Origin of the sequence: Pseudomonas aphyarum (assembly GCF_028657055.1) — a bacterium.
In the GTDB taxonomy this organism is placed as follows: Bacteria; Pseudomonadota; Gammaproteobacteria; order Pseudomonadales; family Pseudomonadaceae; genus Aquipseudomonas; species Aquipseudomonas aphyarum.
Window position 1 is genome coordinate 286,406 of the sequence record NZ_JAMDGS010000005.1, and the last position, 111,397, is coordinate 397,802.

The following is a 111,397-nucleotide window of genomic DNA, read 5'->3' on the forward strand; positions in this document are numbered from 1 at the left end:
GCGTTTGAATGAACCCACCAGAAAGCACTGGTTCACTCATCATCAAACGCAAGGAGAAGCACCATGTTCAAGTCCTCGAAATCCCTGGTACTCGCAATCAGCCTGCTCGGCGGCCTGGCCCTGGCCGACCTGGCGTCCGCCAGCTCCCAGCCGCTGATCGCGGAATACGGCTCGGAAAACCTGCAGAAGGATCGCGTTGCCGAAGGTGGCGCGGATCGCTTGCAGGAACTGCGTGAACGCGTGGCTGAAGGCGGCGCAGATCGTTTGCAGGAACTGCGCGAACGTTCGGCCCGCAGCGTACTGGTCGCCGAGAACCGTCCCGAGTTCGGTTCCAAGTACCAGCGCTACTGATCGTTTGTACCGCCGTTGTCGATTCCTGCCGGGGGCGCTCTGCCCCCGCAGCGTTCACTACCGATAAGCCTTGTTCTCTGACACAAAAGCCCCGCTGTTTCCCCACGACAGCCGGCATGGCTCGTACTAAGCTGCGCGATTGATTTGTTCAGGGACGATCCATGAAACGATTTGCCGCCTGTCTGCTGTCCATGCTGGCCCTGACGGCCACTGCGGCGGACCTGCAACTGCTCACCGACAACCATCCGCCCCTGCATTTCATGCAAGGTAATCAACTCGCAGGATTCGGGGTGGACGTGGTGCAGGCCCTGGCGACCCAGACCGGCGATCGCATCCATCTGCAACAAGTCCCGCTGCTGCGCGCCCTGCGCATGGCCAGCGACACCCCTGACACCGGCGTATTCACCGTGCTGCGTACCGACGAACGCGACGATCGCTATCAATGGGTCGGGCCGTTGATCGAAGTCGAAACCGCGCTGTACGCCCGCGACAATCTCCAGCCTCCCGTGCACAGCCTGCGTGAAGCCGATCACCTGGGCCGGATCACCGTGCCGCGCAAATGGCTGGTCTACAGCTATCTGCAAGGGCAAGACCTGAACAACCTCTACGGCGTGGAAACCCCGGAGCAGATGATGCGGCTGTTCAGCCTGGGGCGTACCGATTTCGTGGTCTCCGATACCTGGTCCAAGGCCGCCCTCGCCCGCGAACAAGGCATGGAGCCGGGACGCTTGCAGTACCAGATCCCGTTGATGAAGCAGAACACCTACATTGCGTTTTCGCCGCAGACCGATCCGAAACAGGTCGCACGCTGGCAGCAGGCGCTGGATACATTGCGGGCCGACGGCCGTCTGGAGCAGCTGCGCCAGCGCTGGCTGAGCAATACCCTACCGCGCTGATCAGGCATCAACGCCTTCGATAACGACTATGCGCAAGGGTGTTTTCACATCAAAACCCTCCAGCACTAGAGTGGGCTCCATCTTCTCCCCACTCTCTGGAGCAACATCATGAAAGACATCATCGCACTCGGCTTCATCGTTTCCCTGATCGGCGCCACCTCCGCGATCGCAGCCCCACACGCCAGCACCCCGGTTGTCGCAGCGGCGACCGTTGGCCAGTCCGGCACCCTGAACGTCGACACCGTCAGCATCGATGCCGAACACAAAGGCAGCCTCAACCTGCAACAGAATGCCGAACAGACCAAACTGTACGTCGCGGAAAACCGTCCGGAATTCGGTTCCAAATATCAGCGCTACTGAGTAATCGGTTTGAGCTGCCAGAAACAGGAAACCCCGCCGAAGCGGGGTTTCTTGCATTTGGGCGTCAGCGTACCAATCGTGCGGCCAGTGCCTTGGCCTGTGACGCCACGTCGGTGACGGCGGTGCTTTCCCACCACATGCCACGCAACGGCGGGCCCATGGCGAACAGGCGATTCGAGACCCGGCCTTCTGCATCCAGAACCGCGCCGTCCACCGCCGCCGCGATGCCCAGCGCCAATGGCCCGGGTCGAACCAGACCGCGCGCCAGCAACTGCTGCGGCAAAGGTCGCGCGACCCGGCGCCAGTCGTATTCGATCCCGCTGGAGTTGATCAACGCCGCGCCTTGCACCACGCGGGTTTCAGCCTCACCTCGAGGGCGAATGCGGATATTCACGCCGTCGCCCGGCGCCGGCTCAAGCCCCTTGTAAGACGCCGCATGAATGCGAAATCGCCCTTCCCGGTGCAGACGCTCGACCAATTCCGCACTCAGCGGCGGTGAACGATGGTGATGACTTTCCCACCACGGTCGCACATGGCGGACGAATTGCCGGCGCTGCACATCGCTGGCCTGACTCCATAACCGGCCGATGTGTGCGCGCACGGTGTCGAGCGGCGCCTGCCAGTCGATGCCCTGTGCGATGGCGTCGCGGCAATGCCGGCGCAATTCGCGCAATAGCTGGCGTGGCGTGCGAATACTGTGATCCTCGGCGAGGAAGTCCACCCACGCGGGCGGTTGACGACGAACATGGGGCAACAGCCCGTGCCGGGAAAACACCTCGATCGGCCCGCGATGCCCGGCCTGCTCCAGCGACACCACGGCATCGACCATGGTCAGGCCGGAGCCGATGATAAGCACCGTTGATTGCGGATCGAGTTGACGCATGGCCGCGACATCCCACGGATCGAGTGCCGCCGCGTTGAGACCACTGGACTCCTTTTGCGGGGTTCGGGCCGCCGGGAACATACCCGTCGCCAGTACTGCAAAAGCGCCGTGCAGTTGCAGGCCATCACTCAAGGTGAACTGCACGGAATCGCTGGAGGCCTGAACATCGACCACTTCGGCGCGCACATGCTCGACCGTCGAACCGTGTTGCGCGCCCACCTGCTGCGCCTCCGCCAAACGCTGCTGCACATACACACCGAACAACCCGCGAGGTGGAAACAGTTCGCTGACCGGAACGTGCTGCTGATCCGACTCCGGCCAGCCACCGCCAGCGATGTGATCGGTCAGCCATTGGGTCAGGTCATCGGCATTGTCCGGGTCAACGCTCATCCGCGCCGCGTTGCCGTTGAGCGTGTGGCCCAGCTCCACCGCGCTGTACGCTTCGCCCCGGCCCAGCTCGGCCCGGGGCTCGATCACCAGAATCTTTCTGCGCCCCGGCAAACGCAGCAATTGCACCGCCAGCATCGTGCCGCTGAGGCCGCCGCCGACAATCAGGATGTCGGCGTGACGCAGTGCGGTCGTATCGGTTTGAGTCATGCCGTTCTCGCAGCTGAGGATATGCTCGGGCCAGTGTCATTCAGACGCCGCGAAGACGTCTAGACAGACGCGACTTTTTTCTCCTGTCGATGCAGCTCGCCCAGGTTTCGATAACCACTGCCCGGATGAATCTCCGGCAGTCTCGGCCCTTCGCCAAACAGCTTCTCGCGCAAGGTCCCCGGTGCGTATTCGGTCTTGTAGACACCGCGCTTCTGCAACTCCGGCACCAGCAATTCCACGGCATCGATGAAGGTTTCGTGGGTCAGCGCATAAGCCAGGTTGAAGCCATCGACGTCGGTTTCATCGACCCATTCCTGCAACAGGTCCGCCACCGTTTCCGGGCTGCCGACGAACAGCGGGCCGAAGCCGCCGATGCCGACCCAGTCGGCCAGTTCGTTGGGGGTCCAGACCTTGTTCGGATCCGCCGTGGAAAACGCTTCGACCGCCGACTGGATTGCATTGGTGTGCACATGTTTAAGCGGTTCGTCCGGTTTGAAGCGGCTGAAGTCGATGCCGGTCCAGCCGGAAATCAGCGCCATCGCGCCCTCGTAACTGACCCAGGATTTGTATTCTTCGAACTTGGCTTTGGCCTTGGCGTCGGTTTCGCCGAGGATCACGGTTTGCAGGTTGAAGATCAGAATCTTCGACGGATCGCGCCCGGCCTCGGCGGCGCGGCGGCGGATGTCGGCCACGGTTTTCTTCAGCAGCACTTTCGATGGGGCAGCGACAAATACGCACTCGGCATGCTCGGCAGCAAACTGCTTGCCACGACTGGAAGCGCCGGCCTGATAGAGAACCGGCGTGCGCTGCGGCGACGGTTCGCAGAGGTGAATGCCCGGCACCTGGAAGTGTTGACCGTGGTGGCGGATCTCGTGGATCTTGCTCGGATCACTGAAGATCCGCCGCTCGCGATCCCGCAGAATCGCACCCTCTTCCCAACTGCCTTCCCAGAGTTTGTAGCAGACCTCCAGGTATTCCTCGGCGAAGTCGTAGCGCGCGTCGTGTTCGGTCTGGGCTTGCTGGCCGATGTTCTTGGCACCGCTCTCCAGATAAGAGGTGACGATGTTCCAACCGGCACGGCCCTTGGTCAGGTGATCGAGGGTCGACAGGCGTCGTGCGAATGGATACGGATGTTCGAATGACAACGAAGCAGTCAGACCGAAGCCCAGGTGCTCGGTGACCAGCGCCATCGGCGGGATCAGTTGCAACGGATCGTTGACCGGCACCTGCGCCGCCTGCCGGATCGCCGCTTCGCCATTGCCGTTGTACACGTCGTAGATGCCCAGCACGTCGGCGATGAACAAGCCGTCGAACTTGCCGCGCTCGAGGATTTTCGCCAGATCGGTCCAGTACTCCAGATCCTTGTACTGCCACGAGCGATCCCGAGGGTGAGCCCACAGGCCTGGCGACTGATGGCCGACGCAGTTCATGTCGAAGGCGTTGAGACGGATTTCGCGGGGCATCAGATGGCACTCCCGATTGTCAGGAAGTGTTTAAAAGTTTGATTGGAAGCAGTCATGTGAGGCGACTCCGTGGTTTCCGGATGAGGATCCAGAACCCATAGCAGGAGTCATGCCTGAATATATTTTCGTTATTTATCAATAGATTGAGATAACAACCTAAAGCACTCTGGACGCAAGATGGAGCAATTTGTTTATCCGCTGTCGGCCCTGCAACAGTCAGATCACCACATTGCGCACGAAGCGCGCGGCCACTTCCCCGTCATTGCGATAGGTGTGCGGCTGGTTGCTGGCGAACATGAAAAACTCCCCGGCGGCGATGCGCTGGGGTTGATCGCCGAGCATCAGCGTCAGGCAGCCTGCGAACACGAAAATCTGCTCGCTCCAGCCTTCGGCATCCGGTTGCGAGGGATAGACCTCGCCCGGTTGCAGGCACCATTCCCACTGTTCCACCGCACGAGTGGCGTTGGCCTTGGACAGTAAAACGGCTTTGCTGCCGGGGATGCTGCCGGCCCAGGCGAGTTCGTTGATACGGCCGGGATCACGGTTGTCAGGCGCCTGGATCAGATCGCTGAAGGCCACTTCGAGGGCTTCGGCGACGCGGTCGAGGGTGGTCAGGCTGACATTCTTCTCGCCGGCCTCGATGGCCACCAGCATTCGCCGGCTGACCCCGGACTTTTCCGCGAGGGCCGTCTGGCTCATGTCGGCCGCGTGGCGCAGGCGCCGGACGTTCTGGCTGACGTGTTGCAGGACCGAAGCCCGCTGAACGGAATCTTTGTGCACTATATTGCTCACTGGCTGGGGTTGGGCAGTATACTGCGCAACATTTGGCGCATTGTGCGTCTCCTCCTTAAAAGTGCGCAAGGTCATGACGTCAGCCAACTCCCCCCAAACTCCCCTGCGGTTTTCCCGGTTCAGCAAAGCCGAGTGCGTGCTGGTGCTGATCACCATGCTCTGGGGCGGCACCTTTCTGCTGGTGCAGCACGCGATGACCGTCAGCGGCCCGATGTTTTTCGTCGGCCTGCGCTTTGCCGCCGCCGCGAGCATCGTGGCGCTGTTCTCATGGAAACACCTGCGTGAACTGACCCTGTTCGAACTCAAGGCAGGCGCCTTTATCGGCGTGGCGATCATGCTCGGTTATGGCTTGCAGACCGTCGGTTTGCAGAGCATTCCCAGCAGTCAGTCGGCATTCATCACCGCGCTGTACGTTCCTTTTGTGCCGCTGCTGCAATGGCTGGTCCTCGGCCGGCGCCCGGGTCTGATGCCGAGCATCGGCATCATGCTGGCGTTTACCGGGCTGATGCTGCTTTCCGGGCCATCCGGTGCTTCGCTGAATTTCAGTCCCGGTGAAATCGCCACACTGATCAGCGCCATTGCGATAGCGGCCGAAATCATCCTGATCAGTAACTATGCCGGGCAGGTCGATGTGCGTCGCGTAACCGTGGTGCAGCTGGCGACGACTTCGGTACTGTCGTTCTTGATGGTGGTGCCGACCGGCGAGGCGATTCCGGACTTCTCGTGGCTATTGCTGAGCACCGCCCTGGGCCTGGGCGCGATGAGTGCGGCGATTCAAGTGGCGATGAACTGGGCGCAGAAAAGTGTCTCGCCGACCCGCGCGACCTTGATCTACGCCGGTGAGCCGGTGTGGGCCGGGATCGTCGGTCGTATTGCGGGTGAGCGCCTGCCAGCGATTGCATTGGTGGGTGCAGGGCTGATCGTGGCGGCAGTGATCGTCAGTGAATTGAAGACCAAAGGCAAAGAGACACAAACGGTCACGGAAGAATTGGAGCACGAGACCGAAGGCTAAACGCGGTTTTTACGGCTACTTTGTAGGATTCAGAGACATCCTCGCGTTTGGCGATCCGGGAGCTGGCACGTATGATGCTTCACAAACTTCCGCAGATTAGAAGCCTATGTCCCTGATAGTTCTACTGCTTCTGCCTTTTCTGGGCAGCTGTCTGGCAGCCGTGCTGCCGCACAACGCACGTAACGCCGAATCCCTGCTGGCAGGTTTGGTCGCACTGATCGGCACTGTCTCGGTCGCGCTGCTGTATCCGCAGATCGCCCACGGCGGCGTGATCCGCGAAGAATTCACGTGGCTGCCCAGCCTGGGCCTGAACTTCGTCCTGCGTATGGACGGCTTCGCCTGGCTGTTCTCGATGCTGGTGCTGGGCATCGGCACCCTCGTCTCTTTATATGCCCGTTATTACATGTCGCCGGACGATCCGGTGCCGCGTTTCTTCGCGTTCTTTCTGGCGTTCATGGGCGCCATGCTCGGGCTGGTGATCTCCGGCAACCTGATCCAGATCGTGTTCTTCTGGGAGCTGACCAGCCTCTTCTCGTTCCTGTTGATCGGCTACTGGCACCACCGCCACGACGCACGGCGCGGCGCCTACATGGCGTTGATGGTCACCGGTGCCGGGGGATTGTGCCTGCTGGCGGGGGTCATGATCCTCGGCCATGTGGTCGGCAGCTATGACCTGGACAAGGTCCTGGCCGCCGGCGATCTGATTCGCGCACATGCCCTCTACCCCATCCTGCTTCCCCTCATTCTTATCGGCGCCCTCAGCAAAAGCGCCCAGTTCCCCTTCCACTTCTGGCTGCCCCACGCCATGGCGGCGCCAACCCCGGTTTCGGCATACCTGCACTCGGCGACCATGGTCAAGGCCGGGGTTTTCCTGCTGGCCCGCCTGTGGCCGTCGCTGTCCGGCAGCGAAGAATGGTTCTACATCGTCAGCGGCGCCGGTGCCGCCACGCTGTTGCTCGGCGCGTACTGCGCGATGTTCCAGAACGATCTCAAAGGACTGCTGGCCTACTCGACCATCAGCCATCTCGGCCTGATCACGCTGCTGCTGGGCCTGAACAGTCCGCTCGCCGCTGTGGCGGCGGTGTTCCACATTCTCAACCACGCGACCTTCAAGGCTTCGCTGTTCATGGCCGCGGGGATCATCGACCACGAAAGTGGCACCCGCGACATCCGCAAGCTCAACGGCCTGTTCAAACTGATTCCGTTCACCGCCACTCTGGCGATGGTGGCCAGTGCGTCCATGGCCGGCGTGCCGCTGCTCAACGGTTTCCTGTCGAAAGAAATGTTCTTCGCCGAAACCGTGTTCATCAACGCCACCGCCTGGGTGGAAGCCGCATTGCCTATCGTCGCAACGATTGCCGGCACATTCAGCGTGGCCTACTCGCTGCGCTTCACCGTTGATGTGTTCTTCGGCCCGACCGCCACCGACCTGCCGCACACTCCACACGAACCGCCGCGCTGGATGCGTGCACCGGTTGAGTTGCTGGTCTTCACCTGTTTGCTGGTGGGGATTTTCCCGGCCCAGGTTGTAGGCCCGTTGCTGGCCGCGGCCGCCTTGCCGGTGGTGGGTGGCGTGCTGCCGGAATACAGTCTGGCGATCTGGCACGGCCTCAATGCACCGATGATCATGAGCCTGATCGCCATGTCCGGCGGCATCGTGGTCTATCTGCTGCTGCGCAATCAGCTCAAGCGCGGTCGTTTCAAATTCCCGCCACTGGTGGGCCGCTTCAACGGCAAGCGCCTGTTCGAGCGCAGTCTGGTGGCAATGATGCGTCTGGCCCGGCGGCTGGAGCGGCGGATCGGCACCAAGCGCCTGCAAACCCAGCTGTTCCTGATGGTATTGGCAGCAGTGCTCGCCGGCCTGATCCCGATGCTGCACAGCAGCCTGAGCTGGGGCGACCGGCCGAAGATTCCTGGCTCGATCGTGTTCGTGACCCTGTGGCTGCTGGCAATCGCCTGCGCCCTCGGCGCCGCGTGGCAGGCCAAGTATCACCGTCTCGCCGCCCTGACCATGGTCAGCGTCTGCGGTTTGATGACCTGCGTGACCTTCGTCTGGTTCTCGGCGCCGGATCTGGCCCTGACGCAACTGGTGGTTGAAGTGGTGACCACGGTGCTGATCCTGCTCGGCCTGCGCTGGTTGCCACGGCGGATCGAAGAGGTTTCGCCGCTGCCAAGCAGCCTGCGCAAGGCGCGGGTACGGCGTCTGCGCGACTTGCTGCTGTCGATTGCCGTCGGTGGCGGCATGGCGCTGCTGTCCTACGCCATGCTGACCCGGCAGACGCCAAACGACATTTCCTCGTTCTACCTGAGCCGTGCCCTGCCTGAGGGCGGCGGCAGCAACGTGGTCAACGTGATGCTGGTGGATTTCCGCGGTTTCGACACCCTTGGCGAAATCACGGTGCTCGCCGCCGTAGCCCTGACCGTGTTCGCCCTGCTGCGTCGCTTCCGCCCACCGAAAGAAAGCCTGCAACTGCCGGCCCAGCAACGCCTGCTCGCTCCCGACGTGGTCACCGATCTGGTCAACCCGCGTTCGGCCAGCGACACCGCGCTCGGTTTCATGATGGTGCCGGCGGTGCTGGTGCGTCTGTTGCTGCCGATTGCGCTGGTGGTGTCGTTCTACCTGTTCATGCGCGGGCACAACCAGCCGGGTGGCGGCTTCGTCGCCGGTCTGGTGATGTCGGTGGCGTTCATCCTGCAATACATGGTCGCCGGCACCCAGTGGGTCGAGGCGCAAATGAGCCTGCGACCGCTGCGCTGGATGGGCACCGGCCTGCTGTTCGCCACCGTTACCGGGTTGGGGGCGATGGCGGCGGGTTATCCGTTCCTCACCACCCACACCTGGCATTTCAGCTTGCCGCTGCTGGGTGACATCCATATCGCCAGCGCGCTGTTCTTCGATATCGGCGTCTACGCCGTGGTGGTCGGCTCGACCTTGCTGATCCTCACCGCCCTCGCCCACCAATCGGTCCGGGGCCACAAAACCGCTACCGCCAAAGGAGCCGTCTGATGGAAGAAGTCATCGCAATCGCCATCGGCGTGCTCGCCGCGTCCGGGGTCTGGCTGATCCTGCGGCCACGGACGTTCCAGGTAGTGATGGGCCTGTGCCTGCTGTCCTACGGCGTCAACCTGTTCATCTTCAGCATGGGCAGCCTGTTCATCGGCAAGGAGCCGATCATCAAGGACGGCGTACCGCAAGATCTGCTCAATTACACCGACCCGCTGCCCCAGGCGCTGGTGCTGACGGCCATCGTCATCAGCTTCGCCATGACCGCATTGTTTCTGGTGGTGCTGCTGGCCTCACGGGGCCTGACCGGCACCGACCACGTTGACGGAAGGGAGCCCAAGGAATGACGGCGATGACTCACCTGATCGCCGCACCGATCCTGCTGCCGCTGCTGACCGCCGCCATCATGCTGATGCTTGGCGAAAAGCACCGACCGCTGAAGGCGAAAATCAACCTGTTCTCCAGCCTCCTCGGCCTGGGCATTTCGGTGATGCTGCTGCAATGGACCCAGACCACCGGCGTGCCCGGTTCCATCGGCGTCTACCTACCGGGCAACTGGCAGGTGCCGTTCGGCATCGTGCTAGTGGTCGATCGCCTGTCGGCGCTGATGCTGGTGCTGACCGGGATCATCGGCGTCAGCGCCCTGCTGTTCGCCATGGCCCGCTGGGACGGCGCCGGGTCGAGTTTTCACGCCCTATTCCAGATTCAGTTGATGGGTCTTTACGGTGCATTCCTGACGGCGGACCTGTTCAACCTGTTCGTGTTCTTCGAGGTATTGCTGGCCGCGTCCTACGGCCTTTTGCTTCATGGCTCGGGCCGGGCGCGGGTGTCGTCGGGGCTGCATTACATCTCGATCAATCTGCTGGCCTCGTCGCTGTTCCTGATCGGCGCTGCGTTGATCTACGGTGTGACCGGCACGCTGAACATGGCAGATCTGGCCCTGAAGATCCCGCTGGTGCCGGAAGCAGACCGTGGCCTGCTGCACGCCGGCGCAGGGATTCTGGCCGTGGCGTTCCTGGCCAAGGCCGGCATGTGGCCGCTGAACTTCTGGCTGGTGCCGGCCTACTCGTCGGCCAGCGCACCGGTGGCGGCGATGTTCGCGATCATGACCAAGGTCGGCGTCTACACCCTTTTGCGTCTATGGACGCTGCTGTTCTCCGGCCAGGCCGGAGCTTCGGCGTATTTTGGCGGCGACTGGCTGATCTACGGCGGCATGGCGACCATGGCCGGCGCGGGCGTGGCGATCATTGCCGCGCAACGTCTGGAACGCATGGCTAGCCTGAGCATTCTGGTGTCGGCGGGGATCCTGCTGTCGGCCGTGGGTTTCGCCCAGCCGAACCTGATCGGCGCCGCGCTGTTCTATCTGGTCAGCTCGACCCTGGCGTTGAGCGCACTGTTCCTGCTGGCCGAGTTGATCGAACGTTCGCGCACCGCCATCGAAGTGCCGCTGGAAGACGAAAACGAACTGCTGCCGCGTCCGCAGGAATGGCAGCGACCAGTCAAGGGCATCAACCTCGACGACGATCAGAAAGCTGTGGTCGGTCAGGTGATCCCGTGGACCATGGCTTTCCTCGGTCTGAGCTTCATTGCCTGCGCGCTGCTGATTATCGGCATGCCGCCGCTGTCCGGGTTCATCGGCAAGCTGAGCCTGATCGGCGCCCTGCTCAACCCGCTGGGTCTCGGCGCCGGCGAACCGATCTCGAATGCCGCCTGGGCGTTGCTGGCCCTGCTGATCCTTACCGGCCTCGGCTCGTTGATGGCGTTCTCGCGCCTGGGGATCCAGCGCTTCTGGTCGCCAGAGGAGCGCCCGTCGCCGCTGCTGCGCAAACTGGAATGCACGCCGATTTTCCTGCTGCTCGGCCTGAGCATCGCGCTGACCTTCAAGGCTGAACCGCTGCTGCGTTACACCCAGGCAGCAGCCGATGCCCTGAACAATCCGCAGCAATACGTGATGGCAGTGCTCGGCACCCGCGCAGTGCCCAGCCCGGAAGCCAAGGCTGCGCTGCTGGAGGTGCAACCATGAAGCGTCTGTTCCCTGCTCCGTGGTTGTCGCTTGCGCTGTGGTTGCTGTGGCTGGTGCTGAACCTGTCGGTCAGCCCGGGCAACCTGCTGCTCGGTGCCGTACTCGGTTTCTGCGCCCCGCTGATGATGCGCAAACTGCGTCCGCAACAAATTCACATCCGCCGCCCGGGCACGATCCTGCGATTGTTTCTGCTGGTCGGGCGTGACGTGATCGTCTCGAACCTGCAGGTGGCCTGGGGCGTACTCAACGCCGGTCGTCGACCGCTTCGTTCACGCTTCATCAAGGTGCCGCTGGACCTGCGCGATGCCAACGGCCTGGCGGCGCTGTCGATGATCTGTACGGTCGTGCCCGGCACGGTGTGGTCGGAACTGGCGCTGGATCGCAGCATTCTGTTGCTGCACGTCTGGGATCTGGATGACGAGGCGCAGTTCATCCAGCACTTCAAGGTCACTTACGAGCGGCCGTTGATGGAGATTTTCGAATGAGCCCGCTGCTGTCGAACGCGATTCTGCTGACGCTGTTCCTGTTTTCCCTGGCCATGGTCCTCACGCTGGTGCGCCTGTTCAAAGGCCCGTCGGCGCAGGACCGGGTACTGGCGCTGGATTACCTGTACATCGTCGCCATGCTGATGATGCTGACCCTGGGGATTCGCTACTCCAGTGACACCTACTTCGAAGCGGCGCTGCTGATCGCGCTGTTCGGCTTCGTCGGCTCGTTTGCCCTGGCGAAATTCCTCCTGCGTGGCGAGGTGATCGAATGAACGCTGAACTGTCTCTTTGGGTGGAAATCCCGGTGGCGATCCTGCTGGTCCTCAGCGGGATTTTCGCCCTGATCGGCGCGACCGGCCTACTGCGGATGAAGGACTACTTCCAGCGCATGCATCCGCCGGCGCTGGCATCGACGCTGGGCGCGTGGTGCGTGGCACTGGCATCGATCATCTGTTTTTCCGCGCTCAAGTCCGAGCCGGTGCTGCACGCATGGCTGATCCCGATTCTGCTGTCGATCACCGTGCCGGTGACCACCTTGCTGCTGGCGCGGGCGGCGTTGTTCCGCAAGCGTATGGCCGGGGATGACGTGCCGGCCGAAGTCAGCAGCCGGCGTACTGAAACCGGAAGCTAGATCCAGGCGACAGCCAACAGCCCGGCTCCCAATATCAGACACAGCGGTGAGTAAACCCAAGTGTCGAGCCGGGCGAACCGCGATCCCTTCACTTCCTTGAAAAAACCCACCAGCTCCGAATCGCCAATCGCCCGCGCAAACATCAGCAGCGCAATCGCGCTGATCACCCATTGCAGCGCCCAGTGATGCACGGCGGGCAGCCACCACCCCACCCGCATGCACACCAGTGCGGCAATCAGTAGCAGCGCTGCCGCTACCACCAGCGTGATCCAGCCCGACGGTTTGAACGCCGGCCTGAGCGTCAGCCCGCCGTTGTCCACCGGAACCTGCGGCACCACCGCCACGGCCGCCCACTGCCCACCCATCGCCCAATACACATGCATCAGGCTGATCACCGCAAATATCGTCACCAGCCATTGAGCCAACACAAAGGTCATGGTCGAGAATCCTTTCAAGGGATTTGAACAAAACATCCTAGTCGGCATTTTTCCATGTGCACGACCGGTCGGCGGTGCGGTAAAGTGCCGCCCCATGAAATTCACCCGTACCGATCGCTCACTGCTGGCCTGGATGCTCTATTGCTGCGTCCTGTTCAACGTGTTCGCCTGCAGCATCGGTCACGGACAAATGGTCGGCATGCAGCTCAACGGTATCGGCGGCCAGTTCTGCGCCGTCGACCCGAGCACCCAGGCGCCGCTCGCCTCGAATCCCGTCGAAGAAAAACTGCCGACCCTGGCCAAGGCCTTCGGTTGCCCGCTGTGCTCCACCGGCGGCATGGGCCCGGCGTTCAACTCCAGCCTGACCCTGGCGATCCTGCCTGAACAACACAGCCCGCCGCTGCCGGTCATCGTCAGCGCCGACCTCCCTGCCCGCTTCATCTGGCCTTCGGCCAACCCCCGCGCCCCGCCGCTCGCCTGAGTGTCCTTGCCTTTTTGATTTGTCAGCCCACTGCGCCAACGCGCGGCGTTCGCCTGTGCGCTGACTCCTAGACAAGCATTCAGGATTTAATCGATGAAACAACTTACCTTGCTGGCGAGCCTGTGCGGCTGCCTGTCCGTCAACGTCTGGGCGCAATCCACCGTGGATCTGGCGCCGATCACCATTGATGGCGAGTCCGGCGCCGAACCGGGCCTGAGCCTCGACCAGTCCAGCGGCATGGCCTCGCGCCTCGGCCTCAGCGTGCGCGACACCCCGGCTTCGGTGGCGATCGCCAACCGCAATGACATCGAACGCCACGGTTCGCAAAACTTCCAGGACGCGGCCAACACCTTGCCGGGTGTGAACGCCAGTGCACCGCCGGGCTTTGGCGGGTTCGTCTCCTACCGCGGTTTTACCAGCAGCCAGATCACCCAGATGTTCAACGGCGTAAACGTTTCCGGCGGGCTGGCTCGCCCCGTGGATTCGTGGATTTATGACCGGGTGGAACTGGTCGGCGGCCCGTCGTCGCTGATCAACGGTGCAGGCTCGGTCGGTGGCTCGCTGAACTACGTGACCAAACTGGCCACGCGCGACGAGCAAGCGATCGAAGGCCGGGTCAGCTACGGCACCTACGACACCACCGAAACCGCGTTCGGCCTCAACCACGCGCTGACCGAACCCGGCGCCGACGTGCAGCATTACGCGCGTCTCGATGTCAGCCACAACACCAGCAACGGCTACATCGACCGCCAGGAACGCGATGCCTGGAGCGTGGCGTTCTCGCTGCTCAGCGACCTGACGCCGAACCTGTCGCACACCCTGGCCCTGGAATATCAGGACGAACACGAGGACAGCCCGTACTGGGGCACGCCGGTGCTCAACCCCAAGGCCGGCGAATTGAAGATCGACAAGCACAATCGCTTCAATAACTACAACGTCGAGGACGGGCGCTACGAGCAGCGGACAATCTGGGTGCGCTCGATCATCGATTACCGGATCAACGACAGCACCACCCTGCGCAACACCCTCTATCACCTCGACAGCCAGCGCGATTACCGCAACCTTGAAACCTATCAATACAATGCCGACAACAGCGCCGTGAACCGCTCCACTGCGTATCAGGTGCGACACCAGGGCGAGCAGAACGGCAACCAGTTCGAACTGCGCCACGACAACACCCTGTTCGGCCTCGACACCACCTGGTCCGGCGGTTTCGAGTACAAGGTCAACCAGACCACCAACTCGCCGCTGAACGTCAAAGGCGCCACAACGGTGAACCCGAACAACTATCGACCGGGGCATTTCTATGACATCCCCGGAACGATGCCGGGTTTTGTCAGCGACAAGACCAACGAGGTCACGACCAAAGCGCTGTTTGCCGAAAACCGCCTGGCACTCACCGACAAGCTCTCGCTGCTCACCGGTCTGCGCTATGACGACATCGACCTGGATGTGACCAACCATCGCACCGTGACCGCGAGCAACCCGCGCCATCTCAAACGCAGCTGGGAACCGGTCACCGGGCGCGTCGGCCTGACGTATCAGTTTATTCCGTCAGCCAATGTCTACGTGCAATACAGCACCGCCGCCGAACAACCCAATGGCACCCAGGACTTCGATGTCTCGACCGGCAAGCAATGGGAAATCGGCAGCAAGTTCGACTACCTGAACGGGCGCGGCTCCGCGACGGTGGCCGCCTACACCATCGAGCGCAAGGACTTCGCCGTGACGGATCCACTGGACCCGACCAGCAGCATTCCGGTCGGCCAGCAGACTTCGAAGGGCATCGAGATTGCCAGTTCCTTGCGGATCACCGACAAATTGCTGGCCGAAGGCAACTTCGCCTGGGTCGATGCGCAATACGATGAGTTCAACGAGAAGAACGCCGCCGGCGTAGTGGTTTCCCGCAAGGGCAACACACCGACCAACGTGCCGGACCGGGTGGGCAATCTGTGGCTGACCTATGATTTCTCGCCGCAATGGCAAGGCGGGGTCGATGCGCGGTACGTGGCGTCGGTGTTTGCCGACAATGCCAACACCATGACCGTGCCGTCGTACACGCTGTTTGGCAGCTTCCTCAGCTACAAGGTGGATTCACACACCACCGTGACCGGGCGGGTGCGCAACCTGACGAATGAGGTGTATGCCGAGTTCGCCCATGTATCGCCGGCGTACTACCTCGGCACACCGCGTACATTCGAGCTGGCAGTGCAGACGCGGTTCTGATTCAACTCGGCGAGGGCCTGGTGCCCTCGCCACATCACTACAGACCTGCCTGAACCTTCTGCGCCAGGTCCTTCGGCAACCACGCCTGCCACACATCCGGATGCGCCTTCATGAACGCCACCGCTGCGTCACGAGGCGCCGTGTGTTTCTCGCTCATCTCGGCCAGCGCCTTGTTCAGGTCATCAATCGGAAAATCGACCTTGCTGAAGAACTCGGCAATCTGCGGATACTGTTTCTGGAACGGCGTGGACACCCCGATCGACAGCTTGGAAGCCAGTGAACGGGTCGGTTTCGGATTGGGGTTGTCGGCGTCAGTCAGGGTTTTCCAGGCCTCCGCGTCGAACGGCGGTTCTTCCAGTTGAATCAGCTTGAACTTGCCGAGCAACGGGGTCGGCGACCAGTAATAGAACAGCACCGGTTTGCCCCGGCGGATCGATGAACTGATCTCGGCATCCAGCGCCGCACCGGAGCCGCTGCGGAAATTGGTGAAATCGTCCTGCAAGCCGTAAGCCGTCAGTTTCTGCTTGTTCACCACTTCCGACGTCCAACCGATCGGGCTATTGAGGAACCGTCCCTTGCTCGGGGTTTCCGGATCCTTGAACACGTCCTTGTACTTCTTCAGATCGCTGACGCTGCGCAGGTCCGGTGCCAATGGCTTGATGCCCTTGGCAGGATCGCCCTTGATCACGTATTCCGGCACCCACCAGCCTTCGGTCGCGCCTTTGACCGTGTCGCCCAGACTGGCGACCTTGCCTTCTGCCTCGGCCTTGACCCACACCGGACTGCGCCCGGCCCACTCTTCGCCGATGACCTGAATGTCGTTGTTGGCCAGTGCGGTCTCTAGAGTGATGGTGGTGCCCGGCAAGGTGTCGGTCGGCAGGCCGTAGCCCTTCTCGACGATGATGCGCAGGACATCGGTGATCAGGCTGCCGCTTTCCCAGTTCAGGTCGGCGAAGTGGATCGGCGCCTGTGCCGCGCTCACCGCAGGCACCGCCGTCATCAAGCCGAAGGTGGTCAGGCCAGCAGCCAGCAACCGTCGAAATCCGTTCATGCTTTTGCACCTCGTGCTGTTCACAGCAATAGCAGGATGGCCTGACAGAAGACCGCAAGCCTCTGAATACTCAGTCAACTGACTGTAGACGAGGTTCCTGCTTTTTCAGGGGCATGACACGCACGAGGCTACTTTTCAGAAACTTCCTGCAGGCTCTTCAGCTCGCGTCTGACCATGCTGGCGTATTCCGCAGGTTGCAAGGCGTAGATCTGCGAGGCGACCCAACCCAGCCAGGCGCCCTTCAATTCGGCCTTTGCCGTGAACAGTCGACGCGCTTCCTCACGGGCACTGTCGAGGTTCTGCAAATGGAAATCGGCGCGGCTCACTCGCTGGCCTTGAACGTCACCAGTTCGCCCTTGCGCCACTTGGCGGCTTTGGCGGTGACGGCTTTCAGGGTTTTGGTCAGGCCTTCCTGCAGTTGTTCATTGGCGGCGAACACGGTAACCGCGCTGTGGCCTTCCTTGAACACGATGGCATGGCCGTCGGCGGTGGTGACAAAGGCGTAGTCGCCCAGACCGTAGACCGTCATTTTGATTTCGCGAAAGCGGATGTCCATCTTGCCGCCTTCACGGCTCGGCAGTACCGACGCGCTGAAATGATCGCCGACCTTGAGCTTGAGGCCAGGTTTGTCATCGACCACCAATGCACTTTCGGTGTCGATCTCGGCAACGTAAATGCCTTCGGCGTTCTGCTCGGTGATGTAAACAAAACGCGATTGAAACTGCTTGACCAGCTTTGCCCGCAAATCACCCAGCACGAACAAAGCATGCATATCGAGGTTACTGACTGCCAAAGAAACATCCCCACACTTGAATAGAGTGCCGTACACGAAAAGCGCGCACGGCAGAAAAAGTCGGCCCGGCCGAAGGTGTTGCGCGATGACTCGAATATACGCCTGAGCGAGCGAAGTGCTCATTCAACGCGAGTTGCACAAGACTACTGGAATGCCACTCGCGAAACCTGCAAAGACGTTCTCCAAATGTTGAAGGAAAACGCGTCACGGTCGGCCAGAGAAAACTGACTACGAACTTTAGGGAAAAAACTCATCAAGAAAATCACTTTTCCGACATATCGCACGCAAAAAATTGCTTTAGATAGCGCCATGCCGTCAACAGGTGTTGGCGATTCTAGAGCAGCGATGCTGTTCACGACTACCCGCTACACCCTGTAAATGCGGGTCAATCCATGAAAAGGACTTCATATGTGCACTATGACGCATTTTGCCGTGACTCACGAACCTGCCTTTGTCCTGAACACTCCAGGCTTTGAGACAGTTCCTACAATCGAGTCTTGCGGTCAGGCACCGTTGTTTCAGGTGATCCCGGCGGGCAACGGCTTTTTCCATATCAGGGAAAAGTCGACGGGGCTTGTCAGAGGTTTCCGCGAGAATCACAACGCCGCCTGCGCCCTCGCCCGTTCACTGGAATCGCGAATCGAACTCCTGGCCAGCGAGCACCTCAGATAAAGAGAGTGACCGACCCCGCCATCCTTCAAGGAGTACACCATGGAACTGCCTGCCTACAACCTGACAACCCTGTTCGATCAATTAGGGCTGCCTTCGGAGGAAACGGCGATCGACGACTTCATCGAAGCCCATCCGCTGGAAGCCGATACCAAACTGATCGACGCCGACTTCTGGAGCCTGCAGCAGGCGCAGTTGCTCAAGGAATGGCTGCGTGCCGATGGCGAAGAAGCGGTGATGGTCGATGAACTGAACGTGCGCCTGCACCGGGGCAAATGATTTCGATCAGTGCAGGCTGTCTCCGGCTCTGGCGCTCAATTGCGCAAGCCACGCCGCCCTGCACTCCTCGGCTTCGTCACGACTGGCGAAAGCGGTGCCGCGCTGCTCGCCATTGAGCAGCACCACCCAGCAGACACTTTGTCCCATCGCGCGCAGCCCGGCGGGTACACCGCTGCCGATCATCACCGCGACATCGACTCTGCATTGCATGCTGACCTCCCAACTTCATTAGCAACCTAACTATGTAGGCATGTTAATGATCTGGATCAGGATGAAACAGCTGCGCGGCTGTACAGCTTAATTGCAGTTCCGGCAACAATGCTTCAGCGCGGATTCTCCGGTTTGTAGCCCAGACGCAACCCGCCCCAATGCCGGCCCTTGACCATGATCGGCACCGAAAGGTCGTGCATCAGCTCGCCGGTATCGCGGGTGTAGGTCTGCAACAGCACCGGCTGCTGATGGCTGCCGCAGCGGATGCCGGTGCGGTCAGCGAATTTGCGTTTGGTGCGATTGTTGACGGTATCGACCTGCACATCTCCGGTCAGCGGCTGGCTGAACGCCTGATTATGGGTCGGCACATAACCCTGCTGCGTGCAGGCGATGGCAAACACCAGGCCTTCGTGGCGCGGCAACAACGGTTCCTGAATGGCCGGCAGCACTTGATCGGTGTAGCGATCGAAACGGGTCTGGAACTTCGCGGGTTGTGTATCGGGAATCGGCTGATACTGGCGGTCGAACAGGTCTTCAAGGCTGATGCGCCCTTGTTCGACATCGGCCTCGAACCGTGCCGCAATCTGGCTGGCCCCTTCACGTGCGAGGTCGTAGATGCGTTGGTGATAGTCATCCAGCCCGACTTCGGCCAGACGTTCGCTGATGGTTTCCGCCTGCCCTTCCATTTGCACGGCGGCCTCGGCCAGGCGTCGGGTCTGTTGGTCGCTGATCGCCAGATCGCTGCGCATCTGCTCGATGGCGGTAAACAAACTGTCGAGTTGCTCACGATTGGTTTCTGCACCCCGGGCGATTTCGCCGACCTGGGTTTCCACCCCGGCCGCCAGTCGCGCGATGTTTTCCAGGTGCTGACCGGTGTGTTCGACTTGCTCGACGCCCGTGTGCAAATCGTCGGAGAGCTGGCGGATCTGTTCCACCACCTGCGCCGTGCGTTGCTGGATGTCGGCGACCATCTCGCCCACTTCGCCGGTGGCCGTCGCGGTACGGGCCGCCAGACCGCGCACCTCATCCGCCACCACTGCAAAACCACGACCGTGCTCGCCGGCCCGAGCGGCTTCGATGGCGGCGTTCAATGCCAGGAGGTTGGTCTGGCTGGCGATGGACTGAATCACCAGCGTCACGCGCTGGATGTCATCACTGCGCTGACTCAAGGCTTCGATCAGTTCGCGGCTGGCATTGGCGCGCTGGCTGAGCTGATGCATGCGCGAAATCGAATCAACCAGCTCGGTGCGCCCCGCTGCGCTGCTGTGATGGGCTTCGCTGGCAGCGCCCAATGCCTCGCGGCTGAGCTGCGAAGTGGCCTGCTCAGTGGCGATCATGACTTCAGCGTTGTTGACGATCTGCGCGGCGGCGTCGAGTTGCGATTGCAGCTTGCCGGCCAATTCCTTGACGGAAAACGCCACGCCAGCGGCTGACAGCGCGTTATGACTGGTGGTGTAGGAAAGGTCGCGAGTCAGCTCGGACATCGCGTTATTGCTGTCGACCGGTTGCGCATCGGGGACCGCCCGGGAACGCAGGCGCGGCAGCCAGACAATCAGCACCGCCAGCGGCATGCCGACGTACAAGGGCCATTCGCCCAGGCTCATCCCGGCCAGCAACAGCATCAGAGCGATGCTTTGCAGGGTCGGCGTCAGCCAGCGATTCTTCGGCAAAACAACTGGTGCAGGCAGAGCCGCAACCAGAGATCCATCTCTCGTCATTTTGTTACCCCACGCTTGTTCTCATTGTTGTGGCTGCATTAAACGCCACTACAACGCCATTATCCATGGTCCGTTAGTCGTGGGTCTGTGGCAGGTCAATGGAATGGCGCGGGGACTTTCCGGCAGACGAGAAAAAGCAAAGATCGCAGCCTTTTGCAGTTCCCGGAGGAGCTGCAAAAGGCTGCGATCTTTTCGCGACGACCCGCATTGAAGGGGTCGCCTCAGGAATCAGGCCTGACGCTGGTGCTTGTCGATCTGCTCGTGACGCTCTTGAGCTTCGATGCAGTACTTGGTGGTCGGGCTGATCAGCAGGCGTTTCAGGCCGATCGGCTCGCCGCTGTCGTCGCACCAGCCAAAGCTGTCTTCCTTGATACGCTCAAGGGCCTGCTCGAGTTGCGGCAGCATGCGCTGGTCGCGATCGATCGCGTTTACCAGCCAGGTGCGCTCTTCTTCCACCGATGCGGCGTCCGCCGGGTCAGCCGGGGTGTCCAGGCTTTCGATGGCAATACGGTTCTGCTCAATGCGCTCATGGGTTTCGACTTTCATGTTCTGCAACAGCTCGCTGAAGAAAGCGTGTTGCTCGGCATTCATGTAGTCATCTGCCGGCATGGCCAGCAACTTGTCCTTTGTCATTGATATCTCTATAAAAAAACGTGCATTAAGGCGAATTAGGGAGCGTTCCGGCGAACCGCCTGCGGTCATCGGAAAGGCATCGTTTATTGCAAACGCCACCCGGCACTCAATTTACGAAGGGGCGGCAGTCTAAGGCCCGTTTGAGGCCTCAGCAACTGTAAATACCGGGAATTTGTCCGACAAGGCCCGGAAACTGCTCTGACACAGGCTTCACAGCGCTCATCGGAGTGCGTTTATAGCAAGAAATTCAGTCGAGCGGCTGTATATAGAAGACAAACGTCGGACGAGCGGCGCTTTGTCGCAATTCGTTACGATCGTTAACCGCAAAACCAGCGCCTCCCAAAGACTGACAAATCCCCCCAACCTCGGCTACGTTATGCCCTCCCCGGTTCGACTTGAAGGAACGCGTCATGAAACTGATCGGCATGCTGGACTCCCCTTATGTGCGCCGCGTGGCGATCTCGGCCAAATGCCTGGGGATCGAACTGGAACACGATCCGGTCTCGGTGTTCCGTCACTTCGAACGTTTCCAGCAGATCAATCCGGTGGTCAAGGCGCCGACCCTGGTACTCGATGACGGCGAAGTGCTGATCGACTCGACCCTGATCCTCGACTACCTCGAAGCCCTCTCGGGCAAAACCCTGCTGCCCGCCGACCTGCCACAACGGGTCAGAGCCCTGCGCCTGATCGGCCTTGGCCTCGCCGCCTGCGAAAAAGCCGTGCAGCTCTACTACGAACGCAACCTGCGCCCGGCCGACATTCAATACCAACCGTGGGTCGAACGCGTCGAAGGCCAACTCGCCGCCGCCTTCACCGCCCTCGAACACGAACTCGAAAAACACCCGCTGCCCACCGACGGCCCCCTCCAACAGGACAGCATCTCCCTCGCCGTCGCCTGGAGCTTCACCGGCCTCGTCGTCCCCGACCAGATCGACGCGGAGCGCTTCCCGCGCATCGCCCAATACACCGCGTACGCCGAAGGCACCCAGGCGTTCATCAGCACCCCGATGACCTGACCATGAGCACCACCGAAACCGCTGCCCCGGCCCTGAAAGAAATCTTCAACGCCGAACGCCTGCAACACATCGCCACAGAAATGAGCGCCGTGTACCCGGTGTTCAAGGCCAAGGCCTTTCTCAAGCACGCCAACGACGGCCTCGCCGAACTCTCTGTCATGCAACGCATGGCCCGCGTCAGCGAAAGCCTGCACCACGTGCTGCCACTGGACTACGCAGATTCCCTGGATGTGCTGCGCGAACTGGCCCCACGACTGAACAGCGGCTTCGTCAGCATGTGCCTGCCGCACTACGTCGCGAGCTACGGCGCGCACGCGTTCGACACCTCTATGGAGGCCCTGAAGTACTTCACCACCTTCGGCTCCTCGGAATTCGCCATCCGCCACTTTCTGCGCAGCGACCTGGAACGCTCGCTGGAACTGATGCACGACTGGACCCGAGACGAAAACCACCACGTCCGAAGACTCGCCAGCGAAGGCAGTCGTCCTCGCCTGCCGTGGTCATTTCGCCTGGAACCGGTTCAGGCTGATCCGCTGTTGGCTGCCGGGATTCTTGACCGGTTGAAGGCGGATGAAAGTTTGTACGTGCGCAAGTCCGTGGCGAATCATTTGAATGACGTGACGAAAGAGCATCCGGAGTGGGTGCTGGATACGGTTGAGGGATGGTCGCTGGAGAACAAGCACACGGCGTGGATTGCCAAACATGCGTTGCGGAGTTTGATCAAAAAGGGCGATTCGCGGGCGCTCACTGTGATCGGTGCAGGGGCCAAGGCTGAGGTTGAGTTGCTGAATGTGAAGGTGGAGCCGGCGGTTGTGCGGCTTGGGGAGACGATCACTCTGTCGTTTACGGTGAAGTCGTTGGTTCCGGTGGAGCAGCGGTTGGTGATTGATTATGCGATTGACTATGTGAAGGCGAATGGCGGGACTTCGGCTAAGGTTTTCAAGTTGAAGACGTTGGAGTTGGCGGGGTTTGGGAGTGAGGTTGTGGCGCGGCGGCAGGTGATCAAGGATTTCACTACTAGGAAGCATTATGCGGGGCGACACGAAATACGAATAATGGTCAATGGGGAGTTATTGTCCAGGACAGCGTTCAATATAATTTTTTGATACAAATAAATCCAAAAACGTCAAATTCTTTAAATATGGCAAACCTCAAAAAACTGCTTACCTTCAACCGTAGGTCACAAAATCCATCTCTGAAAATTTAGCATAACTGTATTTATTCTGGTCGCGAAGCGTGAACCAGTCCGATAAATCTCTGTTGATTTAGCCTAGCAACAGCATCCGACCAGTTTGATTAAGCGACGATTTTTCAGGAGAAACTAGAGTAATAACGCACGGAACCTTGTCATACGACCATCACAATGGAGTGAAATGGATGTCAACTATCAAGTTTAGCTACAGAGATGCGAAGGGCGATATGAGTCAACGAGAGTTGGTTCAGTGGTCAGAGAATTCGATTTACATTCAAGGACGCTCTTCCAGCGATAAATTCCCTAAAACTTTTCGGAAGGATCGCATTGTCGAAGTGTTGCTCGGGGCGGAGCTGCTTTTAAATGAGGCCGCGCCTCCTGCTCCGAGACTTCAGCAAAAGTCAAAATCACCCGCGTTTACGGCGTCAGAAACCGCTTCGCGAGTGCCTGCTCCGAAAAACCCACCCGGGGGAGTCAATCAAATTCTTTTCACTGGTTTCTCGGCTGCGCATCGAGCTGAGCTTGAGCAAAAGGCATTAGATCATGGTTTGAAGGTCATGAGCACTGCAGGCAAAACCCTGACATTCCTTGTTTATGGCGATAATGCTGGACCAACAAAAGTTGCCAAAGCGCTTGAAGCAGGAGCATTCATCATCAATCCAGACCAGTTCTTGACCATGATCACAACGGGCGAAATGCCCTGATCCCCAAGCGTTCAGAGCCCGGCAATACCGGGCTCTTTCAGTTCATGCATCTTTTTGCCTAGAGCAAAGGGGACAAATTTATTTTCGAGAGATAGATTTGTCCTCTCTCTACTAAGAGGCCGGCTTCAGACGGGATAGAAGTTCAAACTATCAAGATCAATCTCGGCATAACACCCCACATCTCCCTTGTAAAGCGAGACTCTGGACACTTCCAGCTCGGACTGTAAAAACTCGACAAGCGCTCTAAGGTTTTCGTTTTTAGAAATTGACGTCGGACGTACTACCGTAGCCTGACCGGGTTCGTCATCGTAAACCCTAATCAGAAACACATTCTCTTGATTCTGTATATCGTAACTGTAACCACGGTATTCATACCCAAGGTCATGGTCAACATCATCAAAGCGAGTAGATTTCACTATTCTCAAAACAGCATCCAGTATTCGGGCTTCGTAAAGGAAAAATGGGAAGGGAATTATTTTTTACAAAATCCGCTCTCTCGTCCCCAATTTCGAGAATTACCAACTGCCATACGGAATGCCAAATTTCTCGATGTAGCGTTGCGATTTTTCACTGACCGGATAAGCGTAACGTCCTTGGTTCTTACCCTGACTGGGACCTAGCGGTTCGATTTCGGCTTTGGTCCTGGCCACTTTCACTGGATGGTGGCACGAGTCCCTGACCCAGACTTGTATAACCCCACCGGGAGCCAGCCCCAGGTAGATAGAAGCGGAATAACTCGCTTGCTCCTTCGGTGTTTCCGGACAACGCTGATTGACCGACGTCCTCATTAATTGCCTGGCCTCTTCAGGCACATCCAACCAAACACTATAGGTCTGAGGTTCGACAATCGATTGCCAACGCACGTAAATGCGTTTGGGGAGATCGGCACCAATCACTGGCTTTGCAGCAGCTCCCAATGCGTGCCAGCCTCGTGCAGATTCTTTACCGTCTTCAGGCTCCCCGCCAGCAGCCGTACCTCCTCCCGTACGCTTGAACAGCTTGCCGTTTATATCTTCGACAGCACTGTCCTCCACCCACACTTTCATGTAGTAAGGCTCAGTAAATGCGAGCTCCCACGACTCGGACTTAGGGTCGTTTTTGGCAGACAGCGGGTCCGCAGACTGGCATCCGGTCATGAATAAAGCACAAAACAAGACAATGAATCGCGCCCTCGATTGACCGCTACCAGCTCCCATACGGAATGCCGTAGTTCTCGATGTAGCGCTTGGACTTTTCACCGACTGGATATGCGTAACGCCCTTCATTCCTCCCCTGCTCCGGTCCCAGTGGTTCGATCTCACCTTGCATTCGGGCAACTTTGATCGGGCGTCGACACGAATCTCTCACCCAAACCTGTACCACTCCACCTGGTGCCAGCCCTAAATAAACCGAGGCCATGAACCGCGCAGATTTCTCCGGTGTTTCAGGACAGCGTTGATTTGTGGACTTCACCATTATTTGTCTGGCCTCTTCCGGTATATCCACCCATGCCTGCCAGGTTTTCTGTTCCACAATGGATTGCCAGCGAACGTAGATACGAACAGGCAAGTCAGCGCCTACAACGCGTTTTCCGCTACCGCCAACGCCTGTCCAACCACGGGCAGACTCGGTTCCATCGTCAGGCTCTCCGCCTGCTGCTGTTCCTCCACCTGTTCTGAAGAAGACTTTGCCCGTAATGTCTTGCACAGAGCTGTCTTCCACCCAAACCTTCATGTAATTCGGTTCAGTGAAAGCCAATTCCCACCATTCAGACTTAGGGTCATTTTTTGCTGACAGTGGGTCAGCAGACTGGCAACCGGTCATGAATAACGCACATAGCACGATGGCTAGAAATTTCATTACCAGAGTAAAAATGGGGATGGATTTATTTCCACTTCCCCACAACATCTCAAGCATTACCAACTGCCATAAGGAATGCCGAATTTTTCGATATAACGCTTGGATTTTTCACTGACCGGATAGGCGTAACGCCCCTGTTTTTTGCCTTGGCTTGGACCCAACGGCTCAATCTCAGCTTGCGCCCTAGCCACTTTGACCGGGTGATGACAAGAGTCTCTAACCCACACTTGCACAACTCCGCCTGGCGCCAACCCTAAATAAACCGAAGAAATATAGGTAGCCGTCTGATCCGGTGTTTTCGCGCATCGCTGGTTGACCGATGTCAGCATTAATTGCCTGGCTTCTTCCGGTATATTCACCCAAACACGATAGGTCTGAGGCTCCACAATAGATTGCCAACGAACAAAGATTCGTTTGGGAAGATCCGCGCCTACTACTGCTTTTGCAGAGCTGCCTACGCCGTGCCAATCTCGAGCTGACTCTGTGCCATCCTCTGGTTGCCCGCCCGAGGCGGATCCCCCGCCAGTGTGCAGGAACGTTCTTCCTTTGATGTCTTCCACAGCGGTGTCTTCAACCCAGATCTTCATGTAGCGAGGTTCGGTAAAGCCGAGCTCCCACCATTCGGACCTGGGATCATTTTCGCCTGACAACGGATCAGTCAAATGACAACCAGCAATCAACAGCAGGCATAGCAGACTTATTACTTGCCTCATTTGCTGACAGCTACCAACTGCCATACGGAATGCCAAACTTCTCAATATAGCGTTGCGACTTTTCACTGACCGGATAAGCGTAACGTCCTTCGTTCTTCCCCTGACTAGGCCCTAACGGTTCGATCTCTGCCTGCGCCCGAGCGACTTTGATCGCTTTATGACACGAGTCTTTAACCCAAGCCTGCACCACCCCACCAGGCGCCAACCCCAAGTAGACCGACGCCATAAACCGCGCCTCTCGTTCAGGTGTTTGTGGGCAGCGTTTGCTGGTGGATTCCACCATCAATTGCCTTGCGTGTTCAGGAATATCCACCCAGGCTTGCCAGGTTTTCTTTTCAACGATTGACTGCCATCGAACATATATCCGCACGGGAAGATCGGCACCCACCACTCGTTTTCCGCTGCCGTCCACGATGGACCAGCCGCGAGCCGACTCGGTGCCGTCCTCAGGCTCGCCACCGGCTGCAGAGCCGCCATTGGCCTTGAAGTAGACCTTGCCGGTAACGTCCTGCACAGAACTGTCCTCCACCCAAACCCGCATGTAATCAGGTTCGATGAATGCCAATTCCCACCATTCGGATTTGGGGTCGTTTTTACCTGATAGAGCGTCAGCAGACTGGCAGCCAGCCATGAACAACGCGCAAAACAGGGTGACAAGTAATTTCATTACCAGAGCGTCCAGTCAGGTACATGAGGGTGTTGTACGCGAATCGAGTCTGCGGTAGGAGCATTGATATAGACCGCTCTCATTCCGCTGCCGTCCCTGCGGCCAAGGGGATGGTTCCAGTTTGCGGACGTGTGAATGTACTTCAGTTTCAACAGCTTTTCTTCTTGCGGAGTAACGCTGTAGTCACCCGCCAAGAACCGATCACACAACGCTTGAAGCTCTGAAGGAACAGCCAATTCCGGTGTATCCGGAATGTCTTTAAAGCGAACGCCCTTCTCTTTCGCCAACTGGTGCATCAAGCGCAGGTACACCCGGGAGAGCATGCCACTCACCGGACGTTTTAGTTGGACGGCGGCGTACACCCGTTTTAGGCGCGGACTGAGCCGATCTTGTAACGCATTAGGCAAGGGCAACGCAGCTGGCGTGACAATCTCCAGCATTTCCGCAGGCCAACCTTTGGTAAGCAACTGATCCTTCACTATCTCTGCATCACGATAAATCGAGGTTGTCACAACATCAGTATTCTGCGACACGTCCAAGCTTTGCATGGGGCTCACGAGTACATTCTCTTGTGCTTCTTCGAGGTAACCACCACCAAGGTCGGAATGAACTCCCGGTAAAACGATTTCCAAATGATCGGGCTTGACGCGACTCAAAGCGAAATTCGCCCGGTATTCATCGCGGGCAGTCAGCTGGACGACATCAGTGAAATAGCGACGATCCAGGTACAACCTGATGCCAGTGGCAACAGGGCTTTTGATATTGCCCAGATTTGACCATCCGGCAATCGAGGGTACGGTGTCGAACAGACCAATGAAGCCCATGTTGATGCTGCTTTTGTATTGATCATTGAAAGTAGAACTAAATCCTCTCGCACTACTGCGCATCACATCCCCAAGAGGGCCCTGCTTTCCGCGTGCAATTTCATTGGCAAAATGCCGAGCGGCAGCAGCTCCCCGGCTGAAACCGAACGTATCGAATGTCAGAGAAGTAATTTCGCTCTCAGGATGGCTAGCCAGTACCCCTTCAATACGCAGTTTGATCTCTGAAAACGAAAGCTGAACACGACCTGCAACCCCCGTCTCACCTCGACCAGTGCCGGCCCCAAGCGTGCTGTCCTCCATGCCTGAGCGAGTACCGATCCCCTCGACATACACCATGCGAAAGGCTTGCTTCTGCGACCCCTCTCCTTCGGCTTTCTGAGGTGCGTAGTACAAGTCACTCAGTTTCTGCACATTGCTGGTGTCATTACCGTAGCTGCTGTCCGGATCTTTCATGAACGGCTTGCAACTGGCATCAATATCTTGAGCAGCAATGGGATGATGGGCACCGCAAAGTAAACCCGCAGCAGCATTATTGGCATTATTCCCCGTCCCATCGAAGAACACTCCGATCCGCAGGGCAATCCCGATTTTTTCACGTGCCGATGCTGGTTCCTTCCCGTGTTTCTCATACTCAGCCCAACGCTGGGCATGAATATCGACGGGGTCGGTTCCTTTGTTGCGATAGTTTTTTGGCGGGTTGGGAATGTAGCCACTCAATCCTTGATTCCTTCTTCTGATCCTTGAAGAACGGGCCGAAGGGTGACAGCGGAAATCGGGGTGCGCAAGGCGTGGCCGCGTGCCAGCACCGGGCGTTCTTTCTCCCTGCCTGCAATGGTGGCGCCGAGCCACGAATGATAAGGTTCAGCGTCAAAACCAGGGACGACACCTCGTGCACAAACAATGTCTGGCAGCAGCAGTAACCTTCGCCATCAGTTTTTCCGCTCTTGCCTCTCCCGTGCCGCAGGAAGAGCTCGAAGAGTGCCAACGAATAGAAAACTCGGCCAAACAGGTCATGAAAACCAGGCAGCAAGGTGTGCCCATGGATTCGGTGTGGGAATTGGCCGAAGCGGCAGGTAAGCAGAACGAGTATGTGGGTGAGGTGTTCAAGTCGTTGATCCGCGAGGCGTACGAGATTCCTCAATACTCAAGCGAGAGCTCGCAGCAGAAAGCGATCAGCGATTTCCATTCCAATTTCTACAAGGCTTGCATCGTGACGGCGGAAAAGAGAGCAAACGCCAACGGCTGAGCTCATCGAACAAAAAGGGAGCAGATTCAGGTAATGAATCTGTTCCCTTTTTACTGAAGGACAGCCTTAAGTCTTCAGTTCGACGTTATCCAACGCCTGATTCACCGCCAATTCCCCGAGCATCACAATCTGCGCAATCCCTATCGCGGTCTTGCGGTGAGCGGGCTCCAGCGTGGCCGCAAAGTTGTTGAGCATTTCGCTGGCCGAGCCCAGGGATTCGCTGGCATTGGCGAGCAGTGATTCGGTGTCATACGCCGGATTGGCCAGGTACATCGGATCGTGTTTGTGATGACTCCCCATGACCCGTTGCTGCGGAGTGAGGTAATGATCGAGCGCGCGTTCGGCGGCCTCGTTCAGGGTTCGGGAGTCGGGGAATTTGTAGGGTGAAACCGGATCGGTTTCCGGGGGATTCGGTGTCGGTTTGATCATGGTGAAACTCCTGATTTTCAATAGGAGCTACCAGCATCACTTGCAGATGATGGGTGGCAGCCATGTGCGGGTCTGCAAGACCGGGAAACCAGGCACCCGGCAGACCCGAGGGTCTCCCGCACAAAGCCGCCATTGAGCGGACGCGAACGAACGTCCTTTTGGCAGGCTATGCGACTGGTTTTCCGGCGGGCTTGCAGACCCGATCACTGATGGGCAGTGACGGGAATCAAGTTACGGTCGGAGTCCAGACGCACAAGCCGGCGGATTCTGTCTTAGGTGTAGGGGACGGCGCAAGGCGCTGTGGGCATCCGGGCGTGACTGTAGGACTGATTTAAACAACCAATGCGCACCGCGTTTAACTCCGGACAAAAGCCGGACTGTCACCCAGTCCGGCCCTCCCTCGTCACAAAAGCGTGTTTCAGTTTCCGGGCCAGAAAGCCCCATAACCTTCACCAGCAGTAAAATCCGCACCCTCAATGTGATAAACCTGCGGTTCCTCCGAAAAATACCCCTCCAGCCCCAACATAAAGACCCTGTGATCCTCCCCCGCCTCAAAATCCGTGTGAGCCTCAAGCGATTCCCATCGCACGATCAGATTGAACCGCTCCGGGTTTTCAATCCCCTGCGCAAGCATGTGCCCGCCATACCCCGTTGCGCGGCGGAGCAAAGGGGCGACCTCGGCAAATGCACGTCTGAACTCATCAATGCGTTCTGCGTGAACAGGCAACAAAGCGATCTCATAAATCATGACGCATCCCCCACAGAACCCGAAAGAAGTGACGGCTCGACCGCAATCGCAATTTTCCCCTGAAGACCGTTGTTGGGACTTTCCAACCGAGCATGGGCCAGCGGAATCTCCGCAAGTGAATACACCGCGCCAACATGTGGCCGCAGTTGACCGCGCTCCACCAGGGCACTCAACTCATCGAGCTTGCCGCGGTTCTGGCGGGTGAACACGAAGTGGTAGCTCGCGTTCTTGCCCCAGGCCTGAACCAGGTTTTGTGGTTTGGCGATGTCGACGATCGAGACCACGCGGCCAAGTTGCGCGAGGGCGTCGGGGCTGCGCGTCAGGGTGTCGCCGCCGATGGTATCGAACACCACGTCCACTCCGAGGCCATTGGTTTCTCGCAGGATGGCGTCGACGTAGTCGTCCTTTTCGTAGTCGATGATCACGTCGGCGCCCATGCGGCGGACGAACCCGGCGTTTGCTTCGCGTGCGGTGGTGAACACTTTGGCGCCCATCGCTTTGGCTAGCTGGATGGCGACGTGTCCGACGCCTCCTGCGCCACCGTGGATCAGAATGCTCTCCCCCACTCTGAGCGCTGCCCGCACGACCAGGGCTTCCCACGCTGTCCCGCCCACCAGGCTCAGACTGGCCGCTTCGAGATGGCTCAGCGAGCGCGGCTTTTTGCCGATGATGCTGGCGGACGCCACGTGGTACTCGGCATAGCTGCCGGGGCCGTCGAAGATTTGCGGCGTGTACCAGACTTCATCTCCGGGGGCGAAAGCCGTCACGCCCGGGCCGACAGCTTCGACTACGCCGGAGACGTCATGTCCGGTGATGGCCGGCAGTTGCACCAGGTCGGGATAGTCGCCGCGTCGGACTTGATAATCCAATGGATTGATCGAGGTAGCGTGTACCCGGACCAGCACTTGCCCCGCTTCCGGAACAGGTTTTGATACGTCGCAGAGTTCGAACGATTCCGGGTTGCCAAATGATTCAAGCAGCATCGCTTTCATGGTGAATCCTCGTATCGACAATAAGGGATATCGAGATATCTCGATATCATGCGGTAAATTTTTTTACAGCTCTTTCCCTATGACCTCGGCCAAAGCACTGATGTTGGCTTCATTGCGCTTGTAGTAGGTCCACTGACCGATGCGCCTGACTTCAACCAGGCCCACACGCTGCAGCGTTGCAAGATAACCGGACACCGTTGACTGCGAGAGTCCGATGCCCTCTTGAATACTGCTCACACACACGCCCACCGTGTGAACATCGCCCTCATCCTGCGGGGGGAAGTTCTTTACGGGGTCCTTCAAGCCTTTCAGGATTTCAAGCCGTACCGGGTTTGAGAGTGCTTTGAATACTTCGATCAGGTCCATGCCGCGAGAATATCGAGATTATTCGATATGTCAATACGCTGATTGACCAACGGAAAACAGTCCGGCCTGTCTTCTGCTGCGTTTCATATGAATCAACGCGGTCCGCCCACCACCCGGCGAAGCTCGCTCCTCGATATCGAACGGCACAAACCCAAGCGTCGGATACAACAGCAACCCGGTCGTGTTTTCGTTGAAACAGGACAACTGCACCTCATTGGCGTCCCAACGCTCGAAGGCCAATTCAGTCATGGTCTCGACAATAAACCGGGCCACGCCTTTGCCCCGGGCACTCGGTGCCACGATCACATTGCCGATGCAGCAAATACCCTGGCGCTCGGCGCGATAGAAGTTGGCGAACCCGACAATCTCACCATTGGCCTCGACCACCGTGGAGTCGAAACGTTGACTGATCGCAGCGCTCATTTGCGCTTCCGTTAGCGGAAATTCCGCCTTCGGAAACATGAAATACAACTCCTGAACGCCCTGCGGAAAACTGCAAATCGTTTTGACGTCGTCGGCTTGAACTGGCCTGTGTTTCAAGTTCATCGCTGCCCTGCCCTCACTTCTTGCCGTTTGCCAGATGATGAGCGACCAGCGCGTTCGCATGCCCATGGCCCATACCGTGTTCAGTCTTGAGCCAGGCGACCAGCTCCATGTGTTTTTTGTCGGTGACGGTGGCCAGCAGATTCAGCCAGTGGTCGATGGGCTGGCCGTACTTCTTTTCGATTGAAGGAAAGTAGGATGCCGGGCCTTTTACTTTTGCGTCTTCGCTCATGCTGCAAGCTCCCTGTTTGCGATGGAATGTCATGACCCCAAAGATTGAAGGCCATGACGTTCATGCAGTCCAGTACGAGCAGGCTGATACGTCAGGGCGCAACCATCGGCGGCACACGTTTTTGCAGCCCGGCGGGTTCAACACCAGACCGCGACACCGTCTCCGGAACCGCCACCCAAAGCAGCAACAGCGCCGCCATCGCCACCCCCGCCAAGGTCAGGAACGCAGCGCTGTACCCCGCCTCCTGCACCACAATCCCCGCCAGGCTGTTGCTCAACGCCGCACCCAAACCAAACACCGTCGAAATCGCCCCAAGGCTGACATTGAAATGCCCGGTGCCCAGCGTGAGGTCTTTCACCACGACCGGAAACAGCGCGCCGAAAATCCCCGCGCCGATGCCATCGAGCAACTGCACCGAAACCAGCCACCACGGATCGTTCGACAGCACATACAACACGCCACGCAGTGGCAGGATCAGGAATCCCGCCAGCAGTAACGGCTTGCGCCCCCACACATCGGCCTTCGCGCCCACCAGCAGCGCGACCGGCACCATCACCAGTTGCGCCGCGACGATGCAGGCGGACGTGAGTGGCGTGGCCATCTGCAGATTGGCCTGCGCCAGTTTCTGACTCACCAACGGCAGCATCGCCGCGTTCGCCAGATGAAACAGCGCACAGCAAATCGCGAACATCAGCAGCGGTCGGTTGGTGAGCAATACGGAAAACCCCGAAGGCTGCTTGCCCTGCCCCGTTTCGCTGGGCTCCAGGCCTCGGGCGAGATCGTGGTCGATCGCGTCTGCCGATACAAAGGAAACGGCAATCACACTGGCCAGTGCCATGACCGCCATCAGATAAAACACGGCGACCGGGCCGAACAGGTACGCGGACAAACCGGCCAACAAAGCCGCACAAGCGTTGCCGGCGTGGTTGAAGGTTTCGTTGCGCCCGGTTCTTCGCGTGAAGGCACGAGGCCCGGTGATCCCGAGAGTGATCGCGCAAATGGCCGGCGCGAAAATCGAAGCGGCGACGGCACTGATGGCTTGCGTCAGCGCCACCAGGCTGAACGACGTCACGAACGGCAGCAACAGGCAGCTTGCGGTGACAACCAACGCAGCAATCGCTATCAGCGCCCGTTTGAAGCGTGTGCTGTCGACCAGCGCGCCTGCCGGGGTCTGCGTGATGAGCGCGGCGATCCCGGCAATCGTCATGACCAGACCAATGCTCGCCGGCTCCCAGTGGTGAACCGCCAGCAGATAAATCGCGAGATAAGGACCGAGCCCGTCACGCACGTCGGCGAGGAAAAAGTTCAGGCTGTCGAGGGACAGGTTATTCCGGCGATCGAGGTGAGTGGCCACGGGTAACGTCTTCGTTGTCGAGGTTCTGCGAGATGACTCAACCTCCGCAAATCGAATGACCTTTTGCCGGGCGTTTTAGTTGCATGAAACAGCCGTCCGTTACTGGCCCATCAATAACTCGCGCTCACCTTCGCACAACCCCACGACGTAATCCCAAACCACCCGCAACCGCACCGACTTATGCAACTCCCGCCGCGTACTGATCCAGTAACTGCGCTCGATGCTCTCAACCGGCAACAACGCCACCAGATCCGGATCCGACGCGGCCATGTAACAAGGAAGAACGGCGATGCCGAGACCTGAGCGCGCCGCCTGCTGCTGGGCAATCACGCTGGTGCTGTGAAACACAACACGAGGATTGCGGCAGAAGCTGTTGAGAAACATCAGCTCCTGACTGAACAGCAGATCATCGACGTACCCGATCCACGCATGCCGTCCAAGATCCTCGCGACTGCGCAGCGGCGGCGCATTGTCGAGATAGGCACGGCTGGCATAGAGCGCGAGCCGGTAATCGGTGAGTTTGCGGGTGACCAGCATGTCTGCCGCCGGCCGTTCCAGGTGAATGCTGATTTCCGCCTCGCGATTGAGGATGCTGACGAAGCGCGGCACCGCCACCAGCTCCACTTCCAGCCCCGGATAACGCTCGAACAACCCGATCATGCGGCTGGCCAAAAACATGATGCCCAGCCCTTCCGTCACGCCGACGCGGATCTTGCCCAGGGGCGCCGTTGACTGAGTGATTTCCTCTTGGGCCAGCAGCGCGACGTTTTCCATAGCTTCGGCATGTTTGAGCAGCGCCTCCCCCGCTGGGGTCATTTCATAGCCCTGGGCGTGCTGGACGAACAGCGCGGTGCCGAGGCTTTTTTCGATGGCCTCGATATGCCGGGCGACGGTGGCGTGCGTGGTGTTCAGGCGGCGGGCAGCGGTGAGCAGGCGGCCGCTGCGTTGCAACTCGAGAAAGAACCGCAGGTCGTTCCAGTCGAACATGGCTTGTCCTTGTCGGCTATCGTCAGGAAGCGCTGTTTGAAAACGCACAGCGGCTGCGCAAAAATTAACATTCTTTTGACGAAAGCTAACAACTAGGATGACTGACAACAAAAACAATAAGCGAGGTCAGGGAATGCAGACTTCCCTCGATGAATTCGATTACATCGTGGTCGGCGCCGGGCCGGCCGGGTGTTTGCTGGCCAATCGGCTGTCGGCGGATCCGCAGCAGCGCGTGCTGTTGCTGGAGGCCGGCGGGCGCGACAACTATCCGTGGATTCACATCCCCGTGGGTTACCTGTTCTGCATCGGCAACCCGCGCACCGACTGGTGCTTCAAGACTGAAGAACAACCGGGCCTCAATGGCCGCGCACTGAGTTATCCGCGCGGCAAGGTGCTGGGCGGCTGTTCGTCGATCAACGGCATGATCTACATGCGCGGCCAGGCCAACGACTACGACGGCTGGGCTGCCGAGGGTAATCCGGGCTGGGCCTGGAACGACGTACTGCCGCTGTTCAAGCAGAGCGAAAACCACTTCGCCGGCGCGGCGGACTTTCATGGCGACAAGGGTGAGTGGCGGGTCGAACGCCAGCGCCTGTCGTGGCCGATTCTCGATGCGTTCCGCAGCGCTGCCGAACAGAGCGGCATCGCCAGCATCGATGACTTCAACCAGGGCGACAACGAAGGTTGCGGCTACTTTCAGGTGAACCAGAAGGCCGGGGTGCGCTGGAATGCGGCGAAAGCGTTTCTGAAGCCGATTCGCGATCGGGCCAATCTCACGGTATTGACCGAAGTCGAAGTGGATCGCGTGTTGTTCGAAGACGGTCGCGCCTCGAAGGTCAGCGCCCGTTGGCAAGGCCAACAAAAGAGCTTCAAGACGCGCAAGGAGATCGTGTTGTGCGCCGGCTCCGTGGGTTCGCCGAGCATTCTGCAACGCTCTGGAATCGGCCCGCGCCCGCTGCTGGAAAAGCTCGGGATCGGCGTGGTGCATGAACTGCCGGGCGTCGGCGGCAACCTGCAGGATCACCTGCAACTGCGGCTGATCTACAAACTGGAAAACGCCCGCACCCTCAACCAGATCGCCGGCAGTGTGTGGGGCAAGATGGGCATGGGCCTGCGTTATCTGTACGACCGCAGCGGGCCGTTATCGATGGCGCCGAGTCAGCTGGGCGCGTTTGCCCGCTCGGGGCCTGAGCAGACCTCGGCCAATCTCGAATACCACGTGCAACCGCTGTCGCTGGAGCGCTTTGGCGAGCCGTTGCATAGCTTCCCCGCGTTCACCGCATCGGTGTGTGATTTGCGGCCGCAGAGCCGGGGCCGAATAGAGATCCGCTCCGCCGATCCGCAAACAGCGCCGCTGATTCAACCCAACTACCTCAGCCATCCCGAAGACCTGCGTGTGGCCGCCGATGCGATTCGCCTGACCCGGCGCATCGTCAGCGCCCCGGCCCTGCAAGCCTTCAATCCGGTGGAATACCTGCCCGGCGCCAGCCTGCAGACCGAAGAACAACTGCACGAAGCGGCGGCGAAGATCGGCACGACGATTTTCCATCCGGTCGGAACCTGTCGCATGGGCAACGACGCGGACGCTGTGGTCGATGCTCAGTTGCGCGTGCATGGCGTACCGGGGCTGCGGATTGCCGATGCGTCGATCATGCCGCGCATTACCTCAGGCAACACCTGTTCGCCTACGCTGATGATTGCTGAAAAAGCGGCACAGCTGATCCTCAACCCAACCGCCCGGAGTTTTCCCGCCGAAGAAAAAGCACTGACCGCACTCTCTTGACCAAAGGAACAGCGGCGCACGCCCACAAGGTCGGCGCCGACAGTGGAAACAACAAAAACAATCACTGTGAGGGATACCGATATGTCAGAACACGTTCAGCCTCTGGACGCCGTGCGCAGCACGGACGCCAGCCCCGATACCCGAAAGGTCATCTTCGCCTCGTCCCTGGGGACGGTGTTCGAGTGGTATGACTTCTTTCTCTACGGCGCCCTGGCGGCGGTCATCAGCAAGCAGTTCTTCGCCGGGGTCAACGACACCACCGCGTTCATCTTTGCGCTGATGGCGTTCGCCGCAGGCTTCATCGTACGGCCGTTCGGGGCGCTGGTGTTCGGTCGGTTGGGGGACATGATCGGGCGCAAATACACCTTCCTCGCGACCATCATCCTGATGGGCGTGGCGACGTTCGCCGTGGGCCTGCTGCCAACCTACGCCAGCATCGGCATCGCGGCACCGATCATTCTGGTAATACTGCGCATGCTTCAGGGCCTGGCCCTCGGCGGCGAATACGGCGGCGCCGCGACTTACGTGGCGGAACACGCGCCGATCGGCAAGCGCGGTTTCCACACCAGCTGGATTCAATCCACCGCGACCCTCGGTCTGCTGCTGTCACTGCTGGTGGTGCTCGGTTGCCGCTACTTCACCGGTGATCAGTTCGAAGTCTGGGGCTGGCGCATTCCGTTCCTGCTGTCGATCGTGCTGCTGGGGATTTCCACCTGGATTCGCCTGAGTCTGCATGAGTCGCCGGCCTATCTGAAAATGAAAGAGGAAGGCAAAACCAGCAAGGCGCCGATCCGCGAATCTTTCGGCAAATGGGAAAACCTCAAAGTCGTGCTGATCGCCCTGTTCAGCATCAACGCCGGGCAAGCGGTGACCTTTTACGCCGCGCAGTTCTACGTGCTGTTCTTCCTCACCCAGTTCCTGAAAATGGACCCGGCGGTGGCCAACAGTCTGTTGATCATCAGCGTGGTGATCGGGGCACCGTTCTTTATCTTTTTCGGCTGGCTGTCGGACAAGGTCGGACGCAAACCGGTGCTGATGCTCGGCCTGTTGCTGGCCACGGCGCTGTACTTCCCGATCTTCAAATCCCTGGCCCACTACGCCAACCCGGCCATCGACCATGCCAGTCAACAGGCACCGATCACCGTGGTGGCAGACCCGGCCACCTGCACCTTCCAGTTCGATCCGGTGGGCAAGGCCAAATTCGACAGCCCTTGCGACAAGGTCAAGACCTTCCTGGTCAAACAAGGCCTGCCCTACTCCAGCGTCGCCGCCCCGGCGGGCAGCGCGGTGCAAGTGAGCGTCGGCGATGTGAAGCTCGACGGCTTCGACGAGGCAGCACTTCGCGGCGCCATCACCCTGGCCGGCTACCCGCAGCAGGCCGATATGCAGCAGATCAACAAACCGATGATCGTGGCCTTGATCGTCGCCCTGATCATCATCTCCGCCATGTGCTACGGCCCGCTCGCGGCGCTGATGGTCGAACTGTTCCCGACCCGCATCCGCTACACCTCGATGTCCCTGCCATACCACATCGGCAACGGCTGGTTCGGCGGTTTCCTGCCGACCGTTTCGTTTGCGCTGGTGGTGTACACCGGGGATATTTTCTACGGGCTGTGGTACCCGGTGCTGATTACCGGGGTGAGCCTGGTGGTGGGGATGATCTGTCTGCGTGAGACGAAGAATATCGATCTGGACAAGAACTGATCCTGAAGCCTGTGGCGGGGGGTTCACCCCCTCGCCACAACCTGTCTGTCAAACCTCCGCATCCAGCAATTCAAACTTCACCTGATCGGGATAGAAAGCCACGTAGTCCTTGATCTGGCTGACCGAAATCTTTGGATGTTCGTACGTCCACACCGCGTTCGCCCCTTCATGCCCCGGGACTTGCAGGCTGAAATAGTTGGCGTCGCCCTTGTACGGACAGTAGGTGGTGTGGTCGGTGCGGGCGAAGTATTTTTCGTCGATGTCTTCGCGCGGGATGTAGTAGACCGGCGGGTAATTGGCTTCGAGCAGCACCAGCGCTCGGGCCGAGGCGGCGACCTGTATGCCGTGGAATTTCACAAGCAGGCAGCCTGGCTGCTCGGCGATGGTGATGACGGGATTGGGACCGGAAGTTTTCATCGGTTTCTCCTGACTGCGGCGAAGGCACCGGTTCAGGTATAACCCATGCGCGGGAATCTCGTCGGGTTCGCAGCCGAACGGCTTAAAAGCCCCTCACCCCAGCCCTCTCCCAAGGGAGAGGGAGCCAACCGCATCGTCTTTCGTGGTACATCGACCTGAAAAACCGTGTCGATTATGGATTCGGCACAGCCTGCTCAGGTCGATGTATTTCTTCAGCAACCCCCAATCGGTCCCCTCTCCCTCTGGGAGAGGGTTAGGGTGAGGGCCGGCGATTCACGCCATTACGCGACAATATCTGTCGCCACGGCCTGCCCCACCACACCCACGGCGAAGTCCACCGAACCCTGGCCAGTCAGGTCGATCATCAGGCTGGTCTGGTTGGTCTGTTCGAAGTACGTGAGGATCGCGTCCCCGGCATGCCCGGTGAAGCCGCTGACGAAGTTCAGCGTGGCCGCGCCGGTGGCGAACCCGGCGATGCCCGACAGGTCGATCTTGTCCAGGCCGCTGGTGAAATCCATGATCCAGTCCGGCGCGGTCATGGTCGAGTCGCTGGCCGCGCCGAACACGAAGGTGTCCGCGCCTTCACCGCCCCACAGCGAATCACCGCCGCCACCGCCGTAAATGATGTCGTTGCCGGCACCGCCGATCAGGTCGTTGGCCGCTGCGTTGCCGATCAGCAGGTCATTGCCCGAACCGCCAATGGCGTTTTCCACGGTCACGCCGTGGGCGATGGACACGTTGCCCACCAGACCGCCGACATCGGAGAACGAGCCTTCGTTGAGGTTGATCTTCTGGTTCTGGCTGAAGCCGGAGAAATCCAAGGTGTCGTTGCCGCCGCCGTCCCACACCGAGAACACCACTTTGGAGGTGTTCGAGGTGGCGCTGTAGAAGTCGCGATCGGCGTTGGAGTTGAAGCCGTACACGGTGTTGTCGGCACGGGTTTCGAAGTTGGCGCCGTAGAGTTTCTGCACCGCGACGATGTCGTCCATCAACGGTGCCGAGGCGTAGGCGCCGCTGCCGTCCTTACTGAAGTTCTGGTCGGTGTTGGCTTCGCTCCAGTAGCTCATCAGGCTGTAGCCACGGGTGTCTTCGGCGTACTTGGCGTCACCGTAGGTCGGGTTGCCGTTGCCGGCGTTGTAGGCGCCCGGGTGCGACAGGCCGAGGGTGTGGCCGATTTCGTGGGTCAGGGTCTGACGCCCGTAGTTGTTGGTGTCCGGGGTCTTGTTGACCTGGTACTGATCGTTGATCAGGTACCACGACTGACCGTCGTAGCTGCTGCCCTGCGGCAGGTAGGCGAACGCTGCGCCGCCGGTGCTGACGTCGTAGTTGCCGAAGGTCATGTGGCCGTCACCGCCCTTGCCTTCGGTGAAGGTCACGTTGGCCACGTCCGACCACGATTGCATCGCCAGCACGGCCTGGGCTTTTTGCTGGGCGCTGAACTCGCTGAAGTTGCCGAGTTTGGGGTTGTAGTTCGACGGTTTGTCGGTCAGGAACGTGTAAGTCAGATCAATCTTGCCGTCGGCGTTCTTGTCCTGCCACGACATGCCCTTGCGCAGGATTTCGTCGGCGGCCTGGTCGGCGGTGAACGACGGCTTGCCGTTGACGGTCCCGGTGCCACGGTCATACAGGTGGCTGAAGGTGTCGACGGCGGTGAAGGCGCTGCTGGCCTGAGAGGAAGGTTGAGACATGGTGTACGTCCTTGTTTCTGAAGAGTCAGTGTCAGACAGAAAAGCGGCGATCTTCTGGCGAGATCGTCCTGTCACTCGCCCTGTTAGGCAGATTGAACCTGCCACAGCCGCCAACGGGGGCGCTAATCAATTTCTCGATAGCGTCCCGGATTGCCCCGACGCGCGCTGTCATGACCGGCAATCCTTTTATCTGTATATCCATACAGATAAAAGTTGCCCGAACGCCCGACTCAGGCCATCCTGTGCGCCTCTTCGGGCAATGATCGACGACGGTGGTTATGCGGCTGTACCTCTGTGAAAAACCCTCCCAGGCCAAGGATATTGCGGCCGTGCTCGGCGCCAAGCGTCGGGGCGACGGCTGCTGGCTGGGAACGGACGTCACGGTGACCTGGTGCATCGGCCACTTGCTGGAAACCGCGCCGCCGGACGCCTACGACGCCAAATACAAGCGCTGGGTGCTGGCGGACCTGCCGATCATCCCCGATAAGTGGAAAATGACCGTCAAGCCGCGTACTGCCAGCCAGTACAAGGCGGTGAAACGGCTGCTGGGTGAGGCCAGCGAGTTGATCATCGCCACCGACGCCGACCGTGAGGGCGAGATGATCGCCCGGGAGCTGGTGGAGCATTGCCGCTATCGCGGGCCGATCCGCCGCTTGTGGCTGTCGGCGCTGGACGAAGCTTCGATTCGCAAGGCGTTGGCAGCGCTCAAACCGGGGGCTGAAACCTTCAGCCTGTATCACTCGGCACTGGGTCGCTCGCGGGCGGACTGGCTGATCGGGATGAACATGAGTCGGCTGTTCACCCTGCTCGGCAGGCAATCCGGCTATCAAGGCGTGTTGCCGGTGGGCCGGGTGCAGACGCCGACGTTGCGGCTGGTGGTGGATCGCGACCGCAGCATCGCCGATTTCGTGCCGGTCGCGTATTGGGCCATTGATGTGCAACTGCTGCACAACGGCACACCATTCACGGCGCAGTGGCGTGCACCGAACGATGCCTGTGACGATCAGGATCGCTGCCTGAATCAGGCCCTCGCCCAGCAAGCGGCTGCGGCGATCAGCAGCGCTGCCAGTGCCCGGGTTGTCAAGCTGCGCACCGAACGCATGCGCGAAGTGGCGCCCCTGCCCTTCGATCTGGGCACCTTGCAGGAAATCTGCTCGAAGAAGCTCGGCCTCGGCGCCCAGGAAACCCTCGACATCGCCCAGGCCCTCTACGAAACCTACAAAGTCATCACCTACCCGCGCAGCGATTGCGGCTACCTGCCCCTGAGCCAGCACAGCGAAGCGCCGGGGATTCTCGCGGCGCTGCGTCAGGCCGACCCGAGCCTCGAAGCGTTGCGTGAGCATCTGGAGCCACAGCGTCGCTCCCGCGCCTGGAACGACGCCAAGGTCAGCGCCCACCACGGCATCATCCCGACCGCTGCCGCGAAAAATCTCGAACGCCTGACCGGCAAGCACCGCGCGGTCTACACGCTGATTCGCGCACGGTACCTGGCGCAGTTCCTGCCCAATCACGAATACGACCGCACCCAGGCCGATTTCGATTGCGCCGGTGAAGCCTTGCGCGCGGTCGGCAAACAGATCATCGAGCCGGGCTGGAAACGCGCGTTGCCCGAAGCGCTGGCCCCGGCCAAGGGCCGTGAAGCGCCGGCCCCGCAAACCTTGCCGACGCTCACCCAAGGCGCCGAGTGCGCCGTGGCGGACGTGAAGCTCAAGGACCTGTGGACGCAGCCACCCAAGCCCTACACCGAAGGCGACCTGATCAAAGCGATGAAGAACGTCGCCAAACTGGTGGAAGATCCGCTGCTCAAGCAGAAACTCAAGGACACCACCGGCATCGGCACCGAGGCCACCCGCGCCTCGATCATTCAAGGGCTGCTGGATCGCGGTTATCTGGTGAAGAACGGCAAGGCCCTGTCCGCCACGCCCGCCGCTTTCAGCCTGATCGACGCCGTGCCACGAGCGATTGCCGACCCCGGTACCACGGCGATCTGGGAGCAGGCGCTGGACATGGTGCAGAGTGGCGAGATGAGTCTTGAAGAATTCGTCACCAAGCAGGCCGCGTGGATGAGCAAACAAGTGACCCGCTGCGCCGGACTGAGCCTGACCATCAGCGGCCCGCCGCCTGCCGGCAAGGGCGCTGCGCCGTGGAAGAACAAACGCAAGACCGCCCGGCGCAAAACCACCGGAACCAGCAAGCGTGCGGCAAAACCGGCTGCCAAATAGCCCACTGCACGCTACTGTTTCTGCAGTGATGGTCAGGAGGCAGCGGCATGTCTGTCATCGAACTGCGCGTCGCCCGGCGCGACGAACTGGACACCCTCGAAAACCTGATGCAGTTCTACACCTATGATTTCAGCGAGTGGCTGCCGCTGAAGCTCGGCGGGCATGGGTTCTTCCCGATCCAGTTGAAAGACGATTACTGGCGTCAGCCGGCGACGCGGCCATTCCTGATCCACGTTGACGGTGAACTGGCGGGATTCGTGACCGTGGATGACCACCTCCTCATCGAAGGCGCCGACTACAACATCGGCTATTTCTTCGTCAGCCGACGCTGGCGTGGCCAAGGCGTCGCGCAGTTTGTCGCCTCTGCCCTCTTGAGCCACCTGCCCGGTCGATGGCAGATTTTCCATGTCGACGCCAACCTGCCTGCACAGCGGTTCTGGACCCGGCTCATCCCCGAGCTGAGCGGCGGCGACTTTACCCGCCAGACTAAAACCGTGGACGGCTATCCCTGTACGTTCTACTGCCTGCGCAGCCTTTCTCCCGCTGCCTGAACGCCGCTTTTTTCATTCCAGAATGACTTTGTCCGACAATATGTAGTGAGCAAAAATAATCACTACAAAACCGTTGACGGAGTCGTTTTGCTTTTGCATGATGCAGACGTCTCCCCGATCGGGAGCACTGGTAACACGCTTGAGCAAGCTCGTCTGACCGCCGAGCTGTTTTTTCCGGATACACGCTGCCCACAAGGCAGATTGAAGAAGCTGACCTGGCCTGAACGTCCAGTACAAGGACGAGAAGCGCTGGCGAAAATTCTCAAGACGCTTGTGGTCGACCCTGAAAACGTCGTCAAGGAGCCTCCCGGTTTTCGCTGCTTCTCCTCGTTGTGACGCTATTGCGTAGCAGTTATTCAACACGACTACATGCAACAGACGCATGACCCCGTACTTCACACGGGCGACCGCTGACGTCCTGGTTTCGGTGCCAGGGATCAACTAACCGATGGGCTACCTGTATTAGCGAATCAACTTTGAAAGATCACCAGACTGGTCAAGGGGCAATATCATGAATCTGAACAATCAACCTACTATCGAAGAACTGGCTCGTATGTTCGCTGCGCAAAAAGACAGCCACGACAGCCATATTCTGTGGATCAGCAAGTCGGGTCAGGTCCATATCGACTGCCTGTCGCCCCATGCTGGTGAAGAAGAGTTCGACCGGAACAACCAGAACCTGCTGGCCCGCCTGAAGATGTACCGCCGCGGCCACGGCTATGTCGGCAAGAAAGCCGCGGCCGACAAGGACTTCATCGGTAATGTTCTGCAAACGCTGAAACAGGCGTGGGACTCGATGCAGAACAACAACGAAGTTCGGGTGATTGATCGGTTCTACTGAGTTCTGACTTCAATAAACAAAAGGGCCTGCTTCCGATAAGGAGCAGGCCCTTTTTTGTGTCTGGCGCTAGTTATTTCGTGTATTTGAGATCCGACCCCCTCACCCCAACCCTCTCCCCCAAGGGGGCGAGGGGGGAAAGGGAGCAGATCGGGGATGCTTCAAAGCCTCAGTCCGACTCAATATTCCAGGTCGCTGAAGCTCGAACATTCACCTCGGTCAGCCCCCTCTCCCTTGGGAGAAAGAAAGGAAGCAGATCGGCGTCTTTCAAACCCTGAGTACGACTCAATTTTCCAGGTCGATGAATCACGAACATTCACCTCTGTCAGTCCCCTCTCCCTTGGGAGAGGGTTAGGGTGAGGGGTTTCCCAGGCCTAGCGCGAGATTCATGAACGCCACCGCCGCCGCACTGTGATAGTTGTTCTGGCGCCGCAACAACGCCGCTCCCCGCTGCGGCGCCTCGCTCTCGACACGCAACCGGCGCAACGCCCGATCCTCCGTCGCAATCGCCTCCGGCAACATGGTCGCAATCGGCGCATGCCGGATCACCTCCAGCAGCGTACTCACCGAATTAACCTCGATCTGCACCTTGGGCGTGATGCCGTGCTGGCGGAAGTATTCGTCGATCGACAGGCGAGTGAAGAAGTCAGGCGCCAGCAAGGCGAAATCCAGCTGCGCAATGTCATCCGGCGTAAGCACAGAAGCACTGTCATACAACGGATGCTCACGCCCGACCATCACCCCCAGCGTCTCGACAAACGCCGGAATGCACTCAATGTCCGGATTGCGCACCGGCGTGAAGGCAATCGCGATATCCAGCGAGTCATCCGCCAGCCCGGCCTCGATGTCATCCATCGACAACTCGAAAATCTCCAGGTGAATCCCCGGATACCGCGCCACGTAGTCACGCACCAACGGCCCGACCAGGTACGCCATAAACGTCGGCGTCATGGCCAGCCGCAGCGAGCCTCGGGACAGATCCTTCACGTCATGCAACGCGCGCTTGCCCGCCTCCAGCTCCACCAGCACCCGTCGCGCGCATTCGATATAGGCCTGGCCGGCGTCAGTCGGTTTGACCGAGCGCGAGGTGCGATCAAACAGATCCACACCGAGGCTTTCTTCCAGTTGGCGGATCTGTTGCGACAGAGTCGGCTGCGACACGTGCAGCGCCTCGGCCGCTCGGGTGAAGCCGCCGTGATCGGCCACGGCCAGCAGGTATCGCAAATGTCGCAGCAGCATGGGACGCTCCATCTATAGGCAGTGCTTATGCTTTGCATTGTATATCGGTCTTGGACGCTATGGATCAATCGGCAGAAGATGAATCCCACACAGCAAGCCAACCCCGAAAGGAGAAGCACCATGCAATCCCAAGCCTACAACGACAGCCGCATCGCCCTGACCACTCGCGCCCTGGATGCCAAGGCTCAGAAAAACCTGTCGTGGCAGGATCTGGCCGACGGCACCGGCCTGAGCCTGGCCTACGTCACCGCTGCCCTCCTCGGCCAGCATCCACTGCCGAAAGCCGCGGCCGAAGTGGTCGGCGACAAGCTTGAGCTGAGCGTCGAAGACGTCGCTGCCCTGCAAATCATCCCGCTGCGCGGCAGCCTCGACGGTGTGCCGACCGACCCGACCATCTACCGCTTCCACGAGATGATCCAGATCTACGGCACCACCCTGAAGGCGCTGGTTCACGAACAATTCGGCGACGGCATCATCAGCGCGATCAACTTCAAGCTCGACATCAAAAAAGTCGAAGACCCTGAAGGCGGTTCCCGCGCCGTCGTTACCCTCGACGGCAAGTTCCTCCCGCTGCGTCCGTTCTGATCCCTCCGGGCCCGCACCCCGCGTGCGGGCCGCCGATCACTAGCTAAGAAGGACACACCATGAAAAACCTGATCGAAGGCTTCCTGAAGTTCCAGAGCGAAGCGTTTCCACAACGCACCGAACTGTTCAAACACCTGGCGACTACCCAAACCCCGGGCACCTTGTTCATCACTTGCTCCGATAGCCGCGTCGTCCCGGAACTGCTGACCCAGCAGGAACCCGGCGAGCTGTTCGTGATCCGCAACGCCGGCAATATCGTGCCGTCCTACAGCCCGCATCCGGGCGGGGTTTCGGCAACGGTGGAATACGCGGTGGCCGTGCTCGGCGTGACCGACATCGTGATCTGCGGCCACTCCGATTGCGGCGCGATGACCGCCATCGCCCAGTGCAAATGCATGGATCACCTGCCCGCCGTCAGCGGCTGGCTGCAACATGCCGAGTCGGCGAAAGTGGTCAACGAATCGCGGCCACACGTCAATGACGCAGCCAAGCTGAGTTCGATGGTGCGGGAAAACGTGATCGCGCAACTGGCGAACATCCAGACTCACCCAAGCGTGCGCCTGGCCCAGGAGAAAGGCCTGCTGAATCTGCACGGCTGGGTGTACGACATCGAGACCGGTTCCATCGACGCGCTGAGTGCCGACCGCCGTACCTTCGTCTCGCTGGCCGAGCAACCGTCGACTTGCGCGGTGTACGGTCAGGCAGTCGATGCTGCTTGAAAACACAACGCCGCGCCCGTCATTGCGACGGGCGCGGCGTTGTTCTGTTCAGCGTTTTACGCCCAGATCGATTTGCGTCATGCGGCTGCGTACGGTGAACACACCGTCGCCAGAGAGGATCGCGCTGCGGGCAAACAACCGGCCGCTTTCCCAGTTCGAAAGGCCCAGTTCCGGCTTGTTCAGCGCGTACTGGCCATCGACCCAACGGGTAATCCCGTTGCCCACGAACGGCGCGTTGACCGCGCTATAGAAACGCTCCTGAACCGCCGCGTCTTCGCTGATCAGCGACACCGTGAACTGCGGGCTGTAGCGGTTGAACAGTGCGATGGCCTGATCCAGATCGTCGACGATCATCAGGCTGGTTTCCGGGGTTTCTTCCCATTCCCACTCGCGGCCCAGTTGAGCTTCCGGCAGCGGTTCGGCCAGGGCTTCGGTCTGGTAACCCTCGGCGCGATAGACCTCGACCGTCGCGTTCTGCCAGTCGCTCGGCAGATAGCTTTCGCTGCCTTCGACGATGTGCAATTTGCAGCCCTGACCGCGCGCGGTACCGGCCTGCTTCAAGGCATCGAGGAATAGCGGCACCAGTTCGGCAGCACGGTCGCGCTGGATCAGGCAGACGTTCAGCGTGTTGCAGACCTTGCGGTCCAGCGAGTTGCGAACCACGGCGGCAAAGCGTTTAGCGTCGGCATCGCGATCAGCAATCAGCCACGCGCCACCGGTGCCGTGCAGGCTGACGGCGGTGCCGGCCTGCTGGGCGATGCTGCCCAACTGGCTGACCGCACGGCCCGAACCACGGGCCACCGCCAGCGACAGACGCCGGTCGGCGAACATTGCCCAACCGGCGGCGTGGTTGACGCTCTCCACCAGCGACACCGCACCCGCCGGCAGACCGGCATCGGCCAGCGCCGGGTTCAAGGCGTGGGTGACGATGGCTTGCGCGGTGCCCAGCGCATCGCTGCCAATGCGCAGCACGGCGGTGTTGCCGGTGCGCAATACGCCAGCGGCGTCGGCGAAGACGTTTGGCCGGCCTTCGAACACGAACGCGACGATGCCCAGCGGTGACACCACCTGCTCGACTTTCCAGCCGTCATGCTCGACGCTGCTGATGACTTTGCCGCGGGTGGCCGGCGCATCACGCCAGGCGCGCAGGCCGGCGATCATGTCGCGGCGCATGCGCTCGTCGGCGAGCAACCGGGTAGTGGAACGACCGCGAGCCTTGGCCCGTTCGATGTCGGCGAGGTTGGCGGTTTCGATCAGTGCCCAGGCGTCCGGGTTTTCCAGACGTTGCGCGAACAAATCAAAGAAGCGGCTGATGGCCTCATCCGATACAGCGGACAACGCGGTAAACGCCGCTGCTGCACGCTCGATCGCCACCGACGCGGCCTGCTGATCCACCACCGGAATCAGCAACAGCTCGCCGCTCACCTGCTCCACCAACAGGTGGTCGCCGGGTCGGAAACGCTCGGCCAGTTCGGGGCTGACCACGGTGACGCGGTTACCGGCGAAAGGGATAGGCGTGCCAGCGACGAGACGTTCGAGCGCGAGAGACATGGAGCGGATTCACCATATTGAGGGCGGCCGGAAAATGTATAGGTTGGCCTCCCTCAAAGCAACACAGGCTCAGAACACTGACCAGCCAATCCGCGAACTGAGCATTTCCAGCGCTGCCATCCCCGCCAGCGAGTTGCCCGCCGTGTTCAGTTCCGGCGACCACACGCACACCGTGAACTGCCCCGGCACCACCGCGACGATGCCGCCACCGACGCCGCTCTTGCCCGGCAGACCGACGCGGTAGGCGAAGTTGCCGGCCTCGTCGTAGAGACCGCTGGTGGCCATGATCGAGTTGACTTGCTGGGTCTGGCGGCGAGTAAGTATCTGCTCGCCGCTGTGCTTGCAGAATCCGTCGTTGGCCAGGAAACAGAATGCCCGGGCCAGGTCGATGCAGTTCATGCGCAACGCGCAGTGGCTGAAGTAGCTGCGCAGCACCGCTTCCACGTCGTTGTGGAAATTGCCGAAGGATTGCATCAGGTAAGCCATCGCCGCGTTGCGCGCGCGGTGCTGGTATTCGGACTCGGCGACCTTGCCGTCGACCATCACCTGCGGGTTGCCCGACAGCCGCCGCACGAAGTCGCGCATCGACAAAGCCGGCGCTGCAAAGCGCGACTGGTTGATGTCGCAGATCACCAGCGCCCCGGCATTGATGAACGGATTGCGCGGACGGCCGCGTTCGAACTCCAGCTGCACCAGCGAGTTGAACGGCTGGCCGGACGGCTCATGGCCCAGGCGTTCCCAGATCGCCTCGCCGGAATGTTCGATGGCCTGCACCAGGCTGAACACCTTGGAAATACTCTGCACCGAGAACGGTGTCTCGGCGTCACCGGCGCAATACATCTCGCCGTCGTTGCCATACACGGCGATGCCCAATTGATTGGCCGGCACGGTGCCGAGGGCGGGAATGTAGTCAGCCACCTTGCCCTGCCCGATCAGGGGCCGGACAGCGTCAAGGATCTCGTTCAACAGCGCTTGCATGCCGGGTTCCGAAGTCACGCCCCATGGGATTGCGGGGACACCGTGGCTAGACGCTGCGCCCGGCAATCGAATCACACCGGCTCTGTGTATCGCAGTGTGTACGGCCCGACGCCCGACACATCCCGCGCACAAATCCGGCCCTTCGCGACACATCACCGATACAGCCCGGCGTTCAAATGAACCTGTCGATCGGCAGCCCCGATCAAGCCTTTGAACTCACCTATCGCATCGGAGATTCACCATGACCAAGCTCTCGAAAACCTCCCTGACTCTGGGCCTGCTGCTTGCCGGTGGCCTGGCCCTGTCCAACGCCGCTTCGGCTTCAGAAGCGTTCAGCGTCAAGCAACTGGATCACGGTTACAGCCAGACCCAGGCCAAGGCCGACTCGGCGGACAAAACCTCGGAAGGCAAATGCGGCGAAGGCAAGTGCGGCGCCGGCGAGTAACCCTTTTTACGGGGCACGTCGGTGCCCCGTTTTCTTTTGAATGAATGGAGCCTTCCCATGACCACAGCTCTCTCGTCGGCCGTCAAAGGCCTGCACCTGAACCTTGACCGCGCCGGCCAGTGGCTCGCGCCGCTGACCTTGCGCCTGTTCATCGCCTGGGAATTTTTCGAATCGGGGCTGGAGAAATTCAATGGCCAGAACTGGTTCGAAGACATTCAGGAGCGGTTCCCGTTTCCCTTCGATCATCTGCCGGCGACGCTGAACTGGGAGCTGTCGATGTGGGCCGAGCTGATCTGCGCGCTGGCGATCCTGATCGGATTCGGCACGCGGATTTCGGCGATTTCGCTGATTGTCGTAACGGTCGTTGCCACCGCTGCCGTGCACTGGCCGGCGGACTGGTCATCGTTGAGTGAGTTGGCTCAGGGTTACGCGATCACCAACAAGGGCTTCGGCAACTTCAAGCTGCCGGCGATTTATTTGGCTGCGCTGGTGCCGCTGGTGTTTGCCGGGGCCGGCAAGCTGAGCGTGGATGCGTGGCTGGCGCGGTTTTTCTGGAAACGCGCCAGCCACTGAGGATCAATGCGCCCGGTCCAGCCCCGCCAGCAGCGCGCTGTCGCGACTGTAGATATCTGGCGCGTAGAGCACGCGGCCCTGGCCATCGACCTGTGCCGTCCAGTAAGTCATGAGGATCGGCACCGGATTGCTCAGGCGGAACTCATGGGTGGTGCCGGTGGCGAGCAAGGTGTCGGTGCGCGCCTTCTCCGCCGGACTGAGCAGGAAATCGCGCAGCTTCATCGGATGCTCGACCCGCACGCAGCCGGAACTGAACGCCCGTGGGCCCTTGTCGAACAGCGCTTTGCTCGGCGTGTCGTGCAGGTACACCGAGAACGGGTTGGGGAAACGAATGACCATTTGCCCCAGCGGGTTACGCGGCCCGGCATCCTGACGCAGGAGGATGTTGCCGGGGTTGTCCCAGTCGATGTCGGCGGCGGCCAGCGGCTGGCCGTTGGCGTCGAGCACTTGCAGGTTCTGGCGGCTGAGGAAGGTCTGGTCCTTGCGGATTTCCGGCAGCTTGTCTTCCTTCCAGATGGTCGGCGGCACGGTCCAGGTCGGGTTCAGTGTCAGGCGCGTGACCCGGGATTTGAGCAGCGGGGTCTGGCGTTCGGCGCGCCCGACCTGGGTGCGGGTCTGCCACACCGGCAGGCCACCCTGATAAAGCGTCAGTTCGGCAGCGGCGACGTTGACCAGCAAACCGTCCGGCTCCATGTCCTGGGCCATCCAGCGGAAACGTTCAAGGTTGACCCGCAACTGTTCGCGACGAGTCAACGGACTGATGTTGAGTTCGGCAATCGTCCCCGGACCCACCACCCCGTCGGCCTGCAACGAATGGTTGGCCTGAAAGCTCTTCACCGCCTCCACCAATACGCCGTGATAAGCGTTGTCCGGGGTGCCGATCACACTGCTCAGGTAGCCTTCGCTGTACAGCCGGCGGGCCAGTTCCGGCACGCGCTTGTCTTCCATGTCCGGACGCAGCAACGGCCCGTTGCCCACCGACGTCCACTGCGGCAAGGCTTTCAGGCGTTGAGCTGCATAGAGATGACGCAGATTCTGATACTGCGCCAGCTGCGGGCGGGCCAGATCGAAGGCGGCCGGAACGTTGTGCACGCCCGGTACGGCGATGGCGAGCAATTCGGCCTGACGGTCGCGTGGCGTTTCGTCGGAATGCCACAGCGGTTCGAAGTGCGATTGCAGCAGGCGGCCGTAGTGCAGATCCTGCAGCGCTTGCAGGTAGTAACGGCTGATCTCGATATCGGCGCACAGCTCGCCGTCCTGCGGGGCGGTGAGCGCCACCGGATAGCGTTTCGGGTTCAGGCCATCGTCGGCCAACAGCTGCAATTGCGCATGCAAGGCCGGCAATTGCCCGCCATCGGCCCACACCGGCAGCCAGTCCTGCTGCTGGTAGAACGCGCGCAACTGATCCAGCGCCGGGCCGCTGAGGCTGGTGCCGATCGTCGGGCACGCCTGGGGCAGGCTGATCAGCGCAGCCTGCAACGGGCTCTGCGGCTCGATGGGCATTTCCGTCGGCACGGGCGGCAGCGTCGGGAGTCCCGGCAACGGCTCTTCGGCGCAAGCGACAAACGGCGCAGCGAGCAAACAAATGCTCAAGTAGCATGCGTACTTTTTGAACAACTGCTTTACTCCAATCCATGGCCGTCTTGATTGACGGTCAACCTTACCTCAGGTGCGGTGAACAGTCAGGCCCGATTCGCGGGCTTGCCGGGAACGACTGGACGTCAGGAGCCTAAGTGCCAAACAAGTAGCAAGTGGAGACTCACTTTAAATGTTGACGTTTTTGCGCCGACTTCTGCTGACTGCCACCGCCATTGGCGTGCTGACCAGTCCAGCCTTTGCCGCCGGCACCTCTTCGCCGGTTCTGTACACCAGCCTCGCGCACGCCGCTCCGGAACTCAATCCCCAGGCGCTGAAAGGTGCCTTGAACGCCATGCAATGTGCGATCAACAACGGCGCGAAGCAGTCCCGTCACCTGGCGATCATCGACTATTCGCAGCCGTCCACCGAGCGCCGGTTGTGGATCTTCGACCTGACCCGAAAAAAACTGGTGCTGCGCGACCTGGTCGCCCACGGCTCGAACTCCGGGGAAAATTTCGCCACCCGGTTCTCTAACCGTGAAGGCAGTTTTCAGTCCAGCCTCGGCCTGTTCCGCACCCAGGAAAGTTACCAGGGTACCCACGGTTACTCGCTGCGCATGGATGGTCTGGAACCGGGCGTCAACGACATGGCCCGTGACCGCGCCATCGTGATCCACGCCGCCGACTACGTGAATCCGTTCTGGAGCAAACGTACCGGCCGTCTGGGCCGCAGCCAGGGTTGCCCGGCGGTGCGACCGCAGGTGGCCAAACGGGTGATCGACAGCCTGAAGAATGGCCAATTCATGTTCTCCTGGTACCCGGATCAGCAGTGGCTGAAATCCTCGCCGTACCTCAACTGCCAGCCACAACAGATCGCGAGCATTCTCAGCACTCACGCCAGCTGAATACTCTGTGGGAGTGCGCTGCCTCCCACAGGTTCGGTTTATTACAGATTTGTCATCGAGTTGTCGGTTTGCCGAGCGGATCGCCCGGTAGCTTGAAGTTGTCCCGGCCAGAACGCCGATCAACTTCAACGAATCGAGTGACCCATCATGAAAACCCTGATCCTCGCCTTCACCGCCCTCCTCGCCACCGGTTCCGTGTTCGCCGCTGAAATGCCTGAGCGCACGGTCATTCACGACACCAACGGCTTCTACGTGCACCTGGATGTCGACAAAGTCCTCTCCAGCACCGATATTTCCCAGGCTTGCGGCGTGATCCCCGCCCAGCTCAACTACCTCGACCACCAGGGCCGTGAACATGTGCTGGACTATCAAGTGCAAGGCAGCGGCTGCATCAATGACAATTGAGGCGCAGTGCCCATGAATATCCTTGTTGTCGAAGACGAACCCAAGGCCGGCAATTACCTGCTCAACGGCTTGCAGGAACTGGGCTACAGCGTGAGCCTGGCCCGGGACGGCGCCGACGGTCTGCACCTGGCGCTGGAGTTCGACTTCGACGTGATCGTGCTGGACGTGATGATGCCGAAAATGGATGGCTGGGAAGTCCTGCGCCGGCTGCGCAAGGAAACCGACACGCCGGTGCTGTTTCTCACCGCCCGTGACGACATCGCCGACCGGGTCAAAGGGCTTGAACTGGGTGCCGACGATTACCTGATCAAGCCGTTTTCCTTCGCCGAACTGGTGGCGCGCCTGCGCACCCTGACCCGGCGCGGGCCAATCCATGAAGAAGAGCAATTGCAGGTGGCCGATCTGCAGATCGACGTGCTCAAGCGCCGGGTCACCCGCGCCGGCAACCGCATCACCCTGACCAACAAGGAATTCGCCCTGCTGCAACTGTTCGCCACCCACACCGGCCAGGTGCTGTCGCGCTCGCTGATCGCCTCGCGGGTGTGGGACATGAATTTCGACAGCGACACCAATGTGGTCGATGTCGCCGTGCGCCGCCTGCGGGCGAAGATCGACGATCCGTTCCCGCTCAAGCTGATCCACAGCGTGCGCGGTATCGGCTACCGCTTCGATACCCAGCCATGAAAATCGTCGGCACTTACTCTTTGACCTTGCGTCTGGCGCTGGTGTTCGCCGTGCTCGCCTTCGCCGCACTGGCTGGCCTGGGCGCGGCACTTTACAACCAGCTGGAAGAGCAACTGACCCGCCGCGACGACATTCAGTTGGTCAGCCGCATCGATCAGTTGCGCACCATCCTCAACGACAGCAATACGCTGGAATTGATCAAGACCAAACCGGCGCTGTTCCAGAACATGCTGGGCAACCGCGAAGCGCTGTTGACCATCGGCGCGCCGGGGCAACCACCCTTGTTCGTGGTCAACCCAAGCGACCTGGCACTGCCGAGTGTGCCCGCCGTGCCGGTCGACCATGTCATGGCCCTCAACGACGTGCAGCATCTGCCGAGCCTCAACGGCGTGCCGTTCTCGGCGGTGGCGGCCAGTATCGACTCCGGCGACCAGGGCAATCTGCAGGTGCTCATCGCCAAGGTGATGAGCGAGCGCACGGCGATGCTCGCCAATTACCGGCTCAGCGTGTACGGCCTCGCGTCACTGGCGGCGATTGTGCTGGCGCTGGTCGGCTGCCTGCTGGTGTATCGCGGTTTGCTGCCGTTGCGGCGGATTGCCCGGCATGCCCACGGGATTGGCATCGCCAACCTCGGCGAGCGCCTCGACCGCCACGGCACGCCCCGGGAATTGCAGCCGATGATCGAAGCCTTCAATGCGATGCTCGACCGGCTCGACCGAGGGGTTGCGCAACTGAGCCAGGTCTCCACCGACATGGCCCACGAACTGCGCACGCCGATCAACAACCTGCTCGGCGAAACCCAGGTCGCCCTGCAACAGAACCGCAGCGTCGACGCCTATCAGCAGTTGCTCGCCTCCAACGTCGAAGAACTCGAACGGCTGGCGCGGATGCTCGACAACATGCTGTTTCTCGCCCGCACCGACCCGGCCAGCGCTTTGAGCCAGCGGCAGGAGCTGGATGCCTGCGATGAGATGCAGCGCATTGCCGATTACTTCGAAGGGCTGGCGGCGGACGTCGGTGTCACCATCGAGGCCCGTGGCAGCGGCGTGATCTGGGCCGAACCGATGTTGCTGCGCCGGGCCCTGGCCAATCTGTGCGCCAACGCGATCAAGTACGGTGCGGCAGATTCGACGTTGCAGGTCGAGGCTATCGCCGAAGCGGATGGCAGCTACCTGCGGGTACGCAATCAGGGCGCGACCATTCCGGCGGAACATCTGTCGCGACTGTTCGAGCGCTTCTACCGCGTCGATCCGTCCCGCGAGCGCTCGGCCCAATCCAACGGACTGGGCCTGTCGATTGTCGCGACGATCATGCAATTGCATCAGGGCCGCTACACCGTCAGCAGCGCCGACGGCATCACCTGCTTTGAACTGTTCTTTCCGGCACGGGAGACGCGAGACGCAGGTGCGTGAAGGCGCCGAGCGCAAACGCCGCGAACATCAACGCCGTGGCCACACCGAAGGTCATGTGCAAGCCGCTCGCAATGACGGCGGCCGGCGCCTGAGTCGGATCGTCCGTGGCCAGGGCAAACACCGCGCCCATCGCCGCCGCCCCTGTGATCAAGCCCAGATTACGCGACAGCCCAAGCATGGCCGAGACCACGCCGCGCTGATCCTGAGCAACGCCGGACATCAACCCGGTGTTGTTGGCGGCCTGGAACAGCGCATAACTCAAGGCCACCACCGTGATCGGCAGCACGTATGCAAGCACTCCGAAACTCACCGGAAACAGCGCCAACAGACCACATCCGCAGGCCAGGCCGAACAACGCACCCGGCACCATCCGCCGCGCGCCGAAACGATCCACCAGCCGCCCGGCCGGTACGCCGCTGAATGCCGCCAGCAACGGCCCGATCGACAACACCAGTCCGACCTGAGTGCTGGTGAGCCCCAGGCCTCGGCTCAGGTAAAACGGCCCGACCACCAGTGTGGTCATCATCACCGTGGTCACCAGCAAGGTCAGCGCCAGACTGCTGCTGATTCGCGTGTCGGTGAACAATGACAGGTGAATCAGCGGCGCCTTGCTCCGCTTCTCGACCAGGATGAACAACCCCACGCCCAACAGGCTGAGTAACAGCAACGTCGGAGTGAGTCCTTCGATTGTCATCGCCAGCGCATAGGCCGCCAGCGTCAGCATCAGCACGGCGGTGCCGGGATAATCAAACACGACCCTCGAGCGCACGATCCGATCCTTCGGCAAATACCGATACACCAGCCACGCATTGAGCAATCCCAACGGCACGTTGATCACAAAGATCGACTGCCAGCCGACATGCGCCATCAACAGCCCACCGAGCGATGGCCCGAGGGTGGTGCCGGTGGCAGACATCGTGGCAAGCAAGCCCATCGCACTGCCGGCCCGGGATTTGGGCACTGCATCGGCCACCAGCGCCACCGTCAGCGCGAACATGATCGCCGCGCCCAGGCCCTGCACCGCCCGCGCACCGATCAGCCAGCCAAGGCTCGGCGCCAGTGCGCAAGCCAGCGAAGCGGCGGTAAAGATGCCGATGCCGATCAACAGCAATCGCCGCCGACCGAAGCCGTCACCCAGTCGCCCGACGCTGACAATCAACGTGGTGACCGCCAGCAGATAGGCCAGCACGATCCACTGCACCTGTTGAAACGTCGCATCGAACGCTGCCGCCAGCGTGGGCAGTCCGGCGTTGGCGATGCTGGTGTCCAGCGACGGCATCAGCATCGACAGCGCCAGACTGGTCAACGCCCAGCGGGCTGAAGGGCTCAGGGGTTCTCGGTGCATGGGGGGCTCACAGGGCAGAAGTCATGGGACATAGCCTGAGCCTCGACAATACAAGGCGCAAGACGCATGCTTTGCACTTGATACCTGCATGGAACGCCATGTCATGAATGCACCGGATCTGAACCTTTTGATCACCCTCGACGTGCTGCTGAGCGAAGGCAGCGTCGCCCGCGCCGCCGAGCGCCTGCGCTTGAGTCCGTCAGCCATGAGCCGCGCGCTGGCCCGGCTGCGGGAAACCACCGGGGATCCGCTGCTGGTGCGCGCCGGCCGAGGACTGGTGCCGACCCCGCGCGCGCTGGAGTTGCGTGACCGGGTCAGTTATCTGGTGCAGGAAGCCGAAGCGGTTTTGCGCCCGGCAGAAGTGCTCGATCCCGGCCAGTTGCGGCGCACCTTCACCCTGCGCAACACCGACGGTTTTGTCGAAACCTTCGCCGCTGCCCTGCTCGCCCGCATCGCCGAAGAGGCGCCCAGCGTGCGCCTGCGCTTTGTGCAAAAGGCCGACAAGGACAGCACGCTGTTGCGCGTAGGCCGGGTGGATCTGGAAACCGGCGTGGTCGACGACAGCACCGATCCGACGCTGCACAGCCGCATTCTGTTCCGCGATCAGTGGATTGGCGTGGTGCGTGAAGGGCATCCGCTGAGCAGCGGCAAGGTCAGCGCCAAACGCTTTGCCGCAGGCCAGCACATTCTGGTGTCACGACGCGGGCGCAGCAGCGGACCGGTGGACGAAGCATTGCTTGCCTTGGGGCTGACGCGGGATATCGTCACTTCATTCGGCGGTTTTTCGGCGGCGCTGACACTGGTCCGTGAATCAGACCTGATCGCCACCGTCCCGGAGCGTCACACCAGCAAACTGCGAACGGGTCTGCACAGCTTCGCCCTGCCATTCCGGATGCCGGACATCAGCGTATCGATGCTCTGGCACCCGCGCATGGACGCCGACCCGGCGCATCGCTGGCTGCGCAATTGCGTGCGGGAGGTCTGCGCTTAACGCGCATCTCCGCCAGCGGGTTTATAGAACAGGAATTTCTTGGTCTCGGCGGTTTTTCTGTATTCCTTCGCCCAACTCGGATGAACGTTGCGGTCATGGAAATACAGCGCACCGTGGGTGCGATCGGTGAGCTGGCGGTTCAGTGCCTTGCCGGCGATTTCCTTGGCCAGCGCGTATTCGGCATCTTCCTTGACCTGATCCGGGCGCCCGTCGCACCACCAGGAAAATTGGCAGCTCTTGGTTTCCGAGCCCTGCTTGACCACCTCGCACACCGTGCCTGGAAAGCCGTCGTGACCCAGGCGATTCATCACCACACTGGCCACGCCTTCCATGTCGGCATTGTCCTTGCCCTTGGCTTCCCAATAGATACTGCGCGCCAGACAGGTGATCGGATCGTCCAGCGGTGCGGCGCCGGCGGGGTCGACCGCCTGCGCTTCGGTCGGCGTGATGGCTTCGGATTTGGGTGCCGGAGGCGCGTCGGGTTTGTCGGCGGCCTTCTCTTCCAGAACCTCGGCTTTCGCCTCGGCCTTTTCCTTGATCGGTGCCTGATCGGTGGCCAGTGCCGCGCCGCTCAGCAGGGTCAACGCAAGACAGCAAAGCAACCCGTTCAATCGCATGATCATTCTTCCGGCAGGGCCCGATGCGGGCAAAGTGTTACGTGGTTGAGACGCCCGGTTTCCGGGGTCTTCGCAGAGTGTAGACGGCAAATTGCACGGAATCGTTCGGCAGAAAAATCCGCGTCGTGAAGAAAAAGACATTGCACGAACCGGGGCCCTTTCGCGCATGATGTGCGCACTCAGCCCAAGGGAGATTTCCATGCGCTTCATGCCATCCGTTCTGCGACTCGCCGCGTTGTCCGTGGGCCTGGCGCTGGCCACTTCGGCCATGGCCACCGACGAGTCGCAATTGATCGAATCGATCAACAGCTACCGCAGCCAGCCGCAGCGTTGTGGCAGCCAGGCGTCCAGCGAATTGCCGCCGCTGTCGGCCGATCCGCGCCTGATTCTGCCGGCCAGCGGCGTGGTGGATTTGCAGCAGGCGATGTCCAGCGCCCGCTACCCGATGGTCAATGTGCAGGCGATTACCCTGAACGGGCCACGGGATGCGGCGTCGGCGATGAAGGCGATTCAGGAGAGCTTCTGCCAAGTGGTGCTGGATCCGCAGTTCGTCGATATCGGCGTCAGCCGCGCCGACCGTGACTGGCGCATCACCCTCGCCCGGCCACTGCTGTCCGCCCGCCTCGGCGATGGTCAGGCTGAAGGCCAGAAACTCCTCGAACAACTCAACGCCGCCCGCGCCCAACCGCGCCAGTGCGGCGGTCAGGCTTTCACAGCGACTGCGCCGCTGGCGTGGAACGCGGTGCTCGGCGGCGTTGCCCAGGAACACAGCCGCGAGATGGCCAACAACAATTATTTCGACCACAAGGACCGCGACGGCCGCACCCCTGGCGACCGCGCCGAACTTGCCGGTTACAGCGGCCAGCAGGTCGGCGAGAACATCGCCGCCGGGCAGGACACGGTGCAGAAAGTCGTCGCCGGCTGGCTCGCCAGCCCCGGCCATTGCGCCAACCTGATGAACCCGCAGTACCGTGAGCTTGGCGCTGCCTACGCAGTTGATCCGAAGAGCAGCGCCGGGATTTATTGGACTGCGATGTTTGGCGGGGAATAAACCTCAAGGCAGTTCCTTCCCCGAGGGGAGGAAATAAACCGCAGGCAATAAAAAACCGGAGCCAGGCTCCGGTTTTTTTATGGTCAATGAGTCCTCATCCCCGCCGCATACATCGCCAGTTTCAGCAGGCTCGCCACCACCGCCAGCGAGACCACGCTGCCAAACCAGATCAGCAGCAGCCAGCCCAGACGCTTGTACCAGGGACTGGATTTCACCTCACGCGAATCAATGGTAGCCATCGCCAATCCTCACTTTGCCGCGGAACACGTAGTAGCTCCAGAAGGTGTACATCAGGATCACCGGCAGGATGAACAGCGCGCCGATCAGGGCGAACAGCTGGCTGGTGGCCGGTGAAGCCGCCGCCCACAGGCTGACCGACGGCGGGATGATGTTCGGCCAGATGCTCAGCGCCAGCCCGATGTAACCGAGGAACATCAGCACCAGGGTGAACACGAATGGCCAGTGGGTGTGGCGCTGACGCAGAGAACGCAGCAGCCCGAACAGCGCCAGCACCGCCAACACCACCAGCCCGGCGAACACGGTCAGGTGCGCATGGTTGAACCAGCGGCCGGCCAGTTCCGGGTGCAGTTGCAGCGTCCACGCGCCGATCACCACCACCATCACCAGCAACAGCCACGCCAGCGGACGGCTGTAGTGACGCATCCGCGACTCCAGCATGCCTTCGGTCTTGACCAGCAGCCAGGTACTGCCGAGCAAGGCGTAAGCAATCACCAGACCGACGCCGCAGACCAGCGGGAACGGCGCCAGCCAGTCGAGACCGCCACCGGCGAACTGCCGATCCACCACTGGAATCCCCGCCACATACGCGCCGATCACTACGCCCTGGGAGAACGTCGCCAGCAGCGAACCGCCGATGAATGCCCAGTCCCACAGATGACGTTTTTCAGCCGGTGCCTTGAAGCGAAACTCGAACGCCACCCCACGGAAAATCAACCCCGCGAGCATGAAGATCAGCGGCAGGTAAAGCGCCTCCAGAATCACCCCGTAAGCCAGCGGAAACGCGCCGTACAACGCCGCGCCACCGAGTACCAGCCAGGTTTCATTGCCGTCCCAGACCGGTGCGACGGTGTTCATCATCACGTCGCGTTCCTGCTCGTCACTGATCATCGGGAACAGGATCCCGAGGCCCAGATCGAAGCCGTCCATGATCACGTACATCATCACCCCGAAGGCAATGATCACGCCCCAGATCAACGAGAGATCGATACCTTGAATACCCATGACTCAACGCTCCTTTTTCAGTGGATCCGGGTCGCGGATTCGAGGTTGTCGGTGACCGCCGAAAGTGGCCGGCGCGGGGTCTGCACCTGAGTGCCTTCGGGCGGATGTTCGTGGTGCGGCTGCGGACCCTTGCTCACCAGTTTCATCATGTAGCCGATGCCCACGGTGAACACCGAGCAGTAGATGACGACGAACAGCGCAAGCGAAGTGCTCATCTGCGCCACCGAGTGATGGGACGCGGCGTCATGGGTTCGCATCAGGCCGTACACCACCCACGGCTGACGCCCGACTTCGGTGGTGATCCAACCCGCCAGCAGCGCGATCAGACCGCTCGGCCCCATCAGCAGCACCAGCCGCTGGAAGCCGCGATGACGGTAGACCTTGCCGTTGCGCCGCAGCGCCAGCCCCAGCACACCGACCAGAATCATCAACATGCCGAGCCCGGCCATGACGCGGAAGCTCCAGAAGATCACGGTCGAGTTCGGCCGGTCTTCTTTCGGGAAGCTCTTGAGCGCCGGGATCTGCTTGTCGAGGCTGTGGGTGAGGATCAGGCTGCCGAGGTATGGAATCTCGATCGCGTACTTGGTTTTCTCCGCCTGCATGTCCGGGATGCCGAACAGCACCAGCGGGGTCGGCCCGTTGTCGGCGTTTTCCCAGTGGCCTTCAATGGCAGCGATTTTTGCCGGTTGATGTTCCAGCGTGTTCAAGCCATGGGCGTCACCGACCACCGCTTGAATCGGCGCGACGATCAGCGCCATCCACAGCGCCATGGAAAACATCTTGCGCACCGGTTTGCTGTCGTTGCCGCGCAGCAAATGCCAGGCTGCCGAAGCGCCGACGAAGAACGCCGTGGCAACAAACGCGGCAATCGCCATGTGCGCCAGACGGAACGGGAACGACGGGTTGAACACGATCGCCAGCCAGTCGACCGGCATCACCCGGCCATCGACGATTTCGAAGCCTTGCGGGGTCTGCATCCAGCTGTTGGAGGCGAGAATCCAGAAAGTCGAGATCAGCGTGCCGATGGCGACCATCACCGTGGCGAAGAAGTGCAAGCCACGGCCCACGCGGTTCCAGCCGAACAGCATCACCCCGAGGAACCCGGCTTCGAGGAAGAACGCGGTCAGCACTTCATAGGTCAGCAACGGCCCGGTGACGCTGCCGGCGAAGTCGGAGAATCCGCTCCAGTTGGTGCCGAACTGGTACGCCATGACGAGCCCCGACACCACGCCCATGCCGAAGTTGACGGCGAAGATCTTCGACCAGAAATGGTAGAGATCGCGGTAAGTGTCGTTATGGGTTTTCAGCCACAGGCCTTCGAGCACCGCGAGGAAACTCGCGAGACCAATGGTGATCGCCGGGAAAATGATGTGGAACGAAACCGTGAACGCGAATTGAATTCGCGCCAGGTCCAGTGCCTCCAGGTTGAACATGATGATGTCCTCATCAAGGCTGAAAAGCGGCAGCACACGGCCGGGCCACCGCCAGGCGCGAACGCCTGCAGCCAGTCAAAATGCAAAAGGGTTGGATCGCGTGAGTCGGTTACGCCACCGACGACGGGATCAGGTTGCTCGCCTCGGCCGCTTCGAGGCGGATCGCCACGAATTTCGAGGTCGGCGTGTAGGTGCGGTCACCGTAACTTTCCAGCGGCACCAGCGGATTGGTTTCCGGGTAGTACGCGGCCGCCTGCCCGGCCGGAATGTCGTAGGCGATCAGGGTGAAACCGCTGACCCGACGCTCACGCTCGTCGCCCCACAGCGCCACCAGATCGACCTTTTGCCCCGGTTCAAAACCGAGCCGGCGGATGTCCTGCTCGTTGGCGAACACCACGTCGCGCATGCCGTAAACGCCGCGATAACGGTCGTCGAGGCCGTACAACGTGGTGTTGTACTGATCGTGGGAACGCATGGTTTGCAGGATCAGATGCGGTTTGACCGGCAGGTTGCGCACGCCTTCGCTGATCAGATGCTCCGGCAGCACGCACGGGGTGAACTGGGCCTTGCCGGATTCGGTTTTCCAGACCCGGTCGGAAGCGTTGTTGCCGAGGTGGAAACCACCGGGGATCAGCAACTTCTCGTTGAAATTTTCGAAGCCCGGAATCACGTCGGCGATCAGGTTGCGGATGCGCCCGTAGTCGCCCACCGCCCACTCCCAATCGATCGGGTGTTTGCCCAATGTGGCGGCGGCGATCCCGGCAATGATTGCGGGCTCGGATTTCAAGTGAGCCGACTTCGGTTTCAGTTGGCCAAACGACAAATGCACCATGCTGAAGGTGTCTTCCACGGTCACGCCTTGCGGACCTTCAGCCTGGACATCGATGTCGGTACGACCGAGGCACGGCAGGATCAGCGCGTCACGCCCGGTCACCAGATGGCTGCGGTTGAGCTTGGTCGAGATGTGCACGGTGAGGTCGAGTTTGCGCATGGCGGCGTGGGTGCGCTGGGTATCCGGCGTGGCTTGAGCGAAGTTGCCGCCCAGACCGATAAACACCTTGGCTTCGCCACGTTCCATGGCACCAATCGCCATGACCGTGTTGTGGCCGTGCATGCGCGGCACCTTGAAGTTGAAGCGTTTTTCCAGGGCGTCCATCAGTTCTGTCGGGGCCAGTTCGTTGATGCCCATGGTGCGGTCACCCTGCACGTTGCTGTGGCCACGCACCGGCGACAGCCCGGCGCCCGGACGGCCGACGTTGCCGCGCAGCAGTTGCAGGTTGATGACTTCCTGCAGGGTCGGCACCGAGTGCACATGTTGGGTCAAGCCCATGGCCCAGCACATGATCACGCTCTTGGCTCGGGCATACATGCGCGCAGCCAGTTCGATGTCATGCAGCGGCACGCCGGACTGCTCGACGATGTGCTCCCAACTCGTGGCATCGACTTCGGCCAGATAGCTGTCGAGACCCGACGTGTGCTCGGCAATGAAGGCGTGATCGAACACCGGTTCACCGCCGGTGGCCTGGGCTTCACGCTCCCACTCCAGCAGGAACTTGGCCATGCCGCGGATCATCGCCATGTCGCCGCCCAGTGCCGGGCGGAAGTACGCGGTGTTGGTCGCTTCCCAGCCGTTGCTGAGCATCTCGATCGGGTTCTGCGGGTTCTGGAAACGCTCCAGCCCACGCTCCTTGAGCGGGTTGATGCACACCACTTGAGCGCCGCGTTTCACCGCTTCACGCAGCGGTTCGAGCATGCGTGGGTGGTTGGTGCCGGGGTTCTGGCCGATCACGAAAATCGCGTCGGCGTGGTGCAGGTCCTCATAGACCACCGTGCCTTTGCCGACGCCCAGGCTCTCGCCCATGCTCACCGCGCTGGCTTCGTGGCACATGTTCGAGCAGTCCGGGAAGTTGTTGGTGCCGTAGGCGCGGACGAACAACTGATAGAGAAACGCCGCTTCGTTGCTGGCGCGACCCGAGGTGTAGAACTCGGCCTCGTGGGGCGATTTCAGGCCTTTGAGGTGCTTGGCGATCAGCGCGAAGGCGTCGTCCCAGGTGGTTTCGACATAGCGGTCGACACGGGCGTCGTAGCGCATCGGATGGGTGATCCGGCCCTGATATTCGAGCCAGTAATCGCTTTGCTCGGCCAGGGTCGACACAGTGTACTTGTTGAAGAACGCCGGATCGACCAGGCGGCCGGTGGCTTCCCAGTTCACCGCTTTGGCGCCGTTTTCGCAGAACTTCAGCATGCTCGCGCCGGGCGCTTCACCCCAGGCGCAACCGGGGCAGTCGAAGCCGCCGTTCTGGTTGGTCTTGAGCATGGCGCGGATGTTTTTCAGGGCGTTTTCACTGCCCAGCCAGTTTTTGGTGAGGCTGATCACAGCACCCCAACCCGCAGCGGCGCCCTTGTAGGGTTTGTAACGGTCGACTTGTGACATGGGACTTCTCCATGACGATGCACACAGGCAAAAACCTGATCGGGTTTAAACAGCGACGACTGACTTTCAAGTTAAAAAGCGGTCGTTTCGTTTGACGGGGCCAAGGATAGGAACCGCTGCAAAAACTTGTCTAATCGCTATTAATGACTGCGTTATCGAAAGCATCTATCACGGCGTTAAAGCCTTTAAATACGGGCACTTGCAAAACTAAGAAGCGCAAAAAACCGAATAATTATTTCATCATCGACAGCATCAATCGGCCGGTCATTAAGAGTGATTGGACGCTGTCTCAAGTTGCTCATAACCTGCGCCGACCCAATCCCTTCAATAGCGGATTTCACCCAAGCGAGGCTGTCATGTCAGAGCGCGTCTTGATCGATGGTTACAACCGCCGCGTCGACTACCTGCGCATGTCGGTCACCGACCGCTGCGACTTTCGCTGCGTGTATTGCATGGCCGAAGACATGCAGTTTCTGCCGCGCCAACGAGTGCTGACGCTGGAGGAGATCTATCAACTGGCGCAGAGCTTCGTCGCACTGGGCACCCGCAAGATCCGCCTGACCGGCGGCGAGCCGTTGATTCGTCCCGGCGTCGTCGGCTTGTGCAAGCAGATTGCTGCCCTGCCCGCCCTGCGCGAACTGTGCCTGACCACCAATGGCTCGCAACTCGGCAAACTCGCCAGTCCGCTGTTCGACGCCGGGGTCAAGCGCCTCAACGTCAGCCTCGACAGTCTCGATGCCGCGCGCTTCAAGCAGATGACCCGCACCGGCGACCTGGCCCAGGTGATCGACGGCATCGACGCCGCGCGCGCCGCCGGATTTACCCGCACTAAACTCAACTGCGTGGTGATGCAGGGCCGCAACGATCACGAGATCAACGATCTGGTGCAGTTCGCCATCGAGCGCGATCTGGATATTTCCTTCATCGAGGAAATGCCGCTGGGCATCATCAGCGAACACAGTCGCGCCGAGTCGTTCTTTTCCAGTACCCAGGTGCGCGAAAAGATCGCCGAGCGCTACACCCTGATCGACTCCGCCGAATCGACCCAGGGCCCCTCGCGCTACTGGCGGCTGGCCGAAGCGCCGCACATCCGGCTGGGGTTCATTTCGCCCCACAGCCACAACTTCTGCGGCACCTGCAACCGGGTGCGGCTGACCGTCGAGGGGCGTTTTCTACTGTGTCTGGGGAACGAGCATTCGGTGGATCTGAAAGCGGTGTTGCGCGCCCATCCGGGCCAACCGGAACGGCTGGAGAAAGCCATCATCGAAGCGATGAAACTCAAGCCTTACCGGCACAACTTTGAAGTGAACGACGACGTGCAAGTGGTGCGTTTCATGAACATGACCGGCGGCTGATCCGCCACGTTTTCAAGGCAGAGAGCCGCATGATCATCCGACCCAAGGTCAATCAATTCGCCATTCTCTTCACCCTCAAGGGCTCGATTGCCAAGCGCATCGCCCTGCGCGCCCTGATGGTGACGCTGCTGGCGTCGGCCATCGTGCTGGTGGAAATGCTCCACCCGAGCAACTTCACCAAGGTCAACGCCACGCCGTTCACCCTGCTCGGCCTGTCGCTGTCGATCTTCATGAATTTTCGCAACAACGCCTGCTACGACCGCTGGTACGAAGCGCGCAAGGCCTGGGGTGAAGTGATCGTGCATGTGCGCTCGGTGATTCGCGAGACTCATGTGATCCGCGAATCGGCCCAGCGCCGACTGTTACTGCTCAACCTCGCTGGTTTCGCCCACGCGCTGAATGCGCGACTGCGCCGGGAAGACGAAGCCGCCGCCAGCGCCGAGTGGATCACCCCGCAACATGATGCGCAGGTGCCGGACTACAGCGGGCGCATCCTGCAGACGGTCGGCCAGCAATGCTCCGACCTGCACGAATCAGGCGATCTCAGCGAATGGCGCTACATGCTGCTGGCCAATCACCTGACCAGCCTGACCCAGGCACAAGCGGTGTGCGAGCGGATCAAGAACACGCCGCTGCCCTTCCCTTACACCCTGCTGCTACACCGCACGATTTACCTGTTCTGCATCCTGCTGCCGTTCGCCATGGCCGAACCGCTGGGCTGGCTGACACCGCTTTTCACGGCGATTGTCAGCTACACCTTCTTCGGCCTGGACGCGATTGCCGATGAGCTGGAAGACCCGTTCGGCCGGGATGAAAACGATTTGCCAACCGATGCGCTGGTGCGGGGTATCGAGCGGGATATTCTCTCGGAGCTGGGGACTGAGCCGTTGCCGCCGGCGCTGAAACCGGTGGACTACGTCCTCAGTTAATCGACTGCCGCCCCCTTTGGGGAAGGGAAAGTCATCAATCCAGATGCGCCCAGGTCATACGGAACGATGCCCCGCCCCACGGTGAATCGCCGACCTCGACCTGCCCGCCATGGGATTGCGACACCCGCCGCACCAGCGCCAAGCCGAGGCCGAAGCCGCCCGTGCGGCGGTCGCGGCTGGCGTCCAGGCGCGAGAACGGTTCGAAGATTTTCTCCCGTCCTTCCAGCGGCACGCCCGGCCCGTCGTCGTTGACCTGAACTTCGTATTGATCGCCGATACGCACCAGCGACACCTCGACCCGCTGCTCGGCATAACGAATAGCATTGCGCAGCAGATTGATCACCGCCCGTGCCATGAAGCGCGGTTCGATCCGCACTTCATCGACCCGGCAATCAACGATCAACAGCTGCACCCCGGCCGCCTCGGCTTCCAGCGCCACACTGCCGACCACGCTGTCGAGCCAGTTGGCAGCCTGGATGTTTTCGCGGGTGATCACCGTCGCGCCGCGTTCGAGGCTGGCGTAGGTCAGCAGTTCGGAGACCATTTCTTCCAGCTCGCCGAGGTCGGCGTACATGTCGGCGATCAGTTCGCGGTTCTGGCTGGCGTCCGGTTGCTGCTTGAGCTGGTCGAGTTCGAACGACAGCCGGGCAATCGGCGTGCGCAGTTCATGGGACACGGCATTGGTCAGTTCGCGCTGATTGGCGATCAGGCCTTCGATGCGCGCCGCCATCAGGTTGAAGTGACCGGCGAGGTCGCGGATGTTCGAGCGTTTGGACAGCTGGATCCGCACCGAGAGGTCGTTGTCGCCGAAGCGCTCGGCGGCCAGCCGCAGTTTTTCCAGATCGCGCCAGTGCGGACGAACCCAGAAGTACAGGACGATGCCGAGCAGCACCGCCAGCATCAGGTAAGCCCCGGCAATGTAGAACGGCATCAGGCTCGGCTCGGGCGGCAACTTGATGCTGAGCAACTGCGAACCACCGTCGATGTTGCTGATGAACTGGGTGTAGTCATCGCGAATCACCAGCAGATCCTGAGCCAGTTCGGCTTTCTCCTGATCGTTGAGGTTTAACTGGTCAGCCTCGACCAGACTCAACGTCAGCCCGTAGTGCGGCCGCAACGCCTCCAGTTGCGCCTCGCGCGCCGCGCCCTGCTGGTCGCGCATGTGTTCGATCAGCGACCACGCCTGACCGCGCACCGCCTCACGGTTGTAGGCCTGCATCTGGTTGTCGAGCAACGCATTGAAGGTGTGCTCGACGGTTTGCAGCGCCGCCACCAGCCCGACCGTCATCACCAGAAACAGCCCGAGAAATAACCGCAGCATCTACAACTCCCACGCGAACGGATTGAACAGGTAACCCTTGCCCCACACGGTCTTGATGCACACCGGTTCGCGAGGATTGTCCTTGAGTTTGTTGCGCAACTTGCTGATGTACACGTCGACGCTGCGGTTGAGGCCATCGAAGGCGATGCCGCGCATGCGGTTGAGAATGTCATCGCGCGACAGGATCTTGCCGGCGGCGCTGGCCAGCAGCCACAGCAGCTCGAATTCCATGGTGGTCAGTTCGATCAGCTCGCCCGCCAGACGCACTTCACGGCAACTGCGATCAATGATCAGGTTGCCGAACTCCAGCGAACTCACTACGCCGCTTTCCGGGACTTGCCGGCGTTGCAGGGCACGCAGGCGCGCGAGCAGAACAGGCGGTTTGATCGGTTTGATCACGTAGTCATCGGCGCCGGACTCCAGGCCCAGAATATGGTCGAGGTCGTCTTCCTTGGCCGTCAGGATGACGATCGGCGTGTCCGACACGCTGCGGATTTCCCGGCACACGTGCAGGCCGCTCTGCCCCGGCAACATCAGGTCGAGCACCACCACCTTGGGCTTGAATTCGAGAAACGCGGCCACGGCCAGATCGCCGCGATGCACGGTGCGCACATCAAAGCCGTGTTGTTCGAGAAAGTGCGCGATCAGCGCGGCCAGCCGCTCATCGTCTTCCACCAGCAGGACTCTGCCAAAACCCAGGTTATCCATAACAACCGCCGCCAACCGCTTTGTGAAGTGGGCGACATTATGCGGGCATTCAATGCCGAGACGTTTATCGCAGGCAGCAAAAACCGGCCTCCGGGGCCGGTTTTCGTTGATGTTTCATACTCTTAAGAGTTTTTAACAATTCATGCCGCGACGGGTACACCGCTGTGGAAACGGAATTCTTCGTCCGGCGACTCGATCAGGTCCTGCTCGGCGGCGCGGACTCTCTCGATCACCTGAGCGATGTCCTTGGCGTCGCCGTACTGGTAGGCCAGTTTCAGGTAACCCTGGAAATGCCGGGCCTCGCTTTTCAGCAGGCCGAAGTAGAACTTGCCGAGTTCTTCGTCCAGATGCGGCACCAGCGCTTCGAACCGCTCGCAACTGCGCGCTTCGATGAAGGCGCCGACCACCAGAGTGTCGACCAGTTTCACCGGCTCGTGACTGCGCACCACTTTGCGCAGGCTCGAGGCATAACGGCCGGCATGCAGCTGGCGCAGTTCGATCTTGCGCCGCTTCATGATGCGCATCACCTGCTCGTGGTGCACCAGTTCTTCCCGGGCCAGACGCGACATCATGTTGATCAGATCGACGTGGGAATGGTACTTGGCGATCAGGCTCAACGCGGTGCTGGCGGCCTTGAACTCGCAGTTCTTGTGGTCGATCAGCAGGGTTTCCTGATCGGCCAGCGCGGCTTCAACCCAGGCGTCAGGCGTGCGGCAACCAAGGAATTCGTGGATTTCGGGAAGGATCATGGGGCTCACGGTCAAAAGGTGTTCGAGCGAAGGGCGCCGATTATACCGGCCTGCCCGCAGACCACCAGCCGCGCGCGTTGATATGCATCAAGTCGCAGACGGATGCGCAGCAACTATAGTTGTGCAACGCCGTGCCTTTTCATTGCTGGAGACTCACTCATGCAAGCCATTCGCAGCATTCTGGTGGTCATCGAACCCGAACACGCGGAAAGCCTGGCGCTCAAGCGCGCCAAGCTGATCGCCGGGGTGACCCAGGCCCATCTGCACCTGCTGGTCTGCGACAAGAAGCACGATCACGCCGGCATGCTCAGCGTGCTCAAGGCCGCGCTTTTGGCGGACGGCTACAGCGTCACCACCGAGCAGGCGTGGAACGAGAGCCTGCACGAAACCATCATCGACGTGCAGCAGGCCGAAGGCTGCGGGCTGGTGATCAAGCAGCACTTCCCCGACAGCTCGCTGAAAAAGGCCCTGCTGACCCCGGCGGACTGGAAACTGCTGCGCCACTGCCCTACTCCGGTGCTGCTGGTGAAAACCGCCGGTTCGTGGAAGGACAAGGTGATTCTGGCGGCGGTCGACGTGGGCAATGCCGATGGCGAACACCGTCATCTGCACACCACGATCATCGACCATGGCTTCGACATCGCCAGCCTGGCCAAGGGGCATCTACATGTGATTACCGCTCATCCGTCGCCGATGCTGTCGGCGGCCGACCCGACCTTCCAGCTCAAGGAAACCATCGAGGCGCGCTATCGCGAGCAATGCCGGGCGTTTCAGGCTGAATTCGACATCGATGACGCTCACCTGCACGTCGAGGAAGGTCCGGCGGATGTGCTGATTCCGTTCATGGCGCACAAGCTGCAGGCGGCGGTGACGGTGATTGGCACGGTGGCGCGCAGCGGGGTATCGGGCGCGTTGATCGGCAATACGGCTGAACAGGTGCTGGATCAGCTGGAGAGTGATGTGCTGGTGCTCAAACCGCAGGAGGTCGAGGATCATCTGGTAGAGCTGGCGGTGAAACACTAAGCATTGCGGGTCACCCTGTGGCGAGCGTCCTCGCCACAGGTAACGCTCACTCGCCCAGCGCATCCTTGAGGAAACCGGGCGCGATGTAGCGCTGATAGTGCGCTTCCGACAGCAGGAAAAATTCCCGATCAATGGCATCGCGCAGTTCCGGCAGGTTCCAGTCGCGAAACTCAGGCAGCAGCACCATCCCGTAGGCTTCCAGATTAATGATCACCCGCGCGCCCCGGGCGATCAGCTGATAAGCCCAGCAATATTGCGACTGATGCGGCACGAAGCGGATCTTGCGCTGCTCCAGCTGCAGGCGCAGCCGCGCCGGATCGAAGACCTCGACCTTGCTCGCCATCACTTGTGACAGCAATTGCTCCAGACGCAGCCAGACCGCGCGCTTTTCCTCCTCGTTGTAACCGTTCCAGTGGATCACTTCGTGGTGGAAACGCTTGCAGCCACGGCACACCAGATCACCGTAAACGGTGGAACAGAGGCCGACGCAGGGGGTCTTGATGGTCTGATTGGGCATAGAATGGGCAAAACACTTGAAACGCGGAACAGGTCGGCATGTTAGCCCTTTGTCCGCCATTCATCACCCCTCAAACGTCAGGGACAAGCGCTGGATCAAGGTTTGCCCCACCCGTGCACAACGCAACCAAAGTCCAATAGAGCGCGACTTACCTTTAAATTTTTTTTGCCGTAGAATCAGCCAGCCTTTTTAGGCGCCAATGTCCGTTAGAAGCTGTTTTCAAAGCGTCACGAGCACAGTCGTTCCTTCAGAGCGGTGTTGGCGTAAGGTTTTTCCAGCGGGGAAAAGCCAAACGCCAACCCTCATCAGCTCCCCGTTCTGCAGGCGTAAAACTTTGAAAGCAGCTTCTGTAAGGAATTGCCGGTAATTCTGGCCGAACGACCCACAACGTCGTGAGGAGCATGAGTACGGCAATTTCGGGATGAGCGTCCCGGACACCCATTTGGGACCACTGATGAGGGTAATAACTGTGCTTGAAGCCTACCGCAAACATATCGAAGAGCGTGCAGCCCTGGGTATCGTTCCCCAGCCGCTTAACGCCGAACAAACTGCAGGCCTGGTCGAGCTGCTGAAGAATCCTCCGGCTGGCGAAGAAGCTTTCCTCGTTGACCTGATCACCAATCGCGTACCACCAGGAGTGGACGAAGCCGCCTACGTCAAGGCCGGTTTCCTCTCCGCACTGGCCAAGGGCGAAGTCTCCTCCCCTCTGCTGGACAAGAAACGCGCTGTAGAACTGCTCGGCACCATGCAGGGCGGCTACAACATCGTGACCCTGGTTGAACTGCTGGACGACGCCGAGCTGGCGCCAGTGGCCGCCGAAGAACTCAAGCACACCCTGCTGATGTTCGATGCCTTCCACGACGTGGCTGAAAAAGCCAAGAACGGCAACGTTCACGCCAAGGCCGTGCTGCAATCCTGGGCTGACGGCGAGTGGTTCAAGAAGCGCCCTGTGCTGGCCGACAAGATCAGCCTGCGCGTCTTCAAGGTCACCGGCGAAACCAACACCGACGACCTGTCCCCTGCGCCAGACGCCTGGTCGCGTCCTGACATCCCGCTGCACGCCCTGGCCATGCTGAAAATGGCCCGTGACGGCATCGTTCCGGACGAGCAAGGCAAGACCGGCCCGATGAAGCAGATCGAAGAAATGCGCGGCCAGGGCTTCCCTATCGCCTACGTCGGTGACGTGGTCGGTACCGGTTCCTCGCGTAAATCGGCGACCAACTCGGTGCTGTGGTTCTTCGGCGACGACATCCCTTACGTGCCGAACAAGCGCGCCGGCGGTTTCTGCTTCGGCAGCAAAATCGCTCCGATCTTCTACAACACCATGGAAGATGCTGGCGCACTGCCAATCGAGTTCGACGTATCGAACATGAACATGGGCGACGTGATCGACCTGTACCCGCACGCAGGCAAGGTCTGCAAGCACGGTACCGACGAAGTCATCACCACCTTCGAAATGAAGACCCCGGTCCTGCTGGACGAAGTCCGCGCCGGCGGCCGTATCCCGCTGATCATCGGCCGTGGCCTGACCGAGAAGGCTCGCGCCGAACTGGGTCTGCCAGCGTTCGACCTGTTCAAGAAGCCGGAAGCTCCGGCTGAAAGCACCAAGGGCTTCACCCTGGCGCAGAAAATGGTCGGCAAGGCTTGCGGTCTGGCAGAAGGCAAAGGCGTTCGTCCTGGCACCTACTGCGAACCGAAGATGACCACCGTAGGCTCTCAGGACACCACCGGTCCAATGACCCGTGACGAACTGAAAGACCTGGCGTGCCTGGGCTTCTCCGCTGATCTGGTGATGCAGTCCTTCTGCCACACCGCGGCTTATCCAAAGCCGATCGACGTGACCACCCACCACACCCTGCCTGACTTCATCATGACCCGCGGCGGTGTTTCCCTGCGTCCGGGCGACGGCATCATCCACTCGTGGCTGAACCGCATGCTGCTGCCGGACACCGTCGGTACCGGTGGTGACTCGCACACCCGTTTCCCGATGGGCATCTCGTTCCCGGCCGGTTCCGGTCTGGTCGCGTTCGCCGCTGCCACCGGCGTCATGCCGCTGGACATGCCGGAATCGATCCTGGTGCGCTTCAAAGGCAAAATGAAACCTGGCATCACCCTGCGTGACCTGGTTCATGCCATTCCTTACTTCGCCATCCAGAACGGTCTGCTGACCGTCGAGAAGAAAGGCAAGAAAAACGCCTTCTCCGGCCGCATCCTGGAAATCGAAGGCCTGGAAGGTCTGACCCTGGAACAGGCGTTCGAACTGTCCGACGCCTCGGCCGAACGTTCGGCTGCCGGTTGCACCATCAAGCTGTCGAAAGAGTCGATCACCGAGTACCTGCAGTCCAACGTCACCCTGCTGCGCTGGATGATCGGCGAAGGCTACGGCGATGCGCGTACCCTGGAGCGTCGTGCCCAAGCGATGGAAGCCTGGATCGCCAACCCTGAGCTGATGGAAGCCGATGCCGACGCCGAATACGCCGAAGTCATCGAAATCGATCTGGCCGACATCAGCGAGCCTGTACTGTGCGCGCCGAACGACCCGGACGACGCCCGTCTGCTGTCCAGCGTTGCTGGCGAGAAGATCGACGAAGTGTTCATCGGTTCGTGCATGACCAACATCGGTCACTTCCGCGCTGCCGGTAAGCTGCTGGATCAGGTCAAGGGTCAGCTGCCAACCCGTCTGTGGCTGTCGCCGCCGACCAAGATGGACGCTCACCAGCTGACCGAAGAAGGCTACTACGGCATCTACGGCAAGGCCGGCGCCCGCATGGAAATGCCAGGCTGCTCGCTGTGCATGGGTAACCAGGCACGCGTTGAACCGAACAGCACCGTGGTGTCGACTTCGACCCGTAACTTCCCGAACCGTCTGGGCGACGGCGCGAACGTCTACCTGGCTTCGGCCGAGCTGGCGTCCGTTGCTTCGATCCTGGGTCGCCTGCCGACCGTCGAGGAGTACATGGAATACGCTGGCAAGATCGACAGCATGGCGGCCGACGTGTACCGCTACCTGTCCTTCGACCAGATTGCCGAGTTCCGTGAAGCTGCTGCGAACGCCAAGATCCCTGTCGTTCAAGCCTAACGCTGCAACGCAATGAAAAACGCCGCCCATCGCGAGATGTGCGGCGTTTTTTTATGCCTGCTGAACGATCAATCACAAACCATACAGGCACAAAAAAGGCCGACCTGCGAGGCAGATCGGCCTTTCTGTTTCACAAGATCAAACGGGATCCTGTGTTGAACCTCAAGCCGTCAGCGAGTAGATCAACGCCGAAATCGCCACCAGACCCACTGCGGTGACAAACACGTTCGACATCTGCCCACGATAACGGGCCATCGCCGGCACTTTGCGGATCGCGTACATCGGCATCAGGAACAGGATCGCCGCGATGACCGGGCCACCGATCGTTTCGATCATGCCGAGGATGCTCGGGTTCAGGGTCGCCACGATCCAGCACACTACCAGCATGAACGCCGCCACGATGCGGTCCAGAGCCTTGGCACCCGGACGCTTGCCGCTCTTGACGATCAAGCCCTTCAGGCCTTCGCTGGCACCGATGTAGTGGCCGAGGAACGATTTGGAGATCGCCACGAACGCAATCAGCGGCGCCGCGAACGCGATGGTCGGGTTGCTGAAGTGGTTGGCCAGGTACGACAGGATCGACAGGTTCTGCGCCTTGGCTTCCGCCAGTTGCTCCGGCGACAGGGTCAGTACGCAGCTGAACACGAAGAACAGCACCATCACCACCATCAGCAGGTGCGCGCGGGACAGGATCTGCGAACTGCGCTCATCCGCGTGAACGCCGTAACGACGCTTCTGATCCACCGCAAACGCCGAGATGATCGGCGAGTGGTTGAACGAGAACACCATCACCGGAATCGCCAGCCACAGCGTGTGCAGCAGCGCCGACGGTGCCGGCACCTGCGAAGCGGTGGTCAGGATGCCGCCGTTCCAGTGCGGAATCAGGTACACCGCCAGGAACAGCAGCGCAACGATGAACGGATACACCATCAGGCTCATGGCCTTGACGATCACTTGCTCGCCGCAGCGCACCACGGCCAGCAGGCCGAGGATCAGCACGAACGACAGCAGCGCGCGCGGTGGCGGCGTGATGTGCAGTTGGTGTTCGAGGAAACTGGCGACCGTGTTGGTCAGGCCAACGCTGTAGATCAGCAGGATCGGGAAGATCGCGAAGAAGTACAGCAGGGTGATCAGCGCGCCGGCCTTGATGCCGAAATGCTGTTCCACCACGTCAGTGATGTCGGCACCTTCGCGACCGGAAAGCACGAAGCGGGTCAGACCGCGGTGTGCGTAGAACGTCATCGGGAAGGCCAGCAGCGCGAGGATCACCAGCGGCCAGAAGCCACCCAGACCTGCGTTGATCGGCAAAAACAGGGTGCCGGCGCCGATGGCCGTCCCAAACAGTCCCAACATCCAGGTAGTGTCATGGCGATTCCAGCTCGACAGTTCGGCTGGTGCTGCCGCTTCAAAGCGTTGTTCGACGCTATTGGCCTGATCATTCATCCGGTCGGATCTCCGCATTCCGGTCACTTACCACTCGGTCAGGACGCGTCGGAAAAAACCGACAGACATGCTCCGGCCGAAACAGGGGCGCGATTCTCCGCGATAAATGAGCAGAAGCAAAGACTTAGCTGAGGAATGGTTGTACGGAGCAGATCGAAGGCTTGTCGCTTTTGGGAAAAATACTGTCGGCGCCAGATACGCCATATGTCGCTTTATGGCATGTACCGGCGCCGAATAAGCCATGGGAAAGCCCGATCAGATCGATCGGGCCAATATGAAGCCGAGGAACATGCAAAAGATGCCCAGACCCATCAACCCCCAGATCGGGCGCATTTCTTTCCTGTCTTTGATACGTATTTTTTCGGCCCACTCATCGTGTTCCCGTTCCAGTTGTTCCATTCTGGCTTTGGCGTCATAGGTGCTCATGTTGATTTCCTTTTGGGTCATGTGTCTGAAGATTGCGAAAACGAACGCTCAAAACTTGAAAAAGACGCCTGCCAATGCCGCGCTTGCCGTCAACACGCCGGCCACCACCGCAACCGGATAAAAATACGTCTCCCACTTCAGCTTCTTCTGTTCCGCCATAAGCTTCTGCCGCTCAGCTATCAGTTTTCGCGTTTCGTTATGCAGCCTGTCGAGTTCCAGGTTTTCGCGGTTGTTCTGAAGCATTGGCCTTCCTTGGCTGATGGCAATTTCCGTCCGGATTACTGCTTCGTCATGAAGAACGCATCCCGTCCTGCTCTCTATAATTCCGCGCTTCTCACCCCGCCGTATAGCGGATGAATCCGGCAGCACTCGTAGGCAACATCCGTAAATACCGCAGGACGGTGCGTCCATTTCCTACCGCTTTTAAACAACCTCACCGTCTGGCATTTTTCGGCTATACCCAATGGCGAATTGACTGACATCCCCGTCCAGTCCCCTCGCCTGTGGAGCCATCCCATGCCCCTCGTCCGCGTCGACATCAAGAAAAACCCGGACCCGACGTTCGCCAAACGCATTGGCGAAGTGATCTACGCCGCCCTGCGCAGCGAGATCAATGTGCCGGAACACGACAATTTCCAGGTGCTGACCGAGCACGACGACCAGCACTTCGTCTATGACCCGCAATATCTGGGGATCCAGCGCAGCGACGGCATCGTGTTCATCCAGCTGACCATCAGCGAAGGCCGCACCGTGGAAATGAAACAACGGCTGTTCCAGACCATCGCGCGCAACCTGAACCAGCAACTGGCCGTGCGTCAGGAGGATGTGTTCATCAATCTGGTGGAAGTGAAAAAAGAGAACTGGTCATTCGGCAATGGCATCGCCCAGTACGTGACCTGATTCGACGATTGACAGGTCGCGGGCGCCACCAGCATGATCGGCCCCATGAACCTTTGCCCGCTGCTCCTCACCCGTACCACCACGACCGCCACCGGCGGGTCGTGGTGTTTGTGCGTGAGGTAAAACCAGCGCAGCAAACCCAGGGCCCCGCCAGCAATGGACGGGGCCTTGTTGTTTCTCCCGTCCGTGCGGCACTTTTGGTACTCAAGGAGAAACGCCATGTCCGCAGCACTGTTGATCATCGATATGCAGGTCGGCCTGTTCCAGGGTCAGGAAAAGCCCCACGACGGCGAACGCATACTCGCCAACATCCAGCACTTGATCGCCCGGGCACGCCAGCGACAAGTGCCGATCGTTGCCGTCCGTCACACCGGCCCGCAAGGGTCACCAATTGCCGCCGGCAGTGCGTTCTGGCAACTGTTGCCAGAGCTTGAGCTGGACGCCGCAAACGCCACCCTCTTCGAAAAATCCCGCCCCAATGCCTTTCACGGCACAGAACTTGCTCGGCAACTCAACGCCGCGAAAGTCGAAGACCTGTACATCGTCGGCATGAAAACCCAGTTCTGCATCGACAGCACTTGCCGCGCTGCCGCCGACCTGGGATTCAAGCCGCTGCTGGTGGCGGATGCCCACACTTGTATGGACACCCCTGCACTGCCGGCGCAGGCCATCATCGAACACCACAACGCAACCCTCGGCGCGGCGTTCGCGCGGTTGATCAACACTGCCGACGTCACCTTCTGACGAAGCACCCGCGCGCTCCCCGCATCAGCTCCTACACTGCCTGATGCGGGGCCGCGCCAGCCATTGCCAAACCGCTCTGGAATCAGCACTCTGAACCGACTTTTGCGCCCGAAGACCGACGATCACAGGAGCCGAGCAATGCCCGCCACCGTTCTGGTACTGGTTGAAACCATCAATGACTATTTGCCGATCCTCGAACGTCAGGGTTTTCACCTGATTCTCGCGCCGACCCCTGCCGAGCGCGCGCAAGCCATCGCCACCCACGGGGCGCGGATCGACGCGGTGCTGACTCGTGGCCCGCTGGGTTTATATGCTGAAGAAATCGCGGCCTTGCCCGCGCTGAAAATCATCTGCGTGATCGGCGCCGGTTACGAGCAGGTCGACCTGCAAGCTGCCAGCGACCGTGGCCTGACCGTGACCAACGGCGCCGGCGTCAACGCTTCGTCGGTGGCCGACCACACCATGGCGATGCTACTGGCGCTGGTGCGTGACATTCCGCGCTGCGATGCCGCCGTGCGTCGGGGCGAGTGGCCGAAGATCATGCGCCCGTCGCTGGCCGGAAAACGTCTGGGGATTCTCGGATTGGGTGCAGTCGGCATGGCAATCGCCAAACGCGCAGGCTTGGGCTTCGACATGGAAATCAGCTACCACAACCGTCAGGTGCGCAGTGACGTGCCCTACGCCTTCTGCTCGACCCCGACCGAGCTGGCCCGGGCCTCGGACTTTCTGGTAATCGCCACGCCCGGCGGCATCGGCAGCCAGCATCTGGTGACCCGTCCGGTGCTCGATGCTTTGGGGCCCAACGGCTTTATCGTCAACATTGCCCGCGCCAGCGTGATCGCCACCGCCGACCTGATCAGTGCGCTGGAACAGCGGCGAATCGCCGGCGCAGCGCTGGATGTGTTCGATCACGAGCCGCAAGTCCCCGACGCACTGAAAAACCTCAGCAACGTGCTTCTGACCCCTCACGTTGCCGGGCTGTCACCGGAAGCCACACAAGGCACCGTGGAGCTGGTGGGCAAAAATCTTGTGGCGTTCTTCTCCGGGCAACCGGTACTGACGCCGCTCCAGCTGCCGCCGAAGCTGAACAACCAGCGCGTGCACTAAAGCAAGCCGAGCAAGGTCCACAGACGCCGGGATTCGGCGTCTGCCGAAATCAGGCCAAACGTGGCGGCGTTGGCTGCGGCACGCCACGCCCATTCCCAAAGTTGATTACCGTCCAACACGCTAACCTATAAGACCGAGCCGCGCTTGTGACGACCCGAGCGCGCCATTAGATTAGCCAATGATGTCTGGCCTCCAAAATAAGCAGAAGGGATAAGCATGGCGCTTACTGACCAGTCCACCCGTATCCGCTCTGGCGAAGAACTCGATGCCAGCCTGATCGATCCGTACCTCAAGGCGCACATTCCGGGCCTGACCGGCACGCCGCAGATCAGCCAGTTTCCCGGCGGCGCGTCGAACCTGACCTACCTGCTGGAATACCCGGACCAGGAATTCGTCCTGCGCCGTCCGCCGTTCGGCCACAAGGCCAAGTCCGCCCACGACATGGGCCGCGAATTCCGCATCCTCAACCAGTTGCGCGATGGCTTCCCGTATTGCCCGAAAGCCTACGTGCATTGCACCGACGAATCGGTGATCGGCGCCGAGTTCTACGTGATGGAACGGGTCAACGGGATCATCCTGCGCTCTGACTTGCCGCCGGAACTGGGCCTGGATTCGGCCAAAACCGAAGCCCTGTGCAAGAGCTTCATCGACCGTTTCGTCGAGCTGCACCGGGTCGATTACAACGCCTGCGGCCTCGGCGATCTGGGCAAGCCTGAAGGCTACGTCGCCCGCCAGATCAAAGGCTGGAGCGAACGCTACGAAAAAGCCCTGACCCCGGACGCACCACACTGGGAACAGGTCAAAGCCTGGCTCAACGACAAGATGCCGGCCGATCACCCGACCTCCAGCATCGTCCACAACGACTACCGCTTCGACAACGTCATCCTCGACCCGAACAACCCGATGCAGATCATCGGCGTGCTCGACTGGGAACTGACCACCCTCGGCGATCCGCTGATGGACCTGGGCAACACCCTCGCCTACTGGATTCAGGCCGACGACCCGGCACCGGTGCAACTGATGCGCCGCCAGCCAAGCCACGCCCCGGGCATGCTGACCCGCCGCGAATTCGTCGACTACTACGCCGAACGTTCGGGCATCCAGATCGACAATTTCGACTTCTACTACACCTACGGCCTGTTCCGCCTGGCCGGCATCGTGCAGCAGATCTACTACCGCTTCTTCCATGGCCAGACCCAGGACAAACGCTTCGCGCAGTTCATTCACATGAACAAACTGCTGGAGCAGATGAGCCTGCAGGTCATTGCCAAATCCAGCCTCTGATGACGGCGTTATAACAAGGCTTACTACAAGGGAATCCCATGTCCAAGACTCAGTTGTTCGACCTCGACGGCAAGATCGCTTTCGTCTCCGGCGCCAGCCGCGGCATCGGTGAGGCCATCGCCAAACTGCTGGCCCAGCAAGGCGCCCACGTCATCGTTTCGAGCCGCAAACTCGAAGGCTGCCAACACGTGGCCGACGCCATCATCGCCGCCGGCGGCAAGGCCACAGCGGTCGCCTGCCACATCGGCGAAATGGAACAGATCAGCCAGGTCTTCGCCGGGATCAAGGAACAGTTCGGGCGCCTGGACATCCTGGTCAACAACGCCGCGACCAACCCGCAGTTCTGCAACGTGCTGGACACCGACCTCGGCGCCTTCCAGAAAACCGTCGACGTGAACATCCGCGGCTACTTCTTCATGTCGGTGGAAGCCGGCAAGCTGATGCGCGAAAACGGCGGCGGCAGCATCATCAACGTGGCGTCGATCAACGGCATCTCGCCGGGGATCTTCCAGGGCATCTACTCGGTGACCAAAGCCGCCGTGATCAACATGACCAAAGTCTTCGCCAAGGAATGCGCGCAATTCGGCATCCGCTGCAACGCCCTGCTGCCAGGCCTGACCGACACCAAATTCGCCTCGGCGCTGGTGAAAAACGACGCGATCCTGAAACAGGCCCTGACGCAGATCCCGCTCAAACGCGTAGCCGACCCAAGCGAAATGGCCGGCGCCGTGCTGTACCTGGCAAGCGACGCTTCGAGCTACACCACTGGCGTATCGCTGAACGTGGACGGCGGTTTCCTGTCCTGATCCGCCGCTGATGCAAAAGAAAAGGCAGCCCACGGGCTGCCTTTTTCATGCCTCCAGAACCTTCGGCAACTGCCAGCCAAAATGCACCGACAACAACCGCAACAACAAACACGCCGCCCCGGCCAGCAACGCAGCCGCCACCGGCGGCACACCGAGCCTGCGCCCGACAATCAACACCGCCGCCCCGACAAACGCCGAACTGGCATACAAATCCGCCTGCAACACCACCGGCACCCGCGCCAGCACGATGTCACGCAGCACCCCGCCACCGACCCCGGTAATCGTGCCCATCAACATGGACACAAACGGCGAGATCCCGAAATTCAACGCCTTCTGCGCCCCGGCCACGGCAAACAACGCCAACCCCGCCGCGTCCAGCACGATCAGCGTCGAACCGGACCAGCCCAGCACCCGCTCATGAAAAACAAACGCCATCCCGCCCATGGCAAACGCCAGAGCCGGATAGCGCCAGTCAGCCACAGCCTTGGGCGGCGTCGCACCGATCAACAGATCACGCGTCACCCCGCCACCGAGCGCAACGATGAACGCAATCACCATCACCCCGAGCAGATCAAGCTGACTGCGCATCGCCGCAATCGCGCCTTCAACCGCAAACACCGCCGTGCCGACCAGATCGGCCACCAACACAATCCACTCGACCCGCGCCTTCACAGGCGCCCGGCTTATTGAGTGACGCAACGGGTCTTGGTGATGTGTCGGGTCACTTGCCCGTCGGCATAGGCATCACCGGCGACCTCGGTATTTTCCATGACCTGACAAGTCCGCTCAGGAGGCGGAGGCGGTGCTGCCGGCGGAGGGGGTGGAGGACTGGCACAGCCACTGAGCAACACCAGACCGAGAGCCGACAACAACGAAGAACACACGCGTTTCCCAGGATTGTTCATAGGATGACCCGCGATGAATGGAAGAAAACTCCCGTCGCCGAGCAGGACAACGCCCGGTTATGGAAACCGAACCACTCATTCCTTATAGACCAGTGGGGGGTGAGTGCCAGTGATATGGTGGGATTGGGGGGAATTGGCTGTCGATTTTGGGGTGGGATTGTTGATTGGATCGTGGGTTCCGACAAATCGCGGGCACCCTCAAGAGCCGGCCCTCACCCCAGCCCTCTCCCGGAGGGAGAGGGGGCCGATCGAGGTGTTTGGGAGAGTTACGCCGACGTGAAATACCGAGTTGAACTCAGGTTTTGAAGAGCACACAAGTCGGCCTTAAGCCCCTCACTCCTCACTCCTCACCACCCGCTCCTCACCACTCAACACGATGAGCGTTAGCTCGAGTACCGCTTTTGATCGCAGGGCCCGTCGGCAGGCTGAGTGGAGGGATTGATCCGGGGGAGGGAGCGCAGCGACCGTGCGGCGCAGCCGCATGCATCGAGAGGAGGTGCAGCGAAGCAAACCGTAGGCGATGCCCCCGGATCAATCCCGGAGCGAAGGAACCCCGAGCCTCAGCGAGGGGCCGTACGTCAGGGTTAGAGACCTTTTGGTTACTTTTGGGGCGTTTGCCAAAAGTGACTCGCCGTAAGGGCGAAACCGCCAGCCGCAGCACCCGAAAAACCGGATATTCACCCCGGCGACCGCAAAGAATTACTCTGAAGCTCATACCGCAATTCATCAATCAAGGCATCCACCGCTTCCGGAGTACGCAAGGCACCAAGGCTCAACCCACTAATCACCAAATCCACCCGCCCCGAAACCGGCTCATACAGCTTCACAGTAAGGGAGTGATCCCCATCCACCACACACTCACAAGCCAACGGCGAAAAACTACGCTCAAGCCGAGCCCGCAACTGCGCCAGATAAATCATCGCGCCAGCTCCACACAACCAGACTCAACAACCGACAACACATTCATAAAGGGCTGATCCATTAGCAGGTTCCAAAAAGACACGATCACCAAAAAAATGCATCGCACCTCACCAGACTAAGAACACCCCGCCCGATCAAACACCCGAATTTGCACCCCATGAACTAGTGCATTTGCACCTTACCGCTGCCCCCGACCGCCCCCCGAAAACAACCCACGCTCCCGAGCCCAGACAATCGCCTCACTGCGACTGTGCACATCCAGCTTCGAATACACCGTCGCCACATGGTTGCGCACCGTGTTCGGCGCCAGCTTCAGCCGCGCAGCAATCTCCTTGTCCGCCAGCCCCTCACAAATCAGCCCCAGCACATCACGCTCGCGAGCAGTCAGATCAGTGAACGACACACTCGGCAGCTGCGGCGAGTTGACCTTCTTCACATTGGCAAGCTTTTCGATCAACGTCCGGCTGAACCACGAAGCATCCTTCATCACCTCTTCAATCGCCGCCACCAGCTCAAGCTCGGTGCGCTTGCGCTCGGTGATGTCCATCAGCACCAGCAGATAGCAAACGGCGTCCTGAATGTTGACGGTGTCGGCAGACACCGCGCACTCCAGCAACTCGGCGTCTTTCCTGCGAATCCGCATATCGACGCGGTCAACGCGACCGGTCTTCTCCAGCGCCGCCAGCAAACGGGCGCGTTCCGCCGGTTCATCGATGAAATCCAGTTGCGCGACGGTCTTGCCGAGCACCTCGTCGCTCTCGTACGCCAGGGTATCGAGAAACGCCTGATTGACGTCGATCAGCCGCTGCTCGTCGGCGCTGCAAATCAGGATCGGCACCGGCGTCAGGCGAAAGGCCTTGGCGAACCGTTCCTCACTCTGGCGCAACGCAACTTCAGCCTTGTGCCGCAGCTCCATGTCCACAAACGAAAACAGCATGCAGTCCTCGTCATTGAGTACCAGCGGCTGCCCCGCCACGATCACCTGCTTACTGCCACCGTCCGGCAGACGCAATTCAGCCTGCATCTGCGGAATCGTCGCAACATCGCGCAGGCGCTGGATCGCCAGATCCTTGCGCTCGGCCTGTTCGAGAATATCCAGCTCATAGGTCGAGGCGCCGATCACCTGATCGCGGGTGTAGCCGGTCATTTCCAGAAACCCCGGATTGACCTTGATGTAACGCAGATCGCTGAGGCGGCAGATCACTGCCGGCGCCGGGTTGGCATTAAAGGTTTTTTCGAAGCGCTGCTCGGCGTTGGCCCAATCGGTGACGTCGCTCATGATCAGCACCAGCGACTCGATGTCGCCGTCGCGATCGGTCAACACCATGCTGCGCACGCTGTGCACCCAAGTGCGTTCCTCGTCACTGTTCGGAGTGACTTCAACCAGCACGTCACTGAAGGTTTCGCCGGCCGCCACGCGGCTGATCGGGTACTGCTCCAGCGTCAGGGTGTGATTGTTGCGATAACGCAGATTGAATCGCTCGACGTATTCTCCGGCGTTGTTGCCCAGCTCGCCGATCCGGCTGACGCCATGCATCGCCAGCGCGGCTTCGTTGGCCCAGAGAATCGTCTGGTCGAGCTCCAGCAGAATCACCCCGTCGGACAGGCCGGCAATGATCTGCTGCAACTGACGGCGATTGGTTTCGGTGGTCAGGACGTCCCGGCTCATTGGTTCTCCACAAGTTCGCGCATGTGAAGTTTACGACCGCAGGCCGTTGTGATCGTGCCGGGCAACTTTGTCCCCGATTACCGAGAGCCGTGATCGACCAGCTCGCGCAGCGTATCGAGAAACAGCTTGAGCACTGGCGAGGCATCGTCCGCCCGATACGTCGCGTACAGCGGCACTTGCGGCAGCGCCGGGGTCAGGCGCCGGAATACCAGTCCGGCGGGAGCCAGTTGTTCGATGGAGGCCGGCAGCAAGGCCACGCCAAACCCGGCGCGAACCAGACTGAGCAAGGTCTGCACCTCGATCACCTGCTGGCGGATCTGCGGGGTGAACCCGGCCTGAATGCAGCACTGATAGAGAAAATTGGCGAACCGCGACTGCTTCAATTCCAGCGCCACAAACGGCTCCTGCGCCAGATCAGCCGGCGCCAGCACCTCGCGCCGCGCCAGCGGGTGATCCTGCGGCATCACCACATGGATCGGCTCATGGATCAGCAATTCATTGCGCAATTGCGGGTCGTCATAACCGACGCGGAACACGCAGGCGTCGATGCGTTTTTCCTTCAACGCCTTGACCTGGGCCGCCGGGGTCATCTCATGCAGACGCCAGGTCACCTGCGGATAGCGCTCGCGAAACAGGTGCAGCGCCTTGGGCAGCACGCCGACCATCACCGAACTGATCATGCCGATTTCCAGCTCGCCGAGTTGCCCGCGCCCGGTCTGGCGGGTCAGGTCCAGCGCCCGCTCGAGTTGTTCGAACACCAGCGGCGCCTGCTCCTTGAGCATCTGCCCCGCCGCTGTCAGCTCGACCCGATGATGGCTGCGCTCGAACAGCGGCGTGCCGAGTTCTTCCTCCAGCAAACGGATCTGCTGGCTCAGCGGCGGCTGGCAGATGTGCAGCCGTTCGGCGGCACGGCCGAAGTGCAGCTCATCGGCCAGCGCCATGAAGTACCGCAGCAAACGCAGGTCCATGGCGGCTTACCCCAGGGTCAGTGGCGTGGAACGCTGACGCACTCCGGTGAGGCTGAACAGCGCATTGGCAATCGCCGGGACCACCGACGGGCTGCCCAGCTCTCCCACGCCGCCCGGTTTGTCCGGCTGGCCGTCGAGTACGAGGATGTCCACCGGCGGCATGTCGGACATGCGCGTGACGCGATAGTCGTGGAAATTGCTCTGCACCACCCGGCCCTGCTGGATGTCGAGACGGTCAAACAACGCGTGGCCGAGGCCCCACATCAAACCGCCGTAAATTTGCTCCTCGACTCCACCGGGCGACACCGCCAGACCGCAGTCGACCACACAGGTCAGCTTCTCGACCCGGGCCTTGCCGTCCACCTTCGCGACCCGCGCCACCACGGCGATGAAACTGGTGTAACCCTGATTAGTGGCGATCCCCAGCGCAGTGTCCGGTGGCAGTTTCTGGCCCCAGCCGGCGCGTTCGGCGGCCTGCTTCAACACCGCCACATGTCGTGGCCGCTCCTGCATGTTGGCCAGCCGGAAAGCCAGCGGATCTTCACCGGCCGCATGGGCCAGTTCATCCATGAAGCTTTCGACGGCGAACACGTTGGGAATGAAGCTCACCGAGCGATACCAACCGCTGGGCACGTTGCTTTCGTGCTTGACCCAGTTCAGCTCCAGGTGCGGCGGACGGTAGGCAAAGTCCCACGCGGTGATCGCTTCGGTGGTGCTGTAGTCCATGTGGTCCGGACGCTCGAAATATCCTGGTTCCCACTGTTCCGGCGAGGCTGGTGACACCGCATGCAGTTGCAACGCCGTGAGTTTGCCCTGGGCATCCAGTGCACCTTTTACCCGATGCAGCGTGGCCGGGTGATTGAACAGCGCGTGCATTTCGTCTTCGCGGCTGTTGAGCAGTTTCACCGGCACGCCAGTCTTCTGCGCCAGATACGCCACTTCGAACAACCAGTATTTGGCTTCCCGCGCACCGAAGCTGCCACCGGACACAAGCTCATGAATGGTGACTTTGTCCTTGCCGATGCCACACACGGTCTGCGCTGCTTCCAGCGCCGAGGACGGCACCTGCACACCGCCCCAGTAGGTGATCGCCTTGTCCTTGACCTGCGCGGTGATGCAAATCGGCTCCAGCGGATTTTGCACCTTGTAGGGCATGGTGTAATCGGCTTCGAGCAGCTTTGCCGCACCTGGCCATTGCCCGGCGACATCGCCCTGGGCCATGGCTTTGACGGTTTGCGTTGCCGGGTCGCTGATCGCTGCGATCTGCGCCTTGCTCAGCTCGGCGCTGTCGAAACCGGCCAGCGGCGAGTCGCTCCATTTGATCTCCAGCAGCTTGCGTCCCTGCTGCGCGGCCCAGAAGGTTTCGGCCAGCACCGCAACACCTTCGAGGTTGCCGCCGAGCACGTCCGGCCGACCGGGAATCGCGATCACCTTGCGCACGCCTGGCACCTGCAACGCGGCCGCCGAATCCACCGCCACAACCTTCGCACCCACCACCGGCGCACGCTGGATTACTGCCACCAGCATCCCCGGCAACTGCACGTCGATGCTGTACTTGAAACGCCCGCAAACCTTGGCCGCCGCATCGCGTTTGTGGCGCAACTTGCCGATGTACTTGAACTGCGCCGGATCCTTCAGCGTGACGTTGGCCGGGGCCGGCAGATGCGCCGCCGCGCCGGCCAGTTCGCCGTAGCCGAGGCTGCGTTTGCTCGACGCATGCACGACCCGGCCTTCTTCGGTGGCGCAGCTGTCGGGGCTGACTTTCCACTGTTGCGCCGCCGCACTGATCAGCAGCGCCCGAGCCGTGGCTCCGGCCATGCGCAGGCGGTCGTATTCCAGTGAAACGCTGGTGCTGCCGCCGGTGGAGAAGACTTTCCAGACCGGATGAATGTAGGTTTCGAAGAACGGGTCCTCCGGGGTGATGACCTGCACGGTCATCGGGTTGACGTCCAGTTCCTCGGCCACACATGCGGCCAGCGCGGTCTGGGTTCCGGTGCCGGAATCGTGTTTGTGCACCACCAGTTTCACCGTGCCGTCGGGCAGCACGCGCACCCAGGCGTTGGGTTCGAATTCAGCGGCTGTGGTTTTCGCTTCAGTCGCCGCCGCCCCGGAAGGCAGATACAGCGCAATCGCCAGACCGGACGCCACCGTCACCGCCTGCTTGAGAAACACCCGGCGCGAGGGTTCTTGAAGGGTGCCGTCGATAAGGCTCATCACGCCTCCTTCGGCGCATTCGCCGCACGTTTGATCGCTTTGTTGATGCGCCCGTAAGTGCCGCAGCGGCAGATATTCCCGGACATCGCGTTGCGGATCGAATCGTCGTTGACCGGTGCGCCGGTGTTGAGCAGCGCGGCGGCGGACATGATCTGCCCGGATTGACAGTAGCCGCATTGCGGCACATCTTCGGCCACCCAGGCCAGTTGCAGCGGATGGTTTTCGCTGGGCGACAGGCCCTCGATGGTGGTGATGCTGTGGCCCGCGACGGCGGCCAGCGGCAACTGGCAGGAACGCACCGCGACGCCGTTCAGGTGCACGGTGCAGGCACCGCACAGGCCCATGCCGCAACCGAACTTGGTGCCGGTGAGTTTCAACTGATCACGCAATACCCATAACAAGGGCATGGAGGGGGACGCCTCATCCAGCTCGCGTCGTTCGCCGTTAACCGTGAATGCAATCATTGTCAGGCTCCAAAAGAGCGGCCCGTCTTTGTGCGGGCCTGGTGACCGATTATTGGAACCCCCGGCAACGCGCGGCCAGCGACGATTTCTGCCAACCGGTGTAAGCAGGACTAACAACATGTACAAGCGATACCCGTCGGTGCAGTCCATGAGCGCGTTCATCCACGCAGCGCGCAGCGGTAGTTTCTCCAGCGCCGCGCGCAAGCTCGACCTGACCCACAGCGCGATCAGCCAGCAGATCCGCGCCCTGGAAGACTTCATCGGCCAGCCGCTGTTCGTGCGCGAAGGCGGCGGCAGCAACCTGACCGATGCCGGGCAGCTGTTTGCCAGCGTGCTGTCGGATGGTCTGGCGCAGATTGACCGGGCGTTGTCCTCGGTAAAAAACCGCAGCGTGGCCCAGCGTCTGACCCTGGATGTGGACAGCGAGCTGGCGCAGAGCTGGCTCAATCCGCGTCTGCCACAACTGCTCGATGGCTTGCCAGATTACGAAGTGACAATCCTGTCGATGCCGCGCAGTGACCGCAGCACGTTCGAACGGGTGGACCTGTCGCTGCGCTATGGCTATGGCGATTGGGATGATTGCGAGATGACCCAGATTTGTGGGGATCGGGTGTTGGCGGTGGCGTCCCCGGCGTTGCTGGAGCGGCATGGTTTGCAGGTGCCGTTGAGCCCGGCGCAGATTCTTGAGTTGCCGTTGTTGGGGTACACGCGGCGGTCGTGGATTCCATGGCTGGATGCGGCGGGGATGACACCGACCGAACCGCCGGCGCAGGTGATTTTTGATAATGCGGCGAATCTGATTGCGGCGGCTGAAGCGGGTGTCGGCGCGGGATTGGTGCGTGGATTGCTGGCTGCCGATGCGTTGCGCAGCGGGCGGCTGGTGGCGTTGAACGAGGCGCAGATTGCGGCCCATTACAACCTGTATGCGGTGTGGCCGCATGGGCAGGCGGAGCGGGTGGGGCCGGTGGTTGAGATCATCAAACAGTTGGCTCTGAGTACGCTTGAGAATGCTGCCCTCACCCTAGCCCTCTCCCAGAGGTAGAGGGGACCGATCGGGGAATGCTCAAGAAGTCCGCCGACCTGAATCTGCTTTACTGAATCCATAATCGACCCGATCTTTCAGGTCGATGTAAACCGAAAGACACCTCGGTCAGTCCCCTCTCCCTCCGGGAGAGGGCTAGGGTGAGGGCAACGCTCTTGATCCTGAGTCCATATCGAACACATATCACCACCCCACCCAATTAATATTGTACGAACCCTCCCCCGCCTTCCAATACTCGCCTCAAGCAACCACCCACCCGGGCCGGATGCGAACAGGCGAGGGAATGCGCGAGTGCTGCGCATAGAAACGGCCGATTGCCCGGGACGTGGATGCTGTGAGCCGCAAGGCTCCCTTCCCCGCTATCAGGAGATCGACTTCAATGATCATCGATATCAGCTGCTATCCCACGGATCTCGTGGACCTCGCCTGGAGGCATGACGGTGACCCGTTCACCGGCGAGCGTCTGCTGGAGATGATGGATGGCCCGTACATGGTCAACGGCAAGCCTCGCCGCATCGACAAAGCCTTCATCCAGCCGCCGCAGGGCAACACCATCTACACCTGGACCGACGGCGAACTGTCGGGCCGCGAATCCATCGACGCCTACATGGCCTACACCCTGAAAATGGTCCAGACCTACCCGGACCGTTTCATTGGCTGCTTCGTCTACAACCCGCGCTGCGGCGTGGAAAACGGCGTCGAGGCGATCGAGCGTTACGTGAAAGAGCACGGTTTCAAGATGGTGCAGATGCAGGCCAACATGCACGCCTACCGTCCTGACCGTGCGCTGGACTGGGTCCGTCCGGCCTTCGAGAAATGCGCCGAGCTGGGCATTCCGGTCAAGCTGCACACCGGCGACGGGCCTTACAGCATCCCGTCGGAATGGGTGCCGATGATCAAGGAATTCCCCAACGTCGACTTCATCATGGCCCACTTCGGCGTGCAGACCGGTGGCGTCTACGTGTTCGAACCGATGCAGTGGGCGATGGAGCTGCCCAACGTCTACTGCGAGTCCGGCTGGTGCCTGCAATCGCGGATCGTCGAATTCGCCAAGGTCCTGCCGACCCACAAGATCCTGTTCGGCACCGACACCCCGCCGAACGAACCGGGCATGTGGCTGCGCCTGCTCGAAGTGCTCTGCCACGAGCCGCCGCAGGGCCTGAACCTCGACGAGGACACCCTCGAAGACTACCTGGGCAACAACACCGCACGGATGATCGGCCTCGAGCCGTCCCCGCCGCCGCGTTCCGTTTCCGAAGCAGAGGCGCAACTCAAGCGCCCCGTCACCACCCAACTGGCCAGGAGCTGAGCCGATGATCATCGACACCCATCTGCACCCCACCAACCTGGTCGACGAGGCCTGGCGCCACACCGGCGAACCGTTCACCGGCGAGCGCATGCTCAAGCTGATGGACGGCCCGTACATGATCAACGGCAAGCCGCGCCGGATCGACATGGGGTTCATCCAGCCGCCACCGGGCAACACCGGTTACCGCGACGGCAACCGCCGTGGCCGCGAGGGCGTGCGTGACTACATGTCGTACGTCGCCGAACTGTGCGTGAAGTACCCGGACCGGTTCATCGGCAACTTCAACTTCAACCCGCGCTGGGGACCGGAAAACGGTGCGGCAGAGCTGGAATTCCACATCAAGGAATACGGCTTCAAGATGCTCAAGCTGCACGCCAACATGCACGGCTATCGCCCGGATCGCGCACTCGACTGGCTGCGCCCGGCGATGAAGGTCTGCGCCAAGTACAACATCGTGGTGCTGATCCACACCGGTGACGGCCCGTACACCATTCCGACGATGTTCTACCCGATCATCCGCGAGTTCCCGATGGTCAATTTCATCATCGGTCACTTCGGCATCCAGACCGGTGGCAACTACTCGTTCGAGGCGTTCTGGATGGCGATGGACACGCCGAACGTGTACTGCGAGTCCGGCTGGTGCTTCCAGTCGCGGATCGTCGAGTTCGCCAAGGAGCTGCCGCGCAACAAGATCGTGTTCGGCACCGACTCGCCGCCGAACGAACCGGGCATGTGGCTGCGCGAGCTGGAAGTGCTGTGCTCGCCGGCGCCGCAGGGCCTGGGGATCGACGAAGATCACCTTGAGGATTACCTGGGCAACAACATCGCCCGGTTGTGCGGGATTGAACCGACCCCGCCGCCCAAGGATCTGGCCGAGGCGGACATTCGTCTGACCACGACCTACCTCTAAACAGGGTCTGACCCGGCTTCAACCCAGCCACACAGTGACTTTACAGGCACGAAGATGACCCGGCGTTCGCTCGACCGGCAGGCCAACGGCTTGTCGATCGAACGCCAGCCTCACCCCTGCGTGCCTGCTTTTTACGAGGTGAAACCATGACCCGTTCGACGCTCGGCGACTCTCAGGATTTTCATGTATTCATCGACGCCTATCGCCGCCAGTACCCGGACGATGTGCTGACCATCACCCAACCCCTTTCTGCCGATCAGGACGTCACCGCCCTGGTCGATGCCCTCGCCGCCCAGGGCCGCGATCCGCTGCTGATCTGCGAAAACGTCGGCAACCTCGGCGTGCCGGTGGCGACCAATCTGTTCGCCTCCCGCCAACGTATCGCCCGACTGTTCGGCGTCAGTGCCGCGCAGTTGCACGAAACCTTCCAGACCCGCGCCAACCAGCCGATCCCGCCACGCTACGTCGAAAGCGGCCCGGTGCTCGACGAGGTCTTCGAAGGTGAAGCGCTGGACCTGGCGCTGCTGCCGATGCTCAAGCATTTCGACAGTGATCGCGGCCCGTACATCACCAACGCGATCATCATTGCCGAGGACCCGCTCACCGGCATCGCCAACATGAGCTACCACCGCTCGATGCGCCACGCCCGTCAGGCCCTGGCCACCAGCCTGCATTCGCGCGGGCACCTGTGGCGGATGTTGCAGACCGCCCGTGAACGTGGCGAAGAATTGCGCGTGGCCATGGTGGTCGGCGCACACCCGCTGTTCATGCTCGCCGCGGCTGCACGCCTGCCCTATGGCAGCGATGAACGCGCGGTGGCCGGCGGGCTGTTCGGTGCACCGCTGGAACTGGTGAAGACCCCGCGCTACGGCATCGGCGTTCCGGCTTACGCCGAGTTCGTACTCGAAGGTGCGATAGACCCGACGGCCTATGCCGAAGAAGGTCCGTTCGGCGAGTTCAGCGGTTATTCCTCGGATCGCTCGACCAACAACGTGCTGCGCGTCGACACCTTGTTGCGGCGCAAGGACGCGTGGCTGGTGGACGTGATGGGCGGACGCTACGCCGAACACCTGACCTTGGCGCGGCTGCCTCGCGAAGCGGAAATGAGCGAGAAGCTCAAGGCACGTTTCCCCGCCGTCACCGCCGTGCATTACCCGAACTCCGGCACCCATTTTCATTGCTACGTGGCGCTGGATCAAAGCCGCGACGGCGAGGCGCGGCAGATCATGCTGGCCCTGCTCGGCTGGGATCCGTACCTGAAAACCGTGATCGCGGTGGACAGCGATATCGACCTCAGCGACGACAGCCAGGTGCTGTGGGCGCTGGCCACGCATTTCCAGCCGCACCTCGACATTTTCACCATCGACGGTTTGCCCGGCAGCCCGCTGGACCCGTCGTCCTCGGTCAACGGCACTACGTCGCGCATGGGCCTGGATGCCACGCGCGGCTCGGGGTTTGACGGGATCAAGGCGCAGCTCGATCAGGATGTGCTCGAACGCGCCCGGCAACTGCTTGAAGGTCTGACATCGTGAACCGTCAGCGGATGGTGGTCGGCATCAGCGGCGCGTCCGGCTTCATCTACGGCGTGCGCCTGCTGGAGTTGCTGGCCGAGCTGAACATCGAAAGCCACCTGATCATCAGCCGCGCCGCGCTGCTGACCATGGCCCACGAAACCGACTACAAACTGGCCGACGTCATCGCCCTCGCCAGCCACTACCACCGCGCTGATGACGTGGCTGCCGGGATCGCCAGCGGTTCGTTCCGCTGCCTGGGCATGGTGGTTGCGCCGTGTTCGATGAGGACGCTGGCGGAGATCGCCACCGGCACGTCATCGGGGCTGATCGGCCGCGCCGCCGACGTCACCCTCAAGGAGCGCCGCACCCTGGTGCTGATGGCCCGCGAAACCCCGCTGACCCTCGCCCACCTGCGCAACATGACCGCCGTCACCGAGATGGGCGGGATCATCGCCCCGCCGGTGCCGGCCTTCTACGCCCGCCCCGACAGCCTGGCGCAAATGGTCGACCACAGCCTCGGCCGCGTCCTCGACCTGTTCGGGCTCGATGCCGGCGTCGCGTTGCGCTGGGGTGAAACCCCGGCCCCCAGCCAAATCCAGCCTCACTCCCCTTCATCGTGCACCGGTCTATCAATACCAAGGAGCCTCACATGAACACCCCCTTCAACGCCCCGACCCCGAACACCAAAATCCCGGTCACCATCCTCACCGGATTCCTCGGTGCCGGCAAAACCACCCTGCTCAATTACATCCTCAAGGAGAACCATGGCCGCAAGATCGCGGTGATCGAAAACGAGTTCGGCGAAGTCGGCATCGACGGCGATCTGGTGCTCAGTTCCGAAACCGAAGAGATCTACGAAATGGTCAACGGCTGCGTCTGCTGCACCGCCGAGGTTCGCGAGGATCTGGTGCGCATCGTCCGCGAACTGGTGGCGCGTCCGGTGCGACTCGACCACATCCTGATCGAGACCAGCGGCCTCGCCGACCCGTACCCGGTGGCCCAGAGCTTTTTCATCAACGACCCGATTGCCGAGGAAGTCGAACTCGACGCCATCGTGACCATGGTCGATGCCAAGCACATCGCCCAGCACCTGGAAGACCTGCAACTGGACGGCGTCGACAATCAGGCGGTGGATCAGATCGTCTGCGCCGATCGCATCGTCATCAACAAGGTCGATCTGGTCAGCGTTGAAGAAGTGGAAACCCTGCGCGGCAAGATCCGTGGATTGAACGCCACGGCAGATCTGGTGACCTCGACCCATGCGCAGATCGACCTGTCGAAAATCCTCGGCATCGGCGCCTTCGAGTGCACGCAGAAGCTGATGGAAATCGGCGCGGATCAGCACGATCACGATCACCACGACCATGACCATGACCATGACCATCATGCTGAAGAGCCCGACCACGAGCACGACCCAAGCGTGTCTTCGGTGGGCATCGCCGTGGACGGCGCTGTCGACCTGATGGCGTTCCACCGCTGGATCAGCGAATTGCGCAGTGCTCAAGCCGACAACCTGTACCGGATGAAAGGCGTGCTGGCGGTGGCCAACGAAGACCAGCGCTACGTGCTGCAAGGCGTGCACAGCCTGGTGGAGTTCCGCGCCTCGACCGCGTGGGGCAGCGAGCCGCGCTCGAGCAAGATCGTGTTCATCGGCCGCGACCTGGATCGGTCGGCGCTGAACCAGGGCTTCGCCGCCTGCCTGGCCGGCTGAAACCCGGCATCGGAGCCGGTGGATGGCGGTTCCGGGCACACAGAACGAATACCCCTCTGTACCGAATAACAACAGCTAGAGGTGATTCCCCATGTCGTCAGCCAGTTCCTCCTCCACCGTCCACCCTGTCGACCGCGTCCTGCCGGTGCGACAGATGCTCACCCTCGGCCTGCAGCACATGGCCGTCTCGTACATCGGCGCCATCGCCGTGCCGTTGATTGTCGCCAGCGCCTTGAAGATGTCCCACGCCGACACGGTGGTGCTGATCAGCACCACGCTGTTCTGCTCCGGCATCGCCACCCTGTTGCAGACCGTCGGTTTCTGGAAGTTCGGCGTGCGCCTGCCGATCCTGCAAGGCGTGGCGTTCAGCAGCGTGGGTCCGGTGATCGCCATCGGCAGCAACCCGGAGGTGGGATTCGCCGGGGTCTGCGGGGCGGTGATCGGCGCGGGGATTTTCACCATGCTCATCGCCCCGTTCGTGGGCCGCTTGCGACGGTTTTTCCCGCCGGTGGTGACGGGCTGCATCGTCACGGTGATCGGCTTGCAGCTGTTCCCGATTGCCTATGAATGGGTCGGCGGCGGGCGTAATGCGAGCAATTTCGGCGCGCCGGCGTTTCTCGCCGTGGCGGTGGTAGTGCTACTCACCATCCTGCTGGTCAACCGTTATGGCAGCCCGTTGCTGCGCAACATGGCGGTGTTGGTGGGGATGCTGGTGGGCGCCGGTCTGGCTTACGGCCTGGGCATGGGCAACTTTCACAGCGTCGAGGACGCGCCGTGGCTGACCGTGCCCTACCCGTTCTACTTCGGCCTGCCGACTTTCAGCCTGATCCCCATCGCCACCATGGTGGTGGTGATGATCGTGCAGATGGTCGAGTCCATGGGGCTGTTCGTGGCCATCGGCGACATCGTCGACAAACCGGTGGAAGACAAACAGGTGATCAACGGCCTGCGCGCCAACGGCCTGGCCAGCACCATCGCCGGGATGTTCGCCGCGTTTCCGTTCATTGCCTTCATGGAAAACGTCGGGCTGGTGATCCTGACCGGCGTGCGCAGCCGCTGGGTGGTGGCGATCAGCGGCCTGTTGATGTGCTCGATTGCGCTGGTGCCGAAAGCCGGGGCAATCATCGCCTCGATGCCGACCGCCGCGCTGGGCGGTGCCGGTATCGCGATGTTCGGCGTGGTTGCAGCGGCCGGGATCCAGACCCTGGCCAAGGTCGATTACGAGCGCAATCGCTACAACGTGCTGATCGTCGGTTTCACCATCGCCGCCGCCCTGGTGCCGGTGCTCGCCCCGACCCTGTTCAAACAACTGCCCGAGTGGTCACAGCCGTTCCTGCACAGCAGCGTGGTCATCGCCTGCCTGGTGTCGGTGCTGCTCAACGCGGCGCTCAACGGCGTCAGCGTGCCAGAAACCACACCCGGCAAATCCGCCTCGCACATCCTCTGACTGGAGCTGCCCATGACTCAACTTCAAAACATCCTGATCAAGCACCCGGTCGCGGTGATGACCGGCCTGCGCGGCCCCCGTGCCAGGGCCGGTGCCGTGGACATCCGCGTGGTCAACGGCCGGATCGCGGAAATGGCCGCCAACCTCGAGCCGCAACCCGGTGAACGAGTGATCGACGCGCGCAATTCGGTGGTCTATCCGGGCTGGATCAACACCCACCATCACCTGTTCCAAAACCTGCTCAAAGCCGTGCCCGAAGGCTTGAATCAGGACCTGCAGGGCTGGCTGGCGAGCGTGCCCTATCCGCGCCTGAACCGCTTCACCCCGCAACTGGCGCGGATTGCCGCACGGCTGGGGATGGTCGAACTGCTGCTGTCCGGCGTCACCACCTGCGCCGATCACCACTACCTCTACCACGCCCACGGCAGCACCGAGACCGGCGACCTGTTGTTCGACCTCGCCGAGGAATTCGGCCTGCGTTTCGTGCTCTGCCGCGGCGGTGCGCTTGAGTCGGCGAGCGCGCATCCGGGCTTCTCGAAAACCGCGCTGCAACCGGAATCCCTGGAGCAAATGGTCGGCGATATCGAACGGCTGAAGTCGCGCTACCACCAGGACACCCCGGACGCGCTGCGCCGGGTAGTCGTGGCGCCGACCACACCGACCTTCTCGCTTCCGCCAACCTTGCTGCGCGAACTGGCGCACACCGCCCGAGGCATGGGGTTGCGCCTGCACACGCACCTGTCTGAAACCGAGAACTACGTGAATTTCTGCCGCGACAAGTACAACTGCTTGCCGGTGGAATTCGTCGCCGAACACGAATGGCTCGGCCCCGACGTGTGGTTCGCCCACGCCGTGCACCTGCAACCGGGGGAAATCCGCATGCTCGCCCAGACCGGCACCGGCGTCTCCCACTGCCCGGTCAGCAACGCCCGGCTGGGCAGCGGCGTCGCACCGATTCCGCAAATGTACGAGGCCGGCGTGCCGATCTCCCTCGGCGTCGACGGCGTGGCCTCCAACGAATCCGGAAGCATGGTCGGCGAAGCCAACACCGCCTGGCTGATCCACCGTGCCGAACAAGGCGCCTCGGCCACCACCGCCGAAGACGTCATCCACTGGGGCACGGCCGGCGGCGCGCACGTGCTCGGGCTTGGCGCGGTCGGCACGCTGGAAGTCGGTCAGGCAGCGGATCTGGTCATCTACAGCCTCGACCATCCAAGGTTCTACGGCTTCCACGACAGCGCCGTCGCACCGGTCGTCGCGGGTGAACCGATTGCCGTGAAATACAGCCTGGTGGGTGGGCGGATCGTCGTCGACAACGGCGTGGTTCCGGGGCTGGATATCGAGCGGATGCGGGCCGAAGCCTGGGAGGGTGTGCAGGCGATGATGAAAGTCGACGATTGATGCATGACCGGTGGGAGCGGCGGTGCGACGATTCGCCTCGTCAGCTCCCGACGGCGGCATTAGCGCCCTGAGCTTTTGTCGACTAACGTTAGTACCTCATCGGATTGAGCCCCTGCCGGTTACACCGGGCTCTTGATCAAGGAGAGACTGATGACATCCAACCGCCTCATCGAACAGACCTATCGCACCTGGTCCAGCCCCATCCTGCTGGAGCTGAAAAAGCGCGAGCACGAGATGGCGCCGGCCGAACGTCAGGCGCTCGAGAACGTGCTGGTGGAAAGACGATTGCTGGACGTTGGCAATCCGAATGGCATTAACCGTCGCAAGGGTTCGGCGATCAAGGACTAACTTTCCCCGGCCGGTACAAAAAACTGTGGGAGCGGCTCGCTCCCGCAGGTGCCCGGCTACAGGATATTGGTCGAAGCCTGCAACCCTGCCAGCTTGTCAGGGTTACGCATGATGAAGATCCGGTTCAACCGCCCTGCGCCATCGAACCCGAATGTCATCGATGCGGTGACGAGCCCGTCAGCCTTGATGACCACTCCTTTCGCGCCATTGATCTCGACCGGCAGCCACTCCTGCGCCTGCCAGTAGGCGTGCAGCGATTGGCCGATGAAGTCCAGCACACTCTTCTGGCCGAACAAGGTTTCGCGGATCGCCGACGCCTTGCCGCCGCTGTCGGCGCAGAGTTCGACGTCTTCGCTCAGCAACGTACTGAGTGCACTGGTCGAGCCGCTGGCGATGGCCGAATGAAAGGCGTCCAGCAGCTGCGACTGGCGCGCCGGCTCCGGCTGAAAACGGATCTGCTCGCCACCGATGCTGGCCTTGGCCCGTGACACCAGTTTGCGACACGCGGCTTCCTGAATGCCGAGGGTTTCAGCGACCTGCGGATAATCGAAATCGAAGATGTCGTGCAGCAGGTACGCCGCCCGTTCCTTGGGCGTCAGCCGTTCGAGCATCAGCAGGAACGCGGTGGACAGCGACGCAGCGAGTTCATGCATGTGTTCAGGCGATTGGTGATGAGTGGTGTGAATCGGCTCCGGCAACCAGGTGCCGACGTAATCTACCCGGGACTTGTGCGCCGAACGCAGCAGGTCAATGCAGTGGCGGGTGCAGGCCGTCGTCAGCCACGCGGCCGGTGTGGCGATGGAAGCCTGATCGGCCTCCAGCCATTTGATGAACAGCTCTTGCACCGCATCCTCGGCTTCCGCGCGGGAACCCAGAATGCGGTACGCCAGCCCCAGCAGAAAGGGTCGTCGCTGCTCGAACACAGCGACGGTTTTTTCAGCGAAGTTCATCGATCAGTGCCTCGACACCTGCAAACGGTTCCACAGGTTGATCATGCCGATTTCCGCCGTCAAGGCAGCGATCTGCGCGTCGTTGAAATGCTCGCGCAAGGCGCCGCGCAACGGTGCGTAGTCGGCGTGGGGATTGAGCACAGTCAGGGCTTCGGTCCAGGCCAGCGCCGCTTGTTCGGCGGCGGTGAAATCGTTGACGTGGCGCCAGACGATCAAGCGGTCGAGACGCTCGTTGCTCTCATTGGCTTCACGCGCTTCGCGGGTGTGCATCTTCACGCAGAAACCGCACTGGTTGATCTGTGAGGCACGCAGGTGAATCAGGTGCCGCAACGACGGCGGCAAGTCATGATCGTTGAGGCTGAAATGCACCTGGGTCAGGCTCTCGAACACTTGCGGCATGGCTTGTTGCAGGTTGACGGCTTGGGTGTTGGACGACATCGCGTTGCTCCGTGTTTGAGGGATTCAACGGGATGACGAATCAGGCTTCGGGTTTGTGACGTGGGGCCTGTAAAGAAAGCTTCAGCAGTTCTTTGCGCAGCATTGAAGGCTCAAGAACGGCGACTCCAGCGTGCCAGTCGAGTGATAACAAATGGCTCAGCTTCTGCTGGGAGACCAACGGTTTGGCCAGCAGACAGCTTTTTCGGTCGCGGATGCTGATGAGGTTCAACAGCCAGTCATCGCCCTGCCCGGCCATCCAGTCGTTGATCGTCGAGCGATGCCTTTCGAGCAAACCGTTGGCATCCCACACCGTCATTTGGGCGAAGACCTGCGGCAGAAGGCTGTCGGGTTTCATTCGTTTCAAGTCCGCTGCCAGTGCGGCGCAGATGTCTGATTCGATAGCGGTCTGGCATTCGAGGAAGTATTGCTCGGGCCAATCCGCCGTGAGTTGCCCGCGGGGTGCTAGCTCGGCGTAGGCATCGATGTCCGCTGCCGTGGTCATCTGCCCGGTGAAATTCAGTGTGTTGTCCAGAATCGCCGTGGCCAGCAGCGCGGCGCTTTGTTCGCTGATCCTCGACAGCCATCCTGCGGCTGTCCAGCGCTGGAAAATCTGCGTCGCCGCCGCGCCGATCGGGCGGATATCGGCGGCAGCTCCGAGCATCTGTGCCCAATGCTGTTCGAAGCCCGGATGATGGTCGATGACTTCTACCACCCGATCGAGCGCGACTAATGGGTCGAAATGCTGGTAGTCGGAGACGTCGACCAGCACGAACTCGTCGTTGGATGTCGGATGGTAATCCTGCAGAACAGCGCCCCAGCCGAGTACGGTCTTCGAAACGCTGGCATTGGGATTTGCGCTACTGACGGCGCGGGCGGGAATGCCTTGCAGGTTGAGCAGTTCGGCGTAGGCGATGCAGCAGGCGTAGGCGTCGATGTCCAGATACGCCGAGCCGGAGGTGATGACTTTGATGGGCGACATTGCGCGTCCTGACTTCCTTTTCAGGGGCGACAACGTCGCACATTTTCATGAACGATTAATGAACGTCAGGCTGCCCGTTGCCCCCCGGCCACCGCCGCCGAAGCCGCCAGCATCGCCCGCAGCAACACCGCACACCCGGCCGCCAGATCGTCCGGCGCGGCGTTTTCGATTTCGTTGTGGCTGATGCCGCCTTCGCACGGTACGAAGATCATCCCGGCCGGGCCCAGTTCGGCGAGGAAAATCGCGTCGTGGCCGGCGCCGCTGACGATGTCCATGTGCGACAGGCCTAGACCTCTGGCGGCGCCGCGCACGGCTTCGACGCAGCCCTTCTCGAAATACAGCGGCGGGAAGTCGGCGGTCGGGGTCAGTTCATAGGTCAGGCCGTGTTCTTCGCAGGTGGCTTCGATGACTTGCTTGACCTCGGCGATCATCGAATCGAGGCGTGCCGGTTCCAGGTGGCGGAAGTCGAGGGTCATGCGCACTTCGCCGGGGATGACATTGCGCGAACCGGGATAGGCTTGCAGGCAACCGACGGTGCCGCAAGCGTGGGGTTGATGGCCGAGGGCCGCGCGATTGACTGCACCGACGATCACCGAAGCGCCGACCAGGGCGTCCTTGCGCAGGTGCATCGGGGTCGGGCCAGCATGGGCTTCGACGCCGCGCAGTTTCAGGTCGAACCACTTCTGCCCCAGAGCGCCGAGTACCACGCCGATGGTTTTCTGTTCGTCCTCAAGGATCGGGCCTTGTTCGATATGCGCTTCGAAATAGGCGCCGACCTTGTGCCCGCTGACCTTGCGCGGCCCGGCGTAGCCGATGGCGTTCAGTGCTTCGCCGACCGTGACGCCGTCGGCATCGACCTTGGCCAGGGTTTCTTCGAGGGTGAATTTTTCCGCGAACACGCCGGAGCCCATCATGCACGGGGCGAAGCGCGAGCCTTCTTCGTTGGTCCAGACCACCACTTCCAGCGGTGCCTCGGTTTCCACGCCGAGGTCATTGAGGGTGCGCAGCACCTCGACCCCGGCCAGCACGCCGAAGCAGCCGTCGAACTTGCCGCCGGTGGGCTGGGTGTCGATGTGGCTGCCGGTCATCACCGGAGGCAGGTTCGGGTTGCGCCCGGGACGGCGGGCGAAGATGTTGCCGACTTCATCGACCGTGACGCTGCAACCGGCGTCCTTGCACCACTGCACGAACAGGTCGCGGGCCTGGCGGTCGAGGTCGGTCAGGGCCAGGCGACAGACCCCGCCCTTGACCGTGGCGCCGAGCTTGGCGAGTTCCATGAGCGACGCCCACAAGCGGTCGCGGTTGATGTGCTGATGGGTCGATTGCAGAACGTCTACGGCTGCGTTCATGGGGATCTCCTCAGGCAGTTCTTATGGAAATTACAACGGCGATTTGACGGCCACCGGCGTCGCACGCATCGCGCACAACCCGTAATAGATCAAACCGCCCAGCGCCGAGCCGGTGAACCAGCCGTAGCTGTAGAACCAGCTGAACGCGCTGCTGCCCAGCGACAGCAGGGTCAGCACCACCGGCACGCCGAAGGCGATGAACCCGGCCCGGTTCCACGCCGGGTACACGTCGTCGCGGTACAGGCCGGCCAGGTCCAGTTGCTGTTTCTTGATCAGGAAATAGTCCACCACCATGATCCCGGCGATCGGCCCGAGCAGACTGGAATAGCCCAGCAGCCAGTTCGAATACACGGTTTCCAGGCTCACATCGGAGACAATCAGCCCGAGCTTTTTCAGCAGTTCATGACCCATCAGCGCCAGCCCGACGAACCCGGTGAGGATCACCGCTTTGGTGCGGTTGATGACCTTGGGTGCAATGTTCTGGAAGTCGTTGGTCGGCGAAACGATGTTGGCAGCGGTGTTGGTCGACAGCGTGGCGATGATGATCAGCGCCATGGCCACCGCGACCCACACCGGGCTCTGGATGTGGCCGATCAAAGTCACCGGATCGGAGACGCTGACGCCCACCAGTTTCACCGAAGCGGCGGTCATCACCACGCCCAGTGCGGCGAACAGGAACATGGTCAGTGGCAGGCCGAAAATCTGCCCGAGGATCTGATCCTTCTGGCTGCGGGCATAACGGCTGAAGTCGGGAATGTTCAGCGACAGCGTGGCCCAGAAACCGACCATCGCCGTCAGCCCGGCGGCGAAGTAACTGACCACACTCGCGCCTTCGGGACGTTTCGGCGGAATCGCCAGCAGTTCGGTCATCGACACATTGGGCATGGCCCACACCAGCAGCCCGATACCGACCGCCACCAGCAGCGGTGCCGACAGGGTTTCCAGCCATTTGATCGACTCGGCGCCACGGATCACCACCCACAGGTTCAGCGCCCAAAAGATCATGAAACCGATCACCTCCCCCGTCCCGCCGAGGGATTTCCAGCCCTCGAACACCGAGCCGAGAAACAGGTGAATCGCCAGCCCGCCAAACATGGTCTGGATGCCGAACCAGCCGCACGCCACCAGCGCGCGGATCAGGCACGGCACGTTGGAGCCGAGAATCCCGAACGACGAGCGCAGCAGCACCGGAAACGGAATCCCGTATTTGGTGCCGGGAAACGCGTTGAGCGTAAGAGGAATCAGGACGATGACGTTGGCAAACAGAATTGCCAGCAAGGCTTCGCCGACGCTCAGGCCGAAATACGCGGTGAGCACGCCGCCGAGGGTGTAGGTCGGCACGCAGATCGACATACCGACCCACAGCGCGGTGATGTGCCATTTGTTCCAGGTTCGTTCGCGCACCTTGGTCGGTGCCATGTCGTGGTTGTAACGGGGACTGTCGAGGACGTCGCTGCCGGCTTCGAGTTCGAACAAGCCGTCGCGCTCGGTCACTTGCGATCTGTTCTGTTGCATGGCCGCTCCACTGTTCTTCTGATTATTTTTTTGCTCATCAGGCGGCTGCACACGCAGGTGCGAGCCGGACGATGGCCGGAGGAACTGACAACTTTCATGCACCGGCCATGGTGTCAGCGGCGGCATCAATAAACGTGCCGGGTGCCCCGCTTGCGCATCGGGCCGTGCTTCTATTTTTTTGTAACTGACTGATGTTTATCAGTTTTAATTATTCACCTAGTGAGGCCGCGAAAACTTGACTGAACACTCAGGCTAAATGCCAGGCAAGTTGCCCGAACTGTCAGGACTCAATCTGGTGCACTGCATTATTTTTCTTCAGAACGCATCACCCGCAGCTCAACTTCAAGCGGCTGATTTCACATAGGAAATCTTGCTCATATTTCCAACCTGTCAAGTGCGTCAAAATGGTGAAGCGTCTCACCATTTTGGTGATTTTGTATTTTTATTGTTATTTATCAGTAACTTAAAACAGTCATAAGCTTATAAAAAATAATCTTGATCAATTGCAGAACTGCGACTAGCGTCTATTCCTGACAGCGCTGACAAGATTACGCATTTGGCGCTGCAAACAATAAAACACTAGAACCGGCACAAGTCGGTCATGCCTGCGAGGAACTCGGAATGTCTCTGTTGATCCGTGGCGCCACCGTTGTTACCCATGATGAAAGTTACCGCGCCGATGTCTATTGCGCTGACGGCGTGATCAAAGCCATTGGTGAAAACCTGGATGTTCCCGCCGGCGCCGAAGTGCTCGACGGCAGCGGTCAATACCTGATGCCCGGCGGTATCGATCCGCACACCCACATGCAACTCCCGTTCATGGGCACCGTGGCCAGCGAAGACTTCTACAGCGGCACCGCCGCAGGCCTGGCCGGCGGCACCACCTCGATCATCGATTTCGTGATTCCCAATCCGCAGCAGTCGTTGCTCGAAGCCTTTCACCAGTGGCGTGGATGGGCAGAAAAGTCCGCGTCCGACTACGGCTTCCACGTTGCGATCACTTGGTGGAGCGAACAGGTGCGCGAGGAAATGGCCGAGCTGGTCAGCCATCACGGAATCAACAGCTTCAAGCATTTCATGGCGTACAAGAACGCGATCATGGCCGCCGACGACACGCTGGTGGCGAGCTTCGAGCGCTGCCTGGAACTCGGCGCGGTGCCGACCGTACACGCGGAAAACGGCGAGCTGGTCTATCACCTGCAACGCAAGTTGATGGCCCAGGGCATCACCGGGCCGGAAGCGCATCCGCTGTCGCGGCCCTCGCAGGTTGAAGGTGAAGCCGCGAGCCGGGCGATCCGCATCGCTGAAACCATCGGCACGCCGCTGTACCTGGTGCACGTCTCGACCAAGGAGGCCCTAGACGAAATCACCTACGCCCGCAGCAAGGGCCAACCGGTCTACGGCGAAGTGCTGGCCGGGCATCTTCTGCTGGACGACAGCGTCTACCAGCACCCCGACTGGCAGACCGCCGCCGGTTACGTGATGAGCCCGCCGTTCCGTCCGCGCGGGCATCAGGATGCGCTGTGGCATGGTTTGCAAAGCGGCAATCTGCACACCACCGCCACCGACCATTGCTGCTTCTGCGCCGAGCAGAAAGCTGCCGGCCGCGACGATTTCAGCAAGATCCCCAACGGCACCGCCGGCATCGAAGACCGCATGGCGGTGTTGTGGGATGAAGGGGTGAATTCGGGGCGATTGTCGATGCAGGACTTCGTCGCCCTCACCTCCACCAATACCGCGAAAATCTTCAACCTCTATCCGCGCAAGGGCGCGATCCGCGTCGGCGCCGATGCCGACCTGGTGCTGTGGGACCCGCAAGGCACCCGCACCATCTCAGCCAAGACCCACCATCAGCAGGTGGACTTCAACATCTTCGAAGGCAAGACCGTGACCGGCGTGCCGAGCCATACCGTCAGCCAGGGCCGGGTGGTCTGGGCCGACGGCGACCTGCGCGCCGAGCGTGGGGCGGGCCGGTATATCGAACGGCCGGCGTATCCGGCGGTGTTTGACTTGTTGAGCAAGCGGGCTGAGTTGCACAGACCTGTGGCCGTCAAACGCTGAGCCCAGATCGTTCCCACGTCGAGGCGTCGAACCGTCTGCGTGGGAACGATCAACAGATGATCTAACCACTGCCCGACAGAGGCAGAAAACCTCAATTAACCGTGAGGCAAAAAACCGTGATCGAGACCCTGAACCATCTCCCGCATCCGCACGAAAGTGCGGCCGCCCTCGCCGGCCATTTCACCGATCTGGCGCCGCCGCTCAACGACCGTCAGGCACACCTGGAAGCCTCGCGCTGCCTGTATTGCTACGACGCGCCGTGCGTGAATGCGTGCCCGAGCGAGATCGACATCCCGTCGTTCATCCGCAATATCCATCAGGACAACGTGCCCGGCGCGGCGCAGAAAATCCTCTCGGCGAACATCCTCGGCGGCAGTTGCGCCCGAGTCTGTCCGACTGAAATCCTCTGCCAGCAAGCCTGCGTGCGCAACAACGCCCACGAATGCGCGCCGGTGCTGATCGGCCTGCTGCAACGTTACGCCGTGGACAACGCACACTTCACCGAGCACCCGTTCCAGCGCGCCGCCGCTACCGGTAAACGCATCGCGGTGGTCGGGGCCGGCCCGGCAGGTTTGTCCTGCGCCCATCGCAGCGCCATGCACGGGCATGACGTGGTGATTTTCGAAGCACGGGAAAAGGCTGGCGGGCTCAACGAATACGGAATCGCCAAGTACAAACTGGTTGACGACTACGCGCAGAAGGAACTGGATTTCCTCCTGCAAATCGGCGGCATCGAAATCCGCCACGGCCAGAAACTCGGTGAGAATCTGACCCTCAGCGAACTGCACCAACAGTTCGACGCGGTGTTCCTCGGCTTAGGACTCAATGCCAGCAAACAACTCGGTCTACCCCACGAAGATGCTCCGGGCCTGCTCGCCGCCACCGACTACATCCGCGAACTGCGCCAGGCCGATGACCTGTCGCAACTGCCGCTGGCCGAACACTGCATCGTCCTCGGCGCCGGCAACACCGCCATCGACATGGCCGTGCAAATGGCCCGCCTCGGTGCCCGCGACGTCAATCTGGTCTATCGCCGTGGCGCGGCGGACATGGGCGCCACCGGCCATGAACAGGACATCGCCAAGGCCAATCAGGTGCGGCTGCTGACCTGGGCGCAACCGGAGGAAGTGCTGCTCGACGCTCAAGGCAAAGTGCGCGGCATGCGCTTCGCCCGCACGCATCTGGTGGATGGTCGCCTGCAAACCACGGGCGAGACGTTCGAGCTGGCCGCCGACGCGATCTTCAAAGCCATCGGCCAGGCCTTCGACGGCAGTGCCCTCGACGACCCGCTGGCCCGCGAACTGAAACGTCAGGGCGAGCGAATTCAGGTCGATGAAAACCTGCGCACCAGCATCCCCGGCGTGTATGCCGGCGGCGACTGCACCAGCCTCGATCAGGACCTGACCGTGCAAGCGGTGCAACACGGCAAGCGTGCCGCCGAGGCGATCAACGCTCAACTGATGCTCAACGTGGAGGCTGCGTAAATGGCCGATCTCTCGATTGTCTTCGCCGGTATCAAAGCCCCCAATCCGTTCTGGCTGGCCTCCGCGCCGCCGACCGACAAGGCCTACAACGTGGTGCGCGCCTTCGAGGCCGGCTGGGGTGGCGTGGTCTGGAAAACCCTGGGTGAAGACCCGGCGGCGGTCAACGTGTCGTCGCGCTACTCGGCGCATTACGGCAACAACCGCGAAGTGCTGGGCATCAACAACATCGAACTGATCACCGACCGCTCGCTGGAAATCAACCTGCGGGAAATCACCCAGGTTAAAAAAGACTGGCCGGATCGCGCGCTGATCGTGTCGCTGATGGTCCCGTGCGTCGAAGAGTCGTGGAAACACATCCTGCCGCTGGTGGAAGCCACCGGTGCCGACGGCATCGAGCTGAATTTCGGCTGCCCCCACGGCATGCCCGAACGCGGCATGGGCGCGGCGGTCGGTCAGGTGCCGGAGTACGTCGAGCAGGTCACGCGCTGGTGCAAGACCTATTGCTCGCTGCCGGTGATCGTCAAACTGACACCGAACATCACCAACATCCGCGTCGCCGCCCGTGCCGCACATCGGGGTGGCGCCGATGCGGTGTCGCTGATCAACACCATCAACTCGATCACCAGCGTCGACCTCGAACACATGGTCGCCCTGCCCACCGTCGGCAGCAAAAGCACCCACGGCGGCTATTGCGGCTCGGCGGTCAAACCGATCGCGCTGAACATGGTCGCGGAAATCGCCCGCGACCCACAGACCCAGGGCCTGCCGATCTGCGGCATTGGCGGCATCGGCAGCTGGCGCGATGCGGCGGAGTTCATCGCTTTGGGCAGCGGCGCGGTGCAGGTGTGCACGGCGGCGATGCTGCATGGTTTCAGGATTGTCGATGAGATGAAGGATGGCTTGTCGCGGTGGATGGACAGTCAGGGTTACGCCAGCATCGCCGAGTTTTCCGGGCGCGCGGTGGGCAACACCACGGACTGGAAGTACCTGGACATCAATTATCAGGTGATTGCGAAGATCGATCAGGAGGCGTGTATTGGTTGCGGGCGTTGCCACATTGCCTGCGAAGACACGTCACACCAGGCGATCAGCAGCCTGAAACAGGCCGATGGCACGCATCAATATGAAGTGATCGATGACGAGTGTGTGGGGTGCAATCTGTGTCAGATCACTTGTCCGGTGGCGGATTGCATCGAGATGGTGCCGATGGAGACAGGGAAGCCGTTTCTGGACTGGAATCATGATCCGAGGAATCCGTATCACGTTGCGGTCTAGATCGCCTGTGGATCCGGAAGTCCCCTCACCCTAGCCCTCTCCCAAAGGGAGAGGGGACTGATTGGGGGATATTGACGAATTACACCGACGTGAAATTCCTGCGTTGAATCCATAACCGAAACGGCAGGAACGCAACTGTGAATCCATCACCGAAACAGATAAAACTCCGCTGTGAATCCATCAACGAAACAGATAGAACTACGCTTTGAATCCATAACCGAAACGGCTGGAGCTACGCTTTGAATCCATAATCAACTCGCTGGTTCAGGTCGATGTAACCCGCAAGACACCTCGGTCGGCCCCCTCTCCCTCCGGGCGGTCCGACGTTTCGGGAGGGCTGGGGTGAGGGCCGGCTTTTGACTTTCAGGGCTCCAAACCTATCCCCCGCAAAATCACACTCGTCACCGTCTGCACAGCCCGCTCGAACTGCATGTCCGACAACGGCTGATGCTCATTCAAAATATTCACCTGATGATCAAAGTCCGCATAGTGCTGCGTCGACGCCCAGATCATGTACAACAAACTAGACGGCTCCACCGGCAGAATCCGCTTGTCCTCCACCCACTGCCGGATCTTCGCCTCCTTCATCTTCGCCCAGTCGTACAGGCTCACATCCAGCGCCTCGCCGAGGGTCGGGGCGCCGTGGATGATTTCGTTGGCCCAGACTTTCGAGCCATACGGCCGGCTGCGCGAGTGGTTCATCTTGGCGCGGATGTAGCTGCTGAGCACCACGCGCGGATCGTCGAACATCTCGAAGCACAGCGCGTCCTGCTTCCACACTTCCAGCAGATCGAACAGCACCGCGCTGTACAGCTCGCTCTTGGTCGAAAAGTAGTAATGCAGGTTGGATCGCGGCAGCTGCACTTCAGCGGCAATGTCGGCCATGGCGGTGCCGCCGAAACCTTTTTCGGCGAAGACTTTTTCCGCCGCCAGCAGGATCTTGTCGACGTTGGTACGGCGGATTTCGATCTTGTGATTGCCCATGAGGGCTCCCTGAAGACAACGTTGTTGAAGACTAGCATCCGCTCTGGGCAAGGGGCGACAGCCGAGAACGATTCTTCACACACTTGGGCTTTTTTCTGGTTTAGGATCGCCCTCCTTCTCCCCGTCAGACACTGAAGGATCTGTCCATGACCATTCGAAAGCGCATCGCTGCGGATGATCCGCAGCTCGCCGCATTGTGGGAGCGCTCGGTCCGCGCCACTCACGATTTCCTGCCGGAAGACGACATTCACCGGCTGTTCCCGCTGGTACGTGACACCTACCTGCCCGCCCTGGATGTGCAGATTTTCGAGAACCCCGACCACTCTCCGGCAGGCTTCATCGCTACCGACGACGACACCGTGCAGATGCTGTTCATCGACCCGGCGTTTCGTGGCCAGGGTATCGGCCGACGCCTGCTCGACCATGTCCGCCGCCCGCTGCTGAAGGTCGACGTCAACGAACATAACCCGCAGGCCCACGGCTTCTATCGGCACTACGGATTCGAAGACATCGGCCGCTCGGCACTCGACGGCGAAGGCCGGCCGTTTCCGGTCATTCACATGCGCCTGAAAGCCCTGTGATCCACGTTCTATACTCAGCCCGCCATTTCACTGAAAGGAATCTTTCCATGTCGATGAAAAAACTGTTCACCGCTGGCGCGCTGCTGGCTTCGCTGGTCGTCACTTCCCAGGCGTTCGCCCACGCCCATCTGAAAAGCCAGACACCGGCTGCCGACAGCACCGTCACCGCGCCGGCGGATCTGCGCCTGGTGTTTTCCGAAGGCGTCGAAGCCAGCTTCACCAAAGTCACCGTGACCCACGACGGCAAGCCGGTGGCGGTCAAACCGCTGACCACCGAAGGTGACAAGAAAATCCTGATCGTCACCCCCGAAGCACCGCTGACCGCAGGCGAGTACAAGGTCGAATGGCACGCGGTGTCGGTCGATACGCACAAAAGCGAAGGCGCCTATCAATTCAAGGTTGGCCAGTAATTCATGAGTGAAGCGCTGGTGCTGTGCCGGTTCCTGCATTTCATCGTGGTGTTGATGCTGTTCGGGGCCTGGCTGTTCCGGCCCCTGCTGCTCAAAGGTGAAGCGCCGGCGCTGGATCGGCACCTCGCGCGGCTGGCTCGCTGGCTGGCGGCGATTGCCCTGGCCAGCGGCGTCACTTGGGCGTTGCTGATTACCGCCAGCATGGCCGGTTCGGCGGCTGCCGCGTTTGATCCGGCCACCGTCGAACTGGTCCTCGGTCATACGTTTTTCGGTCAGGTCTGGCGCTGGCATCTATTGATCAACGCCTTGTTGCTGGCGTTGCTGTTTACGCCGTGGCGTTCGAACCGGTCATTGCGGCTGGGCCTGAGCGCGCTGCTGTTGATGACGCTCGCGCCGGTCGGACACGGCGCGATGCTCGACGGTTTCAGTGGCCAGATGCTGATCCTCAATCAGGTCATCCACCTGACTTGCGTCGGTGCCTGGCTTGGTGGGCTGCTGATGCTGGTTTTGATCCTGCGCCAGTCCGGCGAAAAGGTGCGTGAAGTGCTGCAGCGGTTCAGTGGACTTGGCTATGTGTTGGTCGCCGGCCTGCTGATCACCGGGCTGATCAACGTGCGCGTCCTCACCGGCCAATGGTGGCCGACGCCGCTGTTCTCGGGGTTCGCCCTGATCCTGTTGATCAAGGCGCTGCTGGTGTTCGGCATGCTTGCACTGGCGCTGTTCAATCGCCTGCGGATCAACGCTTGCGAACAGCGGATCGACACCCTCAAGCGCAGCGTCATGCTCGAATGGCTGCTGGGGATCGGCGCCGTGGCGGCGGTTTCCGTGCTCGGCACCCTGCCGCCGATGATCGCCGCCTGAGGTCAGTGTTTCTGAGTGTCGCCCGCCGCCGTATCAATGCTGACCACCACCGACATCCCCGGCCGCAAGCGCTCGCTCTCCTGCTGATCCGGATCGATGGTGATGCGCACCGGCACCCGCTGGGCGATTTTCACGAAGTTGCCGGTGGCGTTGTCGGCCTGCAACAACGCGAATTCGGAACCGGTGCCCGGCGAGATGTGCTGCACGTGGCCGGTGAATTTGCGGTGGTTCAAACCATCGACGGTGAAACTCGCCGGTTGCCCGACGCGCACATTGTCCATCTGGGTTTCCTTGAGGTTGGCGATCACCCATTTCTGGTTCGGCACCAGCGCCATCAACTGCGCCCCGGAGTTGACGTAAGCGCCGAGACGCACGCCGATCTGCCCGAGCTGACCGTCGCGCGGGGCGATGATCCGGGTGTTGGACAAATCGATCCGCGCCAGTTGCACCGCGGCATCGGCGCTGGCCACCGCCGCTTCCAGAGAGCCGCGATTGACGATCACCGTTTGCAGATCCTGCCGGGCAATTTCCAGATTGGCCTTGGCCTGCGCCACCGCTGCAATGCTTTGCGCGTTGGCGGCCAGCGCCACGTCCATCTCGCGCTTGGACACGGAACCGTCATTGACCAGCGCCTTGTTGCGTCGCAGATCCGCCTCGCTTTTGCGTAGCTGCGCTTCGCTGTCCGCCACCACCGCCTGCCGCAGTTTGATCGTGGCTTCGGCGCTGTTGCGCTGCTGCACCACGTTGGCCAGCGAGGCCTTTTGCACCGCCAGTTGTGCCCGCGACTGGTCGAGGCGTTGCTGATAGATGCGATCGTCGAGACGCACCAGCAAATCCCCCTCCTTCACAAACTGGAAATCCTGCACCGGCACTTCAAACACATAACCGCTGAGCTGCGGGCCGATGATCGTCACCTGACCGCGCACCAAGGCGTTTTCGGTGGTCTCGACCGCGCTGCTGAACGGCGGCAGTTGCCAGGCATACAGCACGATCAGCACACCGACGATGGCGATCGCAGCAAAGCCCAGCGACGAGATGATCCGCACCCGCAACGAGCG

The 111,397-nt window shown here is 60.9% G+C and carries 113 protein-coding genes (1 of these 113 only partly in view); 57 read left to right on the forward strand and 56 right to left on the reverse strand.

Translation table 11 applies throughout. The annotated features are described in order from the left end of the window. Positions 1 to 63 precede the first annotated feature (63 nt). The 3 genes from M5G18_RS08105 (at position 64) to M5G18_RS08115 (ending at position 1,607) form a co-directional block, all read left to right on the forward strand. Positions 64 to 351, forward strand: coding sequence for a hypothetical protein (locus M5G18_RS08105; protein ID WP_273897448.1), 288 nt, complete (start codon positions 64 to 66; stop codon positions 349 to 351). 161 nt (positions 352 to 512) lie between these two features. Further along, positions 513 to 1,247, forward strand: a complete 735-nt coding sequence (locus tag M5G18_RS08110) for a substrate-binding periplasmic protein (protein WP_179694590.1) — start codon at positions 513 to 515, stop codon at positions 1,245 to 1,247. Positions 1,248 to 1,355: 108 nt separating this feature from the next. Beyond that, positions 1,356 to 1,607: a hypothetical protein gene (locus tag M5G18_RS08115; RefSeq protein ID WP_207983069.1), complete on the forward strand. Its 252-nt coding sequence runs from the start codon at positions 1,356 to 1,358 to the stop codon at positions 1,605 to 1,607. A gap of 64 nt (positions 1,608 to 1,671) precedes the next feature. On the opposite strand, the gene M5G18_RS08120 is transcribed toward M5G18_RS08115, so the two are convergent. The 3 genes from M5G18_RS08120 to M5G18_RS08130 all read right to left on the reverse strand — a co-directional run bounded on the left by M5G18_RS08120 (position 1,672) and on the right by M5G18_RS08130 (position 5,330). Continuing rightward, on the reverse strand, positions 1,672 to 3,087 hold the full coding sequence (locus M5G18_RS08120) for an FAD/NAD(P)-binding protein (RefSeq protein WP_273897451.1): 1,416 nt from the start codon (positions 3,085 to 3,087) through the stop codon (positions 1,672 to 1,674). A 59-nt stretch (positions 3,088 to 3,146) separates the two neighbouring features. Continuing rightward, positions 3,147 to 4,550, reverse strand: a complete 1,404-nt coding sequence (locus M5G18_RS08125) for an LLM class flavin-dependent oxidoreductase (RefSeq protein WP_273897453.1) — start codon at positions 4,548 to 4,550, stop codon at positions 3,147 to 3,149. A gap of 216 nt (positions 4,551 to 4,766) precedes the next feature. Further along, on the reverse strand, positions 4,767 to 5,330 hold the full coding sequence (locus M5G18_RS08130; protein ID WP_273897454.1) for a helix-turn-helix domain-containing protein: 564 nt from the start codon (positions 5,328 to 5,330) through the stop codon (positions 4,767 to 4,769). A gap of 85 nt (positions 5,331 to 5,415) precedes the next feature. Between M5G18_RS08130 and M5G18_RS08135 the strand changes: the two genes are divergently transcribed. The 7 genes from M5G18_RS08135 (at position 5,416) to M5G18_RS08165 (ending at position 12,500) form a co-directional block, all read left to right on the forward strand. Beyond that, positions 5,416 to 6,354 (forward strand): DMT family transporter, encoded by a 939-nt coding sequence (locus M5G18_RS08135; RefSeq protein ID WP_179694586.1) that lies wholly within the window; start codon positions 5,416 to 5,418, stop codon positions 6,352 to 6,354. Between the two features lie 106 nt (positions 6,355 to 6,460). After that, positions 6,461 to 9,361 (forward strand): monovalent cation/H+ antiporter subunit A, encoded by a 2,901-nt coding sequence (locus M5G18_RS08140; RefSeq protein WP_273897457.1) that lies wholly within the window; start codon positions 6,461 to 6,463, stop codon positions 9,359 to 9,361. Then, positions 9,361 to 9,705 carry a Na+/H+ antiporter subunit C gene (locus M5G18_RS08145; protein WP_003192163.1) on the forward strand — a complete coding sequence of 115 codons (345 nt, stop codon included), beginning with the start codon at positions 9,361 to 9,363 and terminating at the stop codon, positions 9,703 to 9,705. The genes M5G18_RS08140 and M5G18_RS08145 overlap by 1 nt, the downstream gene beginning before the upstream one ends. Beyond that, on the forward strand, positions 9,702 to 11,381 hold the full coding sequence (locus tag M5G18_RS08150) for a monovalent cation/H+ antiporter subunit D (RefSeq protein WP_085602918.1): 1,680 nt from the start codon (positions 9,702 to 9,704) through the stop codon (positions 11,379 to 11,381). The genes M5G18_RS08145 and M5G18_RS08150 overlap by 4 nt, the downstream gene beginning before the upstream one ends. Then, entirely contained in the window at positions 11,378 to 11,866 is a 489-nt protein-coding gene (locus M5G18_RS08155; protein WP_085602916.1) for a Na+/H+ antiporter subunit E, read from the forward strand. The genes M5G18_RS08150 and M5G18_RS08155 overlap by 4 nt, the downstream gene beginning before the upstream one ends. Beyond that, on the forward strand, positions 11,863 to 12,141 hold the full coding sequence (locus M5G18_RS08160) for a K+/H+ antiporter subunit F (RefSeq protein WP_007910754.1): 279 nt from the start codon (positions 11,863 to 11,865) through the stop codon (positions 12,139 to 12,141). Before M5G18_RS08155 ends, M5G18_RS08160 begins: the two co-directional genes overlap by 4 nt. Next, entirely contained in the window at positions 12,138 to 12,500 is a 363-nt protein-coding gene (locus M5G18_RS08165; protein ID WP_273897465.1) for a Na+/H+ antiporter subunit G, read from the forward strand. Before M5G18_RS08160 ends, M5G18_RS08165 begins: the two co-directional genes overlap by 4 nt. On the opposite strand, the gene M5G18_RS08170 is transcribed toward M5G18_RS08165, so the two are convergent. Beyond that, a complete protein-coding gene (locus M5G18_RS08170) occupies positions 12,497 to 12,937 on the reverse strand; it encodes a DUF3995 domain-containing protein (RefSeq protein WP_007950535.1) in 441 nt (146 codons plus the stop codon). The genes M5G18_RS08165 and M5G18_RS08170 overlap by 4 nt on opposite strands. Before the next feature lie 94 nt (positions 12,938 to 13,031). Between M5G18_RS08170 and M5G18_RS08175 the strand changes: the two genes are divergently transcribed. Then, complete coding sequence (locus tag M5G18_RS08175) at positions 13,032 to 13,418, forward strand: DUF2946 domain-containing protein (protein ID WP_273897466.1); 387 nt, start codon at positions 13,032 to 13,034, stop codon at positions 13,416 to 13,418. Between the two features lie 93 nt (positions 13,419 to 13,511). Beyond that, positions 13,512 to 15,644 (forward strand): TonB-dependent receptor, encoded by a 2,133-nt coding sequence (locus M5G18_RS08180; RefSeq protein ID WP_273897467.1) that lies wholly within the window; start codon positions 13,512 to 13,514, stop codon positions 15,642 to 15,644. A 37-nt stretch (positions 15,645 to 15,681) separates the two neighbouring features. Here the strand turns inward: M5G18_RS08180 and M5G18_RS08185 are convergent, their stop codons facing one another. From M5G18_RS08185 to M5G18_RS08195, 3 genes are all read right to left on the reverse strand, one after another. Then, positions 15,682 to 16,695 (reverse strand): ABC transporter substrate-binding protein, encoded by a 1,014-nt coding sequence (locus M5G18_RS08185; RefSeq protein ID WP_273897468.1) that lies wholly within the window; start codon positions 16,693 to 16,695, stop codon positions 15,682 to 15,684. 128 nt (positions 16,696 to 16,823) lie between these two features. Beyond that, positions 16,824 to 17,021 carry a hypothetical protein gene (locus tag M5G18_RS08190; RefSeq protein ID WP_273897469.1) on the reverse strand — a complete coding sequence of 66 codons (198 nt, stop codon included), beginning with the start codon at positions 17,019 to 17,021 and terminating at the stop codon, positions 16,824 to 16,826. Further along, positions 17,018 to 17,488 (reverse strand): hypothetical protein, encoded by a 471-nt coding sequence (locus M5G18_RS08195; RefSeq protein WP_007950541.1) that lies wholly within the window; start codon positions 17,486 to 17,488, stop codon positions 17,018 to 17,020. Before M5G18_RS08195 ends, M5G18_RS08190 begins: the two co-directional genes overlap by 4 nt. 408 nt (positions 17,489 to 17,896) lie before the next feature. Here M5G18_RS08195 and M5G18_RS08200 point away from each other — a divergent pair, with 408 nt between their 5' ends. Together M5G18_RS08200 and M5G18_RS08205 are read left to right on the forward strand one after the other, a co-directional pair. Then, the gene (locus tag M5G18_RS08200) at positions 17,897 to 18,160 is read left to right on the forward strand and encodes a hypothetical protein (protein WP_258711898.1); all 264 of its coding nucleotides are present in this window, start codon (positions 17,897 to 17,899) and stop codon (positions 18,158 to 18,160) included. A gap of 39 nt (positions 18,161 to 18,199) precedes the next feature. Next, positions 18,200 to 18,436, forward strand: coding sequence for a DUF2789 family protein (locus M5G18_RS08205; RefSeq protein ID WP_273897470.1), 237 nt, complete (start codon positions 18,200 to 18,202; stop codon positions 18,434 to 18,436). Between the two features lie 6 nt (positions 18,437 to 18,442). On the opposite strand, the gene M5G18_RS08210 is transcribed toward M5G18_RS08205, so the two are convergent. The 3 genes from M5G18_RS08210 to M5G18_RS08220 form a co-directional block, all read right to left on the reverse strand. After that, on the reverse strand, positions 18,443 to 18,646 hold the full coding sequence (locus M5G18_RS08210; RefSeq protein ID WP_273897471.1) for a hypothetical protein: 204 nt from the start codon (positions 18,644 to 18,646) through the stop codon (positions 18,443 to 18,445). A 113-nt stretch (positions 18,647 to 18,759) separates the two neighbouring features. After that, complete coding sequence (locus M5G18_RS08215; RefSeq protein WP_273897472.1) at positions 18,760 to 20,364, reverse strand: methyl-accepting chemotaxis protein; 1,605 nt, start codon at positions 20,362 to 20,364, stop codon at positions 18,760 to 18,762. A 228-nt stretch (positions 20,365 to 20,592) separates the two neighbouring features. Next, positions 20,593 to 20,997 (reverse strand): TraR/DksA family transcriptional regulator, encoded by a 405-nt coding sequence (locus M5G18_RS08220; protein ID WP_007935965.1) that lies wholly within the window; start codon positions 20,995 to 20,997, stop codon positions 20,593 to 20,595. Positions 20,998 to 21,407: 410 nt separating this feature from the next. On the opposite strand from M5G18_RS08220, the gene M5G18_RS08225 reads away from it, so the two are divergent. The 3 genes from M5G18_RS08225 (at position 21,408) to M5G18_RS08235 (ending at position 23,909) form a co-directional block, all read left to right on the forward strand. After that, the gene (locus M5G18_RS08225) at positions 21,408 to 22,013 is read left to right on the forward strand and encodes a glutathione S-transferase (protein ID WP_273897473.1); all 606 of its coding nucleotides are present in this window, start codon (positions 21,408 to 21,410) and stop codon (positions 22,011 to 22,013) included. Positions 22,014 to 22,015: 2 nt separating this feature from the next. Then, on the forward strand, positions 22,016 to 23,119 hold the full coding sequence (locus tag M5G18_RS08230) for a DNA alkylation repair protein (RefSeq protein WP_273897474.1): 1,104 nt from the start codon (positions 22,016 to 22,018) through the stop codon (positions 23,117 to 23,119). A 271-nt stretch (positions 23,120 to 23,390) separates the two neighbouring features. Further along, complete coding sequence (locus tag M5G18_RS08235; protein ID WP_273897475.1) at positions 23,391 to 23,909, forward strand: BRCT domain-containing protein; 519 nt, start codon at positions 23,391 to 23,393, stop codon at positions 23,907 to 23,909. Positions 23,910 to 24,424: 515 nt separating this feature from the next. Here M5G18_RS08235 and M5G18_RS08240 read toward each other — a convergent pair. From M5G18_RS08240 to M5G18_RS08260, 5 genes are read right to left on the reverse strand one after another with little or no spacing between them, the layout of a single operon-like run. After that, complete coding sequence (locus M5G18_RS08240) at positions 24,425 to 25,105, reverse strand: DUF2931 family protein (protein WP_273897476.1); 681 nt, start codon at positions 25,103 to 25,105, stop codon at positions 24,425 to 24,427. Then, positions 25,092 to 25,748 carry a DUF2931 family protein gene (locus M5G18_RS08245; protein WP_273897608.1) on the reverse strand — a complete coding sequence of 219 codons (657 nt, stop codon included), beginning with the start codon at positions 25,746 to 25,748 and terminating at the stop codon, positions 25,092 to 25,094. The genes M5G18_RS08240 and M5G18_RS08245 overlap by 14 nt, the downstream gene beginning before the upstream one ends. Positions 25,749 to 25,804: 56 nt before the next feature. Beyond that, on the reverse strand, positions 25,805 to 26,461 hold the full coding sequence (locus tag M5G18_RS08250; RefSeq protein ID WP_273897609.1) for a DUF2931 family protein: 657 nt from the start codon (positions 26,459 to 26,461) through the stop codon (positions 25,805 to 25,807). Between the two features lie 10 nt (positions 26,462 to 26,471). Further along, complete coding sequence (locus tag M5G18_RS08255; RefSeq protein ID WP_273897477.1) at positions 26,472 to 27,128, reverse strand: DUF2931 family protein; 657 nt, start codon at positions 27,126 to 27,128, stop codon at positions 26,472 to 26,474. Continuing rightward, the gene (locus M5G18_RS08260; protein WP_273897478.1) at positions 27,128 to 28,669 is read right to left on the reverse strand and encodes a DUF2235 domain-containing protein; all 1,542 of its coding nucleotides are present in this window, start codon (positions 28,667 to 28,669) and stop codon (positions 27,128 to 27,130) included. The genes M5G18_RS08255 and M5G18_RS08260 overlap by 1 nt, the downstream gene beginning before the upstream one ends. A gap of 172 nt (positions 28,670 to 28,841) precedes the next feature. Here M5G18_RS08260 and M5G18_RS08265 point away from each other — a divergent pair, with 172 nt between their 5' ends. Then, a complete protein-coding gene (locus M5G18_RS08265; RefSeq protein ID WP_273897479.1) occupies positions 28,842 to 29,198 on the forward strand; it encodes a hypothetical protein in 357 nt (118 codons plus the stop codon). Between the two features lie 66 nt (positions 29,199 to 29,264). Here M5G18_RS08265 and M5G18_RS08270 read toward each other — a convergent pair whose 3' ends face one another. The 8 genes from M5G18_RS08270 to M5G18_RS08305 form a co-directional block, all read right to left on the reverse strand. Further along, on the reverse strand, positions 29,265 to 29,627 hold the full coding sequence (locus M5G18_RS08270; RefSeq protein WP_074688720.1) for a DUF6124 family protein: 363 nt from the start codon (positions 29,625 to 29,627) through the stop codon (positions 29,265 to 29,267). A gap of 418 nt (positions 29,628 to 30,045) precedes the next feature. Continuing rightward, positions 30,046 to 30,375 (reverse strand): antibiotic biosynthesis monooxygenase family protein, encoded by a 330-nt coding sequence (locus M5G18_RS08275; RefSeq protein ID WP_273897480.1) that lies wholly within the window; start codon positions 30,373 to 30,375, stop codon positions 30,046 to 30,048. Continuing rightward, complete coding sequence (locus M5G18_RS08280; RefSeq protein WP_273897481.1) at positions 30,372 to 31,367, reverse strand: zinc-dependent alcohol dehydrogenase family protein; 996 nt, start codon at positions 31,365 to 31,367, stop codon at positions 30,372 to 30,374. The genes M5G18_RS08275 and M5G18_RS08280 overlap by 4 nt, the downstream gene beginning before the upstream one ends. 63 nt (positions 31,368 to 31,430) lie before the next feature. Further along, positions 31,431 to 31,733 (reverse strand): ArsR/SmtB family transcription factor, encoded by a 303-nt coding sequence (locus M5G18_RS08285; RefSeq protein ID WP_007950555.1) that lies wholly within the window; start codon positions 31,731 to 31,733, stop codon positions 31,431 to 31,433. 30 nt (positions 31,734 to 31,763) lie between these two features. Beyond that, positions 31,764 to 32,279, reverse strand: a complete 516-nt coding sequence (locus tag M5G18_RS08290; protein ID WP_273897611.1) for a GNAT family N-acetyltransferase — start codon at positions 32,277 to 32,279, stop codon at positions 31,764 to 31,766. A gap of 13 nt (positions 32,280 to 32,292) precedes the next feature. Continuing rightward, positions 32,293 to 32,508 (reverse strand): DUF4287 domain-containing protein, encoded by a 216-nt coding sequence (locus tag M5G18_RS08295; RefSeq protein WP_273897482.1) that lies wholly within the window; start codon positions 32,506 to 32,508, stop codon positions 32,293 to 32,295. Between the two features lie 91 nt (positions 32,509 to 32,599). Continuing rightward, a complete protein-coding gene (locus M5G18_RS08300) occupies positions 32,600 to 33,862 on the reverse strand; it encodes an MFS transporter (RefSeq protein WP_273897483.1) in 1,263 nt (420 codons plus the stop codon). A 99-nt stretch (positions 33,863 to 33,961) separates the two neighbouring features. Further along, positions 33,962 to 34,849, reverse strand: coding sequence for a LysR family transcriptional regulator (locus tag M5G18_RS08305; protein ID WP_273897484.1), 888 nt, complete (start codon positions 34,847 to 34,849; stop codon positions 33,962 to 33,964). A 133-nt stretch (positions 34,850 to 34,982) separates the two neighbouring features. On the opposite strand from M5G18_RS08305, the gene M5G18_RS08310 reads away from it, so the two are divergent. Both M5G18_RS08310 and M5G18_RS08315 read left to right on the forward strand, forming a co-directional pair. After that, complete coding sequence (locus M5G18_RS08310; protein ID WP_273897485.1) at positions 34,983 to 36,632, forward strand: GMC family oxidoreductase; 1,650 nt, start codon at positions 34,983 to 34,985, stop codon at positions 36,630 to 36,632. Positions 36,633 to 36,713: 81 nt separating this feature from the next. After that, positions 36,714 to 38,336, forward strand: coding sequence for an MFS transporter (locus tag M5G18_RS08315; RefSeq protein WP_273897486.1), 1,623 nt, complete (start codon positions 36,714 to 36,716; stop codon positions 38,334 to 38,336). 48 nt (positions 38,337 to 38,384) lie between these two features. On the opposite strand, the gene M5G18_RS08320 is transcribed toward M5G18_RS08315, so the two are convergent. Beyond that, a complete protein-coding gene (locus M5G18_RS08320; RefSeq protein WP_273897487.1) occupies positions 38,385 to 38,753 on the reverse strand; it encodes a DUF427 domain-containing protein in 369 nt (122 codons plus the stop codon). A gap of 281 nt (positions 38,754 to 39,034) precedes the next feature. Next, complete coding sequence (locus M5G18_RS08325; RefSeq protein WP_127798494.1) at positions 39,035 to 40,441, reverse strand: serralysin family metalloprotease; 1,407 nt, start codon at positions 40,439 to 40,441, stop codon at positions 39,035 to 39,037. A 278-nt stretch (positions 40,442 to 40,719) separates the two neighbouring features. On the opposite strand from M5G18_RS08325, the gene M5G18_RS08330 reads away from it, so the two are divergent. Both M5G18_RS08330 and M5G18_RS08335 read left to right on the forward strand, forming a co-directional pair. Continuing rightward, complete coding sequence (locus tag M5G18_RS08330) at positions 40,720 to 42,663, forward strand: DNA topoisomerase III (protein ID WP_273897488.1); 1,944 nt, start codon at positions 40,720 to 40,722, stop codon at positions 42,661 to 42,663. 47 nt (positions 42,664 to 42,710) lie between these two features. Next, positions 42,711 to 43,214 carry a GNAT family N-acetyltransferase gene (locus tag M5G18_RS08335; protein ID WP_134333908.1) on the forward strand — a complete coding sequence of 168 codons (504 nt, stop codon included), beginning with the start codon at positions 42,711 to 42,713 and terminating at the stop codon, positions 43,212 to 43,214. A gap of 12 nt (positions 43,215 to 43,226) precedes the next feature. On the opposite strand, the gene M5G18_RS08340 is transcribed toward M5G18_RS08335, so the two are convergent. Next, positions 43,227 to 43,598, reverse strand: a complete 372-nt coding sequence (locus tag M5G18_RS08340; protein WP_273897489.1) for a hypothetical protein — start codon at positions 43,596 to 43,598, stop codon at positions 43,227 to 43,229. Between the two features lie 127 nt (positions 43,599 to 43,725). Between M5G18_RS08340 and M5G18_RS08345 the strand changes: the two genes are divergently transcribed. After that, positions 43,726 to 44,055, forward strand: a complete 330-nt coding sequence (locus M5G18_RS08345; protein WP_007950569.1) for a hypothetical protein — start codon at positions 43,726 to 43,728, stop codon at positions 44,053 to 44,055. Positions 44,056 to 44,403: 348 nt separating this feature from the next. Here M5G18_RS08345 and cynR read toward each other — a convergent pair whose 3' ends face one another. Beyond that, positions 44,404 to 45,291 (reverse strand): transcriptional regulator CynR, encoded by an 888-nt coding sequence (cynR, locus tag M5G18_RS08350; protein ID WP_273897490.1) that lies wholly within the window; start codon positions 45,289 to 45,291, stop codon positions 44,404 to 44,406. A 120-nt stretch (positions 45,292 to 45,411) separates the two neighbouring features. On the opposite strand from cynR, the gene cynS reads away from it, so the two are divergent. Together cynS and M5G18_RS08360 are read left to right on the forward strand one after the other, a co-directional pair. Continuing rightward, positions 45,412 to 45,876 carry a cyanase gene (gene cynS, locus M5G18_RS08355; RefSeq protein ID WP_192558292.1) on the forward strand — a complete coding sequence of 155 codons (465 nt, stop codon included), beginning with the start codon at positions 45,412 to 45,414 and terminating at the stop codon, positions 45,874 to 45,876. Positions 45,877 to 45,935: 59 nt separating this feature from the next. Next, positions 45,936 to 46,595, forward strand: a complete 660-nt coding sequence (locus M5G18_RS08360; protein ID WP_273897491.1) for a carbonic anhydrase — start codon at positions 45,936 to 45,938, stop codon at positions 46,593 to 46,595. Between the two features lie 48 nt (positions 46,596 to 46,643). Here M5G18_RS08360 and M5G18_RS08365 read toward each other — a convergent pair whose 3' ends face one another. Both M5G18_RS08365 and glsB read right to left on the reverse strand, forming a co-directional pair. Continuing rightward, a complete protein-coding gene (locus M5G18_RS08365; protein WP_273897492.1) occupies positions 46,644 to 48,146 on the reverse strand; it encodes an aldehyde dehydrogenase family protein in 1,503 nt (500 codons plus the stop codon). Positions 48,147 to 48,215: 69 nt separating this feature from the next. Next, a complete protein-coding gene (glsB, locus tag M5G18_RS08370; RefSeq protein ID WP_273897493.1) occupies positions 48,216 to 49,124 on the reverse strand; it encodes a glutaminase B in 909 nt (302 codons plus the stop codon). A gap of 241 nt (positions 49,125 to 49,365) precedes the next feature. Here glsB and M5G18_RS08375 point away from each other — a divergent pair, with 241 nt between their 5' ends. Both M5G18_RS08375 and M5G18_RS08380 read left to right on the forward strand, forming a co-directional pair. After that, the gene (locus M5G18_RS08375) at positions 49,366 to 49,569 is read left to right on the forward strand and encodes an HvfA family oxazolone/thioamide-modified RiPP metallophore (RefSeq protein ID WP_273897494.1); all 204 of its coding nucleotides are present in this window, start codon (positions 49,366 to 49,368) and stop codon (positions 49,567 to 49,569) included. Between the two features lie 57 nt (positions 49,570 to 49,626). Then, positions 49,627 to 50,142, forward strand: coding sequence for an HvfX family Cu-binding RiPP maturation protein (locus M5G18_RS08380; protein WP_273897495.1), 516 nt, complete (start codon positions 49,627 to 49,629; stop codon positions 50,140 to 50,142). 3 nt (positions 50,143 to 50,145) lie between these two features. On the opposite strand, the gene M5G18_RS08385 is transcribed toward M5G18_RS08380, so the two are convergent. Further along, the gene (locus tag M5G18_RS08385) at positions 50,146 to 51,759 is read right to left on the reverse strand and encodes a L,D-transpeptidase family protein (protein ID WP_273897496.1); all 1,614 of its coding nucleotides are present in this window, start codon (positions 51,757 to 51,759) and stop codon (positions 50,146 to 50,148) included. Between the two features lie 151 nt (positions 51,760 to 51,910). Between M5G18_RS08385 and M5G18_RS08390 the strand changes: the two genes are divergently transcribed. From M5G18_RS08390 to M5G18_RS08405, 4 genes are all read left to right on the forward strand, one after another. Further along, entirely contained in the window at positions 51,911 to 52,624 is a 714-nt protein-coding gene (locus M5G18_RS08390) for a murein L,D-transpeptidase catalytic domain family protein (protein WP_007950579.1), read from the forward strand. 147 nt (positions 52,625 to 52,771) lie between these two features. After that, a complete protein-coding gene (locus tag M5G18_RS08395) occupies positions 52,772 to 53,029 on the forward strand; it encodes a DUF2790 domain-containing protein (RefSeq protein WP_085602814.1) in 258 nt (85 codons plus the stop codon). A gap of 12 nt (positions 53,030 to 53,041) precedes the next feature. Beyond that, positions 53,042 to 53,713, forward strand: a complete 672-nt coding sequence (locus M5G18_RS08400) for a heavy metal response regulator transcription factor (RefSeq protein WP_007950581.1) — start codon at positions 53,042 to 53,044, stop codon at positions 53,711 to 53,713. Beyond that, positions 53,710 to 55,125: a heavy metal sensor histidine kinase gene (locus tag M5G18_RS08405; RefSeq protein WP_273897497.1), complete on the forward strand. Its 1,416-nt coding sequence runs from the start codon at positions 53,710 to 53,712 to the stop codon at positions 55,123 to 55,125. The genes M5G18_RS08400 and M5G18_RS08405 overlap by 4 nt, the downstream gene beginning before the upstream one ends. Here the strand turns inward: M5G18_RS08405 and M5G18_RS08410 are convergent. Further along, the gene (locus M5G18_RS08410; RefSeq protein WP_273897498.1) at positions 55,070 to 56,470 is read right to left on the reverse strand and encodes an MFS transporter; all 1,401 of its coding nucleotides are present in this window, start codon (positions 56,468 to 56,470) and stop codon (positions 55,070 to 55,072) included. The genes M5G18_RS08405 and M5G18_RS08410 overlap by 56 nt on opposite strands. A 103-nt stretch (positions 56,471 to 56,573) precedes the next feature. Here M5G18_RS08410 and M5G18_RS08415 point away from each other — a divergent pair, with 103 nt between their 5' ends. After that, positions 56,574 to 57,461 carry a LysR family transcriptional regulator gene (locus M5G18_RS08415; protein WP_273897499.1) on the forward strand — a complete coding sequence of 296 codons (888 nt, stop codon included), beginning with the start codon at positions 56,574 to 56,576 and terminating at the stop codon, positions 57,459 to 57,461. On the opposite strand, the gene M5G18_RS08420 is transcribed toward M5G18_RS08415, so the two are convergent. Then, positions 57,458 to 58,078: a cell wall hydrolase gene (locus M5G18_RS08420; protein ID WP_273897500.1), complete on the reverse strand. Its 621-nt coding sequence runs from the start codon at positions 58,076 to 58,078 to the stop codon at positions 57,458 to 57,460. The genes M5G18_RS08415 and M5G18_RS08420 overlap by 4 nt on opposite strands. Before the next feature lie 199 nt (positions 58,079 to 58,277). Here M5G18_RS08420 and M5G18_RS08425 point away from each other — a divergent pair, with 199 nt between their 5' ends. Further along, a complete protein-coding gene (locus M5G18_RS08425; protein ID WP_273897501.1) occupies positions 58,278 to 59,129 on the forward strand; it encodes a CAP domain-containing protein in 852 nt (283 codons plus the stop codon). Between the two features lie 83 nt (positions 59,130 to 59,212). Here M5G18_RS08425 and M5G18_RS08430 read toward each other — a convergent pair whose 3' ends face one another. The 4 genes from M5G18_RS08430 to M5G18_RS08445 form a co-directional block, all read right to left on the reverse strand. Then, the gene (locus tag M5G18_RS08430; RefSeq protein WP_007950587.1) at positions 59,213 to 59,368 is read right to left on the reverse strand and encodes a DUF2474 domain-containing protein; all 156 of its coding nucleotides are present in this window, start codon (positions 59,366 to 59,368) and stop codon (positions 59,213 to 59,215) included. Continuing rightward, positions 59,355 to 60,371 (reverse strand): cytochrome d ubiquinol oxidase subunit II, encoded by a 1,017-nt coding sequence (gene cydB, locus M5G18_RS08435; RefSeq protein WP_273897503.1) that lies wholly within the window; start codon positions 60,369 to 60,371, stop codon positions 59,355 to 59,357. The genes M5G18_RS08430 and cydB overlap by 14 nt, the downstream gene beginning before the upstream one ends. Positions 60,372 to 60,388: 17 nt before the next feature. Continuing rightward, on the reverse strand, positions 60,389 to 61,804 hold the full coding sequence (locus M5G18_RS08440) for a cytochrome ubiquinol oxidase subunit I (RefSeq protein WP_273897504.1): 1,416 nt from the start codon (positions 61,802 to 61,804) through the stop codon (positions 60,389 to 60,391). 109 nt (positions 61,805 to 61,913) lie between these two features. Continuing rightward, positions 61,914 to 64,238, reverse strand: coding sequence for an FdhF/YdeP family oxidoreductase (locus tag M5G18_RS08445; RefSeq protein WP_273897506.1), 2,325 nt, complete (start codon positions 64,236 to 64,238; stop codon positions 61,914 to 61,916). 356 nt (positions 64,239 to 64,594) lie between these two features. Here M5G18_RS08445 and moaA point away from each other — a divergent pair, with 356 nt between their 5' ends. Next, positions 64,595 to 65,593: a GTP 3',8-cyclase MoaA gene (gene moaA, locus M5G18_RS08450; RefSeq protein WP_273897508.1), complete on the forward strand. Its 999-nt coding sequence runs from the start codon at positions 64,595 to 64,597 to the stop codon at positions 65,591 to 65,593. A 29-nt stretch (positions 65,594 to 65,622) separates the two neighbouring features. Then, positions 65,623 to 66,522, forward strand: coding sequence for a bestrophin family protein (locus M5G18_RS08455; protein WP_007958819.1), 900 nt, complete (start codon positions 65,623 to 65,625; stop codon positions 66,520 to 66,522). Positions 66,523 to 66,556: 34 nt separating this feature from the next. Here the strand turns inward: M5G18_RS08455 and M5G18_RS08460 are convergent, their stop codons facing one another. From M5G18_RS08460 to M5G18_RS08470, 3 genes are all read right to left on the reverse strand, one after another. Further along, on the reverse strand, positions 66,557 to 67,843 hold the full coding sequence (locus M5G18_RS08460; RefSeq protein ID WP_007958820.1) for an ATP-binding protein: 1,287 nt from the start codon (positions 67,841 to 67,843) through the stop codon (positions 66,557 to 66,559). Next, entirely contained in the window at positions 67,844 to 68,551 is a 708-nt protein-coding gene (locus M5G18_RS08465) for a winged helix-turn-helix domain-containing protein (RefSeq protein ID WP_273897509.1), read from the reverse strand. Between the two features lie 140 nt (positions 68,552 to 68,691). Next, a complete protein-coding gene (locus tag M5G18_RS08470) occupies positions 68,692 to 69,300 on the reverse strand; it encodes a MiaE family protein (RefSeq protein WP_085602796.1) in 609 nt (202 codons plus the stop codon). 159 nt (positions 69,301 to 69,459) lie between these two features. On the opposite strand from M5G18_RS08470, the gene M5G18_RS08475 reads away from it, so the two are divergent. Then, positions 69,460 to 70,323, forward strand: a complete 864-nt coding sequence (locus M5G18_RS08475; protein ID WP_007958823.1) for a universal stress protein — start codon at positions 69,460 to 69,462, stop codon at positions 70,321 to 70,323. A 46-nt stretch (positions 70,324 to 70,369) separates the two neighbouring features. Here M5G18_RS08475 and M5G18_RS08480 read toward each other — a convergent pair whose 3' ends face one another. Then, complete coding sequence (locus M5G18_RS08480; RefSeq protein ID WP_273897510.1) at positions 70,370 to 70,840, reverse strand: DUF1289 domain-containing protein; 471 nt, start codon at positions 70,838 to 70,840, stop codon at positions 70,370 to 70,372. Between the two features lie 469 nt (positions 70,841 to 71,309). Between M5G18_RS08480 and acnB the strand changes: the two genes are divergently transcribed. Next, a complete protein-coding gene (gene acnB / locus M5G18_RS08485) occupies positions 71,310 to 73,919 on the forward strand; it encodes a bifunctional aconitate hydratase 2/2-methylisocitrate dehydratase (protein ID WP_262161199.1) in 2,610 nt (869 codons plus the stop codon). 162 nt (positions 73,920 to 74,081) lie between these two features. Here acnB and M5G18_RS08490 read toward each other — a convergent pair whose 3' ends face one another. The 3 genes from M5G18_RS08490 to M5G18_RS08500 form a co-directional block, all read right to left on the reverse strand. Continuing rightward, positions 74,082 to 75,362, reverse strand: coding sequence for an HAAAP family serine/threonine permease (locus tag M5G18_RS08490; protein ID WP_039767145.1), 1,281 nt, complete (start codon positions 75,360 to 75,362; stop codon positions 74,082 to 74,084). Between the two features lie 255 nt (positions 75,363 to 75,617). Continuing rightward, positions 75,618 to 75,788, reverse strand: a complete 171-nt coding sequence (locus M5G18_RS08495; RefSeq protein WP_007958834.1) for a hypothetical protein — start codon at positions 75,786 to 75,788, stop codon at positions 75,618 to 75,620. Positions 75,789 to 75,836: 48 nt separating this feature from the next. Beyond that, positions 75,837 to 76,031, reverse strand: a complete 195-nt coding sequence (locus M5G18_RS08500) for a hypothetical protein (RefSeq protein WP_007958836.1) — start codon at positions 76,029 to 76,031, stop codon at positions 75,837 to 75,839. A 273-nt stretch (positions 76,032 to 76,304) separates the two neighbouring features. On the opposite strand from M5G18_RS08500, the gene M5G18_RS08505 reads away from it, so the two are divergent. The 5 genes from M5G18_RS08505 (at position 76,305) to M5G18_RS08525 (ending at position 80,629) form a co-directional block, all read left to right on the forward strand. Continuing rightward, positions 76,305 to 76,688 (forward strand): tautomerase family protein, encoded by a 384-nt coding sequence (locus M5G18_RS08505; RefSeq protein ID WP_273897511.1) that lies wholly within the window; start codon positions 76,305 to 76,307, stop codon positions 76,686 to 76,688. 219 nt (positions 76,689 to 76,907) lie between these two features. Continuing rightward, positions 76,908 to 77,432 (forward strand): cysteine hydrolase family protein, encoded by a 525-nt coding sequence (locus M5G18_RS08510; protein WP_273897512.1) that lies wholly within the window; start codon positions 76,908 to 76,910, stop codon positions 77,430 to 77,432. 138 nt (positions 77,433 to 77,570) lie between these two features. Beyond that, on the forward strand, positions 77,571 to 78,539 hold the full coding sequence (locus M5G18_RS08515) for a 2-hydroxyacid dehydrogenase (protein WP_273897513.1): 969 nt from the start codon (positions 77,571 to 77,573) through the stop codon (positions 78,537 to 78,539). 216 nt (positions 78,540 to 78,755) lie between these two features. Beyond that, on the forward strand, positions 78,756 to 79,823 hold the full coding sequence (locus M5G18_RS08520) for a phosphotransferase family protein (protein ID WP_273897514.1): 1,068 nt from the start codon (positions 78,756 to 78,758) through the stop codon (positions 79,821 to 79,823). A gap of 38 nt (positions 79,824 to 79,861) precedes the next feature. Continuing rightward, positions 79,862 to 80,629 (forward strand): SDR family oxidoreductase, encoded by a 768-nt coding sequence (locus M5G18_RS08525; protein ID WP_085687598.1) that lies wholly within the window; start codon positions 79,862 to 79,864, stop codon positions 80,627 to 80,629. 45 nt (positions 80,630 to 80,674) lie between these two features. On the opposite strand, the gene M5G18_RS08530 is transcribed toward M5G18_RS08525, so the two are convergent. The 6 genes from M5G18_RS08530 to M5G18_RS08555 all read right to left on the reverse strand — a co-directional run bounded on the left by M5G18_RS08530 (position 80,675) and on the right by M5G18_RS08555 (position 87,770). Beyond that, a complete protein-coding gene (locus M5G18_RS08530) occupies positions 80,675 to 81,271 on the reverse strand; it encodes a trimeric intracellular cation channel family protein (RefSeq protein WP_273897515.1) in 597 nt (198 codons plus the stop codon). Positions 81,272 to 82,211: 940 nt separating this feature from the next. Next, positions 82,212 to 82,454: a DUF1652 domain-containing protein gene (locus tag M5G18_RS08535; RefSeq protein ID WP_207983134.1), complete on the reverse strand. Its 243-nt coding sequence runs from the start codon at positions 82,452 to 82,454 to the stop codon at positions 82,212 to 82,214. 179 nt (positions 82,455 to 82,633) lie between these two features. Beyond that, on the reverse strand, positions 82,634 to 84,124 hold the full coding sequence (locus tag M5G18_RS08540) for a helix-turn-helix transcriptional regulator (RefSeq protein WP_273897516.1): 1,491 nt from the start codon (positions 84,122 to 84,124) through the stop codon (positions 82,634 to 82,636). Positions 84,125 to 84,201: 77 nt separating this feature from the next. After that, positions 84,202 to 85,092 carry a LysR family transcriptional regulator gene (locus M5G18_RS08545; RefSeq protein WP_273897517.1) on the reverse strand — a complete coding sequence of 297 codons (891 nt, stop codon included), beginning with the start codon at positions 85,090 to 85,092 and terminating at the stop codon, positions 84,202 to 84,204. Between the two features lie 6 nt (positions 85,093 to 85,098). Next, on the reverse strand, positions 85,099 to 87,306 hold the full coding sequence (locus M5G18_RS08550; RefSeq protein WP_273897518.1) for a xanthine dehydrogenase family protein molybdopterin-binding subunit: 2,208 nt from the start codon (positions 87,304 to 87,306) through the stop codon (positions 85,099 to 85,101). Continuing rightward, positions 87,306 to 87,770 (reverse strand): (2Fe-2S)-binding protein, encoded by a 465-nt coding sequence (locus M5G18_RS08555; protein WP_085602752.1) that lies wholly within the window; start codon positions 87,768 to 87,770, stop codon positions 87,306 to 87,308. The genes M5G18_RS08550 and M5G18_RS08555 overlap by 1 nt, the downstream gene beginning before the upstream one ends. 118 nt (positions 87,771 to 87,888) lie before the next feature. Here M5G18_RS08555 and M5G18_RS08560 point away from each other — a divergent pair, with 118 nt between their 5' ends. From M5G18_RS08560 to M5G18_RS08600, 9 genes are all read left to right on the forward strand, one after another. Continuing rightward, positions 87,889 to 88,812, forward strand: coding sequence for a LysR substrate-binding domain-containing protein (locus tag M5G18_RS08560; RefSeq protein ID WP_273897519.1), 924 nt, complete (start codon positions 87,889 to 87,891; stop codon positions 88,810 to 88,812). Positions 88,813 to 89,191: 379 nt separating this feature from the next. Beyond that, positions 89,192 to 90,121: an amidohydrolase family protein gene (locus M5G18_RS08565; protein WP_007952852.1), complete on the forward strand. Its 930-nt coding sequence runs from the start codon at positions 89,192 to 89,194 to the stop codon at positions 90,119 to 90,121. A gap of 4 nt (positions 90,122 to 90,125) precedes the next feature. Continuing rightward, positions 90,126 to 91,031, forward strand: coding sequence for an amidohydrolase family protein (locus tag M5G18_RS08570; protein ID WP_007952854.1), 906 nt, complete (start codon positions 90,126 to 90,128; stop codon positions 91,029 to 91,031). A gap of 146 nt (positions 91,032 to 91,177) precedes the next feature. Then, positions 91,178 to 92,563 (forward strand): UbiD family decarboxylase, encoded by a 1,386-nt coding sequence (locus M5G18_RS08575; RefSeq protein ID WP_273897520.1) that lies wholly within the window; start codon positions 91,178 to 91,180, stop codon positions 92,561 to 92,563. Between the two features lie 11 nt (positions 92,564 to 92,574). Further along, a complete protein-coding gene (locus M5G18_RS08580) occupies positions 92,575 to 93,198 on the forward strand; it encodes a UbiX family flavin prenyltransferase (RefSeq protein WP_273897614.1) in 624 nt (207 codons plus the stop codon). Continuing rightward, entirely contained in the window at positions 93,195 to 94,256 is a 1,062-nt protein-coding gene (locus M5G18_RS08585; protein WP_273897521.1) for a CobW family GTP-binding protein, read from the forward strand. Before M5G18_RS08580 ends, M5G18_RS08585 begins: the two co-directional genes overlap by 4 nt. Before the next feature lie 91 nt (positions 94,257 to 94,347). Beyond that, positions 94,348 to 95,703, forward strand: coding sequence for a nucleobase:cation symporter-2 family protein (locus M5G18_RS08590; RefSeq protein ID WP_007952866.1), 1,356 nt, complete (start codon positions 94,348 to 94,350; stop codon positions 95,701 to 95,703). 12 nt (positions 95,704 to 95,715) lie between these two features. Beyond that, positions 95,716 to 97,104, forward strand: a complete 1,389-nt coding sequence (locus tag M5G18_RS08595; protein WP_273897522.1) for an amidohydrolase family protein — start codon at positions 95,716 to 95,718, stop codon at positions 97,102 to 97,104. Positions 97,105 to 97,254: 150 nt separating this feature from the next. Then, the gene (locus M5G18_RS08600; RefSeq protein WP_273897523.1) at positions 97,255 to 97,452 is read left to right on the forward strand and encodes a hypothetical protein; all 198 of its coding nucleotides are present in this window, start codon (positions 97,255 to 97,257) and stop codon (positions 97,450 to 97,452) included. A gap of 56 nt (positions 97,453 to 97,508) precedes the next feature. Here the strand turns inward: M5G18_RS08600 and sigJ are convergent, their stop codons facing one another. From sigJ to M5G18_RS08625, 5 genes are all read right to left on the reverse strand, one after another. Next, complete coding sequence (gene sigJ / locus M5G18_RS08605; protein WP_273897524.1) at positions 97,509 to 98,402, reverse strand: RNA polymerase sigma factor SigJ; 894 nt, start codon at positions 98,400 to 98,402, stop codon at positions 97,509 to 97,511. A 3-nt stretch (positions 98,403 to 98,405) separates the two neighbouring features. Continuing rightward, positions 98,406 to 98,840, reverse strand: a complete 435-nt coding sequence (locus tag M5G18_RS08610; protein WP_273897525.1) for a carboxymuconolactone decarboxylase family protein — start codon at positions 98,838 to 98,840, stop codon at positions 98,406 to 98,408. 40 nt (positions 98,841 to 98,880) lie between these two features. Further along, the gene (locus M5G18_RS08615; RefSeq protein WP_273897616.1) at positions 98,881 to 99,810 is read right to left on the reverse strand and encodes a DHH family phosphoesterase; all 930 of its coding nucleotides are present in this window, start codon (positions 99,808 to 99,810) and stop codon (positions 98,881 to 98,883) included. A 74-nt stretch (positions 99,811 to 99,884) separates the two neighbouring features. Next, positions 99,885 to 101,168: a Zn-dependent hydrolase gene (locus tag M5G18_RS08620; protein WP_273897526.1), complete on the reverse strand. Its 1,284-nt coding sequence runs from the start codon at positions 101,166 to 101,168 to the stop codon at positions 99,885 to 99,887. Positions 101,169 to 101,198: 30 nt separating this feature from the next. Beyond that, on the reverse strand, positions 101,199 to 102,683 hold the full coding sequence (locus M5G18_RS08625; protein ID WP_273897527.1) for an NCS1 family nucleobase:cation symporter-1: 1,485 nt from the start codon (positions 102,681 to 102,683) through the stop codon (positions 101,199 to 101,201). A gap of 621 nt (positions 102,684 to 103,304) precedes the next feature. Here M5G18_RS08625 and hydA point away from each other — a divergent pair. From hydA to preA, 3 genes are all read left to right on the forward strand, one after another. Next, positions 103,305 to 104,744 (forward strand): dihydropyrimidinase, encoded by a 1,440-nt coding sequence (gene hydA, locus M5G18_RS08630; RefSeq protein WP_085648341.1) that lies wholly within the window; start codon positions 103,305 to 103,307, stop codon positions 104,742 to 104,744. 116 nt (positions 104,745 to 104,860) lie between these two features. Continuing rightward, positions 104,861 to 106,228: an NAD(P)-dependent oxidoreductase gene (locus M5G18_RS08635; RefSeq protein ID WP_273897528.1), complete on the forward strand. Its 1,368-nt coding sequence runs from the start codon at positions 104,861 to 104,863 to the stop codon at positions 106,226 to 106,228. Next, positions 106,229 to 107,503, forward strand: coding sequence for an NAD-dependent dihydropyrimidine dehydrogenase subunit PreA (gene preA / locus M5G18_RS08640; protein WP_273897529.1), 1,275 nt, complete (start codon positions 106,229 to 106,231; stop codon positions 107,501 to 107,503). Positions 107,504 to 107,866: 363 nt separating this feature from the next. Here preA and M5G18_RS08645 read toward each other — a convergent pair whose 3' ends face one another. Beyond that, positions 107,867 to 108,487, reverse strand: coding sequence for a TetR/AcrR family transcriptional regulator (locus M5G18_RS08645; protein ID WP_007952885.1), 621 nt, complete (start codon positions 108,485 to 108,487; stop codon positions 107,867 to 107,869). Positions 108,488 to 108,633: 146 nt separating this feature from the next. Here M5G18_RS08645 and M5G18_RS08650 point away from each other — a divergent pair, with 146 nt between their 5' ends. Genes M5G18_RS08650 through copD form a run of 3 tightly spaced genes read left to right on the forward strand, consistent with a single transcriptional unit; the run spans position 108,634 to position 110,339 of the window. Continuing rightward, positions 108,634 to 109,068, forward strand: a complete 435-nt coding sequence (locus M5G18_RS08650) for a GNAT family N-acetyltransferase (RefSeq protein WP_273897530.1) — start codon at positions 108,634 to 108,636, stop codon at positions 109,066 to 109,068. A 47-nt stretch (positions 109,069 to 109,115) separates the two neighbouring features. After that, positions 109,116 to 109,478: a copper homeostasis periplasmic binding protein CopC gene (gene copC, locus M5G18_RS08655; RefSeq protein WP_273897531.1), complete on the forward strand. Its 363-nt coding sequence runs from the start codon at positions 109,116 to 109,118 to the stop codon at positions 109,476 to 109,478. Positions 109,479 to 109,481: 3 nt separating this feature from the next. Next, positions 109,482 to 110,339, forward strand: a complete 858-nt coding sequence (gene copD, locus M5G18_RS08660; protein ID WP_273897532.1) for a copper homeostasis membrane protein CopD — start codon at positions 109,482 to 109,484, stop codon at positions 110,337 to 110,339. Between the two features lie 2 nt (positions 110,340 to 110,341). On the opposite strand, the gene M5G18_RS08665 is transcribed toward copD, so the two are convergent. Next, positions 110,342 to 111,397, reverse strand: the 3' portion of a protein-coding gene (locus tag M5G18_RS08665; protein ID WP_273897533.1) for an HlyD family secretion protein. The gene runs 87 nt beyond the window's last position; 1,056 of the gene's 1,143 nt are visible here — the last part of the coding sequence; its start codon lies off the right edge, out of view — the gene reads right to left on this strand; its stop codon occupies positions 110,342 to 110,344.

What these genes read in the sequence shown, in the direction of transcription:
- M5G18_RS08135 (WP_179694586.1), top strand. Translation starts at nt 5,416, where the DNA reads ATGACGTCAGCCAACTCCCCCCAAACTCCCCTGCGGTTTTCCCGGTTC.
- M5G18_RS08280 (WP_273897481.1), bottom strand. Translation starts at nt 31,367, where the DNA reads ATGAAAGCGATGCTGCTTGAATCATTTGGCAACCCGGAATCGTTCGAA.
- M5G18_RS08275 (WP_273897480.1), bottom strand. Translation starts at nt 30,375, where the DNA reads ATGATTTATGAGATCGCTTTGTTGCCTGTTCACGCAGAACGCATTGAT.
- M5G18_RS08115 (WP_207983069.1), top strand. Translation starts at nt 1,356, where the DNA reads ATGAAAGACATCATCGCACTCGGCTTCATCGTTTCCCTGATCGGCGCC.
- M5G18_RS08490 (WP_039767145.1), bottom strand. Translation starts at nt 75,362, where the DNA reads ATGAATGATCAGGCCAATAGCGTCGAACAACGCTTTGAAGCGGCAGCA.
- M5G18_RS08390 (WP_007950579.1), top strand. Translation starts at nt 51,911, where the DNA reads ATGTTGACGTTTTTGCGCCGACTTCTGCTGACTGCCACCGCCATTGGC.
- M5G18_RS08430 (WP_007950587.1), bottom strand. Translation starts at nt 59,368, where the DNA reads ATGGCTACCATTGATTCGCGTGAGGTGAAATCCAGTCCCTGGTACAAG.
- M5G18_RS08400 (WP_007950581.1), top strand. Translation starts at nt 53,042, where the DNA reads ATGAATATCCTTGTTGTCGAAGACGAACCCAAGGCCGGCAATTACCTG.
- sigJ (WP_273897524.1), bottom strand. Translation starts at nt 98,402, where the DNA reads ATGAACTTCGCTGAAAAAACCGTCGCTGTGTTCGAGCAGCGACGACCC.
- M5G18_RS08290 (WP_273897611.1), bottom strand. Translation starts at nt 32,279, where the DNA reads ATGAACTTGAAACACAGGCCAGTTCAAGCCGACGACGTCAAAACGATT.
- M5G18_RS08415 (WP_273897499.1), top strand. Translation starts at nt 56,574, where the DNA reads ATGAATGCACCGGATCTGAACCTTTTGATCACCCTCGACGTGCTGCTG.
- M5G18_RS08545 (WP_273897517.1), bottom strand. Translation starts at nt 85,092, where the DNA reads ATGGACCTGCGTTTGCTGCGGTACTTCATGGCGCTGGCCGATGAGCTG.
- M5G18_RS08345 (WP_007950569.1), top strand. Translation starts at nt 43,726, where the DNA reads ATGAATCTGAACAATCAACCTACTATCGAAGAACTGGCTCGTATGTTC.
- M5G18_RS08315 (WP_273897486.1), top strand. Translation starts at nt 36,714, where the DNA reads ATGTCAGAACACGTTCAGCCTCTGGACGCCGTGCGCAGCACGGACGCC.
- M5G18_RS08515 (WP_273897513.1), top strand. Translation starts at nt 77,571, where the DNA reads ATGCCCGCCACCGTTCTGGTACTGGTTGAAACCATCAATGACTATTTG.
- M5G18_RS08580 (WP_273897614.1), top strand. Translation starts at nt 92,575, where the DNA reads ATGGTGGTCGGCATCAGCGGCGCGTCCGGCTTCATCTACGGCGTGCGC.
- M5G18_RS08380 (WP_273897495.1), top strand. Translation starts at nt 49,627, where the DNA reads ATGACCACAGCTCTCTCGTCGGCCGTCAAAGGCCTGCACCTGAACCTT.
- M5G18_RS08560 (WP_273897519.1), top strand. Translation starts at nt 87,889, where the DNA reads ATGTACAAGCGATACCCGTCGGTGCAGTCCATGAGCGCGTTCATCCAC.
- M5G18_RS08425 (WP_273897501.1), top strand. Translation starts at nt 58,278, where the DNA reads ATGCGCTTCATGCCATCCGTTCTGCGACTCGCCGCGTTGTCCGTGGGC.
- M5G18_RS08440 (WP_273897504.1), bottom strand. Translation starts at nt 61,804, where the DNA reads ATGTTCAACCTGGAGGCACTGGACCTGGCGCGAATTCAATTCGCGTTC.
- M5G18_RS08535 (WP_207983134.1), bottom strand. Translation starts at nt 82,454, where the DNA reads ATGATTTATCTGGCGCAGTTGCGGGCTCGGCTTGAGCGTAGTTTTTCG.
- M5G18_RS08465 (WP_273897509.1), bottom strand. Translation starts at nt 68,551, where the DNA reads ATGGATAACCTGGGTTTTGGCAGAGTCCTGCTGGTGGAAGACGATGAG.
- M5G18_RS08505 (WP_273897511.1), top strand. Translation starts at nt 76,305, where the DNA reads ATGCCCCTCGTCCGCGTCGACATCAAGAAAAACCCGGACCCGACGTTC.
- M5G18_RS08215 (WP_273897472.1), bottom strand. Translation starts at nt 20,364, where the DNA reads ATGACGAGAGATGGATCTCTGGTTGCGGCTCTGCCTGCACCAGTTGTT.
- M5G18_RS08330 (WP_273897488.1), top strand. Translation starts at nt 40,720, where the DNA reads ATGCGGCTGTACCTCTGTGAAAAACCCTCCCAGGCCAAGGATATTGCG.
- M5G18_RS08120 (WP_273897451.1), bottom strand. Translation starts at nt 3,087, where the DNA reads ATGACTCAAACCGATACGACCGCACTGCGTCACGCCGACATCCTGATT.
- glsB (WP_273897493.1), bottom strand. Translation starts at nt 49,124, where the DNA reads ATGCAAGCGCTGTTGAACGAGATCCTTGACGCTGTCCGGCCCCTGATC.
- M5G18_RS08150 (WP_085602918.1), top strand. Translation starts at nt 9,702, where the DNA reads ATGACGGCGATGACTCACCTGATCGCCGCACCGATCCTGCTGCCGCTG.
- cynR (WP_273897490.1), bottom strand. Translation starts at nt 45,291, where the DNA reads ATGCTGCTGCGACATTTGCGATACCTGCTGGCCGTGGCCGATCACGGC.
- M5G18_RS08520 (WP_273897514.1), top strand. Translation starts at nt 78,756, where the DNA reads ATGGCGCTTACTGACCAGTCCACCCGTATCCGCTCTGGCGAAGAACTC.
- M5G18_RS08225 (WP_273897473.1), top strand. Translation starts at nt 21,408, where the DNA reads ATGAAACTGATCGGCATGCTGGACTCCCCTTATGTGCGCCGCGTGGCG.
- M5G18_RS08105 (WP_273897448.1), top strand. Translation starts at nt 64, where the DNA reads ATGTTCAAGTCCTCGAAATCCCTGGTACTCGCAATCAGCCTGCTCGGC.
- M5G18_RS08335 (WP_134333908.1), top strand. Translation starts at nt 42,711, where the DNA reads ATGTCTGTCATCGAACTGCGCGTCGCCCGGCGCGACGAACTGGACACC.
- M5G18_RS08555 (WP_085602752.1), bottom strand. Translation starts at nt 87,770, where the DNA reads ATGATTGCATTCACGGTTAACGGCGAACGACGCGAGCTGGATGAGGCG.
- M5G18_RS08625 (WP_273897527.1), bottom strand. Translation starts at nt 102,683, where the DNA reads ATGCAACAGAACAGATCGCAAGTGACCGAGCGCGACGGCTTGTTCGAA.
- M5G18_RS08510 (WP_273897512.1), top strand. Translation starts at nt 76,908, where the DNA reads ATGTCCGCAGCACTGTTGATCATCGATATGCAGGTCGGCCTGTTCCAG.
- M5G18_RS08245 (WP_273897608.1), bottom strand. Translation starts at nt 25,748, where the DNA reads ATGAAATTTCTAGCCATCGTGCTATGTGCGTTATTCATGACCGGTTGC.
- M5G18_RS08340 (WP_273897489.1), bottom strand. Translation starts at nt 43,598, where the DNA reads ATGCGTCTGTTGCATGTAGTCGTGTTGAATAACTGCTACGCAATAGCG.
- M5G18_RS08270 (WP_074688720.1), bottom strand. Translation starts at nt 29,627, where the DNA reads ATGATCAAACCGACACCGAATCCCCCGGAAACCGATCCGGTTTCACCC.
- M5G18_RS08360 (WP_273897491.1), top strand. Translation starts at nt 45,936, where the DNA reads ATGAAAAACCTGATCGAAGGCTTCCTGAAGTTCCAGAGCGAAGCGTTT.
- M5G18_RS08495 (WP_007958834.1), bottom strand. Translation starts at nt 75,788, where the DNA reads ATGAGCACCTATGACGCCAAAGCCAGAATGGAACAACTGGAACGGGAA.
- M5G18_RS08205 (WP_273897470.1), top strand. Translation starts at nt 18,200, where the DNA reads ATGGAACTGCCTGCCTACAACCTGACAACCCTGTTCGATCAATTAGGG.
- M5G18_RS08325 (WP_127798494.1), bottom strand. Translation starts at nt 40,441, where the DNA reads ATGTCTCAACCTTCCTCTCAGGCCAGCAGCGCCTTCACCGCCGTCGAC.
- M5G18_RS08550 (WP_273897518.1), bottom strand. Translation starts at nt 87,306, where the DNA reads ATGAGCCTTATCGACGGCACCCTTCAAGAACCCTCGCGCCGGGTGTTT.
- M5G18_RS08125 (WP_273897453.1), bottom strand. Translation starts at nt 4,550, where the DNA reads ATGCCCCGCGAAATCCGTCTCAACGCCTTCGACATGAACTGCGTCGGC.
- M5G18_RS08445 (WP_273897506.1), bottom strand. Translation starts at nt 64,238, where the DNA reads ATGTCACAAGTCGACCGTTACAAACCCTACAAGGGCGCCGCTGCGGGT.
- M5G18_RS08645 (WP_007952885.1), bottom strand. Translation starts at nt 108,487, where the DNA reads ATGGGCAATCACAAGATCGAAATCCGCCGTACCAACGTCGACAAGATC.
- M5G18_RS08475 (WP_007958823.1), top strand. Translation starts at nt 69,460, where the DNA reads ATGCAAGCCATTCGCAGCATTCTGGTGGTCATCGAACCCGAACACGCG.
- M5G18_RS08285 (WP_007950555.1), bottom strand. Translation starts at nt 31,733, where the DNA reads ATGGACCTGATCGAAGTATTCAAAGCACTCTCAAACCCGGTACGGCTT.
- M5G18_RS08460 (WP_007958820.1), bottom strand. Translation starts at nt 67,843, where the DNA reads ATGCTGCGGTTATTTCTCGGGCTGTTTCTGGTGATGACGGTCGGGCTG.
- M5G18_RS08395 (WP_085602814.1), top strand. Translation starts at nt 52,772, where the DNA reads ATGAAAACCCTGATCCTCGCCTTCACCGCCCTCCTCGCCACCGGTTCC.
- M5G18_RS08575 (WP_273897520.1), top strand. Translation starts at nt 91,178, where the DNA reads ATGACCCGTTCGACGCTCGGCGACTCTCAGGATTTTCATGTATTCATC.
- M5G18_RS08585 (WP_273897521.1), top strand. Translation starts at nt 93,195, where the DNA reads ATGAACACCCCCTTCAACGCCCCGACCCCGAACACCAAAATCCCGGTC.
- M5G18_RS08185 (WP_273897468.1), bottom strand. Translation starts at nt 16,695, where the DNA reads ATGAACGGATTTCGACGGTTGCTGGCTGCTGGCCTGACCACCTTCGGC.
- M5G18_RS08410 (WP_273897498.1), bottom strand. Translation starts at nt 56,470, where the DNA reads ATGCACCGAGAACCCCTGAGCCCTTCAGCCCGCTGGGCGTTGACCAGT.
- M5G18_RS08295 (WP_273897482.1), bottom strand. Translation starts at nt 32,508, where the DNA reads ATGAGCGAAGACGCAAAAGTAAAAGGCCCGGCATCCTACTTTCCTTCA.
- M5G18_RS08160 (WP_007910754.1), top strand. Translation starts at nt 11,863, where the DNA reads ATGAGCCCGCTGCTGTCGAACGCGATTCTGCTGACGCTGTTCCTGTTT.
- M5G18_RS08600 (WP_273897523.1), top strand. Translation starts at nt 97,255, where the DNA reads ATGACATCCAACCGCCTCATCGAACAGACCTATCGCACCTGGTCCAGC.
- cydB (WP_273897503.1), bottom strand. Translation starts at nt 60,371, where the DNA reads ATGGGTATTCAAGGTATCGATCTCTCGTTGATCTGGGGCGTGATCATT.
- M5G18_RS08310 (WP_273897485.1), top strand. Translation starts at nt 34,983, where the DNA reads ATGCAGACTTCCCTCGATGAATTCGATTACATCGTGGTCGGCGCCGGG.
- moaA (WP_273897508.1), top strand. Translation starts at nt 64,595, where the DNA reads ATGTCAGAGCGCGTCTTGATCGATGGTTACAACCGCCGCGTCGACTAC.
- M5G18_RS08595 (WP_273897522.1), top strand. Translation starts at nt 95,716, where the DNA reads ATGACTCAACTTCAAAACATCCTGATCAAGCACCCGGTCGCGGTGATG.
- M5G18_RS08470 (WP_085602796.1), bottom strand. Translation starts at nt 69,300, where the DNA reads ATGATCCTTCCCGAAATCCACGAATTCCTTGGTTGCCGCACGCCTGAC.
- M5G18_RS08480 (WP_273897510.1), bottom strand. Translation starts at nt 70,840, where the DNA reads ATGCCCAATCAGACCATCAAGACCCCCTGCGTCGGCCTCTGTTCCACC.
- M5G18_RS08500 (WP_007958836.1), bottom strand. Translation starts at nt 76,031, where the DNA reads ATGCTTCAGAACAACCGCGAAAACCTGGAACTCGACAGGCTGCATAAC.
- M5G18_RS08165 (WP_273897465.1), top strand. Translation starts at nt 12,138, where the DNA reads ATGAACGCTGAACTGTCTCTTTGGGTGGAAATCCCGGTGGCGATCCTG.
- M5G18_RS08375 (WP_273897494.1), top strand. Translation starts at nt 49,366, where the DNA reads ATGACCAAGCTCTCGAAAACCTCCCTGACTCTGGGCCTGCTGCTTGCC.
- copC (WP_273897531.1), top strand. Translation starts at nt 109,116, where the DNA reads ATGTCGATGAAAAAACTGTTCACCGCTGGCGCGCTGCTGGCTTCGCTG.
- M5G18_RS08540 (WP_273897516.1), bottom strand. Translation starts at nt 84,124, where the DNA reads ATGAGCCGGGACGTCCTGACCACCGAAACCAATCGCCGTCAGTTGCAG.
- M5G18_RS08145 (WP_003192163.1), top strand. Translation starts at nt 9,361, where the DNA reads ATGGAAGAAGTCATCGCAATCGCCATCGGCGTGCTCGCCGCGTCCGGG.
- preA (WP_273897529.1), top strand. Translation starts at nt 106,229, where the DNA reads ATGGCCGATCTCTCGATTGTCTTCGCCGGTATCAAAGCCCCCAATCCG.
- M5G18_RS08170 (WP_007950535.1), bottom strand. Translation starts at nt 12,937, where the DNA reads ATGACCTTTGTGTTGGCTCAATGGCTGGTGACGATATTTGCGGTGATC.
- M5G18_RS08420 (WP_273897500.1), bottom strand. Translation starts at nt 58,078, where the DNA reads ATGCGATTGAACGGGTTGCTTTGCTGTCTTGCGTTGACCCTGCTGAGC.
- M5G18_RS08175 (WP_273897466.1), top strand. Translation starts at nt 13,032, where the DNA reads ATGAAATTCACCCGTACCGATCGCTCACTGCTGGCCTGGATGCTCTAT.
- M5G18_RS08365 (WP_273897492.1), bottom strand. Translation starts at nt 48,146, where the DNA reads ATGTCTCTCGCGCTCGAACGTCTCGTCGCTGGCACGCCTATCCCTTTC.
- M5G18_RS08230 (WP_273897474.1), top strand. Translation starts at nt 22,016, where the DNA reads ATGAGCACCACCGAAACCGCTGCCCCGGCCCTGAAAGAAATCTTCAAC.
- M5G18_RS08235 (WP_273897475.1), top strand. Translation starts at nt 23,391, where the DNA reads ATGTCAACTATCAAGTTTAGCTACAGAGATGCGAAGGGCGATATGAGT.
- M5G18_RS08155 (WP_085602916.1), top strand. Translation starts at nt 11,378, where the DNA reads ATGAAGCGTCTGTTCCCTGCTCCGTGGTTGTCGCTTGCGCTGTGGTTG.
- M5G18_RS08220 (WP_007935965.1), bottom strand. Translation starts at nt 20,997, where the DNA reads ATGACAAAGGACAAGTTGCTGGCCATGCCGGCAGATGACTACATGAAT.
- M5G18_RS08570 (WP_007952854.1), top strand. Translation starts at nt 90,126, where the DNA reads ATGATCATCGACACCCATCTGCACCCCACCAACCTGGTCGACGAGGCC.
- copD (WP_273897532.1), top strand. Translation starts at nt 109,482, where the DNA reads ATGAGTGAAGCGCTGGTGCTGTGCCGGTTCCTGCATTTCATCGTGGTG.
- M5G18_RS08140 (WP_273897457.1), top strand. Translation starts at nt 6,461, where the DNA reads ATGTCCCTGATAGTTCTACTGCTTCTGCCTTTTCTGGGCAGCTGTCTG.
- cynS (WP_192558292.1), top strand. Translation starts at nt 45,412, where the DNA reads ATGCAATCCCAAGCCTACAACGACAGCCGCATCGCCCTGACCACTCGC.
- M5G18_RS08255 (WP_273897477.1), bottom strand. Translation starts at nt 27,128, where the DNA reads ATGAAATTACTTGTCACCCTGTTTTGCGCGTTGTTCATGGCTGGCTGC.
- M5G18_RS08110 (WP_179694590.1), top strand. Translation starts at nt 513, where the DNA reads ATGAAACGATTTGCCGCCTGTCTGCTGTCCATGCTGGCCCTGACGGCC.
- M5G18_RS08620 (WP_273897526.1), bottom strand. Translation starts at nt 101,168, where the DNA reads ATGAACGCAGCCGTAGACGTTCTGCAATCGACCCATCAGCACATCAAC.
- M5G18_RS08405 (WP_273897497.1), top strand. Translation starts at nt 53,710, where the DNA reads ATGAAAATCGTCGGCACTTACTCTTTGACCTTGCGTCTGGCGCTGGTG.
- M5G18_RS08455 (WP_007958819.1), top strand. Translation starts at nt 65,623, where the DNA reads ATGATCATCCGACCCAAGGTCAATCAATTCGCCATTCTCTTCACCCTC.
- M5G18_RS08565 (WP_007952852.1), top strand. Translation starts at nt 89,192, where the DNA reads ATGATCATCGATATCAGCTGCTATCCCACGGATCTCGTGGACCTCGCC.
- M5G18_RS08210 (WP_273897471.1), bottom strand. Translation starts at nt 18,646, where the DNA reads ATGCAATGCAGAGTCGATGTCGCGGTGATGATCGGCAGCGGTGTACCC.
- M5G18_RS08610 (WP_273897525.1), bottom strand. Translation starts at nt 98,840, where the DNA reads ATGTCGTCCAACACCCAAGCCGTCAACCTGCAACAAGCCATGCCGCAA.
- M5G18_RS08240 (WP_273897476.1), bottom strand. Translation starts at nt 25,105, where the DNA reads ATGGGAGCTGGTAGCGGTCAATCGAGGGCGCGATTCATTGTCTTGTTT.
- M5G18_RS08180 (WP_273897467.1), top strand. Translation starts at nt 13,512, where the DNA reads ATGAAACAACTTACCTTGCTGGCGAGCCTGTGCGGCTGCCTGTCCGTC.
- M5G18_RS08525 (WP_085687598.1), top strand. Translation starts at nt 79,862, where the DNA reads ATGTCCAAGACTCAGTTGTTCGACCTCGACGGCAAGATCGCTTTCGTC.
- hydA (WP_085648341.1), top strand. Translation starts at nt 103,305, where the DNA reads ATGTCTCTGTTGATCCGTGGCGCCACCGTTGTTACCCATGATGAAAGT.
- M5G18_RS08200 (WP_258711898.1), top strand. Translation starts at nt 17,897, where the DNA reads ATGTGCACTATGACGCATTTTGCCGTGACTCACGAACCTGCCTTTGTC.
- M5G18_RS08250 (WP_273897609.1), bottom strand. Translation starts at nt 26,461, where the DNA reads ATGAGGCAAGTAATAAGTCTGCTATGCCTGCTGTTGATTGCTGGTTGT.
- M5G18_RS08650 (WP_273897530.1), top strand. Translation starts at nt 108,634, where the DNA reads ATGACCATTCGAAAGCGCATCGCTGCGGATGATCCGCAGCTCGCCGCA.
- M5G18_RS08320 (WP_273897487.1), bottom strand. Translation starts at nt 38,753, where the DNA reads ATGAAAACTTCCGGTCCCAATCCCGTCATCACCATCGCCGAGCAGCCA.
- M5G18_RS08590 (WP_007952866.1), top strand. Translation starts at nt 94,348, where the DNA reads ATGTCGTCAGCCAGTTCCTCCTCCACCGTCCACCCTGTCGACCGCGTC.
- M5G18_RS08305 (WP_273897484.1), bottom strand. Translation starts at nt 34,849, where the DNA reads ATGTTCGACTGGAACGACCTGCGGTTCTTTCTCGAGTTGCAACGCAGC.